Raw genomic sequence first — 83,624 nt, forward strand, 5'->3', positions numbered from 1 at the left:
GCAATCTGCTGGGTGATCTTTTTATCGTCAACCAGGTTAATCACTTCCGCCAGTTGAGCAGGCTCTACTTTGAAATCGGATATTGTAATCCCTTTTTCATTTATAACCGCCCTGACTGGTCCAATTAACCAATTAATTAAACTTTTCTTATGTTGAACAGTTGATTGGGCCTTATTAAAATAGTTTAACAAACCTAAATCTTCGGCAAAAAGTGCTGCATCAGCTTTGCTGATCCCAAAATCGGCAATCATCTGTTGTGAAATTTCATTTGGTAATGGCGGCATTAAAGATTTAATTTCGGCCAGCCAATCGTCAGAAATATAAATGGGCTGCAGATCGGGATCTGAAAAATAGCGGTAATCATTGGCTTCCTCTTTGGTACGCATCGGAGCAGTAGTCCCCTTATCGGCATCAAAGTTTAAAGTACTCTGAATAATTTTTCCACCATTACTGATCACTTCTATCTGGCGGCCAAACTCAAAATCCATTGCCCTCCGCACGTTACGCATCGAGTTTAGGTTTTTGACTTCACAACGTGTTCCAAATTCACTGCTACCTTTCGGACGTATCGAGATATTGGCATCGCAACGTAAACTACCCTCCTCCATATTGCCGTCACTTACATTTAAATGCCTTACAAGTTTTCTGATTTCACTTAACAAAACGGAAGCTTCTTCCGAACTGCGGATATCAGGTTCGGTAACAATCTCAATTAGCGGCACACCGGCGCGGTTCAAATCTACCAAAGAGTAGTTATCATCCTGATCGTGAATACTTTTTCCAGCGTCTTCTTCGAGGTGAATGCGATTGATTCCCACTTTCTTCTTGGAACCATCAGCCAATTCAAGTTCTAAAAAGCCATTTACACAGATAGGTTGATTATCCTGTGTAATCTGATAACCCTTAGGCAAATCGGCGTAGAAATAGTTTTTTCTATCAAAATAGTTGATCTGATTGATGGTACAGTTTAGCGCTAAACCAATACGAACAGCTTTTGCCACCACTTCTTTGTTTAACTTGGGTAAAGCCCCAGGTAATGCCAACGAAACCGTAGATATATTTTGATTAGGTGAAGCCCCGAAAGATGCACTATCAGTAGAAAATATTTTGGTATTGGTATTTAACTGAACGTGGATTTCTAATCCGGAAACGAGTTCGAAAGCAGTTTGGGGGCTTGTTTCTTGTAAAGGCATTTAAAGCTTCTTAATATATAAGTTTCATTAACCAAAGGTTTTACAGCGTGTAGTATAATCTATGGTTTAATATTATATGTCAAATATAGTTATTATTTAGTCTTTACTTAAAAAGGCGTGATGGAGAATTTTTCATAAATTCTTCCCGGGGCACTCTTAAAAACAAAATCAATGTGAACATTTAAGCCCTTTTTGTGTTCATTAAATACAAATCAACCCATATGAATATTGTATTACGTAAACTAACGCTTGAAGATTACGCAGATCTTAAGGAATCAATGTTACAGGCCTACGACAGCATGGGAGGTTCCATCTGGCCAAAATCCAGCATCGCAAAACTTATAAATATTTTCCCTGAAGGTCAGCTCTGTATCGCGGTTGATGATAAAGTGGTGGCCTGTTCATTGGCTATTATTGTAAACTATGATGAATATGGAGATCGGCATACCTATAAACTGATCACTGGTGATTATTCTTTTACCACGCATGATCCAAATGGAGATACGTTATATGGCATCGAAATTTTTGTGCATCCGGAATTCAGAGGTCTACGTTTAGGACGAAGACTATATGAGGCCAGAAAAGAGCTCTGTGAAAGCCTTAACCTTAAAAGCATTATTGCCGGCGGACGAATTCCCGGTTATCATCAATATGCGCAACAGTTAAGTCCGAGGCAATATATAGATAAAGTAAAGTCAAAGGAAATTTATGATCCGACACTTACTTTTCAGATTTCCAACGATTTTCACGTTAGAAAAGTATTAAAGAATTATTTGCCCGGTGATAAAGAATCGAAAGAATATGCAACCCTAATTGAATGGAATAATATTTATTATCAGGGTGTTGATGCTTCAGCCCGCTCTGCAATGACTATTCGTTTAGGTTTGGTGCAATGGGAAATGCGTTTGTTTCCCAATATGGAAGCTTTTTACGAACAGGTAGAATTTTTTGTCGATGCTTTGAGCGGTTACAAATCAGATTTCGTGATGTTCCCTGAACTATTTAACACGCCCCTGCTTCAACCATACAATCACTTACCTGAAATTGAGGCCATGCGCAAGCTTGCCGAAAAAACGGATGAGATTGTGCAGAAAATGCACGAATATTCATTGAGCTACAACACCAATATCATTACAGGCAGCATGCCGCTTATTGAGGATGGTAAACTATACAATGCCACTTATCTTTGCCACCGCACAGGTAAAATAGATGAATATAGGAAAATTCATATTACCCCGAATGAGCAAAAGTATTACGGTATGATTGGCGGCGATAAAGTGCAGGTTTTTGATACCGACTGTGGCAAAGTGGGGATTTTGATCTGTTATGACGTAGAGTTCCCAGAGTTAAGCCGCATTTATGCTGAACAAGGTATGCAGATTTTATTTGTGCCATTTCTAACTGATACCCAGAATGGTTATACGCGCGTTCGCCATTGCGCACAGGCCAGGGCAATAGAAAACGAATGTTACGTGGCCATTGCAGGCTGTGTAGGTAATTTGCCTAAGGTAAATAATATGGATATCCAATTTGCCCAATCAGCAGTTTTTACCCCATCTGATTTTGCCTTTCCAACCAATGCCATCAAAGCAGAAGCAACGCCAAATACCGAAATGGTACTGGTTGTAGATGTAGACCTGCATTTGCTCGACGAACTACATCATTATGGTACGGTAAAAGTGTTAAAAGACAGGAGAAAAGACCTTTACCAGGTAAAACTTTTAAAGTAAAATTGCATCATAACAAATATTATAAGAAATGCCGGTCAAATTAATGTACCGGCATTTCTGTTTTTAATCTAAAGCTAATTATTTTCTCATCACAAACCATATAATCAGGCCAATAATTACCGCGATAGGTATCACCCATTTTAACGCCTGGCCACCTCCGTTTTCGTCTTTTTCGGTAACCGCTGGTTTTGCTGGTCCCGGATCTTCTTTGTGATTTTCGTAATCTTTTTCTATCGGTTTCGGAGCTGCTCCTGATTCCGTATGTTGTGGATCTATATTTTCCATAGCTGATTTACTAAAAGCTCTCCTTTTCCGGTCTTACCACATAAGGATGAACCATAATTAATTAATTTAGTTTCTGCATGTAGAACAAGTGATTATTGAAAATGTTTTAAATCCTAAGCCTTATCTTTGCAAATCGGTGTACAATAATAAAGCAAAATATAGCCAATTGATTAAAGAAGAAGCCTTTCGTTTGGGCTTCCTATCCTGTGGTATTGCCAAAGCCGAATTTCTTGAAGAAGAGGCACCGAGACTGGAAAACTGGCTCAATCAGAACCGACACGGTGAAATGAAATATATGGAAAATTATTTCGACAAACGCCTTGATCCCAGATTACTGGTTGATGGTGCTAAATCGGTAATTTCCTTATCATTAAACTATTACACGGAAGAAAAACAGTCGGATCCAAACGCGCCTAAAATTTCTAAATACGCTTACGGACAGGATTATCATACGGTAATCAAAGAGAAATTAAAAGAACTCACCTATTTTATTGAAGAAAATATCGGTGAAGTTTCCGGAAGGGCATTTGTAGATTCTGCTCCGGTTTTAGACCGTGCCTGGGCTAAAAAATCGGGAATTGGTTGGATTGGTAAAAATTCTAACCTGATTAGCAAAACGGATGGTTCATTTTTCTTTCTGGCAGAATTGATAGTTGACCTTGAATTGGACTATGATCATCCTTACCAGGCCGATTATTGTGGAAGCTGCACCCGCTGCCTGGATGCCTGCCCTACTGATGCCATTATTGCGCCACAGGTTGTAGATGGTTCGAAATGTATTTCTTATCTCACCATTGAGCTCAAAAATGAGATCCCCAATGAATTTAAAGATAAAATGAGCAATTGGATGTTTGGCTGTGATATTTGCCAGGAGGTTTGCCCATGGAACCGTTTTGCTAAAGCCCACCATGAAGAAGCCTTTAAACCCGAGAATGGATTACTGGATTTAAATGCAAAAGACCTGATGGAAATTACAGATGATGTTTTCAAAAAGGTTTTTAAAGGTTCAGCAGTTAAGCGGACCAAGTTTGCTGGCTTGAAAAGAAATATTGATTTTTTGAAACCTTAATATTATAAATCTTTATTATATTTGATACTATGACTGATATTCAATTATATACAAAATTGGCAGACTTGCCTACAGAATTAAAAAAAGGGTATCTGATTATATCAATTCTTTGATGGTCAAAGATAAATCATTTGATAAAAAAATTAAACGAACAGCCGGGTTAGGAAAAGGTTTAATCAGCCTAAGAAATAACTTCAACGATCCTATTGAAGGTTTCGAAGATTACGTCTAATGAATCTGTTATTGGATACTCATATTGTAATTTGATTTATCACCAACGATGATAAACTTTCAAAAAAAATCAAAAACCTTATCGAAGAGCCAACTAGTAACTGTTTTGTTAGTATAGCTTGCTATCGGGAATTGTCTAGTAAATATGCGCCTGGCAGATTAAATCTGCATTCAACCATTGAAGAAATATTCAATGTAATCGAAAAAAGTGGATTTGATATACTGCCAATAACAATTAATCATCTCATTCAACTTTCAAAGTTAGAACATTTTCCCAATGATCCTTTTGATAGGAGAATGATATCTCAGTCAATTATTGAAAAGCTGAACATGGTCAGCAACGACATTTTTTTTCCAGCCTACAAGGTATCACTTATTAAGCATTAACTTAACAGATCCTGAAACACCCGTCCGACCGGCCGGGCGGAAGTTCAGGATGACGATCGCCGGCCAAATTAGACATGTCAAGCTAAACTAAGCAGATTAAAAAAACCTGGGTTTCTCAATAGTAACCTATTTAACCGAAAAACTATTATCACTTTTAACCTTATCTGGCGTATGCGGATTTCCCATCACTACCTTAGCAAGTTTTTTGGCAGTCTTTACTTCAATCTTTACCAATCGGTCGCCTTTTTCCCATATGCCAATCGTACTGTGATTTTTTTCTGTGCTGCCATCGTCAAAGATTAGTGTTAAATCGATTGGCAATGGCTTGATGCTTTTATTTTCAACACTTACCGTATATCCAACTGAAGTTTTATCTACTGCTTTAATGGCCATATCAGTCACACCATCTTCAAAAAACCAGGCTTTCCAAAACCAGTTTAAATTTTTCCTACTACCAGTATTCATGCTATTAAAGAAATCGTAAGGCATAGGGTGTTTGCCATTCCAGTTTTGAATATAAGTGTGTAAAGCCTTTGTGAACAGTTCATCACCCAGATAATCCTTCACATACAAATAAGCCAAACCTGGTTTTGGATAAGAATTCGTAAATGATCCAGATCCTTTCAAATCAGGCGTTAAAGTCATTATAGGCGTATCATCTTTCCCACCAGAAGACGAAGCGGTAGGCTGCACACCATATTCATCTACGATGGTAGAATCAATCATTGGTGAAATTAACCACTCGCCAATAGTTGCCCAACCTTCGTCCATCCAACCATACTTGGTCTCATTAATTCCCATATAAAAAGGAAACATGGTATGAAAGATTTCGTGATCCGTTAAGGTAATGGCATCAACTCTATTGTCTACCGGATTATCATTTACCATCATTGGATATTCCATCTGGTCTAAGCCATCAAATATCGTTTCATGGTTATAAGGGAAAGGCCATTTCGGAAAAGTATAACTCATGGCTTCCACCGTTTTACGCGCAAAATCTATCACCTCATAATAATCTTTATGCTTCGGGTTAAAAACCGCATCTACACGGGTTCTTCTTTTTGTTTTAGGATCAACTACCAAACTGCTCGATTTCCATAAATAATGTTCACTCAAAGCAAACACAAAATCGGTTACATTTTTGGCTTCGAACTTAAAGGTATTAAAGGCATTTGGTTTAGTCACTTTTTTATCTGCTAAATCCTTATCGGTAATCACATCTACTACTGCATCACTTTTTTCTGCAGTTAAGATCCTTGAAACAACATCTTTCTGGAAAACTTCTGAAGGATTTTTCAGATCGCCGGTTGCCCATACACCATAAGTTCCCGGCACTGTGATAGAAGCATTAAACTGATCAAAGTCATTATAAAATTCTTCAGCACCTGTATATGGAAATTTATTCCAGCCATCAATATCATCATAAACTGCAATGCGTGGAAAAAAGTAAGCTATAAAATATGAACCTTCATCTACTTGACCTGTACGTACATGCGATCCTTTATTTAAAGTATAACTGTAGTCAATAGAAAAATTAATGCTTTTTCCCGGTACAAGCGCAGGAACATCAACAGTCATATTTGTTCCATCAATTTTAAAGTCAGTAATTGATTTTCCATTCGCTACCATCTTTGCTATCGCCACGCCATCACCAAGATCAGAAGCTGCCAGTTTTGATTTTCTTGGCGTTCCCTTTTTATATAGATTTGGGTATAGCTTAAACCAGATTTCTTTTAGCGTATCCGGGCTGTTATTGGTGTACGTTACCTGAACTTTCCCCTTCAACAACCTATTGGCGGGATTAAAATTTACATTCAAATCGTATTTGGAGGTATTTTGCCAGTAATGCTTACCTGGCTTACCAGTTGTATTTCTGGTTTCCTGCTGATAGGCCTTCTGAAAAACCGGTTCAATCGGTAAATTAGTTTGTGCACTTGCATAAATTGTTGCACAAAATAACAGGCTAAATATTTGTATAGATTTCATTTTTGAGCTTAGGGCTAAGCGCATGGCGCATAGCGTTTAATACCAATTAAACAGTTTAAACAGTTAACCATTATACCTACTTACCAAACTTCATTTTCAACTGCTCTAACATATCCGAATTGATTGGTTGAGCGGGTTTTTCGGGCTTTGGCTGAGGTTTTTGCTGATATTGAGGTTTATTTGCAGGCGCATTATGCTGAGGTCGCGCTGGTTTATTTTCATTTTTCTTTGCACTAAACTTTGCCCACTCCTCGTCTAACTTTTTCTTTGTATACAATGGAAAATCGCCATTTTTCATCCAGGCATAATAACTAGGTTCTACCGAAAATACCTGCGCAGTGGTTTTGCCTTTGTGCTTTCCAAAATTAAAACATACCTCATCTTTATCATTAAAAACTAATCGACCAGCAAAGTCTACAGGTTTATTGATATTGGTAAAAATATGCAATGCATCTACATCGTTTACCACAGGAATGCATCTTACACCTTGTTTATTCTCAAACTCAGTTTCTTTGTACATTTCCAGCTGGCCAAGTAAAACCTTGTAGGTGGCAATCACATCGGCTTCGGCAGCATGTGCATTCACCAAATCTTCCTGACAATAGAATTTATAGGCTGCCTTTAACGTACGTTGTTCCATTTGGTGGAAAATATTCTGCACATCAACAAACTTACGGTTGCTCATGTCGAAATCTATATCTGCTCTTAAAAATTCTTCTAAGAGCATAGGAATATCAAATTTGTTAGAATTGTATCCAGCCAGGTCGCTATCACCAATAAATTCAGCAATTTCTGCAGCGAGCAACTTAAAGGTAGGCTTGTCAGCAATATCTTCATCATAGATACCATGTATCAATGAAGTTTGCAAAGGAATTGGCATTTCTGGGTTAACGCGCCAGGTTTTAACAATTTCAGAACCATCTGGCATGGCTTTTAAAATCGCTATTTCAACGATTCTGTCAGCTCCAACATTAACTCCAGTAGCTTCTAAATCAAAAAATGCTAAAGGGCGCTTTAAATTTAATTTCATTTCTTAAGATGTGAGATTGGCGACATTAGATTTGAATCGGAATGTCAAAATTCTTTTTTTCAAAAGTGCTAAAAAGGTTTCATTAGTTCTGTAAAACAGCTTTATTAATTTACGAATTTAATTGTCAAATTATTTCAGAATATTGGTTAGTAACATTAACTTGCGCCAGGTTAAACACGCTCAAATGAACAAACTATTCTTGCTATTACCCCTATTTCTCCTATCACTAAACACTCAGGCTCAAAACTTTACCTTCGGTTCGATTACCTACGATGATTACGAATTCGACAGGAAAAAATTAGACAGTAATGCCAATGCCATTGTTTTAAAAGAATTTGGCACTGCAGCAATCCAACAAGATGATGTTACAGGCAGCTTTGAGATGGTTTTTGAACACCATGTTAAAATCAAAATCTACAATAAAGATGGATTTAAAGAAGCAAACATTGTAATTCCAACCTATAAAGATGAATCCCGCGAGGAAACGATCAGTGAGATAAAAGCTTCTACTTTTAATTACATTGGTAACAATTTTATAGAAACCATCATGGATAAAAAGGCTGTTTTCACTGAAAACAGGTCAAAATATACTAAACTAACCAAATTTACCCTTCCAAACCTGAAAGAAGGCGCTATCATTGAATATAGTTATAAGCTAAGATCTCCCAACCTATTTAATTTCAGAACATGGGAGTTTCAAAGTGACATTCCAAAGGTCATTAGCCAATACTTGGTTTATATTCCAGGAATTTACAACTACAACGTGTCGCTACGTGGCTTCCAAAAATTGACGGATCAAAAAGCTGAACTGAGCAAAGAATGTTTAAGGTTATCAGGCGTACCTATTGACTGTTCTAAAATCAATTATACGATGAAAAATATTCCTGCATTTATTGAGGAAGATAACATGACCGCGCCCAGTAACTTTAAGTCGGCCATCTATTTCGAGCTTTCTGATGTTCAGAATTTAAACGGTGGTAAGACGTCTTATACCAAAACCTGGAGAGATATTGACTATGAGCTGTCATCGTATAAAACACTGGGTAGCCAGATGAAAAGAAAAGATGTTTTTAAAGATCTTATTCCAGAAATTACAAAAGGAAGTTCGACTGACCTAGATAAAGCCAAAGCCATTTATAATTATATCAAAAAGCAGATCAAGTGGAACAATTACTATGGGAAGTATTCAGAAGATAATATCAAAAAAGCATTGGATAATAGATCGGGCAATGTGGCTGATGTAAACCTGAGTTTAATTGCGGCGCTTTCTGCTGCGGGCTTGGATGCCGAAGCCGTAATCCTTTCTACACGGGATAATGGAACGGTAAACAAACTTTATCCGGTGATGAGCGAGTTCAATTATCTTATCGCCAAGGTAAATATTGCAGATAAAAGTTATTTATTGGATGCGACAGAACCATTATTGCCTTTTGGTTTGCTCCCCTTAAGATGCATAAACGACCAGGGAAGGGTAATCAATTTGAAAAAACCATCTTATTGGATCGATTTAATTGCAAGTCAGAGGGCAACCACCAGCTACATCATGGAAGGGAAAATGACTACTGATGGAAAAATTATCGGTACTTTAACCACTTATACAATGGGCTATGCAGCATATGGAAAACGAAAAGAAATACTTCGACACAATTCTCCTGATGAATATGTGGAAAAACTTGATGAGCGCTTGACCAGAATAAAAATATTGGATCATCAAATTTCAAATCTGGATAGCGTTGAAAATTCGTTAGTAGAAAAATATGAAGTAGAATTTACCATAAATGATGGCGGAAATAAAGAACAGTTTTATTTTAGTCCGTTTTTCATCAATATGACCTCTAAAAACCCATTTAATTTAAACGAACGCAACTACCCGGTTGATTTAGGTGCAGCATCCGATGAGCGTGTCACCATTAACGTACTCTTACCAGAAAAATACCAACTGCTTGAAAAACCAAAAGATATGGCCATTGCTTTACCAAATGCAGGTGGGAAGTATTTACTGCAGACCGCTCTGGATGACAATACCATTTCAATGAGCCAGATTTTACAGTTTAACAATGCTATTTATCAACCAGAAGAATACCTTTACCTAAAGGAGTTCTACAGTAAAATCATCCAGAATCAAAAAACAGAGTTTTTATTCAAAAAGGCTAATTAAATGAGGTTCCTATATATTATTGTTTGCCTGTTTTTAGGATCAGTTTCAAGCTTTGCGCAAGATAACTATGATGTTGACCTAATTCCATCAAACCTCCGTAACCGTGCCAATGCCTGTATCCGTAATGAAGAAACAACTGTCGACATGCGTTCCCCTGATAACGTGATGCTGAATGTAAAAAAGGCCATCACCGTTTTTAATCAAAATGGCGAAGATGAAGCCCGGTTAGTGCTCTTCTACGATAAAAACATTTCAATTAAAAGCATCAAAGGAGAAGTTTACAATGGTGTAGGCAAACTAACCCATAAATTTTCTCAAAATGATTTTTCAGACATGAGCGCCGCAGATGGATTCTCTCTTTTTGTAGATAGCCGCGTTAAACATTATTTACCTTCAATAAATGAATATCCTTATACGCTGGTTTACAATTATGAGGTCAGAAATAAACAAAACTTAATTATTCCCGACTGGACGCCTAAACCGGCTGATGACGTGTCAGTAGAAAAAAGCAGTTATACTTTTATCTGCAAGCCAGCAGACCAGACAAGAATTAAAACTCAAAATTATAACGGGACACCAGAAATTATAGCTGATGAAAAGCAGAAAAAAACAATTTGGAGGGTAAATAATATGCTGGCTGTAAGACCTGAACCTTATAGTCCGGCACGCGAAACTTACACCACCAATATCCAGATTGCGCCACAAACGTTTTACTATTATAATCATAAAGGCGCCTATACCAATTGGATGGAGCTTGGCCAGTGGATTTATGACGACTTATTAGCTGAACGCAAAGCCCTGCCTCCTGCTACGAAAGAGATGATTAAAGATCTCGTAAAAAACGAAAAAACAGATAAGGATAAAGCACGTAAAATTTATCAGTATTTACAAGATAAAACAAGGTACATCAGCGTACAGATAGGTATTGGCGGTTTTCAACCCATTGCTGCAAGTGAAGTAGACCGGCTGGGTTATGGCGATTGCAAAGCTTTAGTCAATTACATGCAAAGTTTACTTCAGGCTGCAAATATAGCTTCATATTATTGCGTTGTATCTGCAGGTTCAGAGAAGAAAAGTATGGATCCCACATATGCCAGTATGGATCAGGGCAATCATATTATCTTGTGTATGCCATTACAGGGTGATACCACCTGGCTGGAATGCACCAGCCAAAAAATTCCATTTGGTTTTTTAAGCGATTTTACGGATGATAGGCTTGTACTAGCTTGCACTGAAGATGGTGGAAAATTATTGCATACGCCAAAACTAACCACGGCTGAAAACCTGCAGATACGTAAGGTTGAATTAAAGATTCAACCAGATGGAAGTGTATCTGGCAAGATGAATACTATTTATGCAGGCTCGCAATATGAAAACCAGGCAGCTTTGATTGATAAACCCATAACAGAGCAGCACAAGTTGTTAAAGGAAACCTATAATATTGACAATATCGATTTCGAAAATGTGTTATTCACTCAAAAGAAAGATATCAACCCCAAACTCATCGAAGATATAACCGTCAATATCAAGAACTACGCGCCGGTGAACGGGAATAAGATGTTTTTGCAGCTTAATGTCTTTAACTCAAAACGATCCATCCCTGAAATAAAAAACCGAACATTACCTGTTTATATCAACCGGGGTTATACCGATGAAGACACCATTATCTACACGCTGCCTGATCATGTAAATTCAGAATTAATTGTTGGCCAAAATAAAAGCTTCAAAAGTGTATTTGGCGATTATACCTGCAGTGCAAGTGTGACGGGAAACAAATTGACCTATTATCGAAAATTTGTGTTGAACGATGGAACATTTCCTGCAGCGCAATATGCTGAATTTTCGAAATTTATAAACGACGTAAATGCTGCCGATTACTTAAAATTGGCCATTAGCTTAAAAAAATAATTCCAAGTCCAATACCGATAATCATAATCAGGTACATCAAAATTTCTGTAGTGGCAAATTTCTTATATTTGGTCCAAAAAGAATAGTCGTTTTCGTCGTTTGGCATTCTATTTACTTTATTCAACAAAAATAGGCAAATAACCTGAATTCGTACGTTAGGAGCGCCTAATTTATGTGTATTTCGTTATGCTGATTCGATGGTTATCGGATTTGTTTTACAGGTAAATACAGCGCTTTCAATTACTTTTTAGCTACTATATTGCAAGCATGTTTTAGCATGAAATACCCTAAAATAAATTCAGGGTGACGAGTTTGCATATCATTATCACAAAAAAATCTGCTTAGAAATAAAATAATTTTTACATTCCTAAAAGCTATATAACGAACTTTAAGCAAGTTTTTAGCAAAACATCATGTATTTTTAGGACTACAACTAAATATATGCAATATTTAAACATCACCACCGTTTAAACAAAGCAATATTAAACTAAACCAAACTAAATGAAGAAATACGTCCTGGGCATTGCTACGTTTTTTTTAACGGGTATGAGCATTGTCGGAACAAGTTGGAAAGCGATGGATCGCCCACGCTCGCAAAAAGATGCCATTAAAAATATAGCGGCAGACAGTTTATACAGCAAATTCATCAGCAACATATACCATGATATTCATTTAGATTCTGCAGGACTGACGGAACAGGTTTTCGAAAAGGCTTTAACTGGTTTTTATAACATGAAATACTCTGGCCTTTTACATACCAAATCGATTTTAACCATTGCTGATTTTGACCAGGAAAGCACTAAAAAGCGACTATACATTATTGACCTGGCCCGTAAAAAGTTAATTTTAAATACATGGGTGGCACACGGGCAGAATAGTGGTGGCGATAAACCATCAACATTTTCGAATAACATCAACTCAAACCAGAGCAGTTTGGGATTTTATTTAACTGGCGAAATATATTATGGCAAACATGGTCGTTCGCTTAAATTGGATGGCATGGACCAGGGTTTTAACAACAACGCGAGAGAAAGATCAATTGTGGTACATGGTGCAAATTACGTGAGCCAGAAAAGTATAGATGAATTGGGAAGATTAGGCAGAAGCCAGGGTTGTCCTGCGGTTTCGGCTAAATTGGCGGATCATGTCATCAACACCATTTCAGACCGAACGGTGCTTTTTATCAATAATTCAGATCAATTATATTATTCCTCTTTTTTAAATGAAACCCTGGCAGCAAGTGTGGCTTTAAACCAACAACAAGTTTTCGCCTCCAATATGGATTAATGGTGTTTAATATAGTTCGCGTTTAGTTTTTGGGGTAAAATACTGATGAAAAGTGATTGGCTTCCTGCAAGCAAATCCCATACCCAACGATTGCTATCAACTGATTTCTCGCCGCAATCTATAACCTCGGCGCGCTTGAGTAGTTTTTTAACGATCGCCTGAACCCATTTGATTTTTACCATACGGTTGAAATGTAAACCCAGATAATCACAATATACATGTACCAGAATTTCAACGATTAGCGAGGCATTGGAAATAGCAAGCGACTTTCCAAAATGTTGTTCATAATCGGCCTTAATTGTGTTGACCAAAAGTTCAAACCGTTGTGACCTAACAGCTGCTTTTCCCTCGAGATATGCCCAGAGTTGTGCATTACTATACACACGAACCAACTTTGGCTCAAGCACAACGTTAATTTTATTTCCTTTCAGTTCGTAAATTTTATCCATTAATAAAAATATTGCAGGGATTAGATGGAGCTAATATTAATTTGTTAATCAACCCGATATAAAAACTGCCGATATAAACGATGGACAAATTTATCAGATAATTGTTTACCAAAAGGCGTATTAGAAGGCATTGTGAGTAATTTTTTTAAGCGGTTGCTAAAATTTTAATCATCTTTGGCGTTGAAAAGATAAGCCCATTCATGAAGATTGTAATTGCAGAAAAGCCTTCTGTTGGTCGTGAACTTGCTAAAGTTTTTGGAGCAACCACCAGAAAAGATGGATACATTGAAGGTAAAGGATATTCTTTTACCTGGGCATTCGGGCATTTATTACAATTGGCTCCTCCTCAGGATTACGGTTTTATTGGCTGGAGGAAGCAACATTTACCGATGCTTCCACAAAAGTTTAAGCTTGCCGTCAGGAAGATTAAAACAAAAGATGGATTTGTAGAAGATCCGGCAGTACGCAAGCAATTAGACACCATAAAAAAACTTTTTGATGAAGCAAGCGAAATCATTGTGGCAACGGATGCGGGACGCGAGGGCGAATTAATTTTCAGGTACATTTATTATTACCTGAAATGTAAAAAACCATTCAAACGCCTTTGGATTTCTTCACAAACCGATGAAGCTATAAAAGACGGATTCAGAAATTTAAGACCCGGAACAGATTACGATACTTTATTTAATTCTGCCCATTGCCGCTCAGAGTCTGATTGGCTGGTGGGCATGAATGCTACACAGGCATTGAGTATTTCAGCCGGTAACAGAACGGTCCTTTCATTAGGAAGGGTACAAACACCAACCCTTGCGATGATCTGCGCTCGTTTTTTAGAAATTAAAAATTTCGTTCCCCAAACCTATTACCAGATCAGCATTTTGCTGGCTAAAGATGAACAGGTTTTTAAAGCAATATCAACCTCGAATTATAAGGAAAAGGAAGAAGTAGAAAAGTTATTTGCGCTTGTGGAAGATGTAGCCTCTGGCTTTCCAGCAGGTGGAAACATTACGGCTGTAGAAGCCAAACCAAGAAAAGAACCACCTCCGCTATTGCACGATCTAAGCAGTTTGCAGCAGGAAGCCAATAAGAAAAAGGGATATACCGCCGATCAGACACTTAATATTTTACAAAACCTGTACGAAAGCAAATTGGTTTCCTATCCACGTACCGGATCGCGTTATATTGGCGATGATGTTTTTGCCGAGGTTCCAGATCTGATTGCAAAATTCACCCAGCATACCGAATTTGGGAAGCAAGCGCAGTTTTTGCAAACCATTGCTTTAAATAAACGGAGTGTCAATGCTAAAAAAGTGACTGATCACCATGCAGTTTTACCGACAGGTGAACAAGCTTATGGATTGAGTCCGGATAAACAAGCTGTATACGATATGGTTGTTGGACGGATGATGGAGGCATTTCACCAGGAATGCATTAAGGAATTAACCAAAATAACCATTCAATCAGGTGTTACTTTTGTAGCCAATGGAACAGTAATCCGTTCTGCAGGCTGGCGTGCTGTTTTTAACGACCCTGAAGATGACAAAAAGGACGAAGACAATGCAGCATTACCAAAAGTGGTTGTTGGAGAGCAGTTGCCAATCACGGAAAAATCTCTTTTAGAAAAACAAACCAAGCCTAAGCCCATGTATAACGAAGCTTCTTTATTAAAAGCATTGGAAACGTGCGGTAAGGAGATTGAAGACGAGGAATTACGTTATGCCATGAAAGATAGTGGTTTGGGCACACCGGCAACACGTGCATCCATTATCGAAACCTTAATTATCAGAGAATATATTACAAGGGAAAAAAGGAATCTTGTGCCTACCAATAAAGGCTTGGCTGTTTACGAAGTGGTGAAGGATAAACAGATTGCACAAGCTGAACTTACGGGACAATGGGAAAAAAGACTGGAAGAAATCCGTTCCGGTTCATCAGTAAAAGATTTTAAATCTGAAATCACGGAATACACCAAAACCATTACGCACGAATTATTAATTGCTGGTGCAAGTATATCGGGCAAACTCGAAGAAGAAAAGAAACTGGAAAAGGTTTAGATTATAAATCCATAAATTCCCAGGCGCTGTGGTAGGCATTCAGTTCTTCTGTATATCGGATAAAATCCGCATAAAAATCAGATTTTGATAATGTAGCGCTATCGCCAATAACCACCAGCTTTTTCCTGGCCCTGGTCATTGCTACATTCATTCTTCTCGTATCCGATAAAAAGCCGATGCTTCCATCACCATTACTTCTGGTCAGACTGATATAAACCACATCCCGTTCCTGCCCCTGAAAACTATCAATGGTATTTACCGCAATTTTATCGCAATATGGAATCAAAATTTCATTTTCCTGAAGCAAGGTATTTAATAGCTGAACCTGTTGCTTATAGGGAGAAACAATAGCAATAGATGGAAAGCCTCCGGTAGAGTTTTGAATTAATAAACCGGCTACCAAATGTGTTAAATGTTTAATCAAAAATGCAGCTTCATCTGGATTGGTGGTGCTGGTTCCGTCTAATTTTTCATCGTAACTGCAGCCTGCCGTATCAATAAACTGGATCGGTTCATCGCCAGTAAATAATAAACGATCTGCAACAGACCGATGAGCCTTTAAAGCATTTTTATAAAATACCTGAGAAGAATAACCCATTATAGCTGTGTTCATCCTATACTGTTCATTTAACAACACAACTGATTCTGGATGAAGATTTACTGCTTTTTCCAATAAAGTATTACTTAAACCATTTTTGGCTGCCTCATTTGATTTTATGGTTGGCGATAGTTGGAGGTGGTCGCCAGCCAATATTACTTTCTGTGCCTTTAAAATCGGTATCCAGCAAGCTGGCTCTAAAGCCTGACCCGCTTCATCAATTACAATAGTATTATACTTTAAATTCCGTACGGTATAATGGTTAGCCCCTACCAAGGTGGCAGTGATAATCTGTGCTTTGAAAAAAAGATTATCCATGATATACTGTTCCGTTTTTTCTACTTCTTTTCCGATTTTATGTGCTTCATCAAATAAGGCCTTGCGTTGTTCGCGCTCGGCTTTACCAAAACTCCGCTTATATTTATGGGCCATATTTTTATACTCATTGGCCTGTTTTTTTAAAGCTCTAATGGTTTTCATCTCCGGATGATCGGCCATTTGATGATCAAGCGTAGCTGACATTAGTTTTTCAGAAACTCTTGCAGGGTTGCCCACACGGATTACTTTTAATCCTTCGGCAACTAACTTCTCGGTGAGTAAATCAACAGCGGTATTACTTGGTGCTACCACCAGCATTTTTTGGTCGCTATGTTTGATCAATGACTTTATAGCATGCACCAATGTAGTCGTTTTTCCGGTACCTGGCGGCCCATGAACTACAGCCAGCTGGTCTGCCGCGATAATTTTATTAACCGCCAATTGCTGTGAATCATTTAACGTGTTGGGAATAATAAATTTCTCCACACTACGAAAGGAAGGTTTTTCTCCCCCTGTTAAAATACGGATCAATTTATTTTCTGATTCATTTTCGGCTAAGTTTGCGGCTTGCTTTAGTGCATGCTGCATCTCGTCGTAACTGTTATTATCAAAAAGCAAATCTACACCAAGTTTGCCATCTCTTGTCCAATCTGGCAGCTCATCAACACGGAAACTGATTTTCATCCTGTTACCACTTTGATGATTGATGATCCCTTCCAGCCGATCTTCCTTGGCATCGTGATTGGAAAATAATACCACGGCAGCACCAAATCGGAACTGATGAGAAAAATCCTGGTGGGTTGTCCTTTCCAGCTCTAATGTTAAATAATCGCCACGGCCTATTTCAGTATTTCTAATCGCAATAGGGTACCAGGTTAAGCCCAAAGCCCTCCTATCGGCAGCCGAAGTGTTTTCAGTAAGTTTTAAGTATGATTGTAAATCTTCGTTCCGCTCGGTATCGAGCAAATCCTGAAGCTTTTTAAAATATTCTTTTGGCAAAGTTTGGTGATTAATTGTGGTATTGTTTGATAACTGAAAACTGCTAATTACAAACTGCTTATTATAAAACGAGCTGTTGGTGTAACCTCAACAAAGTCTCTTCCGCATCATCACAAAAGCCAGGATGCACTTTTGAGCATTGCACTACTGTACTTCTGGTTGCTGTAAGCCACCTAAAACGGGAAGCCTGGTCATATTGACCAATCGGCCCCGATCCTACTGCAGCTGTACTTATTCTTTCAAAAGCACATAAGTTTTCTTTTAGCTCTTCTAAATCTACTGCTGCAGAAAAAGCCTTTATTCTTTTCTCATCCAGGGCAAAAATACTTTTTAAAAACTTTTGCTTGGCACAAAACAAAATAATGCCCACATTAATAAATTCTTCACGCTCTACCCTGGGCATTACGCGAATCACGGCATACTCAAATAAGAATTTCCCTTGCATGCTGTGCTTCTTTTAAAAATATAGTTGAATGCGCTAACCTAGTTGTAAGGAAATGTTTATAGGCTTCGCGATGTGCTGTTTTGCTCTCAAAGTTTGTTTCACCTTCCAACCAATCATCAGGAATAAGGTTAATTACAGCTCCTATCTTTTCAGGATCAAGTAATTTACTAAACTCTTCATTTACGCTTTCCAATTCGGAGGCCCATGGCAACAATACATGGTCTTTTACTAAAATGAAAGGCTTAATTGCCTGTTCTTCCCAATTTTGCCAGGAATGATGAAAATACAATGCAGCGCCATGGTCGATTAACCAAAGTTCTTTATGCCATAGCAACATATTGGTATTACGGCAGGTACGGTCCATATTGGTTAAAAAACAATCCAGCCATACAATTTGCGAAGCGAGTTTAGCATCTACAGTAGTTACGGTCGGATCAAATGTAATTGCGCCTGATAAATAGTGTAACGCCAAATTTAAACCTACACTGGCTTTTAGCAGATCCTGAATTTCTTCGTCGGGCTCTGTCCTTCCAAAAGCTTCATCCAAATTGGCGAAAACCAACTCAGGTACGCGTAAACCAAGGTAGCGGGCAATCTCGCCACCAATTAATTCGGCAATTAAAGCGCGGGCGCCCTGTCCTGCTCCTCTAAATTTCAGTACATATAAAAAATTATCATCAGCCTCTGCAATGGCCGGCATAGAGCCACCTTCGCGCAAAGGCGTAACGTATCTGATTACATTTACCGTTCTAAGTTGTAAATCGTTCATATTTGAAGATAGAGTAGCCATTTATTTTGTTTAGGCACAATTCTACACTTGCTGCAAATTTAGCAGAATTCCAATAATAAATTGGTCAAAGTTTGGTCGTAAAGATTCGAACGAAATCTAGTGATCAAGCCTGATTGGTCTTTTTGAAATCAATAGGAACGAATAAAGTAAGCAACGAGGTCCGATAACATTTTTCATTCGTTTCGAAGAAAAGGATTGTTTCTTTAAAAACACAATATGCTTACTTATTAACTATCTACTTGTAATTATCCGCACTATTGCCGACAATACCTCGGCAATGTCTTCATTGCGAGGAGCACCTATAAAGCACTCTTTTGTGTTTGCAGTCTTTTCTATAAAGATTGCCAGCCTGTTGCCGGCAGGCTTAGTCGGCTGAAAGAGCCCTCTCGCGATGATGATTTACTTTGATGTACCGCCGGGTTATTTATTTCCATAAAATAAATAATTCAAAGGATGAGATCTTTTTACATTTAATCGTGCCCTAAATAAGCAATGCCTGCAGGAGTTATAGCCGCCGACCATTGTACTGATTCGCGGTTAATTTTAATCAGGCCCATGCTTTCTAACTCCTCATATTCTTCTTCCATTCCACCCAAAACCGAGGAACTCACCTGTTGATTGATTACCTCAAGTAGAGATATAATTTCTGATCTTTCCATAACATTATGAATTAGTTATATTTTAATTAACATACATGCAATTAAAAATGTTTACTGCTTAAATAAACATTTTCGAGGGATTAAGGTTGTATCTATATCTTCATTTAATTACTATGGAAACACACCTTTACCACTTATTTTTTATGGCTTTACCTGTAGCCTGCATTGCCTGGACGGTTACCAAGGAAGAGATCTTCAGAGAGGCACGTGAATTTTGTGTAGACCGTTCGAAAAACTGCGACAAACTGGTAAAAAGGAAGTTTTTTTATGTATTTACCTGTGAATATTGTTTTAGCCACTATGTAACTTTGATCTTGCTTTTTATGACCAGGTTTACTTTAATTTATCCAGACTGGCGCGGCTATATCATTGCTTTTTTTTCAGTCGTATGGGTGGCCAATGTTTACATGAGTTTGTATAACATTATCCGTATCGATTTAAAAAAAGAAAAAATCAAAGTTCAGAAAGAAGAATCAGCACTCAAGAATGATTGAAACCGATTGTTATGGTTGCTGTTTTAAAATGATAACCTGCTTTTATGCCATCATCAGTAATCAAATATTTCAGTTATGATGAAGTTACAAAAACATTAAAAATCATTTTTGTAACCAATATGGTTTATCTGTACAAAAACGTCCCCGAAAAGATTTATAAAATGTTCAAAGCATCAGGATCTAAAGGCCGGTATTTTAACAACCACATTAAAGATAAATTTAAGTTTCAAAAAATAGAAGAAGAATAATATGCCCGAAGGTCCATCAATTGTAATATTAAAAGATTTAATTAAGGAACTCCATTTGGGCAAACCTGAAGTATTAGAAGTGACAGGTAATGTAAAAAATCTGGATAAGGATAGGTTACTTCATCAAAAAGTTGCGGATTTTAAAAGCTGGGGAAAACATTTTCTAATCTGCTTTCATGATTTCACCGTCCGTATCCATTTTATGCTATTTGGCAGCTATCTCATCAATGCGCGCAAAAAAACGCCTCTAAAACTGGGGCTTGTTTTTAAACAAGATGAATTGAACTTCTATACTTGCAAAGCTGACCTCCTGGAAGGAAACGTTAGCGAACATTATTCCTGGGAAAACGATGTGATGGCTGATGAATGGGATAGCCATGTAGCTATTAAAAAGCTTAAAGAAAAACCACAGGCGCTGGTATGTGATGTGTTGCTTGATCAGCAAATTTTTAGCGGAGTGGGCAACATTATTAAAAATGAAGTCTTATATCGTACCCGCATACATCCCTTAGCTAAAATTGAAAATTTATCACCTGCAAAATTAAAGGCATTGGTTAACGAGGCCAGGAATTACAGCTTTGATTTTTTAAAATGGAAAAAGGAAAATATGCTAAGTAAACATTGGGAGATCTATAACCAGCAAACATGCCCCCTTAAACACCAAGTACTCAAAAAAGAGCTGGGCAAAACGCATCGTCAGACTTACTTTTGCGAAAATTGCCAGATTCTTTTTTAATGAACCAAAATGTATAACAAGTCAATTTTTCCCTGATCATCCGTAAATCATTAAAAGATAATAGCTTAGCTTATCAAAGCAAATTACCCAAACAACAAACTATAATCTTAAAGTAAAAGAAATGCTTTATTTAAAATAATTTGTTGGATTTTTCAAAACTTGCCCTATATTTGTCCTCGAGAGCGTTAATTTAGATACGGGTATATGGCTTAGGCTGTATGCCCGTTTTTTATGTTGGCTGTTGATGCATATGAAATTACTTCATCCAAACAGATCCTCAACCAAGGTGTATACGCTTCAGGATTATGCTCGATATCTTTTACCAAAGCTTCCAGATCTACATATTTGAAACTTTCTACTTCTTCATGATTGATCACGGGTAATTGATCACTCATACCAAAAAAAACATGGTCTATTTCATGCTCTGTTAAGCCATTCTCAAATATCGCTTTATAGGTGAATTTAAACAGAAAGTTTAATTCACATTCCAGCCCCATTTCCTCCATCAACCTTCTTTTAGCTGCCTGCATGTTACTTTCTCCTATACGTTGATGGCTACAACAGGTATTTGTCCATAAACCCCTAGAATGATATTTACTCAGCGCTCTTTGCTGAAGTAACAATTCACGTTTAGAATTAAAGATAAAAACCGAAAAGGCACGGTGCAATAAACCCTTCTCGTGTGCCTCCATTTTGTCCATCTGCCCTTTCGGCACATCCTCCTCATCTACCAGAATAACTTGCTCTTCCATCTATATAACATTTAACTTATTGCGTATAATGGAATCAAACATTAAACCAACTTTATGGGTGTTCGAAATCCTGATCCGTTCAGTCATGATCTTTTCCGCACTTAAGCGTTTGATCTTCACAAATAATTTTTTATAATAGATATAAGACAGGTACACTCCATTCCTGGAAGTAGCAGGCAATAGTTTAATACCTGTTAATGCAATAGCAAATTCATTTTCAATCTCCTTTTCAATTTCTTGTTTTTGCTGATCGCAAAATACGGCTAAGTTAACGTTAGGAAAATAATTTCGGCTAAGCGTTTGATGATCAGCTTTAACGTCCCTTAAAAAATTGACTTTTTGAAATGCAGAACCTAATTTCATAGCATAAGGTTTCAGGTACTCATAATCTACATCGCCTCCATGTGTAAAAACTTTTAAGCACATCAATCCTACTACCTCTGCCGAACCTAAAATATAATCGTTATAAAGTTCGGGTGTATATTTTTGTGTGGAAAGGTCCATCTCCATGCTTCTAAGAAAAAGAGTAATTAATTCTTCGTCTATCTGATACTGATTAACAACCTTTTGAAATGAATTTAAAATCGGATTTAAACTAATGCCCAGGTTAATGGCTTCAAAAGTATCCTCCTTAAATTTTTCCAGTAAAAATTTCTTGTCATATTGATGAAAGCTATCTACAATTTCGTCTGCTAAACGTACAAAGCCGTAAATAGCATGTATGGGCTGGCGTATTTCTTTGCCAAGAAAATAGATACCATAAGAAAAGCTGGTGCTATACAACTTAGTGGTGAGCCGGCTACAATTGCCAGATAATTGATCAAAGAGTTCTTTCATGTATAAGAGGGTGATTCTATTGTTTTTTCAAATTCATCAAGCGTTTTAATCCAGTTGATGTGATCGATATGGCTAAGCTTACTAATAATCTCACTGTTTCCTGCGAGATGAATTTTTGCGGTTGAGCATATTTCAGACAGTTGATCTATGTATTGTTGGGCAACTGATGGTAATCTGGATTTTATCATAAAAAACATCACATGGCCTACATTCAAGGCTGAAAATATCCGCTTAATCGAATCGAGCGGAACTTTGCTGCCTAAAAAAATAACGTGATGGTGTTTTATCCTAAGCATGTAACTGGCAAAAAGCAGTCCGATGTCATGGTCCTCATCTTCAGGCAAAAAAAGCAACCAACTTTGTCCATAATCCTCTCTTAATGGAAGGTTATTGATATGGCTAAATATTTTCTGGCGGATGATATTGGATAAAAAATGTTCGTGTGCAGGGCAGATATCATCTTTTCGCCACATCAAACCCAAACGTAACAATAATGGATAAATGATTTTCCGGTAACAGTTAGAAAGTCCAATCTGATTGATGCTTCGATCAATTAATTGATTAAAGGTTTGTTCGTCAAAAGCCAGTCCGTATTTGATCAGTTGAGCAACATAATAGTCATCTTGTCTGTCGCCAGCAGAATAACTGAACTGCCGATCAAGAAGCTCATCTATTTCGCCATCTGAAAGGCTGCATATTTTAGAAATTTTTAAGCCGCTTTTATTTAAACTTACAATATTTAATAGTTTTCTAAGCTGTTGATCATCATATAAACGTGTGTTACCTTCAGATCGCAATGGACTTAGCGCATTGTAACGTTGCTCCCAGATCCTGATGGTATGAGAATGGATGCCCGAAAGCTGCTCAAGATCTGCAATAGAATAAGTCATTTTTGTTTAAATATATTCAATAAAACTTAAACAAAAAGCAGATGAAAAAGTTTTTTATTAAATATACTAATTTACCAAAGCTAAAGTCTTATCTAATTTAGCGTAAAAGATCATCTAATTCCTACAAACAAAACGAAGAATGAAGTAATTTGAATTTTCGGATTTTTTTCTGCCGTTGAAGTCATACTATCTTTACATCTATTACAAACATTCCACCAATTCAAATTATATTTAAATACCTTATGAAATTCTAAGCCATAAGTTACTTTCAAGAATTAAAACAGAAGAAAAAATAGACTAAAAAGCTTTTTCTGTAAGCAATACACCCCTTTCTCCATTACCGGTTTCTATGGTATGTACATGTTTATAAGAATGGCTAAAGAAGTCATAACCATGTTCTCTCTGCTTAATAGCTACGGTACTCATTGGATAATTTCTATTGGTTTGCATACATAATAAATTACCATTGGCCAGTAGTAGAAAATCACAGTCATAACCTTGCTCCTGCAGTTCAATAACCTTTTTTGTAATGGATACGTTTAATCTGTTTGCTGTGCGGATGCTGTTTTTCATAGGAATGTTGTTTTAGATCGTGAGGTATAATTGATCTGGATATTAAATATAGGCTATTAATAAATACGTTACGAAATATAATATATTATCATTCAATGATTTAATATGATATTTGTTGGTTAATCTCTAATGTATTAACCCTATGGCCTGTAAATTTGTTTTTTCTTAATAATTAAATTATTCGTGTAGCAGTTTTTTATTTGGCAGGTAAGTTATTGATATGATTAAACTAAATTATAAAAATATAAACAAGTTGCATTGTAGTTCAAACACTTGTAATAAATCTGTCTGCAAATTGATTCAAAATAATTATTCAAGGAATAACTCATTCTGAATAACATACTTTCAGTTTTCATTACCTGTTATCACCAACTGTTTTACATTTTCATCAGGAATTGAAACATTAAGCCTAAAACTTTGTATTAGGTTTAGCTAATTTATTAATAATTGATTGATCTGTTTTGAAAAGAGTGTTGGTTGTGGATGATGATCCAGACGTATTAGAAGTTTTCCAGGAAGTATTAGAAACTGAACATTATAAGGTTTACCCATTGCTTTCCCCAAGGTATATTTTTAAAACCATTAGAGATTTCAGGCCTAATCTGATTATTCTGGACATTATGTTGAATGGAATGGATGGACGTGCCGTATTTAAAGAGTTAAGGTTAAATCCTGAAACAGCTGGCATTCCTATTATCATGGCATCGGCGAGATACGATGAAAGTTATATCACATCGCAAAAGTATCATCCTGATGATTATTTGGAAAAACCTTTTAACATCGCAGATTTACTAAGAAAAGTAGGTGCTTTAATGGAAAACTAAAAAAAATTTAAATATGAAACTACAACTACTAACAACTCTTCTACTGCTAATGGCCATGGCCTCAGCCAGAATCATGGCACAAAACAGGCCAGATAAACTCTATTCAATGAGTGGAATTGGATTTGCATTTCCCGTTGGAGAAACCTCGGATTATTTTAAGCCCAAATTTTCAACCTCATTAGGTTTAAATTTAGGCTTAGGCGATAGGGGTTTATTCCTTTATCCAAAAGTAAGTTTACATGCTTTCACTTTTAATCAGATTACGCCGGATGCAGGCTACGCTTATACTTTGCAAAAAGGAAGAGCGACCACCTATTTATTAAACATCGCCTTAGGATATCGTAAAATTGTGAACAAATGGGCATTTTATGGTTTTGCTGGCGCAGGTGGTGGATTTATCCTTACCCCTCAAGTTACAGTTAACTCATCAAGCTTACAGGTTATACAGGACAACAAATCTAATGGTTTAGGAATTGCTGAAGGAGGTGCCGGCATTGAGTATAATATAGGAGGTGCCAATTTATTTGTAGAGGCCAGTTACATGTATGGTTTTAGTAAGATCCAGAACAGGACTTTTAATACGGTACCCATTTCTGTGGGTATTAAACCTAATTTAAGCAAATTGCTTAACAAACTCAAATAACAGTAATATACAAATTATGGAAGCGGTTACGTTAAATAGGTAACCGCTTTTTTTATGCTAAAGAAATAGTCAAAATAATTTTTATACTAATTATTTTAGCATAAATTTGTAGTTTAAATTAATTTTAATGTTATACGCAGTTGTAGATATTGAGACCACTGGTGGTCATGCCTCGGCAAATGGTATTACTGAAGTTGCCATTAACATTCATGATGGTAACCAAATCGTTGAAACTTATACTACGCTGATTAATCCTAAGCAACCGATACCCATTTATATTACAGCGCTTACTGGTATTGATGATAGCATGTTGGTAAATGCCCCCACTTTTGATGATGTTGCTTTACAAATTTATCAACTCTTAAATGATAAGGTTTTTGTGGCACACAATGTCAACTTCGATTATTCTTTTTTAAAACATCACTTAGCGGCTTCCGGATATGATTTACAATGCAAAAAGCTGTGTACAGTTAGGTTGAGCAGAAAACTGATCCCTGGTAAATCATCATATAGTTTAGGAAAACTTTGTACGGTCTTGCAGATACCGATTCAAAACCGGCACCGGGCCGCAGGTGATGCGGATGCAACCAGTATCTTATTCAATTTATTACTGGAATATGATCAGGAGGGCCTAATAGCCGAAATGCTGAAAAAAACATCAAAAGAACAGGTTTTGCCCCCGCATTTGGATAAAGCATCCATTTTGAGATTGCCTGACCGACCTGGTGTATATTATTTTAAAGATAGTAAAGGCAAAATTATTTACGTTGGAAAAGCTAAAAATTTAAAAAAACGCGTCACCAGTCACTTCACCGGTAATACCCCCAACCGGCAACGTCAGGATTTTTTACGAAATATCCATCATGTTGACTATGTTACTTGTGGTACGGAACTGATGGCATTGATTTTAGAAGCCAATGAAATTAAACGTCTATGGCCTGAAAACAACCGCGCAATGAAACGTTATGAGCATAAATATGATTTATATGTTTTTGAAGATCAAAATGGTTATTTACGTTTAGCAATAGATAAACATAAAAAAAACAACAATGCCCTGCAAAGCTTTAATAGCTTACTGGAAGGTTATAATTTTTTAAATCAATTAATTGATAAGTATCAGCTTTGTGCAAAGCTCTGCTACTTGCAAAAAACAGCAACTAAATGTTATGCGCATGAAAACGGCCAATGTTTTGGTGCGTGCAGCGGAATAGAAACGGTTAGCGTTTACAATAAAAAATTAAATGCGGCACTAATTGACATTCAAAATCAGCAACCTAGCTTTGCATTGGTAGATGATGGCAGAGAAGAAGATGAATTCAGCTGTTTGGTGGTGGAAAACGGCAAGTTTTATGGAATGGGTTATTTTACTGATAAAAATTACCTATCTGATGGACTGGCACCGATTAAAAATGATTTATCTACATACCAGTCAAATAGCTACATCCTAAATTTAATTCTGAATTACGCAGAACAATACCCGCAGAAATTGTATAAATTGTAACATTTTTTATATTAATGAATTCATTAACCTTTTACTAATCACTGCCTTTCCTTGATGAGGTCGTAGAACTACCCCATTTCGACAAAACTTCCTTCCGGGTAAATCATAAATTCTTTGCTACGTTGAATATCAAAAAATGCAGGTAATAGTTAAATTATCAGCAATTGATCAGTCCGTTTTCTGCGATTTTAATTCGAAAAGGATATGGCCGGCCACCGGTTCATGGGACAACCAAGGCTGGACACTTACGCTTTCTTGTTGTAATGTAGCATCTGCAAAACTTTCAGAAAAATATTCAGATCAATTGTCTCAAATCCCCCTACAATTTTTCTTTTTTAGCAAGGTCAACTTCACTACCCGTTCCCTATCTTTACTTTTATAAATATAAAACGTTATGACAAAATCACTTTGGATCAACCTTCCGGTAAAAGACATTGATAAATCTAAAGCATTTTTTACGCAACTTGGTTTTACGCTCAATCTGCAATACGGTGCTCGTGAAGATTCGGCCTGTTTGTTAGTAGGGGAAAGCAATTTGGTGATTATGCTCTTCGAAGAGGATTTGTATGAAAGTTTTGTAGGAACCAGCATTTCCGATAAACGTAGTGGTAGCGAAGTATTATTTTCTTTCGATGCAGAAAGTCCGGAAGAAGTAGATAACCTTGCTGAAAAAGTGGTGGCTGCCGGTGGAACACTCTATAGCGAGCCCGGTTATAAGGATGGCTGGATGTATGGCTGTGGTTTTATTGATCTGGATGGTCAGAGGTGGAATATTCTTTACATGGATATAAGCAAAATGCCCTTGGGTTAGTGCCCATTAATAGAAAATAATAGGTCGTAGCGCCATGCTGCGACCTAAAACAGTTACACTTCTTCTAAAGCCGATTTGATAGCTATATAGATGTAATCAAGATCTTCATCACTGATAATGTAAGGAGCAAGAATATAAATAATGTTTCCAAGTGGCCTTAATATAATTCCTTTTTCTAAAAAGTAGGTATACAACAGATTACGAAGATTACTTAAATAAGACGTCTCATTACCTGTTTCCCACTCAATAGCAATAATAGTACCTGTTTGCCTTATTGCTTTAACTTTAGGATGCGCTTTAATCTCACCTAAAAATAAAGCGTGTTTGGCCTCTACTCTTTTGATATTGGCCATTGTTTCATCCTGCAATAAAATATCTAAACTTGCTAAAGAAGCAACACAGGCAATTGGGTTTGCAGTAAAAGAATGTCCGTGGTAAAGTGTTTTTAATTTATCATCACTTAAAAAAGCGTCAAATATTTCACGGGTACAGGCAGTAATTCCCAAGGGCATAGTTCCGCCTGTTAAACCTTTACTTAAACAAATAATATCTGGCTTGTTGCTAAGCTGATCACATGCAAAGTAGCTACCTGTCCGGCCAAATCCAGTCATCACCTCATCCGCAATGATTAAAACACCTGCTTGCTTACAGGCAGCAATTAGTTTATCAAGGTATTTCGCTTTATACATCAGCATACCGCCCGAACCTAAAATTAAAGGTTCGAAAATAAAACAGGCGGTATCGGTAAGATCTGAGATGTAAGCCGTAAGATGTGAAATATTGTCTTCATTAGGCAGATCTATGAAATCGACATCAAACAATAAACTATTAAAAGCGTCGGTAAAAATACTACGTCCACTTACCGACATGGCGCCAAAAGTATCACCATGATAAGCATTTTTAAAAGCCAGAATGCGGGTTTTGGGTTTTCCTTTATTATCCCAAAACTGCAGGCACATTTTTAAGGCTACTTCAACCGCTGTCGATCCATTGTCCGTATAAAAAACTTTATCTTGTTTTCCCGGTAATATGGTTAGTAGCCTTTCTGCAAGCAATACAGCAGGCTCATGCGTAAAACCTGCAAAAATTACATGTTCAAGTACATTGAGCTGCTCGGCTACCTTTTCTGCAATATGAGGGTGTGCATGACCATGAATATTTACCCACCAGGATGAAACCGCATCAATATACCTTTTTCCATTTTCATCAAAAACATACACGCCCTCTCCCCTGACAATCGGAATATGTGGCAAGGCATTTTTCATTTGGGTGTAAGGATGCCAGATGACCTTTTTATCACGTTCAGCTAAGCTCTGTTTTGTATTGAACGCTTCGGTTCTAGACATATCAGACATATAAATTACAGTTTATTCAAATATTGATTTTTTAGCAATTCAGCTACAGTTTTATCTGTTTTAAAGGTGATATCTTCGATATTTAAATCTTCAATTTTTACCCATCTGAAAGCCTGAAGGATATCGCCCTCTCCATCGAAATCGTAAATCTTATCTTTAAAAGCCAATTGCAGGGGTGCTTTTTCTTTAACCAGATAATATACACTAATCACCTGGCTATCGTTAAACGATGATTTTTCGTAAAAATCCGTGGTGTAAAAATGCGATAACACCTCTATTTCGGCTTCACATTCTTCCATAAACTCACGTTTTAGCCCATCAATCAAACCTTCGCCCAATTCCAAACCGCCGCCTGGAAATTTACTGAAACGGATTCCATATTCTTGTTCGTCACTCACTAAAACCTCAATATCGTGGTTAATCAGGAGTCCGTAAACGCGGACATTAAAGTAGCTCATTCGAAATGTTTTTTATTTTTGATGACTATTTCGGGTGTCCAAATGATCTCTTTCTTAAAAGCCTCTGCCCTAACCGGACATTCGCTCATGTGGCAATAATGGCAACATTCAGGCAAACAAGGATCGGCATGGATAAACAGCTCAGCCTTACGCACACCATTTGAATTAATCAAATCATCAATTTGAGAAATTTCCCGGTGAACTTTATTCAAATCGAAATAATAAGGCAATGTTACATGGCAATCGATATGAAATTCAGGTCCATATTGCTGCGTGCGCAGGTTATGAACATCAATCCATGGATTATGCCGGTTTTTTTGCAAAACCTCTACGACTTCTTCAACCAATGTAAAATCGCTCTCGTCCATTAGTCCCCCCACTGAACCCCGCGTAAGCCGATAACCCGAATAAATGATATAAAAACCTACCAGAACTGATAGAAAGCTATCCAACCAAATTATATTTGTCAGTTGAATCAAGATCAAGCCTACCACAATAGCTACACTTGTATAAGTATCGGTAAGTAAGTGCCGGCCGTCAGCTTCCAAAGTAATGGAATGTTGATCTTTGCCAACATTGATCAGGTACAATCCTACAATCATATTAATTAACCCGGTAATACCAATAATTAGTGTTCCGGTTAATAACTCGCCCACCACATGCGGATAAATAAGGTTGTATGATGATTTAAAAATAATCACCACCCCCGCAATCAAAATTAGGATCCCCTCAACAAAAGCAGAGAAAAACTCAACTTTTCCGTGGCCATATGGGTGATTTTCGTCCCGCGGCTGCGTACTTAGATAAATGCTATAAAAGGCGAAACTCCCGGCAATTACGTTTACAATGCTTTCTGCCGCATCGGTTAAGATCGCGTTAGAACCGGTAATAAAATACGCAACAAACTTAGCCAACATCAGCACCACGCTCACTACCAGTGAAATTATTATGGCTTTCTTTTTTACCGACACACGAATATTTTTTTCAAAAATACGCTTATCGAATAAATTAAATGAGAAAAACTATGTCTTTTTTAGTGCAGAATAATATTTGGTTTATATATTTGCGCTCAAAGTAATTAACCATGAGCACCTTATCTAAAAGAATCAACAGCCTATCAGAATCAGCAACCCTTAAAATGACTAAACTTGGTCGCGAGCTAGCATCAAAGGGTGTCAATATCATCAGTTTAAGTGTCGGTGAACCTGACTTTAATACACCAGACCATGTTAAAAATGCTGCTAAACAGGCCTTAGACGAAAATTATACCCGTTATTCGCCAGTACCGGGCTACCCAGACCTTCGCCAGGCCATTGTTAATAAACTGAAAACGGAAAACAACCTCGATTATGATATTTCGCAGATTGTTGTTTCAACAGGTGCAAAACAATCTTTATCAAATGTGATCCTTACCTTAATTGATCCAGAAGATGAGGTAATTATACCAACGCCTTATTGGGTTTCTTACTCGGAGATGGTGACCCTTGCAGAAGGGAAATCAGTTTTTATTGATACGGATATTGAAAGTGATTTTAAGATTACACCTGCGCAGTTAGAAGCTGCCATTACGCCAAAATCGAAATTATTTATGTTTTCTTCGCCATGTAACCCAACGGGTTCGGTTTACAGCAAAGAAGAATTGGCAGCATTGGTAGCTGTTTTTGAAAAACATCCCAACATTTATATCCTTTCTGATGAGATTTATGAGCACATCAACTTTGTAGATAAACACGAATCTATTGCGCAGTTTGATAGTATTAAAGACCGTGTAATTATTGTGAACGGATTTTCTAAGGCTTTTGCCATGACAGGTTGGAGATTAGGTTATATTGCAGCAAGCAAAGAAATTGCTGCTGCTAATGATAAGTTGCAGGGACAGACAACCTCTGGTACATGTTCTATTGCCCAAAGAGCCGGAATTGTGGCTTATGAGCAAGGTTTAGCTAGCGTTCTGGAAATGAAAGAAGCATTTTTGCGCCGCAGAGAATTGGTTTACAATTTGTTAAACGAAATTCCGGGGGTAAAAACAAATCTTCCCGATGGAGCTTTTTACTTTTTTCCTGAAATCAGTTCTTTCTTTGGAAAAAAAGATGCCGATGGAAATGTAATTAAAGATTCTTCAGACTTAGCTTTATATCTATTAAACGTAGGTCACGTAGCAACTGTAGGTGGTGATTCTTTTGGAAACAATAACTACATCCGTTTATCTTATGCCGCATCAGACGAAAGTTTGGTTGAAGCCTTAAGAAGAATTAAGGAAGCTTTAAGCAAATTATCCTAATTAATTTGAAATTTTAGTTCATATAATCATTAAAAAGAAACCGTACTATAAAAATTTATAGTACGGTTTCTTTTTGTTAACATACCGCGTTAACGAGCGATTGATAACAAGCTTATGCTGGGATGGCTACGAAAATTACGGCTGCCTCCCTAAAACATTATTCTTTCGCCAAAATATTATAATACATTTCAAAAATTTCTTTTAAAAGATGTTTGGATTGCTTTTCAAGCGATTTAGGTTCTCGTATCGTAGATGCACACCCTCTGCTAGATATTGTGCGACCTTGTCATTCAACACATCCAAAATTTTATAAAATATATTCCGCCCCGCTTTAATTATGAACAGAAAACTGTAAATTGTTAACTGAAAACTGTTTATATGTTAAAATCGCTAGATCTAAACCAGGTGATGGTGCTTGATATTGAAACCGTTCCTCAATACGCTTCCTATCAGGATGTACCTCCAAACTTTCAGGAACTTTGGGAACAAAAAACGCATTACCAACGCAATAGCGAGCAAAGTGCTGAAGACTTTTACGAGCGCGCAGGTATCATGGCCGAATTTGGTAAAATTATCTGCATCAGTCTCGGCATTTTTTATGCTGAGGAAAAAACGAACAAACTACGCATCAAATCTTTTTCTGGTCATGATGAGTACGATATACTTTCCCAATTTGCAGCACTGCTTAATAAACAAACGCCCAACCTGATGTTCTGCGCCCATAATGGAAAAGAATTTGATTTTCCATACCTGTGCCGGCGACTTTTGATCAATCGGATAGAAATTCCTTCACAATTGGAATTATCGGGCAAAAAACCATGGGAAGTTAATCATATTGATACGATGGAACTCTGGAAATTTGGCGATTACAAACATTTCACCTCACTTAACCTCCTTGCTGCCATTCTGGATATTCCTACACCAAAAGATGATATCAATGGCAGTCAGGTAAAACAGGTATACTATGAAGAAAAAAACCTGCCCCGGATTGTAACCTATTGCCAGAAAGATGTAATTACTACGGCACAGGTACTATTAAAATTCAAAGGGATAGAAATAATTCCGGAAGAAAATATTACCATTGTAACCTGATGCTAAACGTTGAAAATTTAAATATTGATTTCTACAACCAGGAAGATAAAAACTGGTTTAATGCTGTTAAAAAAATCAATTTTACGGTTAAAAAAGGCTCTATTTTGGGTATAGTAGGCGAGTCGGGCTCTGGCAAATCGGTTACCTCATTTTCCATTATGCGTTTACATGATGAAAGCCTTGCGAAAATTACCGGTGATATTAAATTTGAAGACATTAGCCTGCTTAATTTAAGTGCCAACGAGATTAGACAGATCAGGGGAAACCAGATTTCGATGATTTTTCAGGAACCCATGACTTCCCTTAACCCTGTTTTTAATTGCGGCGATCAGGTGGCCGAAGCCATTATGCTCCATCAAAAGATCGGTAAAGCCGAAGCCAAAAAACAAACTATTTCCCTGTTTAATGAAGTTCAGCTTCCGCGGCCCGAAAAAATATTTGACAGTTATCCGCACCAGATTTCGGGTGGACAAAAGCAGCGGGTGATGATTGCCATGGCTTTGAGCTGTAATCCTAAACTCCTCATTGCCGACGAGCCTACAACGGCTTTAGACGTAACTGTTCAAAAAACCATCCTGCAATTGCTGCTTAAGCTCAAAACAGAGCGCAACATGGCCATGATCTTTATCTCGCACGATTTAGGCGTGGTAAACGAAATTGCCGATGAAGTTGCCGTGATGTATAAAGGTAAAATTGTGGAACAGGGACCAGCAAAATCAGTGTTCGAAAATCCGCAACATCCTTACACCAAAGGTTTACTGGCCTGCAGGCCCTCGCCCACCTTACAATTGAAAAAATTACCGGTTGTAGCCGACTTTTTAAATAAGGGAACCGGAGATATCCCTGCATATTTACAGTCGGCAAATCAGTTAACAGTAACTGAAATTTCATTGAGAAGACAAAAATTGTATGAGCAAAAACCATTATTGCAAGTTAAAGACCTTTGCACCTGGTATCCTATCCGCAATGGATTATTCGGTAAAACTACCGATTATGTCAAAGCGGTAGACAGGATTAATTTTGAGGTTTTTCCGGGCGAAACACTCGGCCTTGTTGGAGAATCAGGTTGCGGAAAAACAACTTTGGGCCGTACCATTCTCAGGTTAATTCAGCCAACTTCAGGTTCCATTCTCTTCAATGGAGAAGACATTACAAATCTGGACAAAAACGAGTTGAGAAAGCTCAGAAAGGATATTCAGATCATTTTTCAGGATCCTTATGCTTCGCTAAATCCTAAACTGAGCATTGGCCGGTCTATATTGGAGCCCTTACAGGTGCATGGGCTTTATCAAAACGATGCAGAGCGCAAACAAAAAGTATTAGAACTTTTAGATAAGGTTGGGTTAAATGCCGGGCATTTTAACCGCTATCCACATGAGTTTAGTGGAGGCCAGCGGCAGCGCGTGGTCATTGCCAGGGCTTTAGCGTTGCAGCCTAAATTTATCATTTGCGATGAATCGGTATCAGCGCTTGATGTTTCTGTTCAGGCACAGGTACTTAACCTCATCAGGTCCTTACAGGAAGAGTTTGGCCTCACTTACATTTTCATCTCGCATGATCTGGCGGTAATTAAACATATTTCCGACCGCATTTTAGTGATGAATAAAGGTAAAATTGAAGAAGAAGGTTTTCCAGAACAATTGTTTAATGCACCTAAGGCCGAATATACCCGAAAACTGATCGCCGCCATTCCCGGTCACCAATAGATTATGCGAATTTACTTTCCCATTGTTATCATACTATTTTTTTGTTCAAACACTCATGCACAAAAAGTAGAGATTACACATTCAGGCCCCGTTTTTAATCAAGTGCCTTTCGAATCCTGTCATGCTTCCACACTGGTTGATCTGGGAAACGGAAAAATTATGGCTGCCTGGTTTGGGGGTAAAAATGAAGGAAGCAAAGATGTAGCCATCTGGTCGTCGGTTAAAAATGGCGCAAACTGGAGCCAACCTGTCGAAATTGCTAACGGGATAAAAAACGACACCAGCCGTTTAGCTTGCTGGAATCCAGTGCTTTTTAAAGCAAAAAACGGCACCTTATTCTTACATTATAAAGTGGGAGTAAATCCCCGTGAATGGTGGGCCGAATATAAAACATCTGTTAACAATGGTAAAAGCTGGTCTGAAGCTAAAAAACTACCTGATGGTTTTTTAGGCCCCATTAAAAACAAACCCGTTCAACTGGCAAACGGAACTATTCTTTATCCTTCAAGTACTGAAAGCCGAGATGAAAAAACCTGGAATATCCATATTGAAAAATCGGATGCAAACGGTCAAAATTGGAGAAAAATCGGGATCAACTGCGATACCTTTGGCGTTATCCAGCCATCCATCCTCATTTATCCCAAAGAAAAATTGCAGTTGCTTTGCAGAAGCCGCCAAAATGTGATTGTAGAAAGCTGGTCTGTTGATCATGGCGAAACATGGTCAAAGCTTAAGCCCACCCAGTTGCCTAACCCCAACTCCGGCAGCGATGCAGTAACCTTAAAAGATGGCCGGCAACTGCTCGTTTATAACCCATTAACTGCAGGTAAAAACTGGTGGGAAGGTCGCTCGGTATTAAAGCTGGCCATATCCACCGATGGCGAAAATTGGAAAGATATTTACACCCTCGAAAACCATTTGAAAGGGGAATACAGTTATCCAGCCATTATTCAAGATCAAAATGGAAATATCCATATCAGTTATACCGCAGAGCGGAAGAAAATTACTTACATGGAGATCAGGTTAGTCCGTAGTTGATAGTTCATGGTTCATCGTTCATAGTTCATAGTTCATAGTTCATAAGATGCAATGAAGTTTAGAATAGGGTTTAATCTGGAATATTATTTATTCGCTTATGTAAATCTTTGATGGATAATAGCGATTTTTCCAAAATGCCTTGGCAGTCAAACTTTACGTTGTTAAACCATCCATCTGTAGCATATTGCTATACCAATAAACCAATCGTTAATGACTATTTAACGATAAACTATCTTTGCTCAACTTTCACATCTCAAGTCTTAAATTATATCTCTTTAATCTTACATCCAGATACATTTTACGCCCCAAATCCTGCCACTTCCCTATCTTTTCTGTATCTTCGGTAAATTCAGTTTAGCGTATGGCAAAGAAAAAATCGGCAAATATAAAATTGGTTCTGAATCAATTGGTTAGTGATATTTTTGAAAAAAACAATAATCAGTTACTCAATTACAAACAGGTTTCGGCCAAATTGAACCTAAACGATCAGGAATCAAGAGAAACGATTTTAGAGATATTAAAAGAAGGAAAAAACGAAGGTATTTTCTTAGAGCCTCAAAAGGGAAAATTCAAACTCAAAGAACTGCAGAGCTTTATCATTGGTACGGTAGATATGACGGCTGATGGTTCCGCTTATATCGTTCCCGAAGATGAGTTCGAAAAAGACATCTTCGTTGCGCCCCGCAAGCTTAAAAATGCCTTGCATGGCGATACGGTAAAAGCGTATGTTTTTGCAAAAAAACGGGGACGGAAAAATGACGGTGAGGTAGTCGAAATCATTAAAAGAGCTAAATCAGACTTTACAGGTGTGATTAAAATATCAGATCACTTTGCTTTCGTTATTGCCGACGATAAAAAAATGATGCGCGACATTTTTGTGCCACTTGCTGATACACATGGTGCAAAAAGTGGACAACGGGTATTGGTCACCCTATCCGAATGGCCTGAAAGTGCTAAAAACCCAATAGGTATTGTAAAACATGTATTGGGCGACCAGGGTGAAAACAATACCGAAATGAACGCCATTCTGGCTCAATATGGCTTTCCGCTCGAATTTCCTGCGCAGGTAGAAAAAGAAGCCAATGCCATTCCAGAAGAAATTCCTGCCGCTGAAATTGCCAAACGTAAAGATTTCAGACAGGTATTAACCTTTACCATTGACCCAGCCGACGCAAAAGATTTTGATGATGCCATCTCCTACCAAAAATTACCTAATGGAAACCATGAAATTGGCATCCACATTGCCGATGTTTCACATTATGTGATTCAGGGAAGTGAACTTGATAAAGAAGCTTATAGCCGCGCTACTTCGGTTTACCTGGTTGATCGTGTAATCCCGATGTTGCCCGAGCGTTTAAGTAACGGTGTATGTTCGCTCCGTCCACACGAAGATAAATTGTGCTTTGCAGCTGTTTTTGAACTTGATGAGCAAGCGAATATCCAAAACGAATGGTATGGCCGTACCGTAATCCACTCCAACCGCAGATTCACTTATGAAGAAGCACAGGAAGTAATTGAAAGTAAAACCGGCGATTATGCAACCGAAATACAAAAACTAAATGAGCTGGCTTACATTCTGCGCGACCGCAAGTTTAAAAATGGTGCCATCAGTTTTGAAAGTACCGAAGTTAAATTTAAACTTGATGAAGCGGGTAAACCTATAGGAGTTTATGTAAAAGAACGCAAGGATGCCCACAAATTGATTGAGGATTATATGTTGTTAGCCAACCGCAAAGTGGCTGAATTTGTTGCTAAAAAAAGCAAGGGTAAACAAAAATTAACCTTTGTTTACCGGGTACATGATTCGCCGAATATGGAAACCCTTGAAACTTTTGCCAACTTCGCTTCCCGTTTTGGTTATAAAATCAACACCAAATCCGATAAAGAAATTGCCAAATCACTCAACCATTTAATGGCCGATGTAGAAGGCAAAAAAGAGCAAAATATTTTAACTTCGCTGGCCATCCGCTCTATGGCCAAAGCTATTTATACCACTAAAAAAACCAGTCATTATGGTCTGGCCTTTGATTATTATACCCACTTTACCTCACCCATCCGCCGTTATCCAGATGTAATGGCACACCGTTTACTCCAAACCTACTTAGATGGTGGCAAATCGGCCGACATGGAGTTTTACGAAGTTGCCTCTGTACATTCTTCCGCCATGGAAAAACGGGCTGCAGATGCAGAAAGGGCTTCGATCAAGTACAAACAGGCAGAATATTTAGAAAACAATATCGGTACCGAATACAAAGGTATTATTTCAGGTGTAACCGAATGGGGCATGTACGTAGAAATTGAAGAGAATAAATGCGAAGGTATGATCCGTTTACGCGATATATCTGACGATTTTTATGTGCTTGATGAAAAAAACTACTGTATTGTTGGCCAAAGAAAGAAGAAAAAATATCAACTGGGAGATGAAGTAATGATCCGTGTAAAAAAAGTTGACCTTTCTAAACGCCAGATCGATTTTACCTTAATTCCTGATTAAAAAATTAAGACATTTGTGCCCGAAACACAATGTTGAAACAAAACATGCAGACTACAGAACAATTACAGCAGATTTTAGATACCGCAATACAAAATTTAAATTTACCAGGTTACCCAAAGCAACTTTACGATCCAATTAGTTACATTATTAATCTTGGTGGCAAACGCGTAAGGCCCCTATTGGTACTGATGGCTACCGAATTATTTGGTACCGATGCCAATGAATCTGTTCACGCAGCTATGGCCATTGAAATCTTCCATAATTTCACCCTTGTACATGATGATATCATGGATAATGCACCATTGCGCAGAGGCCAGGCCACTGTACACGAAAAATGGGGCACCAATGTGGCCATTTTGAGTGGTGATGTGATGATGGTAGAAGCGAATAAAAACCTGGCCAAGGTAAATCCGGTTTTTCTTAAAAATGCGCTCGATACTTTTAATGCTACAGCGCAGGGTGTTTGTGAGGGGCAACAGCTGGATATGGAATTTGAAGGACGTGATGATGTAAGTATTGAAGAGTACATCAATATGATCAGGCTTAAAACAGCTGTACTGTTAGGAGGTGCACTTAAATTAGGAGCAATCATTGCAGATGCATCTGCAAAAGATGCAGACTTGATTGAACAATTTGGTGAAAACATTGGTATTGCCTTTCAATTGCAAGACGATATCTTAGACGTATATGCTGATCCTGAAAAGTTTGGCAAGCAGGTTGGTGGCGATATTATTGCCAATAAAAAAACTTTTCTGCTGCTAAAGGCCTTTGAACTGGCCGAAGCTGACATCAAAACCGTTTTAAAAACCTGGATCGACGCTAAAGCGTTTAATGTACAAGAAAAGGTAAAAACCATTAGGTCGATTTACGACACACTAAATATACAGCAGATTGCGAAAGAACAGATGAACCATTACCGTGATAAAGCTTTGGCCTTATTTGCGCAGATAAATGTAAGCGATGAAAGAAAAGCCAATCTGTTAACACTTACCAACCAGTTAATGGCCAGGGAATATTAAGGTATTCTTCATCTCGAGCGAAGCAACAAAGCCGAGAAATCTATATCTTAAGATCTATCTGTTTGATTTAACCTCGCTGAATTTTCGGGTTCCCGACTATGTATCTTCCACTAAGAATGAAAGATCCAAAAGATAAAATCGTTATTTCAATTGAAGCCAGGAATTTTTCTTCATTGCTGAAATGCCCGTTTGTGCAGGCGGGGAGCAATCTATTTACACAGCGTAAGGTAAAGCTGAAATGTTAATGTGCCTCTTTATTTCAATACATGCTGATTGGCTTGGGAACAACAACCTAATTAACGACCAATCAACCAGTGACTAATGACCAATATCAAAAAAAAGGGTCCTGATTTGCATCAGGACCCTTTTTATATTCGTTTCGTACTAATTATTCTGCAGCTGCAGCTTCTTCAGTAGCTTCGTCTTTTTTAACTGCTTTTTTTGCAGGTGCTTTTTTTGCAGGTGCAGCTTCAGCTACAACCTCATTTTCTGCAGTTGCTTTTTTTGCAGCTGGTTTAGCAATTGCTGCATCAATCTCCGCATCAGTGATAGGAAGAATAGAAACATATGATTTGTTATCTTGTTTCTTTTTGAAAACAACAGTACCATCAACTAAAGCGAATAAAGTATGGTCTTTACCAATACCCACGCCTTTATCAGGATGATGTTTTGTACCGCGTTGACGTACTAAAATGTTTCCTGCAACAGCTAACTGACCACCGAAAACTTTAATACCTAAACGCTTACTGTGCGATTCACGTCCGTTTTTCGAACTACCGGCTCCTTTTTTGTGTGCCATGATTTTATATTTTGTAACCCGCTAAAAGCGGATTATTGGGTTAACAATTAATTATAATGTGATGTCAGAGATCTGAATCTTAGTGAAAAACTGGCGGTGACCGTTTTTCTTTTTGTAACCTTTTCTACGTTTTTTGTGGAAAACGATTACTTTATCACCTTTTAAATGAGATACGATCTTAGCTGAAACTTTAGCACCTTGAACTGCAGGAGCACCTACAGTAATTGCACCACCATTATCAACCAACAATACATTATCAAATTCAATACTAGCGCCTTCATCTCCTTGCAATCTGTGTACAAAAAGGTGCTGGTCTTTAGCAACTTTAAATTGCTGCCCTGCTATATTTACTATTGCGTACATTGTTTAAATATTAGTTTTTTAATTTTTATTTAACGAGGTGCAAATATAGAACAAATTCAATTAACACACAAACACATATCAAAAATATTTTTTCACGAAAATCACACGCGATTAGGATTTAAGCAATTTTGGTGTTTCAATATCAATTTTATAGGATACTTTTCGAAGATCATGATCCGAAAATTAATTTAAGCTAGATGTAAAACAGCTTTTCTTTATGGTTAATACGTACAGAATCCCTGGTACCTAAACCTGATTGAGCGGAATAGCCCGGAGCGCAGCGAGGACTATAAGCGAAAGCAGGACTGAAACACCGCCAAGACCCGCTGCATGCTCATTTCCAAATGCTATTTTACTACTAAGAAACAACAGAAAAGATAATATTATTTGAAGCGCAATGCCTATACAAAAGCATTAGGTTTGCTTCCGTTTCACACATATACGCATCGTGGCCTCGTAGCTCGTTGCTGCAGGGTATCGCTTCAACCGCTAGATAGCTAAACCTGTATTTCATTTTCGGCATTGCCAGGTGCAGAAACCAATGTTCCTAAACCTGATTGAGCGGAATAGCCCGGAGCGTAGCGAGGACTATAAGCGAAAGCAGGACTGAAACACCGCCAAGACCCACTGCATGCTCATTTCCATGCCAAAAACAATATTTAACCCTGTACGATCAAACATAATTTCGGACCCTTCGAATCCGATCAAAATGACCTATCGAAAAACCATTTCCCATTTCACATCATCCATTTCACATCACCCACCTCCCCCCGTTAAAAAATGTTAAAACATTTTTTTTATTACGAAAACTTCGTAGATTTACGAAAAATAAATAGATATAAACCACTATAATCATGAAAAGAATTTTAACTACCTGTTTGGCTACGGCCATTTTATTTTCAGCGAAGGCCCAGGATACAGACAAAGCTTTGGCCAGGGTGCGCTATACTTTTACACACGTAACCGATACTACACAAAAAGATAAGCCTAAAGTGGAAAACATGCTATTAGTAACCGGTAAAAATGCCTCTGTATTTACCAGTTATGACAAACTGAACCAGGCAAAAAACATGCAGATGCAGATCATGGAGCAAATGAAAAACCAGACAGGTAATGGCAACTTGAAAATTGAAGTAAAAAGCGAAATGAAAGCACCCCTTACCCAGGAAGACTATTTCTTTTTTGCAAATGAGCGTAAAATGATTACAAAAGAACGGGTGTTTAACAATTATCTAATTGAAGAACCTGCTGCAGCGATTGACTGGAAGATATTAAAAGATACGATGAGTTTTTCGGGAGTTGCCTGCCAAAAAGCAACTACACATTTTAAAGGCCGTAACTGGATAGCCTGGTTTGCAACTGAGCTTCCATTTCAAAGCGGTCCATGGAAATTAAATGGCCTACCCGGTTTAATCATAGAAGCTTACGATGATAAAAAAGAAGTAAAATTCGAATTTGCTGGAATTGAAAATGTAAAGGAAACGACTGCTACAGACAATGCCGACGGGGAGGTAAAAATTGCAGCCCCAAGCGGCGGAGTGGGTTCAGTAAAAATTATGGGCATGGATATAAGCACAAGCTACCTGGGGTCTGAAATTAAACTACCAACAAACGCGATAAAAACCACCCGCAAAGAACTTGATAAACTTAAAGCTGCCCGTGATAAAGATCCGCAAGGATTTATGCAGGCGCAAATGGCTGCAAATGGAATGCAAGGCTCTTTCAAAACCAACCAGGCGCCACGCCCTTCAGGAACAACTGCAAATAAATCTGAAATCAACAACCCAATAGAAATTGAAGATAAAAAATGAGAACGTTCATTTTAAGCTGCTGGCTCTTGCTGGCAGCGCTTTCTGTTTTTGCACAAAAGCCGCTTAAAGGATTGGTAAAAGATCCCAGTGGGAAGGGTATTGAATCGGTTAATGTAACCCTAAAAGATACGGAAGGTAACATCATCAATTTTACCCGGACCAATAAACTTGGTACTTTTACCATGGAACTCAAAAGCGACCAGATTACAGGTTACAAAATTGAAGCTTCGAGCATTGGTTTTAAAAAGCTGGTAACCACGGTAACTGACAATAATAAAAGTTACGACATGATTTTACAACCCAGCGAAACCACGCTGGAAACGGTAACTGTTAAAAACAGGCCATCATTAACCGCCAGGGGCGATACTCTAAATTACCGTACTACTGACTTTGCTGATAAGCAAGACCGAAGTATTGGCGATGTATTGAAAAAAATGCCTGGCGTTGAAGTGGCCGAAGATGGTAAGATCAGCTACAATGGGAAATCGATATCCAACTTATATGTAGATGGCGATAATTTATTGGACGATAAATACAATATAGGCACTAAAAGTATCCCGCACGGGGCAGTTGATAAGGTTCAGGTCATTCAAAACGATCAACCCATTAAAATGATGCGCAAAAATAACATGAGCGATGAGGTTGCCCTAAACCTGGTGATCAAAGATGAAGCGAAGCTTAAAGTGATGGGCGATGCTACTGTTGGCGCTGGCACTCCAAATCGATTTGATGAAAACCTAACCGCCATGTTGTTTAATAAAAAGCTAAAGTTTATTAACAACATTAAAGGAAACAATATTGGCATTGACCCGGGTGGCGACCTAATTGCGCACAATTTTTCTGATTATGCAAGGAAACTGGATAACGATAAACCCAACGCGTTGCTCTCTACGGGGGCTGCCGGAGTACCTTCCTTACCGCAAAGCAGGTATCTTTTTAATAAAGCTGGCTTAATTAACCTCAACAATTTATACAAATTCAATCCTGACTTTCAGTTGAGGGCAAATATCTCCTATTTATATGATCAGCGACGTCAGGAATACAGTAAATTTTCGGAGACTTATCTTCCTGACCAAACCATACGCTATGCTGAAACCCAGCGCAATGCGATTAATCCACAAAAACTAAGGGCGCAGTTTAATCTAAACGGCAATGCGGAGCAATACTATTTAAACAATAACCTGGTATTGGAATATACACCGTTTAAAACCTCATCGGATTTTGTAATCAATAATGTAGCTGCCAACCAGGTGCTTAAACAGGAAACCTTCGACTTGTCGAACGAATTTAATTACCGGAAAAAATTAAAATCGGACGATGTAATTAATTTTTACTCCTTCTTAAACCGCACTACGCAACCCGAAACCCTGAATATTATGCCTGGTCTAAATGCCGATGTTTTGAATAACGGGAATAGCTATTTCGGTTTAACACAATTTATTAAATTACCGACTTGGTACACCAATAATTATGTATCGTTCGCTTTTGTAAAAAACAATTTCGTACAAACCTATAAGGCAGGTTTTAACGTGCAACAGCAGCAGCTTAATTCGGAACTTTTCCGCACACAAAACAACCAGCAAACAGAGCCTGTTACCGGTAATACCGTGAATAACCTTGATTGGCTAAAAACCAAAATATACACTGAAGCTACTTACGAGTATAACAACGATAAGTTAAAGGCTAGTATAAGTTTGCCGCTAAGCTACAACCACATCAACTACAATGATGCACTTAACCAGTTAGACAACAGCTTGAATAAACTATTCATAAACCCTTTTTTTAATGTGAAATACCAGACCAGTACCGAAAATTATTTAACGGCGAATTATAGCTTCAGAAATGATCTGGGCGGTATTAGTGATATTTACCGGGGTACCATTTTAAAAAATTACCGCTCGCTGTTTTCGAATGACGCACCAATTGCTGAATCCAAAACGCATAACGTTGGAGCTGGTTTTAATTTTAGAAAAGCCATGCAAATGTTATTTGCCAACTTAACGGCAAATTACAGCGACACTGAGCTGAATACTATTGCGGCCTATAACCTCAACAGCAACATTCAGCAGAAAATTGTTTTGCCGCTCAATAATCATATCCGTAACCTTTCTTTGGCCGCAAACGCAAGCAAATATCTGTTTACCTTAAAAAGTACGGTAAATGCAGGCGTAAGTTTTACGCAAAGCAAGTACAGTCAGCTGCAAAACAATGCGCTTTTACCATTTAATACGCAAACCATAGCTTACAAAGTTGGTATTGAAGCGAAGCTAAATAACTTCATTAACTGGTCTTACGCTGCTAACTTTGCCATAACCGACAATAAAGCCATTGTAGCTGACGGGATTAAAACTAATTTTAAGCAATTGAGGCAGCAATCTGCTTTAGCCATCACCACAGTTAAAAACCTTTATTTAAATTTATCTGCCGAGCACCTTTTCACCCGCCAATCATCACAACCTAATCTGAAGTATCTTTTCGCTGATGTAAACATGCGCTACAAGTGGTTAAAAATGAAGACAGATATTGAATTTGGAATCACCAACCTAACTAATATTAAAAGGTTTGATGCCGTTTACCTTTCTGCCAACTCCCTAACAACCGGAACTTATGATATTCCCGGGCGGGTAGCCATGCTGAAAGCGACATTTAATTTTTAATAAAAACATTGCAAAATTTGTCAACTTCTAGCATACTTGCTGTTAAAGTTGACAAATTTAATTTGCGTGGGGCTTGGTATTAATCTGGATAAATCCCCCTTTTTGATCCATTTTCAAATCCATTATCATATTGGGGTTCAATTGATTAATTGCATCTTTACTCACCTTTTTTCCGTTCAGATAATATCCCATAGTGGTAACTGATGATTCCTTAGCGGTTGTTTTATCTTTTAATACCTCGCTGTCCTCTTTCGTATTGACGGTGGATTTCATCACAAAAACCGCCGTTATTTTTTTCCCCTTAATGTCGGGCATATTTCCAAAGCCACCATTTGCCTGTTCAGCAAGCATCATCTGCTCAATTCTCTCATTAGCCGGAACTGAGTCTGTGAAATTAAATTGTTTAACAAAAACTCTTTTGTTTAAACTTCCGTCAGTTTTAAAATGAAATTTAAAGTTGTCGACTTTTTTTTGAATCGCAGTCACCACATTGTGTTGTACTGAATCCCCACCATTACTATTCTGTTTCAGAACCAGGGTAAATTTGCTAGCTGTATCCGTTTTATGCAAGAAAGATGTGGCAGTCTTTCTCTTTTTATTAAGTTTTGGTTTTATATGCGCTTCTGTAACAGTTTCAGTCTGTTGATGCGGTATCGCATTAACCATTTTCGCTAATGGCACTAAGCTCTTTTTTACAGCTTTTTTATCAATGGTAAAAGCGAGCGTAATGCACAACAAAATAGGTAAAGCAAACATGTAACGTGTTAAATTTACTTTTGATGAGCGTTTGGCATTCATCATCATGATCCTTTTCTTAAGATCAGACAGGTTGAAATTATTGACAATAGCTACTGAGGGCTGTAAAGTACCCACATCAAGCAAACTATACTGATAGGCTTTTTTATCAATGCCCTTCCTTAAAATACGGGCATCGGTAATAAACTCAATATTTTCGCGTACGGCTTTTTTCATCAGCCAAACACCAGGATTAAACCAGTAAAAAACAACACAAATTTCGGCCAGAATAATGTCAATGGTATGCCATTGTTCTACATGCACTTGCTCATGCGCTAATATATTAGGCAGATCCTCCTGTTTATGCAAGCCTGGATTAATATAAATGGTCTGCCAGAAACTGAAAGGGCTTATTTCATCTGCCAAAATTCTTACCGGGTGCTGATTTAACTGATCAGGTAAAGATTTTTGGTGCATGCGGTACAGCGAAATAAACTGCACCATTAAACGTAATGCCATGAGCATTACCCCAAAGTAAAATAACACCGTAAGCAACTGCCATAATACCGGAACCGCATCTTGCTTTACCAGCTGACTTATCTGTTGGTTAAGCCCCGGAACAAACGCAGGCACAGATTTGTGACTTTCCAAAAAATCGGTCAGGTTAATAAAAGGATAAGCAGAAGAAAAAATAATTCCAAATAACAGAAATATCCTATTTATGGAATAGAAAGTTAACCTCCGTAATACCAGGTAATAGGTAGCCGAAAACAAAATCAGCACCAGGTTAATTTTCAGTAAAATGAGAAAGAAATTTGGCATAGCCTCTACTTTTCAGGGTGCTCTATTAAATTGATGATCTCTTTAAGTTCTTCAGCACTGATCTTTTTATCCCTGGCGAAAAAAGCAACAAGTTCTTTGTACGAGCTTTGAAAATAATTATTGACAAAACCGCTCATAAAACGCTTTTTATACTCAATTTCTTTAACCTTTGCACTGTAGCGGTTGGCATTGGCAAAACGCTCGCTCAACAGGTATCCTTTACGTTCCAGGTTTTTAATAGTCGATGCCAAAGTGGTATATGGCGGCTTAGGCTCGGGCAGTACATCCATAAAATCTTTAATAAAGCCTTTTCCCACCTGCCAAACAGCCAGCATCGCCTCTTCTTCCTGTAGTGTTAATTTTTCCATACTTACGAATATATCGTAAATATACGAAAAGATCTTAAACACAAAAGACCTTAATCTACTTAGATCAAGGTCTTTAATTAATGGTAATGAATGAATATTATCTCTTTCCTAGTCTGGAGATTCCAAACTTAGGACTAATGACTTAAGACTACTTAGCGCTTCTTTTTTCGGCCTGTAAAAGCGTTTGATCTATAACTTTACGCATTTGTACAGCAGCATCCAATAATTTTGGATTACCATCAAAATCGCCGTAAATCACTACATGTTTTGTCTTTTCTTTGTATTTAAACAAAATATCGTAGCGTGGCACAGCCATTGATTTTTCACTTTTCTTACCTATAGTATCCGGAAAATTCCAAAGTCCAATTTCATTGGCCTTGCTATGCATGTAAAGAATATCGTCGTTCTTTAAAAAGATTTTTTTCTTGATTACCGAATCTGCCCCGTTAACATACTGATATTCTCCGGTAGCCGAATTATAATGATTTTCAAGCGTATCTTTAATGCCCCATTTATACTCCATCGATACAAAATCCTTTTTCCTGAAGGGTGCATTCTGAATAATCGGTTTATAATAGATGTAACAATAAATGATCATCGGAACGATAATGGTAATGGCTAAGAATATTTTTTTTCCTCTACTTGACACTTTATATAATTTTGAATGATTGAATTTTTAATGATCGAATGAAAGAGCGTTTAATAAGACTCAGGACTGAAGACTTTAGACTTAGGACTCCTTTAGCTCTCCTTCCCATTTGCTTACCACGGCAGTTGCGATACTGTTACCCACTACATTGGTTGCCGAACGGCCCATATCCAATAATGGATCAATACCGATTAAAAGAGCCAAACCTGCTTCAGGGATGTTAAAACTGGCAATAGTACCTGCAATAACCACTAATGATGCTCTTGGCACACCAGCAATACCCTTACTGGTTAACATCAAGATTAACAGCATCGAAATTTGTTGCTCGAAACTTAAATGAATACCATATGCTTGAGCAATAAAAAGCGAAGCAAAAGTCATGTACATCATCGATCCATCTAAATTAAATGAATAACCCAATGGCAGCACAAAACTTACAATTTTATCCTTACAGCCGAAACGCTCTAACAGCATCATTGTTTTTGGATAGGCTGCTTCGCTGCTTGCTGTACTAAAGGCCAAAAGTGCAGGCTCCTTCATATCGTTTACCAAGCGGAAAATACGTTTTTTGAGTATCAGGAAACCGAGGAAGATCAACAATCCCCATAAAATAATTAAACCGAAATAAAATTCGCCAATAAAAATGGCATAGGTATTTAGCACACTTAAACCTTGCTTGGCAATAATCGCCGTCATTGCGCCAAAAACAGCCAGCGGAGCAAAGTTCATGACGTAGCCCGTCATCTTCAAGATTACATGAGCAATAGCATCAAACGCTTTGATTACGATCTGCCCCATATCACCGATAGCCGCCGTCGCAACGCCAAAAAACAAAGAAAATACAACAATTTGTAAAATCTCATTGGTAGCCATTGATTCGGCGATACTTTTCGGAAATACGTGAGCGATAAAATCTTTAACACTCATAGCTGCCTTTTGTATTCCAGTATCAACCAGATGATCAGGTAGTGATAATTTCATGTATTTACCAGGTTCAAACAAATTCACCAGAATCATTCCTAGTACAAGCGACATTAACGACATGGTTAAAAACCAGCCCAAGGTTTTGCCACCGATACGGCCAACAGCTTTGATATCTCCAACCTTGGCGACACCCACGACCAGCGTAGTAAATACGAGTGGTGCAACGATCATTTTAATCAGGCGGAGAAAAATATCACTCAAAAGAGTAAAAAATTCCAACTTTTTCTCCCTGATGGTCTCGTTTTCCTTCTTTATTTTAGCGGCAGCTTTTTTACTTACTTTCAGCTGAGCATAAACAGCGCTTGTGGTATCAGTTGATTTTGCAATATTTACTTCTATACTTTTAACCCTGGCATCAGCATCCAGGATGTTCTGATTGTAAACATTGATGGAATTTACATTTAAAAAATACCCCAGTGCAATCCCTGCAATCAGCGCTACAAAAATAAAAAGCGTGAGTTTGTTTTTCTTCATGAATAAAAAAGTTTGTGCAACTTAATTCGGTAAAACTACGATATTTACCGCTTGTAACAAATTTTGATATTATAGGTGTTTAAAAATATATTTTTTGGAATTCCTTTGTAACAAAAAATGTGTGTCAACATCTAAAACGCAATGACAATCCCCTAAATGGAACAAAAAGACAAGTTATTCAAGCAGATCTTCGATTCGAATTCCAAAAAAATATTCCATTTATGTTATGGTTATACCGGCGATACCGATGCTGCAAACGATCTTTTACAGGAAACTTTTTTAAAGGTCTGGCAAAATCTAGATAAGTTCCGCAACAAATCTTTGATTTCAACGTGGATTTATCGCATCGCTGTAAACACTTGTTTAACTTACCTCAGATCGGAAAAGAGACAGGCAAAAGACGAATTAACGGATAACATTATTGAAACTAAAGTAGAAGAGTTTTCGGAGAAAAATGAGCAGGTGGCCTTGCTTTATAAATGTATTTCTAAACTAGAAGAGAATGACCGTTTAATTATTACTATGGTACTTGATGAGCTTCCATACCACGAAATTGCTGACATTTCAGGCATCAGTGAAGGCAATTTAAGGGTAAAAATTCATCGTATTAAACAAAAATTAACAGAATTATATAGCCAGTATGCAAGCGTTTGATCAAATACAGGAGTTGTGGCAACAGCACGAAGTAGAAATTAAGGTTTCTGCCGATGAGATGTTGCAACAGGCGAAGAAAGAAGTAAATGGATTGAAGCTGAAATCAGCCTTGAACATTGGAGGAATGCTGTTATCTTTCATCGTCATTGCCGCATTATGGATCTTTTTTCACTTCGAATCGTGGACTACACATGTAGGCATTAGCATTACCCTAATTGCCATTGGTGTTTATACTTTAATTCTTTATCGCGATTACCGTCTGATTTCAAAAAACGATTTCACTGCTCATCCTAAAGAGTTTTTAAACAACTTAAAAACTTATCAGTTAAACCGTTATAAATTGTACAATACACTGTATTGGTTTTACGCTATTGCTCTTGCCTTGGGTTTAGGATTTTATTTTGTAGAAATAATGGCACGCTTTAGCAATATGCAAAAAGTAATTGCCGTAGGTTTAACTGCGCTGTGGATTATCTTTTGCTCAACGATTTTACGAAAAGCCGTAATAAAAAGGGAAAAAGAGCGAGTTGCTTTGCTAATCGAAAAATTTGAGCGGATTGGCAGCCAGATCTCTACACTGGAGTAATTTTAGGCACGGTTTTTTCATAATAAAATTCAACCCATAAAGCCCTGATAATTTGACTTGCTCAAAAGCAAAAATCAGGATGAGATACCGTTGAAAAATTATGCTATTTAAAAAACTAATCTTACCGACATCATTATTGCTGTTACTCCCCTTCTTTTTTGCTTTCAAACAGGATATTATCCAGCCTGTACAACTGGATTGGGAAACCTACTTTAAAGGCAAGGCCGATGAACGTTCGCCATTTATTGCCTTAACCGCAATGACCTGGGAATACAGTTATAACAGTACTGTATACCGAAATCGCGTTGTCATCAAACTTAAAAACGAAGTTCGTATTGATAAAAACCGTTCATGGGTAAAGTGGGATAAGATCAAAGATCCTCAAGTGAGGGCGAGTTTATTACACCATGAACAAGGGCATGTAAACATTCAGTATATTTTGCTTTCGGAAGCCGAAAGGGTGCTAAAGAACCGAAATTATTCGGTTAATAGTTATAAAGCCCAGATAGCCGAACTGGCCAACCAGATCAGCAGTTATTTCGACACCATGCAACGTAATTATGATGACGAAACCGAACATGGTAGTAACCATAAAATGCAGGCCCGCTGGGACCAAATTATAGCGGATAAAATGGAGGAATCGAGAGCAGCAACATTGGCCTCACAACAATAATTTTGGGATAAATATAATGACTCCAACGGCTAAAGCTAGAAATGCAGCAACCAAAACCGCGGCGGCAGCCAGATCTTTTACTATTTTAATTTTAGGGTGAAAATCTGGCGAGACCACATCTGCTAACTTTTCGATGGCTGAATTTAAAATTTCAGTAACAATAACAGCTGAGATAACGCTTAAAATGGCAATCCATTCCAAAGCAGAAAGTTTGAGGTAAAAAGAAAAAGCAATCGCTACAAATGCTGCAAAAAGATGAATCCTCCCGTTATGATCAAGCAGAAAGAACAATTTTAGACCTTGAAAAGCATATTTAAAGCTTTTTAGGCGATTGATAATGGAGAATTTTTCGTTGTTCATTTTTTATCAAAATTCGTCATCCTTAATTCATTTCTGGATCCCATGATATAATAGATGCTGAAACAAGTTCAGCATGACGATTAGTATAGTGGTAGTCATCCGATAGCTAGCTATCGGATCTCGCGCATGCGGGAATCTTAAAACACTTGCATAAGATTATTCATAAGGGTTTGTTTTGTTTTATTTAGCGGCATTCATGAGCACTTCGTGGTTCCCAATCAAGTTGATTTTTATACAACAAATTATTCTTCAGCAGGATATAGTGCATGACGCGTCTCATCTCCTTCACATAGCGGAGTGGGGAGATCTAAGTCAAGGAAGATTTCTCGACTACGTTGCACTTCGCTCGAAATGACGGATACGTGCAGGTCCTACTTCCCCTCACTCGTCGAAAAACTATTACCACTTAACCTATATTGATAAGTTTTGGTTATAGTTTTAGTGCTATCAGCAGCATCTTTAACAGGAAACGAGCGAAATAAATCGCCATTTTTGATAAAAAACTTATCATTACCCGCATATCCTTTCTTTTGATTTGAGTTTAAAGAAGGAAAACTGATCTTATTAAAATCACCACCTGCATATTCAAAAACATTCAGATCTGAAACGTTTCTTTTGCTCAATAACTGGATATATAGTTCCGGATTTCCGTCATTATCCAAATCCATGTTCCAAGCATCAGTAATAATACCTTTGCGGTCAACAGCTAATGAACGGTAATGACTGCGAATCGAATCGGACATTAAAATCTGGTATCCACCGATCGAATCCACTCCTTTTCCCCAACTTACGATTTCGAAATTTAATCCGGGTTTTACTTCAATATCTTTATAATAAGGAAAAGGATTTTTAGCGGCTTTTACGGGTGCTACAACAACTGCCTTTGGTTGGTCTTCTGTGCATGCCAAACAAAACAGCATCCCTGCCATGCACAAGAGATGCTGTAATGTATATTTCTGTAGTTTCATTTTAATAAGGACATTTTGGTTGTCCCAAATTAAGGATTTTAGCCTATAGAAGCAATTATTTTATTTCTTTGCCTCTGTTTTAACATCGGGTGCACCATTATTTAAAACCGTTTCAGTCGTTACGCTTCTTTTACCGCTCGGGGCAATAACAATGGTCTTCAAAACCCTCTTCTCACCTTTTGGAACAGTAATTTTTATCGGACCGGTGTATAAGAAAGCATTTTCTGAAGGGCGTGATAAATCGATAGAATAATAGATTTTACCACCCGTAACCGGTACTTTTAAATCAATAGTAAATTCACCTCCTGTTAAAGGTTTATCGCTTTGACCAATTGGAGTAGGTATCCAAAAATTAATTCCCATTTTATCTAAGCGGGCTAAATGTACCGGCAAACGCTCTTCACTAAAGTTTTTTAAATCTTTACGTTCAACCGGCGACCAGGCAATTTCTGCCAAAGCCAATATTCGTGGGAACGCATGGTTTTCGGCTTTCGCAGTAGTTTTAATATATTCTGTCCACATATTGGCCTGTACACCTTTAATATATTTTCGCTGATCGGCAGTTAATACTTTAGGAATCGGATCGTAAGCGTATATTTTCTGATATGGGGCGAAACCACCAATAGTAACGGGCTCATCCGGAGAATTAGATTGTTTGTGATCGATATATAAACCCATTGAACCAGGTGTCATAATTACATCGTGATTTTGTTGCGCCGCAGCAATACCACCATCTTCTCCCCGCCAGCTCATTACGGTAGCATTTGGTGCTAAACCGCCTTCCAAAATCTCGTCCCAGCCAATAATAGACCGGCCTTTTGCATTTACATGTTTTTCAATTGTCTGGATAAAATAACTTTGTAACTCATGCTCATCTTTTAAGCCTTTTTCTTTCATTAAAGCCTGACAAAATGGGGATTCTTTCCAATAGGTTTTTGGTGCTTCGTCGCCACCGATATGGATGTACTTGGAAGGAAAAATAGCAATTACCTCATCAAGGATATTATTGAGCATGGTAAAAGTATTGGTCGATGGCACAAAAATATCATCAAAAACACCCCAGGTTTGCTGCACTTGTTTTCCTTTTCTACTACCCGCCCACGGCGTTTTATCACTAATAAAAGTATCACGATCAGGGAAACAGCTTAATTCAGGATAGGAAGCAATTGCAGCAGAAGCATGGCCAGGCAATTCAATTTCTGGGATTACCGTAATGTATTTAGCGGCGGCATATTTAACAATTTCTTTAGCTTCTTCCTGCGTGTAAAAACCTTTTACCGGTGTTAGGTAATTTCCATTACCCGGGTAATTACCGATGATAGTACCATTACGTGATGAACCGATTTCGGTTAGTTTAGGATATTTTTTTATTTCTAGTCGCCAGCCCTGATCGTCAGTTAAATGCCAATGAAAAGTATTGATTTTATAATAAGCCAGCTGATCGATATATTTTTTGATAAAAGAAATAGGAAAAAAATGACGGCTGACGTCAAGCATTGTTCCCCGGTAAGCAAAACGTGGATAATCATTAATATTAACAGCTGGGATTGTAATTTTATCGGCAACCTTATCTGGCATCATTTGCATAGCCGATTGAACGGCATAAAACAAGCCTGCGCCTTTTCCGGTTAAAACGATCTGTTTTGGTGTAACTTTAATGGTGTAACCTTCGGCCGGTAATTGATCTGCACCGACAGATGTTAAAATAATAGCTTTTTGGTTGGGTTGGGGAATTTTAGTTTCGCGTAAAGCAAAGCCTGCCTTGGTCACCACAAAAGCATTCAATAAATCAGTCATCTTTGCACCATCAATGCTTTGATTGACCAAAACGGTGGTTTTATCTAATTCGAAATTTCCGCTTGCCCTCGTAATGGACACAGGAGCAGGTATGATACCCAGGTTGGGATCTCGTTGCGCAAATGCACTTAAACTGATTAATACTCCAATAAAAATCGATAATGCTTTGTTCATTTTTCCGTTGATTTTATAGCTTTAAACTAATTCTTTGAACCAAGATAGAGATTATGGAGAAAATACAAATCCCACATTCTTGTTACAATCCAGATCAACCGTTTGACTGGCATTGCAAAAAGCATATCAATCTAAACAACATTTATTAAAACGTTTTACATTGCTTCTGATAAAAATAGATTGGAGAGATTACTTTTTTTTGGAAATCGAGTATAGAAACGTTAGTGTTACAGCAGGCTCGCTTCTGCTTCTGCCGTAGGGTTCTGGTGGCAAGGCCTGTTGAACTAGTTGGATTGCGAAATGCAATGCAAAAGGATTCATTTAGCACTTCGCCGTTGAACCGTTAATATTAGCAGAAATTTAAGTATTTAAACCTGATTCAAATGGAAAGCATGCAAACGAGGCACGAGTGCTGACTTGAAATTTAAAGCAGGGCTAACTTAAAAACGCGCTAACGCAACTGCTTTCCAAAAATGGAAGTTTTATAAAATAAGATTTGCTTTGATAGATCTCTCGGCTACGTTGCACTCCGCTCGAGATGACGATCTTATTTTAGGTTTAGACTGCAAGGCCTGTTAAACTAAATGTAAAGCAAGACCAACTTTAAAAAGCACTACTGAAATTGCTTTCCAAAAAATGGAGGTTTTATAAAATAAGATTTGCTTTGATAGATTTCTCGGTTACGTTGCACGTCGGTTGAGATGATGATTGGCATAATCGAGGGGGACGATTTTAACAAAAAAGAGAAATCATTGCTGATTTCTCTTTTGCAAATTGATATCAAAAAATCAATTAAGCTTCTACCGGATGCTCTTTAGCGGCTAAATATCTTTCGGCATCAAGCGCAGCCATGCAACCAGAACCCGCAGCGGTAACCGCCTGTCTGTAATACATATCCTGAACATCGCCACAGGCAAAAACACCTTCGATATTGGTCAAAGTAGAACCTGGTTTAGTCGTTAAATAACCGGTTTCATCCATATCCAGCTGTCCTTTAAAAATATCAGTGTTCGGTTTATGACCAATAGCCACAAAGAAACCTTCTACGGCAATCTCAGATTCTATACCTGTTTTATTATTTAAAACTTTAACTGCAGTTACATTTTTACCGTTACCTAGAATTTCCTGCGTTTCAGTATTATAATGAACGATAATATTTGGTGTTGCCAATACGCGGCTAACCATTGCTTTAGAAGCCCTAAATTCGTCGCGACGAACCAATAAATGCACCGTTTTACAAAGTTTAGCTAAGTAAGTTGCTTCTTCGGCAGCGGTATCACCGGCACCTACAATGGCCACATCCTGACCTTTGAAAAAGAAACCATCGCAAACGGCACAAGCAGAAACACCAAAACCGTTATATTGTTGTTCGCTGGGTAAACCCAACCATTTTGCGGTGGCACCAGTTGCAATAATTACGGTATCAGCAGTAACGGTTTTAATTTCGTCAACTATCACTTTATGAGGTGTTGATGAAAAATCTACCGAGCTTATGTAACCGAAACGGATATCGGTTCCAAAACGTTCAGCCTGCTTACGGAAATCTTCCATCATTTCCGGCCCCATAATTCCTTGCGGATAGCCAGGGAAATTTTCTACATCTGTAGTTTGCGTAAGCTGTCCGCCAGCTTGCATACCGGTATACATGATGGGTTTTAAATCAGCTCTGGCAGCATAAATTGCAGCAGTATAACCTGCAGGGCCTGAACCTATAATTAAACACTGAACGTGCTCGTTTTCTTGTGACATTATATAATAAGTTTGAAATTCATTAATCGTAGCGCAAATTTAATGCTTTAAATAATGGTTAACAAGCGCACATTGTCAACATAGTTTACTTATTAACAGTAAAGGCTCGGAGCAACGCGCATAACGTGAGGAGAAAGGTGCCGAAGTGTTAACAAAACTATGTTGTTGCTATTTCAAATTGAAAATTACTGATTATCTTTAAGATTAATCCATGAAGAATTGCTTTAAATCAATTGCTTCATCACCTTGGATACTTTTGCTTTTTAGATCCAATAGCTATTTTTCCCAGTTTTTAACAACTGCTTACAAGCTAAAATCTGTCATACATTTTCAGGCGGTAACATCTGACAGCGCCTAAGTCTGTATCACCCCAACACTAAACTTTTTGGTAACCGGCGATTGATTGGCTGCCTCAATCCCCATTGAAATTACCTTCCTGGTTTCGAGCGGGTCGATAATCCCGTCAACCCAAAGCCTTGATGCCGCATAATATGGCGTAGTTTGGTTATCGTATTTATCAGTAATTTCTTTCAACAACTCGGCCTGTTTATCAGGAGTGATTACCTCACCCTTAGCTTTTAAAGATGCTTCCTGAATTTGCAACAGGGTTTTAGCAGCCTGTGAGCCACCCATTACTGCGATTTTTGCTGTAGGCCAGGCATAGATTAATCTTGGATCGTATGCTTTACCACACATGGCATAATTACCGGCACCATAAGAATTACCTAACACAATTGTAAATTTAGGCACTACCGAATTGGCAACGGCATTAACCATTTTGGCTCCGTCTTTAATAATCCCACCGTGTTCAGATCGACTGCCTACCATAAAACCGGTCACATCCTGCAGAAAAACCAAAGGAATTTTTTTCTGGTTGCAGTTCATGATAAAACGGCTTGCCTTATCAGCACTATCTGAATAAATTACCCCGCCAAACTGCATCTCCCCTTTTTTCGATTTCACCACTTTACGTTGATTGGCGACAATGCCTACAGCCCAGCCATCAATACGGCCTAAACCGCAAACAATACTCTGTCCGTAGCCTTTTTTATATTCTTCGAATTCGGATCCATCAACCAAACGGTAAATGACATCCATCATTTCGTAAGGTTTATCTCTGTTTTCAGGAAAAATGCCGTACAGTTCCTCTTCTTTTTCTTTTGGTTTAACAGGCTTAATCCGATCGAAACCCGCATTTTGAGGAGCGCCCAACATACTCATGATGTTTTTGATGCTATCTAAACAGGCATGATCGTTGGGATGTTTATAATCGGTAACACCAGAAATTTCACAATGTGTAGTTGCTCCACCTAATGTTTCATTATCTACTTCTTCTCCTATGGCCGATTTAACCAGATAAGACCCCGCTAAAAATACAGAGCCTGTTTTATCTACAATCATGGCTTCATCACTCATAATGGGTAAATAGGCCCCTCCTGCAACACAAGCACCCATAATGGCCGAAATTTGTACAATTCCCTCTGAAGACATAATGGCGTTATTGCGGAACATTCTACCAAAATGTTCTTTATCTGGAAAAATTTCATCTTGCATAGGCAGGTAAACACCAGCGCTATCAACTAAATAAATTACGGGCAAGCGGTTTTCCATGGCAATTTCTTGCGCACGAAGATTCTTTTTAGCTGTAATCGGAAACCAGGCACCGGCTTTTACAGTTGCATCGTTAGCCACAATCATACATTGCCGACCACTCACATAACCAATACCACATACCACCCCGGCCGAAGGACATCCGCCCTGCTCCAAGTACATACCATCAGCAGTAAAGGCGCCAACTTCTAAAAAATCAGAATCTTGATCAATTAAATATTCAATCCGCTCACGTGCAAGCAGCTTGCCTTTTTCCTTTTGTTTTGCCGCATTTTTCTCGCCACCACCCAGGTATATTTTTTTTAGTCTGGTTTTCAGTTCGTAAACCAACTGCTTGTTTACATCCTCGTTTTTATTGAATTCGATATTCATGGAGGCAATTTAAATTTAATTTTAGAAAAACAGTATTGACCAAAATGGTTTCTGGTCTACCACCCGGGTTAACGGTGAAGGATGCTAATTTTTTAACCACAAAGTGCGCTGCGTGTTTTAACACAGAGGTCACAAAGAAAAAGCACAGAGATCACAAAGTTGGGTTTAGCATCTCCGTGCTTCTGTGGCTTTTTAAGTAATTAGTGACAAAAAAATTAATACCCTCTCGGTGTCCCCAAATGTAAAACTCCATGAACACTGTGGTAAATCATTTAATTTTGATAAACCACGCCATCGATCTTTATTTTTTGGTATTGATCAGCCCAGCCTTTACCTTTTATGTATTTTACCAGCGTGGTATGACCTTTTAAATTTGGGTGGAAAATCGGATCAAACGAAAAGGTGATTTGATCATCTGATTTTTGAACCACAGTTACTTCATTATCATTTTCATCTTTTTTGCCCGTAGTGAAAAACTTATCGCCTTTCTTTGCAGAAAAATCAGCTCTGGTATATGTTTCTAAAGGACTATCAGGATAGCTCTCAATCAATTTATTGTTTTCGTCTATCCTTAAATAAATAGTGCTACTTGCATCGCCACCTACCAAAGAATGAAACTTGTAAAAAAGCTTTTTATTGATCCGAACAGTGTCTTGAATTTCTGTATAAGATTGCGCATTCATATACCATAAATTACCAATCTGCATCGGTAAAAATGAATCGGCTGCCAATTGCTGATCCTTTTTGGTTTGGCAGGCCAGGATAAACAGGCTAATTAAAATAAAACTTAAGAATTTGTTGTTTTTGATCATGAGCGAATCTATTTAGTTATTTAAACATTAAATATAAACAATACGCTTTGTTGTAAATAATTAATTTACAAAATGATACAAGAAAACTACTTCTCCGCTAAATGCAGGTTTTTTCTGATCTTCAATTTCCATGTCGATAGCCATATTAACTTTGGTTACGCCACGTAGATTAATGATAGAAGCCAGTTTTGCTTTTAACCTTACCTTACTGTTTACGGTTACCGCCTGTGCAAATCTTAAACTTTCTATCCCATAATTGATCTCCATTTTTAGGTTTTGAATATCAACAATTTCTTTCCAAAGATACGGGATTAATGAAAGCGTCAAATAACCGTGTGCTATAGTTGCCTTAAAAGGGCCTTCATTTTGAGCTCTATCTTCGTCAACATGAATCCACTGATGATCTAATGTGGCATCAGCAAATTGGTTGATCTGTTCTTGTGTAATGGTATGCCACGAAGAAACGCCTAATTCTTTGCCCAGGTATTGTTCAAATTCTGCGTGTGAGGTAATAATTTGCATTTGGTATATATTTTTTTTTTGCGCCAGGCGTTTTGCATATGGCGGATTAATATTGCTTAGTCTTACTTGATGCTTATGACTTAATACTTTTTCTAAGTCAAATTTCTTTCCCTGAACCAAACCTCGTCTGGAATTGCTGAAAAATCATCCATTTTATTAATTAAAGTTTTGGCATCGGCTTCATTGAGCACTAAATTACGATTGGCCGGTTTCAAAAATTTACTTTGTACCATCATATCCATTTGGGCAAAAAGGGGATCGTAAAAACCATCAACATTTAATACACCGATCGGTTTATTGTGCAGACCAAGCTGCAGCCAGGTTAATACTTCGAAAAATTCCTCCAATGTACCAAATCCGCCGGGCAAGATCACAAAACCGTCGCTTAAATCGGCCATTTTTTGCTTACGCTGGTGCATATTTTCGGTAACAAGCATTTCTGTTAAACCCTGGTGACCAACTTCCTTATCCATCAAAAACTGAGGAATTACACCCGTAACCAAACCACCCAATTCCAGCACATCATTGGCCAGCAACCCCATCACACCAACGCTTCCCCCTCCATAAACCAATCTGATCTGCTGTTTTACAAGTATTTCTGCCAATTGTTTTATGGCATTACGTAGCACTGCATCACCATTAAAGTTTGAGCCGCAGTACACACAAACCGAAGTAAGCTTATTCATTGAATTAAAAATTTACCGAAGTTAAGATTTTATCGGCTTTTCATAAATTTTAATTCTGCACAAAGCCATTACAGTTTTTTGTAATTTCAATGGTAAGACGCTATGTCATAAGTTTGCTTGCATTCAAACTTGTTTCACATTGAGCTTAGCCCGTACTGAACTTGATGAAGTATCCAAACGCTTCACGGGAGGTTTAACAAGTCCTTAGACAAGCTACCATTGACAGAATCTACTAGTCCGGTCGTCATTCTCGAGAATATTTATTAAAAAAGGAGCAGCATTACGCCACTCCTCTAACCAAATATAAGAGAGAAAAAAATAAAATTAGATACTGTTAGAATGCATAACGGATGGTTCCACCGTAAGTTCTTGGATCGCCCAATACACCTGCGTATAAACCAGCATTACCCGCTGCAGCCTGTAATTGCTCGTAGTAATTCTTATTGGCAATATTTCTGCTCCATACAAACAAAGAAAATTTATCTGATTTGAATCCTAACCTGGCATTAAATAAAGCATAACCTTTAACGTTTAACACACTTGATGGTGTAGGATTGGAAGAGTATTCTGAACGGTAACTGGCATCGCCTGCTATGAAATAGCGTCCCTCTCTCGTTGCCAAATGACCGGGCGTACTCATCTCTGAACCACCCGAAATGTTCCATTTAGAAATACCTGGTAACCTACCTCCAGAAGCATCTTTAAAGGCCACCTGCGTAGCCACGCCATTGATCAATTCCGTATGTCCGGTTTCTTCTAATGGAAGCGGTGCATTAGTAAATTTTATATATTTGCCATCCAGATATGCCAAGGCTGCATTTAACGTTAAAAACCGCTCCAACTGATAACTACCGTCTATTTCCAATCCTTTTACCCTTACTTTTTCAGCGTTAGCCAAATAACCTCTGTTTACACCGAGTTGTGGCGACTGCACATTGGTTTGGTAATCTTTAATATCTGTATTAAACAAACTGATATTTACAAGGGCCCCTTTAACTGGCTTCGTTTTAGCACCCAGCTCATAATGCTGAACGTACTCCGGTTTAACAACAGCCAAAGATAAATCGGCTGCTCCCGTTGAGGTAGTCGGCAAACCACCTACGTTAACACCAACCGGTTTGTAAGCGGTAGAAAAAGTTCCGTAAACATTTAAATTGTGGCTTGGACGGTAAGAAACGGTGAAGTTACCAGATAAATTGTTATTATCCACTTTTGTAGTAAACTGCTGATTTGCATAGACCGCTGCTTTAAGCGCTAATAATGCCGCATCATTGGTTTGTAAACCGCCATAGGTTACCCGATCATAATCCACATCTTTTTTATCATAGGTATACCTTAAACCTGGTAATACGTGGAGGTTTTTTAGCACTTCCCAATCAACCTGGGCAAAAACCGCTGCACTTAACGATTTAATGGTGGAGTTGGTTTTAATACCGAAACCATCCAATAAACCTGGAGTAGCATATAAGGCTTGGCTTCCTGTATTGCTGGTTTGCACAAAACGCCATTGATCTTTACCCACCTCTTCTGTTTGGGCTAAACCTTTTAAATTCTGACCTAAGAAATAAACCCCCACTACTCCACTTAATTTTTCGGTAATATTTCCAGCATACCGAACCTCTTGTGAGTATTGATCATGACGTGAGGTACCTTGCGATTTAGTTAGCGCCGCCAACTCTGAGAAATCCCGGTCATTTGTTGGGTCCCAATTCCAGAATCTCCAGGCCGTAGTTGATGTAAGCGTTCCATTTCCGATTTTGTAATCTACATTTAATGAGATCCCTCCTATTGATTGATTATGTCTCCAAGGGGTATTGGTATTGATTTCTCTTGAAAAAGGATCTATTTTAGGTTGTTGATAGCCTAGATCAGAAACAATTTTAGCGTACTGGCGGTATGCACTTCTTTCGGTTGTGGTAACACCGGCAATTACCAATGGGTAGCCTGCCGGATGTTGAATGCTGACATCACCACTTAACAATACCTGTAATTTTTCTGAAGGGGTGTAATATAACTGACTTTTAAAGCCCAGATTGTTCTGTCCACTATACCTGCGTTCTTCTCTGGTATTCCAGATGGTACCATCGCGTTGCGTACCCGAAATTGAAATTTTTGCTGCAAGATCCTTTGCCAGCGCCCCAGAAACCGATGTTTTGGCCTGAATAAAATTATAATTCCCTACACTTAATTCTATTTTTGCACTAGGTGTTAAAGTTGGTTTGCTCGTAGTGATGTTAAATGCACCTGCCGTGGTGTTTTTACCAAATAAGGTACCTTGCGGGCCCCGTAAAATTTCGATCTGATCGATATCAAGAAAATCCGTAGAGGTAGCAGCGGGACGTGCATGATAAACGCCATCTACATAAAATCCAACCCCTGGATCGATACCATCGTTAGTTAAGCCAAAGGTAGACCCTAACCCTCTAATATTTAAGGTAGTGTTTCTTGCATTCGAAGCATATAACTGTACAGAAGGTACTAATTCCTTTAAACGGTTAACGTTAAAAGCTCCGGCGTTTTCTGCTGCACGGCCACCAATAACCGTAATTGGAATGGGCACATCCTGTAAAACCTCCGATCGCCTTCTAGAGGTTACCACAATTTCATCAAGCAATGCGTTTTCTACCAAAATCAGTTCGATTGGCGCATCTTGAAGTTTTAGTATTTGAAAATCCTGTGGTTTATAACCTACTGAGCTTACCTGAAGGTAAAAAGGTGTTTCCTGATTAACATTAATGCTAAAAGCACCATTTTCGTCGGCAACTACAGCTTGGTTGGTCCCCCTCACTTTTATCGTTGCATTGGGGATTGTTGTGCCATTGGTTGTTTTAATAACACCTGTTACCGGACTTTGGGCAAAAATAAATCCCGCCGAGAATAAGAATGAAAAGAGAAAAAGTAAAGTTTTGTTCATGGTTATATTGATGGTTTATTTAAATGCAGTTAATTAATGATTCTTTCGAAAGCTCGTTATTACTGTTATTGCATGGTTAGAACAGTCATATAAAAAGAGTTTATGCCTCATTATTACGATTATTATATAATTCCTATAGATTTAGTCGACAAATATATCAAAAAATATTAGCTGCCAAATTTTATTTTGCGATTTTTATAAAATAGACCTGTAGGTTTATCACGAAAGATCCTGAAATAAATTCAGGATGGCGATTATCACAAAAAAACCGGGGCTATCATAAACTGATGCCCCGGTTTCCATTTATAGGAAAGATTGCGTAAATATTACCTTCAACCTTTTCCCCTCTTAACTCCTATCTTAACCCTATCTAGTGTAGTTAGGTGCTTCTTTAGTTATCGTAATATCGTGTGGATGACTTTCGCGCATACCTGCAGCGGTTATCTGTACAAATTGTGCTTCCTGCAAGGCTTCGATATTGGCCGCTCCACAATAGCCCATACTTGCTCGTAAACCACCAATATATTGGTACATTACCTCCGCAAGAGTACCTTTAAATGGTACACGACCAACAATACCCTCAGGAACTAGTTTTTTAATATCATCCTCTACATCCTGGAAATAGCGGTCCTTGGAACCTTGTTCCATTGCTTCAATTGACCCCATTCCACGATATGATTTAAATTTACGTCCTTCGTAAATGATGGTTTCACCTGGCGACTCTTCTACTCCTGCAAATAGAGAACCTGCCATTACGGTGCTGGCACCCGAAGCAATTGCTTTTGCAATATCGCCGGTATGTTTAATTCCGCCATCTGCAATAACAGGTACTCCAGTCCCTTTTAAAGCTTTGGCGCATTCGTAAACAGCATACAATTGAGGTACGCCAACGCCGGCAATAATTCTGGTAGTACAGATAGATCCCGGACCAATACCTACCTTAACGGCATCTGCACCGGCATCTGCTAAAAATTTCGCAGCTGCACCAGTTGCAATATTACCAACAATAACCTGTAAATCAGGATATTTTGCTTTCACTTCTTTCAATTTATCTACTACTCCTTTGGTGTGTCCGTGGGCAGTATCGATCGTAATTACGTCAACGCCAGCATGTACCAAAGCATCAACACGTTGCAACGTATCAGCAGTTACCCCTACTGCAGCACCTACCCTTAAACGGCCATGTTCATCTTTACAGGCTACCGGATAATTTTTAACTTTAGAAATATCTTTAAAAGTAATTAAACCACTTAAGTAACCGTCTTTACTCACAACGGGAAGTTTCTCGATTTTATGGTTCTGAAGAATCTCTTCTGCCTGAACCAAAGTAGTTCCTTCTGGTGCAATAATCAAATTGTTTTTAGTCATCACCTCAGAAATCGGTCTCTTCATATCCTTTTGGAAACGCAAATCCCTGTTCGTTATAATGCCAACCAGTTTATTATCGCTGCTTACAACCGGAATACCACCAATTTTGTGCTCTTTCATAATCTTGAAAGCATCAGCAACCACAGCTGTTTCCAATAACGTTACCGGATCTTTGATCATCCCACTTTCTGAACGTTTCACCTTACGTACTTCAGCAGCCTGTCTGTCTATCGTCATGTTTTTATGTAACATACCAATACCACCATTTTGCGCAATGGCAATGGCCAGCTCGGCTTCAGTTACGGTATCCATTGCAGCAGAAATCAATGGAACATTAAGTTTGATTTTTTTGGTTAAAAAAGTGGCAGTATTTACTTCACGTGGCAGAATTTCAGAATATGCGGGTACCAATAGTACATCATCATACGTTAAACCTGTAGCAATAAACTTTGTGGAATCGAGTTGCATAGCAAATAAATTAGGATTTATTATTTGCCAGGCAAAGATACGAAAATTGAGTGAAAATAAAAGTATAAAGTTAAAAGCGCTTAAATATTGAGCTCTTCTGACAATTGCGATTACACCGTATGAGCAGGTTTGAGAAAATTGGGTTATAGTTATACTATACCTATTATTTAAATTTGATCAGGCTTGTATCTATCCAGAGAAAATACAGTGAGTGTGTAAATTTTTTAAAAAAGATTTTCCAGGCCGATAAACAAAAAGCTATTTTGACTAAAACTTTATAGATTAGCGTATGATTACTGAAAACGAATATTTTGATGGCAACGTTAAATTGTTAGGCTATGAAACCACTGAAGGAAAATCGACCATTGGTGTGATTAATCCGGGAGAATATCGGTTTGGTACGGCTCAAAAAGAAATTATGCACGTAATAGAAGGCCAATTGGAGGTGCTTTTACCTGATACTGCCGAATGGATAAGCATTAGTGCAGGTAACTTTTTCGAAGTGCCAGCCAATGCTTCTTTTAACATAAAAGCGGCTGTGCAAGCTGCTTACTTGTGCCAGTATAGGCAGATTTAGGTTAGGATCGTCATCTCGACTGGAACGTGGTGAAATGCCCGCCTGTGCGGGCGGGCAGAGATCTATCTCGGAAGATTTCCCGACTTCATTGCATTCCGCTCGAAATGACGGATTCTAGAGAACAATTGAAATTTACTTCCTCCCGATCACTACTTCCGTAAAATTTTCTGTAGTGAGGTATTTATTGGCCAATGCCAATAACTCTGCCGAGGTAATGGTCTTCACTTTTTCGATGTATTTAGTATAATAATCGTAATTCAGTCCCGAAAAATAAATATTTTTAAATTTATCGGCATGTGAAAAAACATTTTCCAAACTGCCTAACATCGATCCCAGCATGTAGTTCCTCACCAGGTCCAGCTCTTCTGCTCCTACCGGTTCATTTTTCAATATCTCGATCTCTTTATAAATTTCAGTCAGTGCTGCAGAACATACATCAGCACCAACTTCGGTAGCAATGAAAAGATAACCCGCCTGCTGCAATGATGAAATACCGGAACCGATTCCGTAAGTATAACCTTTATCTTCGCGGATGTTGTTCATTAAACGTGAACCAAAATATCCACCCAAAATTGTATTTAGAACCTGGAGGCCACAAAAATCCTCATGTTTGCGGTTTATAGCCAATTGTCCTATTCTAATGGCCGATTGTAATGCATCCGGCTTTTCGGTATAAATCACTTTTTTTTCAGTGACATTAAAACTGAAACTATTCTTTACCGCAATACTTTTTTCCCAATCGCGGCCAAAAAAATCATTTAAAAGATTAAATGCCTCATCATTAAACTTACCTGATATGACTATCGTGCAATTATTCGGAGCGTAAGCAGCTTTAAAATAATCAAGCAGATCTTCACGCTTCAAGGCATCATAATGCTCAGCCTGAATATTTACGCCATATGCGGTGTCGCCAAATAAAGCATGGGCAAATTCCTTTCTAGATAGGATATCGTTTTTCTTCAGGTTGACCTGTAACTTTTGTTTCTGATTCTGAACATAAATATCAAGTTCCTGTTGCGGAAACTGGCTTTCTGATAAAACATCTTTTACAATCGGCAATACAGAATGCAAATGTTTATTTAAAGTATACAAGGTAACCGAAGATTGATCCTGCACATATTCTGTTTGAAAAAATGCACCATAAAAATCAATTTGTTCGGCTATCTCCTTGGCTGATAATTTATTTGTTCCATTATTGATTAATGCACTTACTGCAATAGCCTGTAATGGTTTATCGAGTTTCCAGTTTACGTTATCAAAAATAAATTCAATTCGTACCAGATCCTGTTCACCAGAATAAATGGTATAAACGGGCACACCATTATCCAATACTTTTTTTTCTGGCTGGATAAAGTTTATCGTAGATACCTGTTTAAAATCAGGTGCCTGTTGTCTGTTAAGCATTTTCTTCAGTTAAGTAATATAAAGTAGATGATGATTTTTGGTTAAAAGTTTCGTTGGATATCCTTCTGATATCTTCTGCCCCTACTTTTAAAAACTCCTCGGTTTCATGGTTTAATATAGCAGCATCGCCCAATAGCTCGTAGTAAGCCAGGTTCATTGCTTTATCCAGTAGACTCATTTCAGAAAAAACAAGTACTGACTCTACCTTGTTCTTCACTTTAGTTAACTCAGTTTCAGAAACCAGTTCGGTTTTTAACTTTTCAAGCTCGGCCCAGATGGCCTTTTCTGCCGTTTCGATGGTTACACCTTCTACCAATTTGCCTTCAACAATAAATAAACCCGGATCCAAACTACTTGAAATGTAAGCATTGATATCGCTAAAAAGTTGTTTTTCTTTTAACAGGCTGTTATACAAACGCGATGACTGTCCGCGTGATAAAATGTCTGACAACAAATCAAAGGCGTAATAATCCTGACTTAATCGTCCCGGCATTTTAAAAGCCATGTAAATTGCATTTAAAGGCACATTAGCCTTAACTGTTTCTTTTCTGGCTTCGGTTTGCGGATCCTCTTGAATTAAATTCCGTTTGTATCTCTCACCTGCAGGAATTGGTTCGAACCATTTTTCGGCCAGTTTTTTCACATCGGCGGTTTTTACATTTCCGCCAACAACCAAAATTGCATTTTGTGGCGTATAATGTTTCTTAAAAAATGATTTTACATCATCCATCGTTGCATTTTCAATGTGCGAAAGTTCTTTACCTATTGTAGCCCAACGATAAGAATGCTTTTGATAAGCCAACGGGCGTAACTTTAACCATACATCACCATAAGGCTGATTAAGATAACGCTGTTTAAACTCCTCACTTACCACATTACGCTGGGTATCTAAGCTTTTTTCGGAGAAAGCCAGGCTCAACATCCGATCGCTCTCCAGCCAAAAAGCAGTTTCAATATTTTCTGCCGGTAGTGTGATATAATAATTGGTAATGTCGTTACTTGTAAAAGCGTTATTTTCTCCCCCTACCCGTTGCAAAGGTTCGTCGTAGCTGGGAATGTTCACCGATCCACCGAACATCAGGTGTTCAAACAGGTGCGCGAAACCCGTTTTTTCAGGATCCTCATCCCGGGCACCAACATCATATAAAATATTTAAAACGGCCATTGGAGTTGTCGCATCCTCATGCACCAAAACTTTTAAGCCATTGGACAGTGTAAAACGATTAAAATCTACCATAAGTGACAAATATAAACGAATTGTTGAATTGCTAAATTGTTTAATTAATTAATCTGACAACCTGATCATTATTTTTAATCTTCAAAAAAAATAATTCAAAACAGCTCATGTAATTTCTTTATTACATCTAATTATATATTTTTATAAAAAATTAAACAAATAATATGCTCACCTATACCGTGATATCGCTAGTTTTAGTGGCGACAAGTCTTTTTTTACTCAATTTTAGAAGAGATAGCCAATGGCGTAAAAACAATAACGATACCTTCAGTTTCATCATCTCACTAATTTCTACCTTTACAGGATTATTTATTGCCCTATCTGTAAATACTTTTTTAGATAACATCGATAAAAAGAATAACCTGATTAAGCTATTAAACACTACCAATTTAGCTATCGAAAATTGCCAGATGAAAACCAAAGGAATGTATTTAAATACATCAAATGCCGGATTGAATTTGACAGAAACACTTAAAAAAACACCTGTTGAACTGCCTAAGTTATATCCACAACTTGCAACAAATAATTTGGTTAATGATTACTTTACACCAAATGCTTTTCAAGCTTATATTGTGTGTATAGATAATATGGAAACTTTTGTTAAAAATCTTGGCAATGCCGAACAGAACAACAATGGAACGAAAATTGAGATTCTTAACCAGTATTTAAAATATTTAGAATTTGCTAAAAGCATTAATAATTTAGAGATCGAACGACTTGGTGGAAATATTACAGAAGAACAGGAAACCACTTCTTTAAAAAAAATAGTTGACCAATTTACTACTTCGAAATGAAAAATATAATTATAATCTGTCTATTATCTTTAGGTTTAAGTGCTTGCAACACAGCCACGAAAAAGGAAGAAAAAATTGATTTTACTAAATCTTATGAAACTGCGGCACTTGCACTAACTGATGCCCAATTGAATTATGATGCAGCAGTAGCAAGTAAGGATACGGCAAGAATAGCAGCTGCAAAACTCCAGTTAGAAACCGCCAAAACGAATTATTTAAACAGCAAAACCTATTATACTGCTAACGGGGGTATTGTAAAAGCAGAGGATGATCAATTGCTTGCCAAAGCAAATACTTCTTTGGGCAAACCAGCTAAGGATACAACCACTGTGGCCGCTGCAGCCGAGAAGTTTATAGATAGTACTAAAGTTAATGCTGATAAGAAGGTAAAACAGGTTATAGGCGCTATTGCAACTGGTGAAAATAAGGTTAAACAGGTTTCAGATGCAGTTGCTGTTGGTCAAACTACTGTTAAAAACAATGTGGTAAAAGCTAATGAAGGCTTAAAAAAGGTTAACGACAGCACTAAAAAACGTTTAGATGAAATAAAAAAGCAGGGAAATGATTTGCTAAACCTATTTAAACGTAAGGCTGATACGACTAAAAATAATTAACGCTGCGCTGTTTTTTTATAAAACTGTGATTATAGTGATGCTTATTTCAAGTATTTTTGCCTTATGAATACAGCCGATTTACTGCAGCGGGCATTACATTTTGATTTTTTAACGCAAGAAGAAGGGGTATACCTCTACCATCATGCCGATACTGCATCATTGATGTTTGTAGCCAATGAGCTAAGAAAAATTCAAGTGCCTAGTGGCAAAGTAACCTGGCAGATCGACCGTAATGTAAATACCACCAATGTTTGTATTGCAAACTGTAAATTTTGTAATTTCTTCCGCAGGCCCGGCCATGAGGAAATTTATATTACCGACATTGAAACCTACAAGGTTAAAATTGAAGAAACTTTCCGTCTAGGCGGCGATCAACTCCTCTTGCAAGGTGGCCACCATCCTGATTTGGGCCTCGCTTTTTATGCGGATCTATTCAAAAAATTAAAAGAATTATATCCCGATCTAAAACTTCATGCCTTAGGCCCACCAGAAATCGCTCACGTAGCCAAACTGGAAGGCTTGAGCCATACCGACGTATTGAAAACACTCAAAGAGGCCGGAATGGATTCTTTGCCTGGTGCCGGTGCTGAAATATTAAATGATCGGGTGAGGCGTTTAATCTCTAAAGGTAAATGCGGCGGACAGGAATGGCTTGATGTAATGCGTGCCTGTCACCAATTAGATATCACTACTTCCGCAACCATGATGTTCGGCCATGTAGAAACCATTGAAGAGCGTTTTGAGCATTTGGTTTGGATCCGTCAGGTACAGAGCGAAAAACCAGCAGATGCAAACGGATTTCTGGCCTTTATTCCATGGCCTTTCCAGGACGATGGTACTTTATTAAAAAGACTCCGAGGAATTAGCAACACCGTAACTGCAGACGAATATATCCGTATGATTGCCTTGAGCCGCATCATGTTGCCAAACATCAAAAACATCCAGGCCAGCTGGTTAACCGTTGGAAAAACGACTGCCCAATTGTGTTTGCATGCAGGTGCAAATGATTTCGGGTCCATCATGATTGAAGAAAACGTAGTATCAGCAGCTGGTGCACCACACCGTTTTACAGCCAATGGTATTCAACAATCCATTAAAGCTGCTGGTTTCGAGCCACAGTTACGCGGACAAAAATACAATTACAGGGATTTACCAGAGCATTTAGAAGAGCAGGTGATTACTTACTAAAAATGTAAGAGGTAAGATGGAGAATGGCTGATGAAAAATAGCAATGCCGGTTATTGATAATTAATGTCAACCAGAATTCTATCATTATTGGTTAAAAATAGTGATTTAAAGCTGATTGATTTCGCTCTATTCGTCATGCTGATTCAATAGTGATCGGATTTACTTTACAAGTAGCGCTATCGTTTTCAATTGCCTTATAGCTACTGCGTAGTCAGCATCTATTTAGCTTGAACGACCCTGAAATCAATTCAGGATGACGACTCTGGATGAAATATCTTACAGGAGCCATTTAAAACCAGATTTTTAATCCAACACAGGTTAGTAACCGATTAGTTGGAGTAAATTTCTAATTGCATCATCTTCAAATAGGGCAAAACAGGTCGATTTTTATCAATCTTAAAATCTTATAATCCTTAATATACTGATAAAACAAAGGGAAGTAAAACCAAAGTTCTACCTCCCTACCTTAAACGAAACATTACCTAATCAATAATGTCAATATTTTGGTGTACTATGATAATTTTTTACCTGGCTGTAAAAACAGGTTGGCAATGGTTACCACGCTTGCCTTATCTAAAGGCTCATCGAAACTTTCTACAGCAGCTGCTTTGGTAATACCTGAAAAACCGCCAATACCCACAATGTTTGCTCCTGCCTGTACGGTTAAATCTTCACCTGCATAAACAGCATCAACAGCAGCTACACCAGAATCGTTTGCCTGACCGGAAGCACCAAGACTAACCCAAGGCTTATAAACGGCAGAACCAGCGGCAGTACGCATTTGACGGATATGCGAAGCATGACGTGCTTCAACAGAGTGGATCTGAAGTGCGGTTTGCAATACACCTGGAGCAGCCATTAAATTCGCTGCCTGGCCTTTATATGCCCTAACACCAGTATCTTCAAAACCTTGTGCTACAGCTAAAAAGATGTTATAATCAGAGTATACAGTAGAAAATGCACCACCTGCCCTAAAATCGGTATCAGCGTAGGCAATTGGTGTACGTGCTGAACTTCCCAAAGCGCCTACCAATAAATCTACGTGTGCCTTTTCATGATCACGAATGGTTGTGATGGCAGCTTGACTGGCCGCATTAGGAAATGCAAATGTAACATCGGTTACACTGTTGTTAGTAGTACCATCTTGATTTTTCTTTGTTATACCAACAATAGTGTGGTTGTAAAAATGATATTCTAAATATTCCAACGCCAACGCGAAGTTTAATACGTCAGCAACACCTGATGGTAAAGTAGACTGTCCATATGCTTTTTGAAACATTGAACCCAAAGCCAGCGGCATTGCAGCTAAAGAGATTTTTTTACCGATGTTGAAAAAGCTTTTCATGGCAGCTCTTCTCGGGTTTAAACGCTCATAAACCTCACCGTCAACTTTTTCAATTTCTTCTAATATATTTACGATATTCATGATTTCTAGTTTAAAGTTTTAAAGATTGATTACATTAATTTTGGTTTTGATATATTTAGAAGCTACAGCCAAAACTTTATCTGGTGTTAAAGCTGCATCCAGCCCCCCTGAATTATTAGCGCCCAATGAAGCCAGGCTATTAAGATCTGCAAACGATCCGTTCGAGATGATATCACGAACATAAGCAGCGTGACGGGCTTCAACTGAAACAATTTTACCTGCTAACAATAAGTAAGCGCCAGTTTTTAGTCTTGAACCAGCGCCATTGTAGGCAGCAACACCTAAATCTTCAAAAGCCATCGCTGTAGCTAAAACGCTTGCTTCGCTGGTAAAATCAATTGAAGAAAAATCAACCTCTAAACTTCCAATTGCAGCTGTACCTAAAGCAGCTTTAAAAAACTCTCTATGTGCTATCTCATGAAACTGGATATCCTGGAAATACGCTTTTTTTGCAGCAGCATTTGTTCCTGTAAATTGAGTATTGCTGTTAGCAACCTTAATATAAAATGCGGCTTCTAATTGCTCTAAAGCATAAGCATAATTTAATACCCCGAAATCATCTTTGAAATCTAGTGTTGCACCATTCATTGTTGGGTTATCATAACCGCGGTCTTTGCTACAACCCGCAGCAACTAAAGCGATACCTGCAGCACCAGCACCTGCATACTGCAGAAAAGATCTTCTGCCCACAGTTTTGTCAAACAAACTTTTCTCCTGAAGCTCGCTTTTTGTTTCTAGTTCATTGTTTTTCATAGTCATCTATGTTTTAGTGGTTTTGAATACGTTTGATGATACATACGTGACAATTTGTATACTGGTTTTTTTGATTTGCATTTTTTTTTGTAAGACCATTTTAATACATTCACCAACTATAGCTATGACTACATTAAAGGCCATTATTGTTGATGATGAGGAGTTTGCACGATCGTCATTATTTTTTTTATTACAGCAGAATTGCCAACAGGTAGAAATTACCGGTATTGCAAGATCTGTAGCCGAGGCAAAAGATATTTTAGGTCATCATCCTATTGATCTGATCTTTTTGGATATTGCGATGCCCGGAGGAAATGGCTTCGAATTGATTCCTGATGCGCAAAAACACCATGCCGCCGTCATATTTACTACAGCCTACGATCAATATGCATTAAAGGCAATAAAAGCAAATGCACTTGATTATCTGTTAAAACCAATTGATATCGATGAACTCAAAGTAGCAGTAGACAAAGTTTCGCAGCACATCAAATTATTTAAAAGCCAGAACGAAAATGATGAAAGAATCAATAATCTGGCTTCCAGTTTAAGCTCTCGATCTGAAATCAGGAAACTTACGCTTCCTTATGGTCAGGGTTTTAAAATGATCGATATTGATGATATTATCTATATTGAAGCTGATAGTAATTATTCTATTGTACATTTAAGCAACCGCGAAAAAATTACCGTTTCTAAAGTTTTAAGGGAGTTCGAAGAATTATTACCAACGGATCAGTTTGTCAGGATTCACAAATCAAGTATCATTAACCTTAACCATTTAAAGGAATATAATTCTAAAAATGGACTACAGGTGTTCCTGAAAAACGGAGAAAGCATTAATATTTCCAGAAGAAGGGCAAGCGATTTTTTTGAAAAAATAAAGTTATTTACCAAAGCAAACAGTGACCATTAAACAGCATATTAAAATAAAACCATTGGCTCAAAAGGCTATTATGAAGCTAAGTTTCAGCAGTTTTTTTATTGCTTTTTTGTTTTTGACCCTGAGTTTTATTGCACCTCAAAAACTTTTTTCGCAAACTACTTATCTCCCCCATTATAATAGCAAAAACGGGCTTGCCAGCAATAACTGTTATTACATTTTACAAGATAAAAAGGGTTTTATTTGGATTGCCACGGATAATGGATTAAGCCGTTTTGATGGCACCAATTTTCAGAATTTTACCATAGAAGATGGTCTGCCCGACACGCAGATCCTCCAGATGAAAGAAGATAAACATGGCCGGCTATGGTTTTTTGCACTGAACGGTCAGCTGAGCTACTTAAAAGAAGGAAAGTTTTATAACCAGAGTAATGATGAACTCCTTAAAAAGCTCAACTTCAATACCGTAATTGTTTCCTTTTTAATCGATCAATCAGGCCGGATCTGGCTAGGAACAAATGCCAACCTAATTGTTTGCTGGGATGGAAAAACCATTAAAAGATATATTTCGCCAAATCAAAAGGATAAATTTATCAATGCTTTTATCCATGAAGATGAGCGAGGTAATATCTTCGCATATAGCGATTTAAGCTTGCAACAATTTAATGGAAAAACCTTTTCCATGATTAAATCAAAGGTGCAGCCCCTTTCCTACATGACAGCTTCAAATAGCGGCAACAGATCTTTATTTTACCTGGATAGTGGCGGATTAAAACAGTACAGGCACGGAAGCGTCAATGATCTTATTCCCATTCCGCAAAACCTCATCAAAAACATGTCGGGATATTTTTATTACGACGTTAGCAGCAAGGAGGTTTGGCTGTCAAACGCCAATGGAGCTTTTGCTCTCGATAAAAGTGGCAAAACAGTACAATATCTGCAGGATATTTCGGTTAACCAGGTTATCAAAGACAATAGTCAGAACATGTGGTTTGCCACCAATCAGGGCATTTACATGCTGCCTAATGCTAACAACCGGCTATCAATTATTGATGCAGAATCTGGCCTGAGCAGCAATGTGATCAAAAGCATCACCAAAGACGGGAAAAACCGATTGTGGTTAGGTACCGATGATGCGGTAATCGATGTGCTAACCATCAATAATTATCAGGTTGATGAAATTGGGCTAGACGATTTTAAAAAGTATAAAACCATCAAACAGATTACATTCGATCCACAAGATCAATCTATATATTTCGCATCCGATTATGGAATGGGTGTTTTCAAAAATATCTACGACAGCAGTAATGATGTTAGTTATCTAAAGGAATCTAATAACTCGATGTTCGTGATCAAACACTTCAGCATTGCCGAAAATAACGATCACCTTGCCCTGGCCCTATCATCTGGTGTTGTTTTTTTATCAGACAGAAGAAATAAATTTGAGTTTAACGCTGCAAAATACCGCGAAAAAGAAGATTTTTTTAAAGATAGATCATACCATGTTTTCTATGATCGAGAAGGCAATTTATGGTTTTCAAACGTTAACGGACTTTCTCAATTTTCGAAAGGGAAACTGGTTAAGCATTATGAAAATCATCCCCTGCTGACCAAAAGGATCAATGATATACAACAGCTTGCTGATGGCACATTGATTCTCGCTACTGATGGATATGGGTTAATTTTTTATAGAAATAACCAGATCACCCGGCAGATTACCCAAAAAGAGGGCTTAACGAATAACATCTGCACCAAAGTCTTCATCAAAAACAACGAAATATGGGTATTAACCAATAAAGGTGTTAACAAAATAGCCAACTATCCAAATAAGCTTAATGTAGCCAATTTTGACTATGGAAAAGACCTTTTAAGCGATGATATTAACAGTTTGTATATTGATGACAGCACGGCTTACTTCGCCACAAACAAAGGCTTGATTTTATTTAAATACAACAATAAAAATATTGTTAAAAACCTTCCTAAGGTATATGTCACATCTATCATTAAAGATAACGAACGTTTACCTGTTGACCAGGACAATTTTACTTTTGAAACAGGTAACAATACCATACTTTTTACCTTTAGTGCTGTAGATTTTACCACCAGTGATATTACCTACCGTTACCGCTTAAATGAAAATTCGCCCTGGATAGAAACACGTACAAGGCGTTTGGATTTTTCATCACTACAATCAGGCGATTATGTGTTTGAAGTAAGTGCAAAAAGCCAAAACGGTAATTGGGGTGAATCTGCAAAAATTGCCTTTACCATAAGAGGTCACTTTTGGCAAAGCCTATGGTTTTTATCCATTTTAATATTGCTTGTGGCTTATATTTTTTACAAGGTAGCTGTTTACATTACCCGTAAGCAAAAAGACAAGGAACAAGCGCAACTGTTATTAAAAAACAAAGTGCTCATGTTAGAACAACAGGCGCTTCAGGCCATGATGAACCCCCATTTTGTGTTTAATGTAATGAACTCCATCCAACATTATATTAATACGCAGAATACGGCCTCGGCTAATAAGGTTCTAACTGGCTTTGCCAGATTGATCAGGAAAAATTTGGAAATTTGTACCAAAAGTTATATCTCACTGGAAGAAGAACTAGAATACCTAAATCTCTATCTGAAACTGGAAAAGAACCGTTTTGGTGATAAATTATCCTATATTTTTAATGTGGATGAAGATATCGACAAAGAAGAAACCTTTATCCCATCCATGTTGTTGCAACCTTATGTAGAAAATGCAATATGGCATGGCATTATGCCCAAGGAAACTGGTGGCAAAATCCTGATCAATATTAAACTTATGGATGAATTTTATCTCAACATCGAAATTATTGACGATGGGATCGGTATAGACAACTCTTTAAAGGATAAAAAGGAAACGCATATCAGCAAAGGTATGCAGCTAACCAAAGAAAGATTACATCTTTTAGGTCAGATTGGAGCAAAACCAATACACTTAAATGTAAGGCAAAATGCTACAAATGGTACAACAGTATCTATATCCATACCTTTAAAATAGATAATTTACCGTTTACTCAATTATTAATACCACTCACTAAATAGAATCTTGATCGAACCCTGTTTAGCCTTAAACTTGTGTTAGAAATAAACGATAGTGTTTATCAAAGACGTTCTTATAGAATTGATATAGATATTTAATAACCTAACCTAAAACTATATCTTAATTCAGGTTTCATTTGTGTGTTGAAAGCGGTCTTGTTTTTTAAAAGCGAGACCGCTTTTTTTATGTCAAAAATTTTATTTTTGTGTATGCCCAACCATAATATTACCAGGCACATTGAAGCCCTTATATTTTCTTCCAGTCAAAGTATCGGTACACAAGAAATCATACTTGCCCTAAATGCAGTTTTCAATGAGGAATTTACCGAGACACAGGTGTTTGAAAGTATAAAGAAAATTAAGGAAAAATATAGCCAGGATGATTTAGCTATCGAATTGGTATTTTTAAACAATGGCTATCAATTTTTAACCAAAAAAGATTATCATGAAACGGTAAATCAACTGCAGTTACATCGCTCGAAGAAAAAATTAAGTCAGGCTGCGATGGAAACCCTGGCGATTATTGCCTATCGCCAGCCCATAACCAAGTTGGAAATTGAACAGATCAGAGGCGTAAATTCTGATTATTCAGTACAACGCCTACTAGAAAAAGAGCTGATCAGTATCGATGGAAAGGCGGAAACTCCGGGCCGACCTATTCTTTACAGCACCAGCACTTTGTTTATGGATTACTTTGGTTTAAATAGCTTAAAGCAGCTTCCACAGTTAAAGGATATCGTTAAAGAGCAAAATTCTGTAGGAGAAAATATAGCGTAAATAAATTAATTTATTTATTCACAGGTTGTTATTAAAAAAAGTTTTTTTGTATTTTTAAACTATAAAAGCAATTTTTATTTTTGTGTTATGACAGCGCCAAAGAAACTCCCAACTAAACCGACTGCCAAGAAACAGGTAGACGAAGATGATGATTTTGAAGATGACGATATTGAAACAACAAAAAAGAAGCCTCAAGATGATGACGATGATGATTTTGACATGCCGTTAGATGATCTTGACAACTTCGATAATTTTGACGACGACGACGACGATTATTAATAGTTAAAAAACATATATTTGAAAAAGCATCCGCCCGCTTGGTAGGATGCTTTTTAATTTTAAAATATGCCCATGCAAGTGATATCCGTTAGCAATTCATCATTAAAAAAAGATTTCCTAAATACTCCAAAACTTTTATATAAAAACGATAAAAACTGGATCTGTCCCCTGGATAGCGAAGTTGAAAATGTTTTCAATCCTGAAAAGAATACTTTTTTTTACACACGGAAAATGTACACGTTGGATATTAAGGGATGATGCAGGAAAGCTGATTGGCCGTGTAGCAGCTTTTGTAAACGAGAAAAAAAGCATACCATTATGACCAACCGACAGGCGGTATGGGTTTTTTTTGAATGTATTGATGATGAAAAGGCTGCCTTTCTTTTATTCGATACGGCTAAAAACTGGTTAGCCGAAAACGGTATGAAAGCGATGGACGGTCCGATTAATTTTGGTGAAAACGATAGTTTCTGGGGCTTATTGGTTGAAGGCTTCACCCCTCCTTCATTCGGCATGAACTATAACTTTCCATATTATCAGAAATTTTTCAAGAAATATGGTTTTGTTACCGAGTATGAGCAGTTAACCAATCATATTAATCTTACCATACCCTTTCCGGAACGTTTTACAAAAATTGCCAATTGGGTAAGAAATAAACCAGGCTACACTTTCGAATATTTCAGTAAAGCCAATTCCAGCAAATACATTAACGATTTGATGGAAATTTACAACGATGGCTGGCAGAATTTCGAAAACTTTGTTCCTATTAAAAGGGAAACCCTCGAAGAGAGTTTTAAAAGTATGGAGCCCATTATGGATGAACATCTGATTCAGTTTGCTTACTTTAATGGCGAACCGGCATCTTTTGTTGTATTAATTCCTGATGCAAACCAAATGATAAAAGGTTTTAATGGAAAACTGGGTTTAATTGAAAAATTAAAGTTTGCATACCGCCGCTGGGTGGGCGTTACCCGCATGAGGGCGATTGTGATGGGCACTAAACCTAAATTTCAAAAACATGGTTTAGAATCGGTACTTTTTATCCGCTTAGGCGAATATGTATTACCTAAAAACCAATACAAAGAGCTCGAATTAAGTTGGGTAGGTGATTTTAACGAGCAGATGATTGCGATACATAAAGCTACAGGTGCAACCTTTGGCAAAAAGCATTTAACCATGCGGAAGATATTTTAAACTTAACAGATTCAACACCTGCCAAGGTTCGTGTGTCCACGAGCCGTTTCTTTTTTTACTGGTTCACTGAAATACTGGTTACATGGTGGATTTTTCTGCTGAGGGATGGTCTATTGCATGAGAAAAAATAGGATTAACAGATTAATTTTGTTTAGATAATATTCCTTGAGAGATCGTCATTCTCAACTTGAGTGGGAAACACAGCGTGCTCATGAATACATATGAAACAAGGAAGTTTTATGAATAATCTTGTACAAACACTTTAAGATGCCCACGTGGGCGGGAATGACAATTCGATTAATGGATTCTGTTCCATGGCATCGTATTCGGAGTATCGTGAAGTTTGCTAGCTTTACCGCATCGCATTCTACTTGCTGAGGTTCGTGTCTCCACGAACCTTTTTCTTTTGTTTACAGATTCTCAAAAAACGCTATGATGGAGAGGAATGGCCATTTTAGCGCCGTAAAACCTCTTATTAAATGCGTCACTGATTTAATCCTCGCTGCAAACAAGGACTATATTATTAGAGAATATTTTATGTATTTTTATACTTCGGCAAATTAATCAGCAGTACACTGCCTAAAATTATGACTAATCCAATCACTTGTGTTAAGCCAATCACTTCATTAGTAAATGTTAAACTCAACAATACCGCAACAACGGGATTAACATAAGCATAGGTACTCACCTGTGTAGCCGGACGTACTTTAAGCAACCACACATAAGCACTAAATGCGGCAATGGAACCAAAGAAGATCAGGTAAAAAATAGATAGCCAGGCGTCAAGCGGTATACTTGCCCAATTAAGCAATTTAAATTCAGATTTTAAAAATCCTCCGGGTAAAAAAGCCAAACTGGCCATCAACATCTGCCAGCCGGTATTAGCGGAAACGGAACTATCATTAGTAGGATGATATTTTGAATAAAGTGATCCTCCGGCCCATGCTATCGGTCCGAAAACAAGCAATACCATACCTACAATCTGCAGGTCACTCTGGGGTTTGTCAAGTGCCTGTACAATCTGATCGCCAAATAAAAGCACTACGCCCAAAAAGCCAATAACCAGTCCTGAAACGATGTATCTATTACTTAGGTTTTCTTTCCAATGCGATTTATCTAAAATAACAAACCATATGGCTGCAGAAGCCACCATAATAGCCACTAAACCGCTTGGAATAAACTGCTCTACCCAAATTACGATTCCATTACCCAAACCCAACATTAAAATGCCGCTTATCGTAGCAATCTTGATGGTTTTAAGATTGAAAATGTCTTCTCCTTTGAGCTTGCACCAGGTTAACATCAGCATGCCTGCAATAGAAAAACGGAATGCACCTAAAATGAAAGGTGGAAAACCAGCCAGGGCTTTTTGAATAAAAAAATAGGTTGAGCCCCAAACTATATATACGATAGCAAAAGCCAGGTAAACCATTACCGGAGAAGCTTTTTTATTTAATTCTGTCATCTCCTTATTTTCCGGGAATTACTAATTTTTGTTGCTCTTTCACAGTTTCCAGTACTATCGTGGTTTTAACCGATAAAATATTGGGTACCTTGCTAAATTCATCGCGCAACAAAGCCATTAATGATGCGGAATCGGTGGTTCTTACTTTAACCAGAAAACAATCATCACCTGCGATTACATGTACTTCCTGCACATCAGGAATTTTTGCCAATTCGTTTGCGGTATCATTACAACTGAAGCTTTGCGAAGATTTCATGGAGATAAAAGCTAACAGTTTTAAGTCAACTGCAACAGGATTTACCTGGGCATTGTAACCGGTAATAACGTTCTTTTTTTCGAGCTTCTTTACACGCTCCAGCACTGCTGACGGAACAAGATCCAATGCCTTCGCTAAATCTACATTCGAGATCCGGGCATTATCCTGCATCAATTTGAGTATAGCCAGATCAATATGATCCAAACTAAAGTTATTTTCGATTACCATTCATTCAAGCTTTAAATATTCAGAATAAAAATCATAATAATTTAAATAAAAATGAATTTTATTCTATTTAATAACTTTATTATGATAATTAGTCGGTTAAACAAACAATGCACAGAATTTTACATTCCAAGTTTATCATATAGATCAATCACCTTTTTCCGGAGTTTATTAATTTCTTCATCCTTTTCGATCAACTCTTTTTTAAGCGCAATGAGTTCTTTCGAGGTGTCTGATTCTGATACTGCTGATTGCCCGGTAATTAATTGTATTACAGGAACCTTAAACGTTTTGGAAATCTGGAGTAAACGGGAGATATTGATGTCGGTTTGTCCGGTTTCTATTTTACAGAAAGCCGGCGTAGAGATATTTAATTTTTTAGCAGCATCAGCCTGGCTTAACCCCAGGGACAATCTAGTTTGTTTGATATGATCTCCAATGCTTTTCATCCTTTTTTAGATTTGAGATATTAGACTTGAGATCTGAGACTGAATCCTTCTCAAATCTCACATCTAATATCTTATGTCTATTTCTTTAAAGCAGCCGCCAGTTCAGGCAGATCGAACCCTGCATAGTTGCCAGAACTCATCATTAATAAATTGGCATCTTTATAATTTAAGCTTAACAAATAACCTTTAAGCTTTGCTGCATCATTAAAAAACTTCAGTTTTGGATTGGCAAAAGCCTGTTGCACATCATCTTCAGAAAAAGGCTCCATGCGTTTTTGTTCGAAAGATTTAATATCGATAAACACAATGGCCTCGTCAGCTTTATCCATCGCACCTGTATATTCTTTCAGAAAATCCTTGTTCAAACTACTAAAAGTATGTAATTCGATACAAGCTACTAATTTACGGTTGGTATATTGAGCTTTAACAGCATCTATAGTAGCTTTTAGTTTTGATGGTGAGTGTGCAAAATCCTTGTAAACATTGATTGACTCATCAGAAGAAATAACCTCTAAACGTTTAGCAGCACCAGTAAATGATGCGATAGCTTTATCAAAATCGGTTTCACTGATGGCTAATTGTTTACAAACCAATTTGGCCGCATTCAGGTTCATCAGGTTATGATCACCAAAGATCTTTAATGCCGTTTCTTCAGGAAGCAGGTAAGTTGTACCATTTCTGATTTCGTGTTCAGGGATAGCATAACCAATTTTTGTAACATCAGCTTTTGAATTCAATACAATTTCATTCAGATCTGCATCGGCCTCACAGTAAATCAATGTACCTTTTGTTTCTATCGTATCAATAAACTTATCAAACTGCAGGGTATAATCGGCATAGGTTGGAAAAACATTGATATGATCCCAGGCAATGCCGCTGATTACTGCCACATTTGCTTTATAAAGATGAAATTTTGGTCTTCTATCGATTGGTGAAGATAGATATTCATCCCCCTCAATAATCATAACAGGCGCTTCTTCGGTAACCTTTACCATGGTTTCGAAACCAGCCAGTTGTGCACCAACCAGGTAATCGAAATCGCGTTTATAATAATTTAGCACATGTAAAATCATGCTGGTAATTGTTGTTTTACCATGACTGCCACCAATTACTACACGCAGTTTATTTTTGCTCTGCTCGTAAATATATTCAGGATAAGAATAGATTTTAACACCTAGTTCCTGTGCTTTCAACAATTCCGGATTATCGATACGGGCATGCATGCCCAAAATTACCGCATCCAGATCATTTGAAATGCGATTTTCATCCCAACCCATTTCAGCCGGCAATAAACCATATTTTTCCAAACGTGATTTTGCTGGTTCAAAAATCACATCATCGGAACCTGAAATTTGATAACCTTTTTTTATGTAAGGCAATGGCCAGGTTGTGCATCGCACTCCCACCGATTGCGATAAAATGTATACGCATATTTTTTTTATTTTAAAGGAGATTTTAGATGTGAGAGGCTAGATTTGAGATATAGGATTTGAGAGAAGAAATATGAGATATGGAAACAAAACTACTTCATAAACCTATCCCTAAACCTTACCTAAGCCTCCACCCTAAACCTTCAACCTTATACCTTAAGCCTTCAACCTCATACCTTAAGCCTGCTACCTTTTCTCAAACTGTGCTGCTACCCAATCGCCATTCTGTTTATGATCAACGTATTTTATTCCGTATTTCGCGCATTCAGCGGTAATCATTCCTAAATCAGGATCTAAATAAAAACCGCTGAAGAAAATTTTTCCTTCGTTTTTTAACACCTCCGCATAACGGTGGATCTGATCTAAAAGGATATTCCTATTAATATTGGCAAAAATAACGTCATACTCATCATCAGGAATAACTTCTTTACTACCGCAAAGAGCCTGTAAATGAGCTACATGATTAAGCGCGGCATTTTCTATCGTACTCTCGTAACAGATATCATCATAATCAATAGCCATTAAACTTTTAGCGCCTAGCTTTGCCGCCAGAATAGCTAAAATTCCGGTTCCGCAGCCCATATCCAGGATGTTTTTATCTTTTAAATCAGCAGCCAAAATATACTGCATCATCATGGTGGTGGTTTGATGGTGACCTGTGCCGAAAGCCATTTTAGGATCGATCACAATCTCATAAGGATATGATGGTTGTGGCTCGTGAAAGGTTGCCCTTACATAACACACATCGTCAATAATCAGCGGACTAAAATTCTTTTCCCATTCGGCATTCCAGTTTTCGTCAGCAACATCTTCCAAACTATAACCTGTTGCAAATTCTTCGCTATAACTTTCCAATAGATCTTTTAACCTTTGCTCGTTAAAATTATCCTTGATGATGAAAGCTGT

At 37.8% G+C, this 83,624-nt stretch carries 75 protein-coding genes and 1 pseudogene; 34 read left to right on the forward strand and 42 right to left on the reverse strand.

The genetic code is table 11. From position 1 onward, the window contains the following. On the reverse strand, positions 1-1,193 hold a 1,193-nt coding region (gatB, locus tag PGN18_RS20365; RefSeq protein WP_335321417.1), incomplete at its 3' end, for an Asp-tRNA(Asn)/Glu-tRNA(Gln) amidotransferase subunit GatB. Between the two features lie 221 nt (positions 1,194-1,414). Between gatB and PGN18_RS20370 the strand changes: the two genes are divergently transcribed. Further along, positions 1,415-2,923 (forward strand): bifunctional GNAT family N-acetyltransferase/carbon-nitrogen hydrolase family protein, encoded by a 1,509-nt coding sequence (locus tag PGN18_RS20370; RefSeq protein ID WP_335321418.1) that lies wholly within the window; start codon positions 1,415-1,417, stop codon positions 2,921-2,923. Positions 2,924-3,001: 78 nt separating this feature from the next. Here PGN18_RS20370 and PGN18_RS20375 read toward each other — a convergent pair whose 3' ends face one another. After that, positions 3,002-3,208, reverse strand: coding sequence for a hypothetical protein (locus PGN18_RS20375; RefSeq protein WP_335321419.1), 207 nt, complete (start codon positions 3,206-3,208; stop codon positions 3,002-3,004). A 136-nt stretch (positions 3,209-3,344) separates the two neighbouring features. Between PGN18_RS20375 and queG the strand changes: the two genes are divergently transcribed. Both queG and PGN18_RS22460 read left to right on the forward strand, forming a co-directional pair. Further along, on the forward strand, positions 3,345-4,277 hold the full coding sequence (gene queG / locus PGN18_RS20380; RefSeq protein WP_335321420.1) for a tRNA epoxyqueuosine(34) reductase QueG: 933 nt from the start codon (positions 3,345-3,347) through the stop codon (positions 4,275-4,277). Positions 4,278-4,547: 270 nt separating this feature from the next. Next, the gene (locus PGN18_RS22460; protein WP_442955368.1) at positions 4,548-4,895 is read left to right on the forward strand and encodes a type II toxin-antitoxin system VapC family toxin; all 348 of its coding nucleotides are present in this window, start codon (positions 4,548-4,550) and stop codon (positions 4,893-4,895) included. Between the two features lie 126 nt (positions 4,896-5,021). Here the strand turns inward: PGN18_RS22460 and PGN18_RS20385 are convergent, their stop codons facing one another. After that, positions 5,022-6,881, reverse strand: a complete 1,860-nt coding sequence (locus PGN18_RS20385) for a M1 family metallopeptidase (RefSeq protein WP_335321421.1) — start codon at positions 6,879-6,881, stop codon at positions 5,022-5,024. Positions 6,882-6,957: 76 nt separating this feature from the next. After that, positions 6,958-7,911: an exonuclease domain-containing protein gene (locus PGN18_RS20390; RefSeq protein WP_335321422.1), complete on the reverse strand. Its 954-nt coding sequence runs from the start codon at positions 7,909-7,911 to the stop codon at positions 6,958-6,960. 184 nt (positions 7,912-8,095) lie between these two features. Here PGN18_RS20390 and PGN18_RS20395 point away from each other — a divergent pair, with 184 nt between their 5' ends. Further along, positions 8,096-10,069, forward strand: coding sequence for a DUF3857 domain-containing protein (locus PGN18_RS20395; protein WP_335321423.1), 1,974 nt, complete (start codon positions 8,096-8,098; stop codon positions 10,067-10,069). Beyond that, entirely contained in the window at positions 10,070-11,977 is a 1,908-nt protein-coding gene (locus tag PGN18_RS20400) for a DUF3857 domain-containing transglutaminase family protein (protein WP_335321424.1), read from the forward strand. On the opposite strand, the gene PGN18_RS20405 is transcribed toward PGN18_RS20400, so the two are convergent. Continuing rightward, on the reverse strand, positions 11,961-12,083 hold the full coding sequence (locus PGN18_RS20405) for a hypothetical protein (protein WP_335321425.1): 123 nt from the start codon (positions 12,081-12,083) through the stop codon (positions 11,961-11,963). The two genes, PGN18_RS20400 and PGN18_RS20405, sit on opposite strands and share 17 nt — an antisense overlap. 395 nt (positions 12,084-12,478) lie before the next feature. On the opposite strand from PGN18_RS20405, the gene PGN18_RS20410 reads away from it, so the two are divergent. Then, entirely contained in the window at positions 12,479-13,264 is a 786-nt protein-coding gene (locus PGN18_RS20410) for a murein L,D-transpeptidase catalytic domain family protein (protein ID WP_335321426.1), read from the forward strand. Here the strand turns inward: PGN18_RS20410 and PGN18_RS20415 are convergent. Next, complete coding sequence (locus tag PGN18_RS20415) at positions 13,261-13,713, reverse strand: hypothetical protein (RefSeq protein WP_335321427.1); 453 nt, start codon at positions 13,711-13,713, stop codon at positions 13,261-13,263. The two genes, PGN18_RS20410 and PGN18_RS20415, sit on opposite strands and share 4 nt — an antisense overlap. A gap of 200 nt (positions 13,714-13,913) precedes the next feature. On the opposite strand from PGN18_RS20415, the gene PGN18_RS20420 reads away from it, so the two are divergent. Then, positions 13,914-15,767, forward strand: a complete 1,854-nt coding sequence (locus PGN18_RS20420; protein WP_335321428.1) for a DNA topoisomerase 3 — start codon at positions 13,914-13,916, stop codon at positions 15,765-15,767. Position 15,768: 1 nt separating this feature from the next. Here the strand turns inward: PGN18_RS20420 and PGN18_RS20425 are convergent, their stop codons facing one another. From PGN18_RS20425 to PGN18_RS20440, 4 genes are all read right to left on the reverse strand, one after another. Continuing rightward, on the reverse strand, positions 15,769-17,682 hold the full coding sequence (locus PGN18_RS20425) for an AAA domain-containing protein (RefSeq protein ID WP_335321429.1): 1,914 nt from the start codon (positions 17,680-17,682) through the stop codon (positions 15,769-15,771). A 61-nt stretch (positions 17,683-17,743) separates the two neighbouring features. Next, the gene (locus PGN18_RS20430; RefSeq protein WP_335321430.1) at positions 17,744-18,127 is read right to left on the reverse strand and encodes a DUF3037 domain-containing protein; all 384 of its coding nucleotides are present in this window, start codon (positions 18,125-18,127) and stop codon (positions 17,744-17,746) included. Continuing rightward, on the reverse strand, positions 18,105-18,917 hold the full coding sequence (locus PGN18_RS20435) for a HipA family kinase (protein ID WP_442955367.1): 813 nt from the start codon (positions 18,915-18,917) through the stop codon (positions 18,105-18,107). The genes PGN18_RS20430 and PGN18_RS20435 overlap by 23 nt, the downstream gene beginning before the upstream one ends. 470 nt (positions 18,918-19,387) lie before the next feature. Next, positions 19,388-19,576 (reverse strand): hypothetical protein, encoded by a 189-nt coding sequence (locus tag PGN18_RS20440; protein WP_090496593.1) that lies wholly within the window; start codon positions 19,574-19,576, stop codon positions 19,388-19,390. 113 nt (positions 19,577-19,689) lie between these two features. On the opposite strand from PGN18_RS20440, the gene PGN18_RS20445 reads away from it, so the two are divergent. Genes PGN18_RS20445 through PGN18_RS20455 form a run of 3 tightly spaced genes read left to right on the forward strand, consistent with a single transcriptional unit; the run spans position 19,690 to position 21,054 of the window. Then, positions 19,690-20,070 carry a hypothetical protein gene (locus tag PGN18_RS20445; RefSeq protein ID WP_335321431.1) on the forward strand — a complete coding sequence of 127 codons (381 nt, stop codon included), beginning with the start codon at positions 19,690-19,692 and terminating at the stop codon, positions 20,068-20,070. Positions 20,071-20,114: 44 nt separating this feature from the next. Continuing rightward, positions 20,115-20,318 (forward strand): KTSC domain-containing protein, encoded by a 204-nt coding sequence (locus tag PGN18_RS20450; protein WP_335321432.1) that lies wholly within the window; start codon positions 20,115-20,117, stop codon positions 20,316-20,318. A gap of 1 nt (position 20,319) precedes the next feature. Then, positions 20,320-21,054: a DNA-formamidopyrimidine glycosylase family protein gene (locus tag PGN18_RS20455; protein WP_335321433.1), complete on the forward strand. Its 735-nt coding sequence runs from the start codon at positions 20,320-20,322 to the stop codon at positions 21,052-21,054. A 209-nt stretch (positions 21,055-21,263) separates the two neighbouring features. On the opposite strand, the gene idi is transcribed toward PGN18_RS20455, so the two are convergent. The 4 genes from idi to PGN18_RS20475 form a co-directional block, all read right to left on the reverse strand. Continuing rightward, positions 21,264-21,806, reverse strand: a complete 543-nt coding sequence (idi, locus tag PGN18_RS20460) for an isopentenyl-diphosphate Delta-isomerase (protein ID WP_335321434.1) — start codon at positions 21,804-21,806, stop codon at positions 21,264-21,266. Then, positions 21,807-22,643: a phytoene/squalene synthase family protein gene (locus PGN18_RS20465; RefSeq protein ID WP_335321435.1), complete on the reverse strand. Its 837-nt coding sequence runs from the start codon at positions 22,641-22,643 to the stop codon at positions 21,807-21,809. Further along, positions 22,640-23,533: a MerR family transcriptional regulator gene (locus PGN18_RS20470; RefSeq protein ID WP_335321436.1), complete on the reverse strand. Its 894-nt coding sequence runs from the start codon at positions 23,531-23,533 to the stop codon at positions 22,640-22,642. The genes PGN18_RS20465 and PGN18_RS20470 overlap by 4 nt, the downstream gene beginning before the upstream one ends. 297 nt (positions 23,534-23,830) lie before the next feature. After that, positions 23,831-24,106, reverse strand: a complete 276-nt coding sequence (locus tag PGN18_RS20475; protein WP_335321437.1) for a hypothetical protein — start codon at positions 24,104-24,106, stop codon at positions 23,831-23,833. Between the two features lie 470 nt (positions 24,107-24,576). Here PGN18_RS20475 and PGN18_RS20480 point away from each other — a divergent pair, with 470 nt between their 5' ends. The 4 genes from PGN18_RS20480 (at position 24,577) to PGN18_RS20495 (ending at position 27,885) form a co-directional block, all read left to right on the forward strand. Continuing rightward, positions 24,577-24,930, forward strand: coding sequence for a response regulator (locus PGN18_RS20480; RefSeq protein WP_335321488.1), 354 nt, complete (start codon positions 24,577-24,579; stop codon positions 24,928-24,930). Between the two features lie 13 nt (positions 24,931-24,943). Then, positions 24,944-25,573, forward strand: a complete 630-nt coding sequence (locus tag PGN18_RS20485) for a hypothetical protein (RefSeq protein WP_335321438.1) — start codon at positions 24,944-24,946, stop codon at positions 25,571-25,573. Between the two features lie 127 nt (positions 25,574-25,700). Further along, positions 25,701-27,074 carry an exonuclease domain-containing protein gene (locus PGN18_RS20490; protein ID WP_335321439.1) on the forward strand — a complete coding sequence of 458 codons (1,374 nt, stop codon included), beginning with the start codon at positions 25,701-25,703 and terminating at the stop codon, positions 27,072-27,074. Between the two features lie 394 nt (positions 27,075-27,468). After that, a complete protein-coding gene (locus PGN18_RS20495; protein WP_335321440.1) occupies positions 27,469-27,885 on the forward strand; it encodes a VOC family protein in 417 nt (138 codons plus the stop codon). 53 nt (positions 27,886-27,938) lie between these two features. Here PGN18_RS20495 and bioA read toward each other — a convergent pair whose 3' ends face one another. Genes bioA through PGN18_RS20510 form a run of 3 tightly spaced genes read right to left on the reverse strand, consistent with a single transcriptional unit; the run spans position 27,939 to position 30,669 of the window. Then, positions 27,939-29,231 (reverse strand): adenosylmethionine--8-amino-7-oxononanoate transaminase, encoded by a 1,293-nt coding sequence (gene bioA / locus PGN18_RS20500; RefSeq protein WP_335321441.1) that lies wholly within the window; start codon positions 29,229-29,231, stop codon positions 27,939-27,941. A gap of 14 nt (positions 29,232-29,245) precedes the next feature. Then, positions 29,246-29,698, reverse strand: a complete 453-nt coding sequence (locus PGN18_RS20505; protein WP_335321442.1) for an NUDIX domain-containing protein — start codon at positions 29,696-29,698, stop codon at positions 29,246-29,248. Further along, positions 29,695-30,669, reverse strand: a complete 975-nt coding sequence (locus PGN18_RS20510; protein WP_335321443.1) for a cation diffusion facilitator family transporter — start codon at positions 30,667-30,669, stop codon at positions 29,695-29,697. Before PGN18_RS20510 ends, PGN18_RS20505 begins: the two co-directional genes overlap by 4 nt. A 113-nt stretch (positions 30,670-30,782) precedes the next feature. Between PGN18_RS20510 and PGN18_RS20515 the strand changes: the two genes are divergently transcribed. From PGN18_RS20515 to PGN18_RS20540, 6 genes are all read left to right on the forward strand, one after another. Continuing rightward, positions 30,783-31,979, forward strand: coding sequence for a pyridoxal phosphate-dependent aminotransferase (locus PGN18_RS20515; protein ID WP_335321444.1), 1,197 nt, complete (start codon positions 30,783-30,785; stop codon positions 31,977-31,979). A gap of 378 nt (positions 31,980-32,357) precedes the next feature. Continuing rightward, entirely contained in the window at positions 32,358-33,071 is a 714-nt protein-coding gene (locus PGN18_RS20520; protein WP_335321445.1) for a 3'-5' exonuclease, read from the forward strand. Further along, positions 33,071-34,777: an ABC transporter ATP-binding protein gene (locus tag PGN18_RS20525; RefSeq protein WP_335321446.1), complete on the forward strand. Its 1,707-nt coding sequence runs from the start codon at positions 33,071-33,073 to the stop codon at positions 34,775-34,777. The genes PGN18_RS20520 and PGN18_RS20525 overlap by 1 nt, the downstream gene beginning before the upstream one ends. Positions 34,778-34,780: 3 nt before the next feature. Beyond that, positions 34,781-35,815 carry a sialidase family protein gene (locus PGN18_RS20530; RefSeq protein ID WP_335321447.1) on the forward strand — a complete coding sequence of 345 codons (1,035 nt, stop codon included), beginning with the start codon at positions 34,781-34,783 and terminating at the stop codon, positions 35,813-35,815. Positions 35,816-36,176: 361 nt separating this feature from the next. Next, complete coding sequence (rnr, locus tag PGN18_RS20535) at positions 36,177-38,309, forward strand: ribonuclease R (RefSeq protein WP_335321448.1); 2,133 nt, start codon at positions 36,177-36,179, stop codon at positions 38,307-38,309. Between the two features lie 29 nt (positions 38,310-38,338). Then, entirely contained in the window at positions 38,339-39,328 is a 990-nt protein-coding gene (locus PGN18_RS20540; RefSeq protein WP_335321449.1) for a polyprenyl synthetase family protein, read from the forward strand. Positions 39,329-39,716: 388 nt separating this feature from the next. Here PGN18_RS20540 and rpmA read toward each other — a convergent pair whose 3' ends face one another. Beyond that, positions 39,717-40,127 (reverse strand): 50S ribosomal protein L27, encoded by a 411-nt coding sequence (rpmA, locus tag PGN18_RS20545; protein WP_335321450.1) that lies wholly within the window; start codon positions 40,125-40,127, stop codon positions 39,717-39,719. Between the two features lie 51 nt (positions 40,128-40,178). Continuing rightward, positions 40,179-40,490 (reverse strand): 50S ribosomal protein L21, encoded by a 312-nt coding sequence (gene rplU / locus PGN18_RS20550; RefSeq protein WP_196099264.1) that lies wholly within the window; start codon positions 40,488-40,490, stop codon positions 40,179-40,181. A gap of 854 nt (positions 40,491-41,344) precedes the next feature. On the opposite strand from rplU, the gene PGN18_RS20555 reads away from it, so the two are divergent. Both PGN18_RS20555 and PGN18_RS20560 read left to right on the forward strand, forming a co-directional pair. Continuing rightward, a complete protein-coding gene (locus tag PGN18_RS20555; RefSeq protein WP_335321451.1) occupies positions 41,345-42,301 on the forward strand; it encodes a GLPGLI family protein in 957 nt (318 codons plus the stop codon). Beyond that, the gene (locus tag PGN18_RS20560) at positions 42,298-44,958 is read left to right on the forward strand and encodes a carboxypeptidase regulatory-like domain-containing protein (RefSeq protein WP_335321452.1); all 2,661 of its coding nucleotides are present in this window, start codon (positions 42,298-42,300) and stop codon (positions 44,956-44,958) included. Before PGN18_RS20555 ends, PGN18_RS20560 begins: the two co-directional genes overlap by 4 nt. Before the next feature lie 57 nt (positions 44,959-45,015). Here PGN18_RS20560 and PGN18_RS20565 read toward each other — a convergent pair whose 3' ends face one another. The 4 genes from PGN18_RS20565 to PGN18_RS20580 all read right to left on the reverse strand — a co-directional run bounded on the left by PGN18_RS20565 (position 45,016) and on the right by PGN18_RS20580 (position 48,990). Further along, complete coding sequence (locus PGN18_RS20565; protein WP_335321453.1) at positions 45,016-46,515, reverse strand: M56 family metallopeptidase; 1,500 nt, start codon at positions 46,513-46,515, stop codon at positions 45,016-45,018. Between the two features lie 5 nt (positions 46,516-46,520). After that, a complete protein-coding gene (locus PGN18_RS20570) occupies positions 46,521-46,883 on the reverse strand; it encodes a BlaI/MecI/CopY family transcriptional regulator (protein ID WP_335321454.1) in 363 nt (120 codons plus the stop codon). 148 nt (positions 46,884-47,031) lie between these two features. Continuing rightward, entirely contained in the window at positions 47,032-47,532 is a 501-nt protein-coding gene (locus PGN18_RS20575) for a hypothetical protein (RefSeq protein WP_335321455.1), read from the reverse strand. An 81-nt stretch (positions 47,533-47,613) separates the two neighbouring features. After that, positions 47,614-48,990, reverse strand: a complete 1,377-nt coding sequence (locus tag PGN18_RS20580; RefSeq protein ID WP_335321456.1) for a dicarboxylate/amino acid:cation symporter — start codon at positions 48,988-48,990, stop codon at positions 47,614-47,616. 156 nt (positions 48,991-49,146) lie between these two features. Here PGN18_RS20580 and PGN18_RS20585 point away from each other — a divergent pair, with 156 nt between their 5' ends. From PGN18_RS20585 to PGN18_RS20595, 3 genes are all read left to right on the forward strand, one after another. Next, entirely contained in the window at positions 49,147-49,644 is a 498-nt protein-coding gene (locus tag PGN18_RS20585) for an RNA polymerase sigma factor (RefSeq protein ID WP_335321457.1), read from the forward strand. After that, positions 49,631-50,230 (forward strand): hypothetical protein, encoded by a 600-nt coding sequence (locus PGN18_RS20590; protein WP_335321458.1) that lies wholly within the window; start codon positions 49,631-49,633, stop codon positions 50,228-50,230. Before PGN18_RS20585 ends, PGN18_RS20590 begins: the two co-directional genes overlap by 14 nt. 100 nt (positions 50,231-50,330) lie before the next feature. Beyond that, a complete protein-coding gene (locus tag PGN18_RS20595) occupies positions 50,331-50,903 on the forward strand; it encodes a DUF922 domain-containing protein (protein WP_335321459.1) in 573 nt (190 codons plus the stop codon). Here the strand turns inward: PGN18_RS20595 and PGN18_RS20600 are convergent. The 10 genes from PGN18_RS20600 to guaB form a co-directional block, all read right to left on the reverse strand. Continuing rightward, positions 50,892-51,263: a diacylglycerol kinase family protein gene (locus PGN18_RS20600; RefSeq protein WP_335321460.1), complete on the reverse strand. Its 372-nt coding sequence runs from the start codon at positions 51,261-51,263 to the stop codon at positions 50,892-50,894. The genes PGN18_RS20595 and PGN18_RS20600 overlap by 12 nt on opposite strands. A 371-nt stretch (positions 51,264-51,634) precedes the next feature. Beyond that, positions 51,635-52,231, reverse strand: coding sequence for a hypothetical protein (locus PGN18_RS20605; protein ID WP_335321461.1), 597 nt, complete (start codon positions 52,229-52,231; stop codon positions 51,635-51,637). 60 nt (positions 52,232-52,291) lie between these two features. Continuing rightward, the gene (locus tag PGN18_RS20610) at positions 52,292-54,202 is read right to left on the reverse strand and encodes a beta-N-acetylhexosaminidase (protein ID WP_335321462.1); all 1,911 of its coding nucleotides are present in this window, start codon (positions 54,200-54,202) and stop codon (positions 52,292-52,294) included. 792 nt (positions 54,203-54,994) lie between these two features. Beyond that, positions 54,995-55,951 (reverse strand): thioredoxin-disulfide reductase, encoded by a 957-nt coding sequence (trxB, locus tag PGN18_RS20615; protein WP_335321463.1) that lies wholly within the window; start codon positions 55,949-55,951, stop codon positions 54,995-54,997. A gap of 354 nt (positions 55,952-56,305) precedes the next feature. Beyond that, a complete protein-coding gene (locus PGN18_RS20620) occupies positions 56,306-57,934 on the reverse strand; it encodes an acyl-CoA carboxylase subunit beta (protein ID WP_335321464.1) in 1,629 nt (542 codons plus the stop codon). Positions 57,935-58,206: 272 nt separating this feature from the next. Then, positions 58,207-58,746 carry a hypothetical protein gene (locus tag PGN18_RS20625; protein WP_335321465.1) on the reverse strand — a complete coding sequence of 180 codons (540 nt, stop codon included), beginning with the start codon at positions 58,744-58,746 and terminating at the stop codon, positions 58,207-58,209. A gap of 60 nt (positions 58,747-58,806) precedes the next feature. Further along, entirely contained in the window at positions 58,807-59,268 is a 462-nt protein-coding gene (locus PGN18_RS20630) for a MaoC family dehydratase (RefSeq protein WP_335321466.1), read from the reverse strand. A gap of 92 nt (positions 59,269-59,360) precedes the next feature. Then, complete coding sequence (locus tag PGN18_RS20635; RefSeq protein ID WP_335321467.1) at positions 59,361-59,954, reverse strand: TIGR00730 family Rossman fold protein; 594 nt, start codon at positions 59,952-59,954, stop codon at positions 59,361-59,363. Between the two features lie 334 nt (positions 59,955-60,288). Beyond that, the gene (locus PGN18_RS20640; protein ID WP_335321468.1) at positions 60,289-62,868 is read right to left on the reverse strand and encodes a TonB-dependent receptor; all 2,580 of its coding nucleotides are present in this window, start codon (positions 62,866-62,868) and stop codon (positions 60,289-60,291) included. 366 nt (positions 62,869-63,234) lie between these two features. Further along, positions 63,235-64,704: an IMP dehydrogenase gene (gene guaB, locus PGN18_RS20645; RefSeq protein ID WP_335321469.1), complete on the reverse strand. Its 1,470-nt coding sequence runs from the start codon at positions 64,702-64,704 to the stop codon at positions 63,235-63,237. A gap of 289 nt (positions 64,705-64,993) precedes the next feature. Between guaB and ppnP the strand changes: the two genes are divergently transcribed. Beyond that, complete coding sequence (gene ppnP, locus PGN18_RS20650) at positions 64,994-65,281, forward strand: pyrimidine/purine nucleoside phosphorylase (protein ID WP_335321470.1); 288 nt, start codon at positions 64,994-64,996, stop codon at positions 65,279-65,281. 132 nt (positions 65,282-65,413) lie between these two features. Here the strand turns inward: ppnP and PGN18_RS20655 are convergent, their stop codons facing one another. Together PGN18_RS20655 and PGN18_RS20660 are read right to left on the reverse strand one after the other, a co-directional pair. Then, positions 65,414-66,685, reverse strand: coding sequence for a M16 family metallopeptidase (locus PGN18_RS20655; RefSeq protein ID WP_335321471.1), 1,272 nt, complete (start codon positions 66,683-66,685; stop codon positions 65,414-65,416). Continuing rightward, positions 66,678-67,922: a M16 family metallopeptidase gene (locus PGN18_RS20660; protein WP_335321472.1), complete on the reverse strand. Its 1,245-nt coding sequence runs from the start codon at positions 67,920-67,922 to the stop codon at positions 66,678-66,680. Before PGN18_RS20660 ends, PGN18_RS20655 begins: the two co-directional genes overlap by 8 nt. Before the next feature lie 164 nt (positions 67,923-68,086). Between PGN18_RS20660 and PGN18_RS20665 the strand changes: the two genes are divergently transcribed. From PGN18_RS20665 to PGN18_RS20675, 3 genes are all read left to right on the forward strand, one after another. Next, positions 68,087-68,716, forward strand: a complete 630-nt coding sequence (locus PGN18_RS20665; RefSeq protein WP_335321473.1) for a hypothetical protein — start codon at positions 68,087-68,089, stop codon at positions 68,714-68,716. Next, positions 68,713-69,330, forward strand: a complete 618-nt coding sequence (locus PGN18_RS20670; RefSeq protein WP_335321474.1) for a hypothetical protein — start codon at positions 68,713-68,715, stop codon at positions 69,328-69,330. Before PGN18_RS20665 ends, PGN18_RS20670 begins: the two co-directional genes overlap by 4 nt. Before the next feature lie 63 nt (positions 69,331-69,393). Continuing rightward, positions 69,394-70,518: a CofH family radical SAM protein gene (locus PGN18_RS20675; RefSeq protein ID WP_335321475.1), complete on the forward strand. Its 1,125-nt coding sequence runs from the start codon at positions 69,394-69,396 to the stop codon at positions 70,516-70,518. A gap of 511 nt (positions 70,519-71,029) precedes the next feature. Here the strand turns inward: PGN18_RS20675 and PGN18_RS20680 are convergent. Further along, complete coding sequence (locus tag PGN18_RS20680) at positions 71,030-71,944, reverse strand: ferritin-like domain-containing protein (RefSeq protein ID WP_335321476.1); 915 nt, start codon at positions 71,942-71,944, stop codon at positions 71,030-71,032. An 18-nt stretch (positions 71,945-71,962) separates the two neighbouring features. After that, entirely contained in the window at positions 71,963-72,697 is a 735-nt protein-coding gene (locus PGN18_RS20685; protein ID WP_335321477.1) for a ferritin-like domain-containing protein, read from the reverse strand. A gap of 124 nt (positions 72,698-72,821) precedes the next feature. Here PGN18_RS20685 and PGN18_RS20690 point away from each other — a divergent pair, with 124 nt between their 5' ends. The 5 genes from PGN18_RS20690 (at position 72,822) to PGN18_RS20710 (ending at position 78,893) form a co-directional block, all read left to right on the forward strand. Continuing rightward, positions 72,822-73,607 (forward strand): LytR/AlgR family response regulator transcription factor, encoded by a 786-nt coding sequence (locus PGN18_RS20690; protein ID WP_335321478.1) that lies wholly within the window; start codon positions 72,822-72,824, stop codon positions 73,605-73,607. Next, positions 73,597-76,602: a ligand-binding sensor domain-containing protein gene (locus PGN18_RS20695; RefSeq protein WP_335321479.1), complete on the forward strand. Its 3,006-nt coding sequence runs from the start codon at positions 73,597-73,599 to the stop codon at positions 76,600-76,602. The genes PGN18_RS20690 and PGN18_RS20695 overlap by 11 nt, the downstream gene beginning before the upstream one ends. A 251-nt stretch (positions 76,603-76,853) precedes the next feature. After that, complete coding sequence (gene scpB, locus PGN18_RS20700) at positions 76,854-77,420, forward strand: SMC-Scp complex subunit ScpB (RefSeq protein WP_335321480.1); 567 nt, start codon at positions 76,854-76,856, stop codon at positions 77,418-77,420. 87 nt (positions 77,421-77,507) lie between these two features. Continuing rightward, positions 77,508-77,699 (forward strand): hypothetical protein, encoded by a 192-nt coding sequence (locus PGN18_RS20705; RefSeq protein ID WP_335321481.1) that lies wholly within the window; start codon positions 77,508-77,510, stop codon positions 77,697-77,699. Positions 77,700-78,017: 318 nt separating this feature from the next. Then, positions 78,018-78,893, forward strand: coding sequence for a GNAT family N-acetyltransferase (locus PGN18_RS20710; RefSeq protein WP_335321482.1), 876 nt, complete (start codon positions 78,018-78,020; stop codon positions 78,891-78,893). Positions 78,894-79,428: 535 nt separating this feature from the next. On the opposite strand, the gene PGN18_RS20715 is transcribed toward PGN18_RS20710, so the two are convergent. The 5 genes and pseudogenes from PGN18_RS20715 to prmA all read right to left on the reverse strand — a co-directional run. Next, on the reverse strand, positions 79,429-80,358 hold the full coding sequence (locus PGN18_RS20715; RefSeq protein WP_335321483.1) for an EamA family transporter: 930 nt from the start codon (positions 80,356-80,358) through the stop codon (positions 79,429-79,431). Between the two features lie 4 nt (positions 80,359-80,362). Beyond that, positions 80,363-80,842, reverse strand: a complete 480-nt coding sequence (locus PGN18_RS20720; protein ID WP_335321484.1) for an Lrp/AsnC family transcriptional regulator — start codon at positions 80,840-80,842, stop codon at positions 80,363-80,365. A gap of 119 nt (positions 80,843-80,961) precedes the next feature. Next, positions 80,962-81,288, reverse strand: a complete 327-nt coding sequence (locus PGN18_RS20725) for a helix-turn-helix domain-containing protein (RefSeq protein WP_335321485.1) — start codon at positions 81,286-81,288, stop codon at positions 80,962-80,964. Positions 81,289-81,365: 77 nt separating this feature from the next. Next, positions 81,366-82,719: pseudogene (locus tag PGN18_RS20730) on the reverse strand (UDP-N-acetylmuramate--L-alanine ligase). A 185-nt stretch (positions 82,720-82,904) separates the two neighbouring features. After that, the coding region (gene prmA, locus PGN18_RS20735; protein WP_335321486.1) for a 50S ribosomal protein L11 methyltransferase at positions 82,905-83,624 on the reverse strand (720 nt) is incomplete at its 5' end.

It is taken from the genome of Pedobacter terrae, from assembly GCF_036946585.1.
GTDB classification, from domain to species: Bacteria; Bacteroidota; Bacteroidia; order Sphingobacteriales; family Sphingobacteriaceae; genus Pedobacter; species Pedobacter terrae_C.

Coding starts and splice junctions, on each gene's coding strand:
- PGN18_RS20370 (WP_335321418.1), top strand. CDS start 1,415: ATGAATATTGTATTACGTAAACTAACGCTTGAAGATTACGCAGATCTT.
- PGN18_RS20375 (WP_335321419.1), bottom strand. CDS start 3,208: ATGGAAAATATAGATCCACAACATACGGAATCAGGAGCAGCTCCGAAA.
- PGN18_RS20385 (WP_335321421.1), bottom strand. CDS start 6,881: ATGAAATCTATACAAATATTTAGCCTGTTATTTTGTGCAACAATTTAT.
- PGN18_RS20390 (WP_335321422.1), bottom strand. CDS start 7,911: ATGAAATTAAATTTAAAGCGCCCTTTAGCATTTTTTGATTTAGAAGCT.
- PGN18_RS20395 (WP_335321423.1), top strand. CDS start 8,096: ATGAACAAACTATTCTTGCTATTACCCCTATTTCTCCTATCACTAAAC.
- PGN18_RS20400 (WP_335321424.1), top strand. CDS start 10,070: ATGAGGTTCCTATATATTATTGTTTGCCTGTTTTTAGGATCAGTTTCA.
- PGN18_RS20405 (WP_335321425.1), bottom strand. CDS start 12,083: ATGCCAAACGACGAAAACGACTATTCTTTTTGGACCAAATATAAGAAA.
- PGN18_RS20410 (WP_335321426.1), top strand. CDS start 12,479: ATGAAGAAATACGTCCTGGGCATTGCTACGTTTTTTTTAACGGGTATG.
- PGN18_RS20415 (WP_335321427.1), bottom strand. CDS start 13,713: ATGGATAAAATTTACGAACTGAAAGGAAATAAAATTAACGTTGTGCTT.
- PGN18_RS20420 (WP_335321428.1), top strand. CDS start 13,914: ATGAAGATTGTAATTGCAGAAAAGCCTTCTGTTGGTCGTGAACTTGCT.
- PGN18_RS20430 (WP_335321430.1), bottom strand. CDS start 18,127: ATGCAAGGGAAATTCTTATTTGAGTATGCCGTGATTCGCGTAATGCCC.
- PGN18_RS20435 (WP_442955367.1), bottom strand. CDS start 18,917: ATGGCTACTCTATCTTCAAATATGAACGATTTACAACTTAGAACGGTA.
- PGN18_RS20440 (WP_090496593.1), bottom strand. CDS start 19,576: ATGGAAAGATCAGAAATTATATCTCTACTTGAGGTAATCAATCAACAG.
- PGN18_RS20445 (WP_335321431.1), top strand. CDS start 19,690: ATGGAAACACACCTTTACCACTTATTTTTTATGGCTTTACCTGTAGCC.
- PGN18_RS20450 (WP_335321432.1), top strand. CDS start 20,115: ATGCCATCATCAGTAATCAAATATTTCAGTTATGATGAAGTTACAAAA.
- PGN18_RS20455 (WP_335321433.1), top strand. CDS start 20,320: ATGCCCGAAGGTCCATCAATTGTAATATTAAAAGATTTAATTAAGGAA.
- idi (WP_335321434.1), bottom strand. CDS start 21,806: ATGGAAGAGCAAGTTATTCTGGTAGATGAGGAGGATGTGCCGAAAGGG.
- PGN18_RS20465 (WP_335321435.1), bottom strand. CDS start 22,643: ATGAAAGAACTCTTTGATCAATTATCTGGCAATTGTAGCCGGCTCACC.
- PGN18_RS20470 (WP_335321436.1), bottom strand. CDS start 23,533: ATGACTTATTCTATTGCAGATCTTGAGCAGCTTTCGGGCATCCATTCT.
- PGN18_RS20475 (WP_335321437.1), bottom strand. CDS start 24,106: ATGAAAAACAGCATCCGCACAGCAAACAGATTAAACGTATCCATTACA.
- PGN18_RS20485 (WP_335321438.1), top strand. CDS start 24,944: ATGAAACTACAACTACTAACAACTCTTCTACTGCTAATGGCCATGGCC.
- PGN18_RS20490 (WP_335321439.1), top strand. CDS start 25,701: ATGTTATACGCAGTTGTAGATATTGAGACCACTGGTGGTCATGCCTCG.
- PGN18_RS20495 (WP_335321440.1), top strand. CDS start 27,469: ATGACAAAATCACTTTGGATCAACCTTCCGGTAAAAGACATTGATAAA.
- bioA (WP_335321441.1), bottom strand. CDS start 29,231: ATGTCTAGAACCGAAGCGTTCAATACAAAACAGAGCTTAGCTGAACGT.
- PGN18_RS20505 (WP_335321442.1), bottom strand. CDS start 29,698: ATGAGCTACTTTAATGTCCGCGTTTACGGACTCCTGATTAACCACGAT.
- PGN18_RS20515 (WP_335321444.1), top strand. CDS start 30,783: ATGAGCACCTTATCTAAAAGAATCAACAGCCTATCAGAATCAGCAACC.
- PGN18_RS20520 (WP_335321445.1), top strand. CDS start 32,358: ATGTTAAAATCGCTAGATCTAAACCAGGTGATGGTGCTTGATATTGAA.
- PGN18_RS20525 (WP_335321446.1), top strand. CDS start 33,071: ATGCTAAACGTTGAAAATTTAAATATTGATTTCTACAACCAGGAAGAT.
- PGN18_RS20530 (WP_335321447.1), top strand. CDS start 34,781: ATGCGAATTTACTTTCCCATTGTTATCATACTATTTTTTTGTTCAAAC.
- rnr (WP_335321448.1), top strand. CDS start 36,177: ATGGCAAAGAAAAAATCGGCAAATATAAAATTGGTTCTGAATCAATTG.
- PGN18_RS20540 (WP_335321449.1), top strand. CDS start 38,339: ATGTTGAAACAAAACATGCAGACTACAGAACAATTACAGCAGATTTTA.
- rpmA (WP_335321450.1), bottom strand. CDS start 40,127: ATGGCACACAAAAAAGGAGCCGGTAGTTCGAAAAACGGACGTGAATCG.
- rplU (WP_196099264.1), bottom strand. CDS start 40,490: ATGTACGCAATAGTAAATATAGCAGGGCAGCAATTTAAAGTTGCTAAA.
- PGN18_RS20555 (WP_335321451.1), top strand. CDS start 41,345: ATGAAAAGAATTTTAACTACCTGTTTGGCTACGGCCATTTTATTTTCA.
- PGN18_RS20560 (WP_335321452.1), top strand. CDS start 42,298: ATGAGAACGTTCATTTTAAGCTGCTGGCTCTTGCTGGCAGCGCTTTCT.
- PGN18_RS20565 (WP_335321453.1), bottom strand. CDS start 46,515: ATGCCAAATTTCTTTCTCATTTTACTGAAAATTAACCTGGTGCTGATT.
- PGN18_RS20570 (WP_335321454.1), bottom strand. CDS start 46,883: ATGGAAAAATTAACACTACAGGAAGAAGAGGCGATGCTGGCTGTTTGG.
- PGN18_RS20580 (WP_335321456.1), bottom strand. CDS start 48,990: ATGAAGAAAAACAAACTCACGCTTTTTATTTTTGTAGCGCTGATTGCA.
- PGN18_RS20585 (WP_335321457.1), top strand. CDS start 49,147: ATGGAACAAAAAGACAAGTTATTCAAGCAGATCTTCGATTCGAATTCC.
- PGN18_RS20590 (WP_335321458.1), top strand. CDS start 49,631: ATGCAAGCGTTTGATCAAATACAGGAGTTGTGGCAACAGCACGAAGTA.
- PGN18_RS20595 (WP_335321459.1), top strand. CDS start 50,331: ATGCTATTTAAAAAACTAATCTTACCGACATCATTATTGCTGTTACTC.
- PGN18_RS20600 (WP_335321460.1), bottom strand. CDS start 51,263: ATGAACAACGAAAAATTCTCCATTATCAATCGCCTAAAAAGCTTTAAA.
- PGN18_RS20605 (WP_335321461.1), bottom strand. CDS start 52,231: ATGAAACTACAGAAATATACATTACAGCATCTCTTGTGCATGGCAGGG.
- PGN18_RS20610 (WP_335321462.1), bottom strand. CDS start 54,202: ATGAACAAAGCATTATCGATTTTTATTGGAGTATTAATCAGTTTAAGT.
- trxB (WP_335321463.1), bottom strand. CDS start 55,951: ATGTCACAAGAAAACGAGCACGTTCAGTGTTTAATTATAGGTTCAGGC.
- PGN18_RS20620 (WP_335321464.1), bottom strand. CDS start 57,934: ATGAATATCGAATTCAATAAAAACGAGGATGTAAACAAGCAGTTGGTT.
- PGN18_RS20625 (WP_335321465.1), bottom strand. CDS start 58,746: ATGATCAAAAACAACAAATTCTTAAGTTTTATTTTAATTAGCCTGTTT.
- PGN18_RS20630 (WP_335321466.1), bottom strand. CDS start 59,268: ATGCAAATTATTACCTCACACGCAGAATTTGAACAATACCTGGGCAAA.
- PGN18_RS20635 (WP_335321467.1), bottom strand. CDS start 59,954: ATGAATAAGCTTACTTCGGTTTGTGTGTACTGCGGCTCAAACTTTAAT.
- PGN18_RS20640 (WP_335321468.1), bottom strand. CDS start 62,868: ATGAACAAAACTTTACTTTTTCTCTTTTCATTCTTATTCTCGGCGGGA.
- guaB (WP_335321469.1), bottom strand. CDS start 64,704: ATGCAACTCGATTCCACAAAGTTTATTGCTACAGGTTTAACGTATGAT.
- ppnP (WP_335321470.1), top strand. CDS start 64,994: ATGATTACTGAAAACGAATATTTTGATGGCAACGTTAAATTGTTAGGC.
- PGN18_RS20655 (WP_335321471.1), bottom strand. CDS start 66,685: ATGCTTAACAGACAACAGGCACCTGATTTTAAACAGGTATCTACGATA.
- PGN18_RS20660 (WP_335321472.1), bottom strand. CDS start 67,922: ATGGTAGATTTTAATCGTTTTACACTGTCCAATGGCTTAAAAGTTTTG.
- PGN18_RS20665 (WP_335321473.1), top strand. CDS start 68,087: ATGCTCACCTATACCGTGATATCGCTAGTTTTAGTGGCGACAAGTCTT.
- PGN18_RS20670 (WP_335321474.1), top strand. CDS start 68,713: ATGAAAAATATAATTATAATCTGTCTATTATCTTTAGGTTTAAGTGCT.
- PGN18_RS20675 (WP_335321475.1), top strand. CDS start 69,394: ATGAATACAGCCGATTTACTGCAGCGGGCATTACATTTTGATTTTTTA.
- PGN18_RS20680 (WP_335321476.1), bottom strand. CDS start 71,944: ATGAATATCGTAAATATATTAGAAGAAATTGAAAAAGTTGACGGTGAG.
- PGN18_RS20685 (WP_335321477.1), bottom strand. CDS start 72,697: ATGAAAAACAATGAACTAGAAACAAAAAGCGAGCTTCAGGAGAAAAGT.
- PGN18_RS20690 (WP_335321478.1), top strand. CDS start 72,822: ATGACTACATTAAAGGCCATTATTGTTGATGATGAGGAGTTTGCACGA.
- scpB (WP_335321480.1), top strand. CDS start 76,854: ATGCCCAACCATAATATTACCAGGCACATTGAAGCCCTTATATTTTCT.
- PGN18_RS20705 (WP_335321481.1), top strand. CDS start 77,508: ATGACAGCGCCAAAGAAACTCCCAACTAAACCGACTGCCAAGAAACAG.
- PGN18_RS20710 (WP_335321482.1), top strand. CDS start 78,018: ATGACCAACCGACAGGCGGTATGGGTTTTTTTTGAATGTATTGATGAT.
- PGN18_RS20715 (WP_335321483.1), bottom strand. CDS start 80,358: ATGACAGAATTAAATAAAAAAGCTTCTCCGGTAATGGTTTACCTGGCT.
- PGN18_RS20720 (WP_335321484.1), bottom strand. CDS start 80,842: ATGGTAATCGAAAATAACTTTAGTTTGGATCATATTGATCTGGCTATA.
- PGN18_RS20725 (WP_335321485.1), bottom strand. CDS start 81,288: ATGAAAAGCATTGGAGATCATATCAAACAAACTAGATTGTCCCTGGGG.